Consider the following 115,018-nt stretch of genomic DNA (forward strand, 5'->3'; position numbering starts at 1 on the left):
CCAGGGGATCCACACCAAGCCGTTCAGCATCGACCGGCCCTTCACCGCCGACATCGACTTCGAAGGGCTCGACGAGATGTAACGGCCCTCAGGAGTTGTACGCCGACTGCGCCCGCTCCAGGCCCTCCAGGACCAGGCACTCCACCGCGTCCGCCGCCCGGTCCACGAACCAGTCCAGGTCCTTGCGCTCCGTCGACGAGAAGTCCTTCAGCACGAAGTCCGCCACCTGCATCCGGCCCGGCGGACGCCCGATGCCGCACCGCACCCGGTGGTACTCCGCCCCGAACGCCTTCGTCATCGACTTCAGACCGTTGTGCCCGTTGTCCCCGCCGCCGATCTTCACCCGCAGCGTGGCGTAGTCGATGTCCAGCTCGTCGTGCACCGCGACGATCCGCTCCACCGGCACCTTGTAGAAGTCCTTCAGCGCGTTCACCGGCCCGCCCGACAGGTTCATGAACGACTGCGGCTTGGCCAGCACGATCCGCCGGTTCGCCGGACCGGGCGGACCGATCCGACCCTCCAGCACCTGCGCCCGCGCCTTGTGCGCCTTGAACTTGCCGCCCATCCGCTCGGCCAGCAGGTCCACCACCATGAAACCGATGTTGTGGCGGTTGCCGGCATATTCGCCGCCCGGGTTCCCCAGCCCGACCACCAGCCAGGGGCTCGACTCGTCCGACATTCCTGCTCGCTCCTCACATGGGACGACCGCCGTCCCGCTCCAGTGGAGCGGGACGGCGGTCGGTCGGCAACGTGACGGGAGGCCGGGGCCTCCCGGTCAGCGGGGCGACGCGGAGGCTCAGGCCTCCGCGCCCTCCTCCTCGGCACCCTCGGCCGCCGGCTCCTCGGCCTGGGCGGCCAGGACCTGCAGGACGACGGCGTCGGCCTCGGTCACCAGGGAGGTGCCCTTCGGCAGGGCGAGGTCCTTGGCGAGGACGGAGGCGCCGGCCTCCAGGCCCTCGACGGAGACCGTCAGGGCCTCGGGCAGGTGGGTGGCCTCGGCCTCGACCGAAACGGTGGCCAGCACGTGCTCCAGCAGGTTGCCGCCGGCGGCCAGCTCGCCCTCGGTGTGGACCGGGACCTCGACCGTGACCTTCTCGCCCTTCTTGACGGCGAGGAAGTCGACGTGGTCGACGGTGCGCTTCAGCGGGTCCTTCTGGACGGCCTTCGGGATGACCAGCTCGGTGCCGTCGCCCGCGATGTCCAGGGAGATCAGGACGTTCGGGGTCTTCAGCGCCATGGTGAGCGCGTGGCCCTCGACGGACACGTGCTTCGGGGCCTCGCCGTGGCCGTAGATGACCGCGGGGATCTGCTTGTTGCGGCGGGTGGCGCGGGCGGCACCCTTGCCGAAGACGGTGCGGAGCTCGGCGGAGAGCTTGACCTCGGACATGTTCACTCCTCGTGGGGTGACGGAAACGGACGACGGTCACCCGGCCAGTACTACGGCCTGCTACGAAGAGCGCGTCGATAACGGAGCGCCGACACCCTCGAAAACAAAAGGTGCGGCCTCCCTCGCCGAGCAACTCGCAGAGTCTACCCGGCGGGGAGGCCGCACCTCAAAAGGATCTACCGGGACCTACCCGGAGACGATCCGAGGAACCCTTACTGCTGCTCCTCGAACAGGCTCGTCACCGAGCCGTCCTCGAAGACCTCGCGCACGGCGCGGGCGATCGTCGGCGCGATCGACAGCACCGTGATCTTGTCGAGCTCCAGGTCCGAGGGGTCCGGCAGCGTGTTCGTGAACACGAACTCGCTCACCTTCGAGTTCTTCAGGCGGTCCGCGGCCGGGCCCGACAGGATGCCGTGCGTCGCCGTCACGATGACGTCCTCGGCACCGTGCGCGAACAGCGCCTCGGCCGCCGCGCAGATCGTGCCACCCGTGTCGATCATGTCGTCCACCAGGACGCAGATCCGGCCCTTCACGTCACCCACGACCTCGTGGACGGTCACCTGGTTGGCGACGTCCTTGTCGCGACGCTTGTGGACGATCGCCAGCGGCGCGTCCAGCCGGTCGCACCAGCGGTCCGCCACCCGCACGCGGCCGGCGTCCGGGGACACCACCGTCAGCTTCGTGCGGTCCACCTTCGCGCCCACGTAGTCCGCCAGCACCGGCAGCGCCGACAGGTGGTCCACCGGACCGTCGAAGAAGCCCTGGATCTGGTCCGTGTGCAGGTCCACCGTCAGGATCCGGTCCGCACCCGCCGTCTTCAGCAGGTCGGCCACCAGACGCGCCGAGATCGGCTCGCGGCCCTTGTGCTTCTTGTCCTGGCGGGCGTACCCGTAGGACGGGATGATCACGGTGATCGAACGGGCCGACGCGCGCTTCAGCGCGTCGATCATGATCAGCTGCTCCATGATCCACTTGTTGATCGGAGCCGTGTGGCTCTGGATCAGGAAGCAGTCCGCGCCGCGCGCCGACTCCTGGAAGCGGACGTAGATCTCACCGTTCGCGAAGTCGAAAGCCTTGGTCGGCACCAGGTTGACACCCAACTGGTGCGCGACCTCCTCGGCCAGCTCGGGGTGGGCGCGGCCGGAGAAGAGCATCAGCTTCTTCTCGCCGGTCGTCTTGATCCCGGTCACAGCACTGTCTCCTCAGACGTGTTGAAGCTGCTCGCCCCCGCGCGCGTCCGTCCCGCGCACGGCAAGCCAGCCGAATTGCGTGCACCTATCACGGTACGCCGACTCCGACGTACCTGTTTCCGGACAGCCTGTCCTCAGGCCCCGTCCACGCCCTCCTCGGACGCCGACTGAGCCGCCTGCGCGGCCGCACTGCCCGGACGCTTACGGGCCACCCAGCCCTCGATATTCCGCTGCTGGCCACGTGCCACGGCCAGAGCGCCGGGCGGCACATCCTTGGTGATGACCGATCCGGCCGCCGTGTAGGCGCCGTCCCCGATCGTGACCGGAGCCACAAACATGTTGTCCGAACCCGTCCGGCAGTGAGAGCCCACCGTCGTGTGGTGCTTGCTCTCGCCGTCGTAGTTCACGAACACGCTCGCCGCGCCGATGTTGCTGTACTCGCCGATCGTCGCGTCACCCACGTACGACAGGTGCGGGACCTTCGTCCCCTCGCCGATCTGCGCGTTCTTCATCTCCACGTACGCGCCGGCCTTCGACTTCACACCCAGGTCCGTACCCGGACGCAGATACGCGAACGGACCCACCGTCGCCTTCGCGCCGATCACCGCACCGTCCGCCACCGAGTTGTCCACCCGCGCGCCCGCACCGACCGACGTGTCCTTCAGCCGCGTGTTCGGGCCCACCTCGGCGCCCTCCGCGACGTGCGTCGCACCCAGCAGCTGCGTACCCGGGTGCACCAGCGCGTCCTGGCCGAAAGTCACCGTCACGTCGACCAGCGTGCTCACCGGGTCCACGATCGTCACGCCCGCGAGCATCGCCCGCTCCAGCAGGCGCGCGTTCAGCAGCGCACGGGCCTCCGCGAGCTGCACGCGGTTGTTGATCCCCAGGATCTCGCGGTGGTCCCCACCGACCGAGGCGCCCACCCGGTGGCCGGCCGCGCGCAGGATGCCCAGCACGTCGGTCAGGTACTCCTCGCCCTGGCTGTTGTCCGTACGCACCTGGCCCAGGGCCGAGGTGAGCAGCTTGCCGTCGAAGGCGAACACGCCGGAGTTGATCTCCCGGATCGCACGCTGCTCGTCGGTGGCGTCCTTGTGCTCCACGATCGCCGTCACGGCGCCGGTCGTGTCGCGCACGATGCGGCCGTAGCCGGTCGAGTCCGGCACCTCGGCCGTCAGCACGGTCACCGCGTTGCCGTCGGAGGTGTGGGTCTCGGTGAGCGCCCGCAGCGTCTCGCCGGTCAGCAGCGGAGTGTCCCCGCAGACGACGACGACCGTGCCGTCGACGGTGCCGCCCAGCTCCTCCAGGGCCATGCGCACGGCGTGGCCGGTGCCGTTCTGCTCGTGCTGCACGGCGGTCCGGGTACCGGGGTACACCCCTTCGAGGTGGGCGGTGACCTGCTCGCGGGCGTGGCCCACGACCACGACGAGGTGCTGCGGATCCAGCTCCCGGGCCGCCGACACGACGTGACCGACGAGCGTGCGCCCGCAGATCTCGTGCAGAACCTTGGGAGTGGCCGACTTCATGCGGGTGCCCTCACCCGCTGCGAGGACGACGACGGCTGCCGGGCGATTGGCGCTCACGGGTGTGCCCTTCGGCTTTTCGGGGGTGGACCACCAGAGGATACCGGGGTGCCACCTGCCCGTAACGAGCGCGGGTCCCGACCATGACGGTCGGGACCCGCGTGCGTCTGCTCCCCCGCCAGGACTCGAACCCGGACTTAAGGTACCAAAAACCTCAGTGCTGCCGATTACACCACAGGGGATGGTAAAACTATCTAATTCGGACATTCGGCTCTGTTGATCGAGTCGACGGCACCCACTATGCCGCACCAGGCACCCTCGACGCGACGATAGATATCGGCACTTTGCCGTACGTAGAGAACCAAGCAGCCCCGGTAGCCCTCGCCGGTGTTCTTGCGCACCGTCCTGGGGTTGTGCTTCTTCAGCGTCGTTCCGCTCAGCCGCGACCTGTCGACACCGGCGAGCTGCGCCCAGTACTCCTCTGCCGCCCGCACGTCGGCGGATTCGTGGATCATCACGCGATAACCGATGCGGTGCCCGTCCACGCCGAGCAGGCGCAGCCAGGCGAGGAAGACCAGGATGACGCCCGGATCGCTGTTGACGAAGAGGATGCTCTCCCTGCGGTCGTACGCCTTGTCCTTCGCGCCCTCCGCCCAGTAGAGCGCCGTCCCCACCAGGAAGAGCTCGCGGTCGGTGAGCGGGCCGACGTCGCGGCGGGCGGCCTCCTTGGTCGCGCGGCGCTCGACGTCACGGGCGGCGAGTTCGCGGTCCCAGCGGGCGCGGGCGGCGCGTTTTCCCTGTTCGACACGGCGGGCGGGCTTCGGGAGGTCTCGCACCCAGAGGGACACGGAGCTCTTCGAGCAGCCCAGCTCGGCGGTGATCTCGGCGTAGGTGCGGCCCCGGAGGCGGAGCTCCCGGGCCCGGGCTTGCAGATCGGTCTTGGCCTTCATGGCGCCAGGCTCGGGCGGGAGGGGGTGGTTCCGGGGGGAAATCGGGTCGGGTTCGCTCGTTCGTGCGAGGAAGGGTGTGTTCCGGGGGTGGGGGCTAATAGGGAGGGAGGGCGGGAGGGGGCGATCGTAGGGTGGCGGTATGACCGGTACGGGGGAGCAGCAGGTGGGGGCGGGGCGGGACGGGCCCCTGTGGTGGGGGCGGCGGCGGAGTGCCGTGCTGGACGTCGGGCTCGGCGTCGTGTCCGCGCTGGAGTGCGGGCTGGAGGGGGTGGCCTTCGCGGGGGAGGCGGGGCTGCCGGTTCCGGTGGGGGTGGTGTTCGGGCTGCTGGTGGGCGCGACGCTGGTGCTGCGCCGGCGGTGGCCGGTGGCGGTGGTGCTGGTGGCCGTGGCGACGACGCCGGCGGCGATGGGCTTCCTGCTGGCGGTGGTCGGGCTGTACACGCTGGCGGCGTCGGAGGTGCCGCGCCGGATCACGGGTCTGCTGGCGTCGATGTCGCTGGTGGCGACGTTCGTGGTGACGTACGTGCGCATGCAGGGCGCGGTGGAGGCGGACCGGTGGTACGTCCCGGTCGTCTCGCTGTTCATGGCGGTGGCGCTGACCGCCCCGCCGGTGCTGCTCGGTCTGTACGTGGGGGCGCGGCGGCGGCTGATGGAGAGCCTGCACGAGCGCGCGGACTCGTTGGAGCGGGAGCTGTCGCTGCTCGCGGAGCGGGCGGAGGAGCGGGCGGAGTGGGCGCGCCGTGAGGAGCGGACCCGGATCGCGCGGGAGATGCACGACGTGGTGGCGCACCGGGTGTCGTTGATGGTGGTGCACGCGGCGGCGCTGCAGGCGGTGGTGGGGAAGGACCCGGAGACGGCGGTGCGGAACGCGGCGCTGGTGGGTGACATGGGTCGGCAGGCGCTGACGGAGCTGCGGGAGATGCTCGGGGTGTTGCGGTCGACGGAGTCGGTGGTGCGGTCGGCGGCGGTGCCGTCGCCTGTGCCGGTGGTGGCGGCCGTGCCGGTCGTGGGGGTCGGGCCGGTGGGGGAGGAGGGGCCGTCGCTGGGGGCGCTGGAGGCGCTGGTGGGGCAGTCGCGGGCGGCGGGGATGGTGGTGGAGCTGGAGGTGCACGGGTCGGTGCGGTCGTATCCGCCGGAGGTGGAGCAGACGGCGTACCGGGTGGTGCAGGAGGCGCTGACCAACTGCCACAAGCACGCGCCGGGGGCGCGGGTGCGGGTGCGGTTGGCGCACCGGGAGCAGGAGGTGGCGATGCAGGTGGAGAACGGTCCTTCGGACGCTGCCGTGGCGGACGCGGGCCTGCCGAGTGGGGGGAACGGCCTGGTGGGGATGCGTGAGCGGGTGCAGGGCCTGGGTGGGGTGTTCGTGTCGGGGCCGACGGAGGCGGGCGGTTTCCGGGTGTCGGCGGTGCTGCCGGGCGCGGGGGGCGGCGGGCTGCCGTAGGGCGGGCCTCGGGGTCGGGGGTCGCCTCGGGGTGGTGTCGCTCGGGGTGGGGTGCGGCGGCGTCGGGTGCGGGGGTCCGCTCGGGGTGGCGTGCGGCGGGCGCCGGGTGCGGGGGGCGGCCCGGTGTGGCGTGGTGCGGGGTCAGCCCGTGGTGAGGCGGGCCGGTTGCAGGCCGGTGAGGAGGGTGGTGAGGGCTTCGTCGATGCCGGCGCCGAGGTACCAGTCGCCGGTGTGGTCGATGGAGTAGACGCGGCCTTCGGCGTCGAGGGCGAGGTGGGCGTGGCCGTCGCCTTCGATGCCGAGGGGGGCGACGGTGGTGCCGAGGGCGCGCCCGAGGTCGGCGAAGGTGCGGGCGAGGTGGAGTCCGGTGAGCGGGTCGAGGGTGAGGGCGGCGGGGGCTATCTGGCGGCCGGGGGCGGGGGTGCTGACGCGCAGGCCGCCGAACTCGGCCCAGGCTTCGACGGCGGCGGGGAAGACGGTGTGCCGGTGGCCGGCGGGGGTGGCGTGGTCGCGCAGGGCGTCGGCCCAGTACTCGGCCTGCTTGATGTCCCAGCGTCCGGGGGCCCAGCCGGCGGCGCGCAGTGCGGAGTCGACGGTGACCGGGAAGCGGGTCGCCGAGGACCGGTCGTAGGAGGCGGAGGCGGCCATCGGGCGGTCAGCCCTTCTCGTTGTCTGCGGGGGCGGTGAGGTCGACGGGGCGTACGCCGAAGTGGGCGAGGAGGGCGTCGCAGGAGCGGCAGGGGGGTGCGTAGGTGCCGTGGAGCGGGTCGCCGTCCTCGCGGATGCGGCGGGCGGTGAGGCGGGCCTGTTTGAGGGAGCGGCGGGCCTCGCCGTGGGTGAGGGGCTTGCGGGAGGCGCGCCGGCTGCGGCCGGCTTCTACGGCGGCGAGGTGGCGGGAGAGGAGCAGGGCCTCGGGGCACCGGCCGGTGTGGCGGTCGCGCTGGCCGGTGGTGAGGGTGTCGAGGAAGTCCTGGACGAGGGGGTGGAGGGCGGGTGCCCGGTCTCCCTTGGCGGCGGTGGAGGTGAGGGTCTCGCCGCGGACGGACAGGGCGGCGGCGACGGTGGGGAGGATGCCGTCGCGGCGGTGGAGGAGGAGGGGTGGCCGCAGGTTGCTGTTGTCGCTGCTCCAGTTGCGGCGGGGGTCGCCGGTGCCGTTCGCGGCGGGTGCGGTGTCGTCGGCGTCGGTGCCGCTGCTGGTGCCTCCGGTGGTGCCGAGGGTGTCCTGTGCTGCTCGTAGTACTCGTGTGACCGTCTGCATGGTGCTCGTCGTCCCTCCCCGTGGCCACGGCGTCGGCCGCTGTCGCGCACGCCCCCGTGCTGCGGGGACAGCCTGCCAAATGTCCTGCGTCATGCGGAAGCTGGGTCGAATATTCGTATCAATTCGGATTATCCCGGCGGCGGGCGGGTCCGGTGGTGCTAGGGGTGCGGTCCGGGGGGCGGACGGGAGCCTTCCGCGGAGCGTACGGGGAGGGTGGCGCCCTTGCCGTACGGCTTAGGCTGTGCGGAACCACGCCAGATCCAGCAGGGGGCTACCGCCATGACGACAGGTCGGCTCGGGCAGCATGCCGCGCCACCCAACGCCGCGTACGCCGGTCAGGTCGTGCACTTCCCGGACCCGGTCCGGCGTGCCCGCCATCCTGAGGGCGTGCGGATGGACGGGGAGGGTCGCCCCGACTTCTCGCCGTACGCGCGCGCGGCCGTGGAGATCGCCGATCCGCCGGAGGGTTTCGGCATCGACGAGCTGCGGTTGACGGACTACGTGTCGGCGAACGCCGCGCAGCACGCCGCGGGCCACGAGCTGTGGGACACGCTGCCGGCGGTGGCGACGCCGCACGGTTGGACCTGGCACCACAGGGCCGGCACGCGCCGGTTGGAGCTCGTGCCGGTCGACGTGAAGGTGCTGCTGCGCCACCACGCCGGTCTGGCGAGCGCCGCGGTGGACCAGGACAAGCGCGGGACGCGGCCGCTGCAGGAGGTGTGTCCGGTGCACCTCGGGCTGCCGAAGTCGGTGGTCTCGGTGTCGGAGCAGCAGGTCCTGGGCGTCGAGGAGGACCTGGGCTACCGGCTGCCGGAGGCGTACCGGACCTTCTTGAAGGCGGCGGGCGGGTGCGCGCCGGTGGGCGTGGGTCTGGACCCGGAGCTGGGCCTGCTGGTGGACCAGCCGTTCTTCACGGTGCGTGAGGAGGCGGCGGTCAACGACCTCGTGTACGTCAACAAGTGCCTGCGGGACCACCTGACGAAGGACTACCTGGGCGTGGGTTTCGCGCAGGGCGGTCTGATCGCGGTGAAGGTGCGGGGTTCGGAGACGGGTTCGGTGTGGTTCTGCCCGTACGACGACGCGCGCGACCAGGACGGTCTGTCGGTGCAGGAGCGGGTGGAGCGGCTGCTGCTGCCGTGCGGTGCGGACTTCGACGCGTTCCTGGAGCGGCTGGCGGGCAACCCGCCGGAGTTGGAGAACGTGGCGGGTCTGATGGTGGACGGCGGCTTCGCGCGTGTTGTCCCGGTGGAAGGGTGAGGACGCGGCGATGGTGACGTTCGCGCAGGCGCAGGAGCGCGCGGAGGAGTGGGTCAACGGTGACGTGCCCGCGTACCAGCACCGGGAGGTGCGGGTGCGGGAGTTCGGGCTCGGTTTCGTGGTGTGGGCGGAGGACCGTCCGGGGGTGAACTCGGGCGGTGGCCGGCAGCGGCTGGTGATCGCGCGCGACAGCGGCGAGGTGACGCTGTGGCCGGGGCTTCCGGTGGGTGAGGTGATCCGCCGGTACGAGGAGCGGTACGGGGCGGTGCCGGCGCCGGCGGCCGAGGTGTCGGTGCCGCCGCAGCGGATCGACTCGGAGGCGACGTCGTTCATGCTGACGCCGCCGGAGTGGCTGGAGGAGGCAGGGACGCCGGCTTCCGGGTCCGCGGCCGCTGCCGGTCCGGTGGGCGGGCCGGCGGCCGAGCCGGTCGCCGCGGCGACTGCGGATCCGTACGCCGACCATGGCCGGGCCGACCAGGGCCGGTCCGACCAGGTGGCGGAACTGGGTGCGGCCGCGTCCGGTCCGGTGGCCGGCGGGTCGGGTGCCTCGGGTGCTCCGCGGGCCGGCGGTTCGCTGCGGCTGTCGTCCTCGGGTCCCGCCGCGTCGGGTCCGGCCGTGCCGCCGGCGCCGTCGGCTCCTCCGGCGGGTGCTCCGTCGGGTGCGTCCGACGGGGCGGGGCTGCCCGGGACCGTGGTGCTGGGGGCCGTGGACGCCCCCGACGCCCCCGCGGCCGCCCCGCAGGGCGGCGCCGGGGTGCCGGGGCCGACGGCCGACGGCGGGGTCCCGGCCGGGGCCACGCCGTGGGCGGGCACCGACACCAACTCCGGTGCGGACGACGCGTCCGTACCGCTGCCCAAGACCGTGTTCGCGCCCCCGCTGTCGGGTTCGGACCTGGACGACGCCCCCGGCCGGCGGGTCGAGCCCGAGGCCAGGACGGCGCTCATGGCGGGCGGCAGCCAGCTGCCGAAGACCACGGTGGCGCCGGTGATCGGCGCCGGCCCGCGTCCGGAGGAGGCCGCCGGGGCGGCCGCGGACGGGGCGCCGGCGACCCCGGCCGCGCCCCCGCCCGGGCCGCAGGCACCGCAGGCACCGCCGGCACCGCCGGCGCCGTCCGGTGGCGACGCGCACTACGCGGCGACGATGCTGGCGGGCCCCGGTGTGGTTCCGCCGCCGGGTCCGCCCGCGCCGCCCGGTCCGCCGACGCCGCCCGGTCCGCCCGGTCCGCCCGGTCGGCCCGCCGGGCCCGGTGGGGACGCGCACCACGCGGCGACGATGCTGGCCGGCCCCGGTGTCGTACCGCCGCCCGGTCCGCCGGCGCCGCCCGGTCCCCCCGCGCCTCCCGGCCCGCCCGGTGGTGACGCGCACCACGCGGCGACGATGCTGGCCGGTCCCGGTGTGGTTCCGCCGCCCGGTCCGCCGACGCCTCCGGGTCCGCCCGGTGCGCCCGGTGGCCCCGGTGGGGACGCGCACCACGCGGCCACGATGCTGGCGACCCCCGGCGTGATCCCACCGCCGCCCGCCCCGGTGCCCGGCGCGCCCGTGCCGCCGCCCGGCGGTCCGCTGCAGGCCGGCGGTCCGGTGCCCGGTGGTCCCGTGCCGCCCGCGCCGCAGCCGGGTGTGCCGGTGGTGGGCCCCGGCTACCAGGCCGTACTGCGCTACCGCGCGCCCGACGGCTCCGAGCAGCAGATCATCCGGCGTTCGGCGCCCGGCACCCCGCACCCGGAGTGGCAGATCCTGCACGAGCTGCGGGCCATGAACGTGCCCCCGCAGCAGGTGCTGGAGCTCCATACCGAGCTGGAGTCCTGCGAGCTGCCCGGCGGCTACTGCGCCCGGATGATCCGGGAGACGTGGCCGCAGGTGCGGATCACGAGCGTGGCGCCGTACGGCCAGGACCACGCGGGCCGGCAGGCCGGCATGCGGCACCTGCTCACGCACCAGGGCGAGTTGCACCAGGTCGCGGACGGGCCGGCGCGCCCGGCCCCGCAGCGGGTGCCGCTGGCGGGCGGGATCCAGACGCAGCCGGCGATCCCGATCGAGGCGATCGGGCAGGAGCTGGCGGCGGCGTTCGGTCCGCAGGGCGTGTTCCGGTTCGACCAGCGGGCGGTGTCCCGCCAGGGCGTGCCCGAGATCGTGGCGCAGACGCTGGTGTGGGCCGGTCTGCCGGTGGACTTCGGGCCGTTCTTCTGGGCGCAGGCCGTGCCCGGGCAGCCGGTGCCGACGCTGGCGGAGCTGGCGGCGCAGCGCGGGGTGCAGCCGGCTCCGGACGCGGCCTCGTACCTGGTGGTCGGCAGTGACTTCGGCAAGGCGCTGTGCGTGCAGTACGGGACGGCGAACATCGTGGCCGTGCCGGTGGAGGCGGGTCCGGGCGGCACGGTGGTGCCGCCGCAGTTCGTGAACTCCTCGCTGCCGCAGTTCGTGCGGTCGATGGCGATGCTGGGCAGCATGTGGCGGCTCCGGCTGCACCTGACGCCGGAACAGGCCGGGCGCTGGACGGTCGACTTCCAGGCGCAGCTGGCGGCCCTGGACGGGGCGGCGCTGGCGTCGCCGGAGAGCTGGTGGTCGGTGCTGCTGGAGCAGATGTGGGACGGCTTGCTGTAGGCGGCGGGGCCGCTGCGGCGGTCCGCCCGCCGTGCTCGCTGCGGTCGGCCGACCGGCTGAACGGCCGGCCCGGACGGGTGCGCGACGGCCGGGGCGGGTCCTTCGGGACCCGGCCCGGCCGTCGTCGTTTTTCGGGCGCGGGTGGCGTTTTGCGGCACGGCGAATTCCGGCTTCTGCTCTCAAATGACGCATCCTTGACCGGGAGAGGCGGCGGAGTGTCGCGCGACGAGCGGATCTCCGCACGACACGTACCAGCCGTTCGCGCCGTGCGGGCTGGACGAGGCGCACGACCCAGCCGAGAGGGGCTTCCAGATGAGCGCAGCCGTGCCACCGCAGGGGTTCGCGACCGTACGCGGCCGCGGCTACCGTCCCGACCGGGTCGACCGGTACCTCGCGCAGCTCGGTGCGAGCCGGGACGAGGCCTGGGAGCGGGCGGCGCGGCTGACGGTGCTCGCGCGGCAGATGGAGGAGGAGGCCGAGCGGCTGCGGGAGGCGGTGGCGCGGCTGGCCCCGCAGACGTACGAGGACCTCGGCGAGCGGGCGCGGCGGATCCTGGCACTGGCGGAGGAGGAGGCCGAGGCGGTACGGGCGGCCGGCCGCGCGGACGCGGCGGGCGCGCGGGCCGACGCGGAGGCGTACGCGCAGCGGGCGGCGGACCTGGCCCGCGAGGACGCGGCGGCGGTGCGCGACCAGACGGAGGTGCGGGCCCGGCAGGGACTGCTGCGGGCGCAGGGGGAGGCCGACGAACTGCGCGGCGCGGCGCGCGCGGACGCGGAGGCGTGGCGTGCGGAGGCGACGGCGGCCCTGGCGGACATGCGGCGGCGGGCGGACACGCTGCTGGCGGAGCAGGCGGGCGAGCACGCCGAGCGCCGGGACGCGGCGGAGCGGGAGCTGGCGGACCGGACCGCGGAGCTGGACGCGCGGGAGGCCGAGCTGGCGCAGTACGCCCAGGGGCGGCTCGCGGAGGCGCGGCGGGCGTACGCGGCGGCGGAGGAGACGGCCCGGCACGGGCAGGAGGATGCCGAGGCGCGCGGCGCGGAGCTGTTGGCCGCGGCGCGGGTGCGGGCGGAGCGGGTGGGCCGGGAGACGGAGCGGGTGCTGCGCGAGCACGCGGAGGCCCGGGACGAGGTGCAGGCGCACATGGACCACGTCCGCAGCAGCCTGGCCGCCCTCACGGGGCGCGCCCCCGCCGAGGGCTGACGGCCCCTGCCCCGTGCCTCCTCCTGCAAGGGGGGTCCGGAAGGGGCGGATCGCCCTACGGGCGGTAGGCGAAGGGTTCGCTGCGCAGGCCCGTCGGGGTGGTGACGGTGACCGTCGTGGGGGCCGCGACGCGGGGGGCGGGGACGAAGAGGCGGCCCCCTTCGAGGCGGGCCTCCACGGGGGCGGCGTCGCCGATGGTGACCCGGGTGTGCTCGGGGAAGGCGCCGCCCTCGATGACGAGGCCGGGCTCCCCGGCCGCGTCCCCGCCGGGCTCCTGGTACGAGACGTTCGTGACCACCGGGTTGGGCCGCGGGGTGGTCTTGTTGGCGAGGTACGCCCCGGCCGGCGCCGCGGTGAGCACCCATATCTCCCCGGGCAGCTTGGGCAGCCCGGGCGCGACGTCCATCGCGAAGAGCACGACCACGTACAGCATCGCGACGCCGTTGAAGAGCACGTACTGCAGGTCCATGAGGTCGGTGCGGCCGGAGTCGCTGCTGACGGCCTCGCGGAACCGGGCGGCGCCCGGGTTGGGCATCTTGGTCATGGTGCCGCTCTTGAGGCGCCCGCCGACCACGGCCTTGGCCAGGACCAGGGCCGCGAACGGCCCGCCGAGCAGCTCCAGGTAGGTGGGGCTGAGGGCGGCGAGGGGGCCGGCCTTCCCGTCGGGCGGGGTGAAGTAGGCCAGCCCCTTGCCGGTGGCCACCGCGTACGCGAGGAGGACCAGCAGCATCCAGACCAGCACCACGGTCCAGGCGAACGCCAGGGTCAGGGACGTGGAGATGCGCCCGTCCTTGCCCGTGACGACCCCGGGCCGCCTGCCTATGACCAGTGCGGTGCCGAGCAGGCCCAGCAGCCCGACGCCCGTGATGGCCGTTTCCATGTCGTCCCCCGATGTCCCGTCAGTCCTCGTTTCCCGGCGGCCGGTCCGTGTCCCCCGTCCGGATGCCGGTCCCGGTCCTGGGCCCGGGCTCCCCCATTCTCCGTCCCCCGCACGGCCGTTCGCCGAACCCCCGACGGCCCTCACGAAACCCTGACCGCGTCCCCTACCCGTCCCGGTGCTCCGGCAGGACGGGGAAGCGGCGCGGGGCCACCAGCAGCAGGACGAGGAGGGCCAGTACGGCCGCCGCGGCGGCGCCGAGGTGGACGTACGTCACGGCGCTCGCGACGGCGTCCCGCAGGTAGGCCGCGGCCCGCTCGGGCAGGGTGCCGGGGCTCGCGAGGGCCCGGGCGACGCCGTCGAGGTGCGCCGGCAGGCCGGGGACGGGGGCGTCGGCGAGCCGGGCGGCGATGGTGGCGTTGGCCACGGCGCCGAAGAGCGCGGCGCCCACGCTCTGGCCGACCTGGCGGCAGAAGAGGACCGAGGCGGTCGTGGTGCCGCGCTCCGCCCAGCCGACGGTGGCCTGGACGCCGACGACCAGGGGCAGTTGGAACAGTCCGAGAGCTGCTCCGAGCAGCAGCATGATCAGGGCCGGCTGCCAGGGCCGGGCGGGCTCGGGCAGGAACGGGAACGCGCACAGGATCAGGGCGGCCAGCCCGATGCCGAGGGCGGCGGTGTTGCGGAACCCGATGCGCCGGTACACGTGCTGGCTGCAGGCGGCGCTGATGGGCCAGCTGAGGGTCATCACGGACATCACCAGGCCGGCGGAGATCGGGTCGAGCCCGAGGACCGACTGCGCGTACGTGGGCACGAACACGACCGGGGCGACCATCAGGAGCCCGAGGGCTCCCATGGCGAGGTTGACGGCGGCGATGGTGCGGCGGAGCCACACCCAGCCGGGCAGGATCGGTTCCTCGGCCCGCCGTTCGACGAGTACGACGACCAGGGCGAGCACGGCGCTGCCGCCCAGCAGCGCCAGGGAGGGGGCCGACAGCCAGGGCCAGGCGACCCCGCCCTGGACGAGGGCGGTCAGCAGGAGGCCGCCGCAGGCGAACACCGCGAGGGCGCCGGGCCAGTCGATCCGGGGGCGGCGCCCGTCCGTACCCCGTGCCGGGGCGGTGCCGGCAGCCCGGCCGGGTTCGGTGAGCCGGCGGGCGACGAGCCAGAGGGCGAGTCCGCCGATGGGGGCGTTGACGAGGAAGATCCAGCGCCAGTCGGTGAAGGCGGCGAGCACTCCTCCGACGGCCGGGCCGGCCACCGCGGAGACGGCCCACACGGTGGAGAGCCGGGCCTGGATGCGGGGGCGTTCGCGCAGCGGGTAGAGGTCGCCGGCGAGGGTCTGGACGGTGCCCTGGATGGCGCCGCCGCCCAGGCCCTGGACGATGCGGAACGCGATGAGGGCGGCCATGTCCCAGGCGGCGGCGCACAGCAGGGAGCCGACCAGGAACAGGCTGATGCCGAAGAGGAGGACGGGCTTGCGCCCGAAGGTGTCGGAGAGCTTGCCGTAGACGGGGAGGCTGACGGTGACGGCGAGCAGGTAGCCGGAGAAGAGCCAGGAGAAGACGGCGAAGCCGCCGAGGTCGCCGACGATCTGGGGGACCGCGGTCGAGACGACGGTGCTGTCGAGGGCGGCGAGCGCCATGGCGAGCATGAGCGCGGCCGCGACGCCCTGGGGCCGGGCGGCCGGCCCGTCCGCCGTGGCCGTGTCGGCGCCCGTGCCGTCGGTCGTGCCCGCGGTCGTCCCGTCGGTCGTGCCGTCGGTCGTGCCCGCGGTCGTCCCGTGCGCGGTCCGTTCCTCGTACTCCCCTGCGTCCACCGGGCCCCCTCGCAAGATCGCTTCACTGTGCACCTATTTCCGCGGAACACCTTCTCATCGCGGCCCGCCGGGGCGGTATCCCCGAGACCCTGTCGTCCGCAGGGTGGACAACCCCTAGGGGGAGGTCCGTAGGGCGGGCCGGGGAAGGGTCGTCCCGGCGGAGGACGTGGCCGGGCCGACGGGGTCCTTAACTGGTTCCTACGAGGGGTTCGCGCCACCAGGGGGGTGGGGCCAGCCCCCGTACCGATACGCCGACCGGCACCAGCGCGCGCACGGGGCGGCGGGGCGGAGACTCATGACCGGAAGAAGCCCGGTGGGTCCGAGACAGACAGTGCGACAGAGGAGAAGAACCGTGACATCGGCTGTGACCATTCCCCGGCACGGGGGTACGGACGGAAGGTCTGCCGTGGCGGCGCGGGCGCGGCAGGTCGTCAAGGCGTACGGCGCGGGCGAGACCCGCGTCGTCGCCCTCGACCACGTCGACGTCGACATCGCGCGCGGCCAGTTCACCGCCATCATGGGACCGTCCGGCTCGGGCAAGTCCACGTTGATGCACTGCCTGGCCGGCCTGGACACCGTGACGGGGGGCAAGATCTACCTCGACGAGACCGAGATCACCGGCCTGAAGGACAAGAAGCTCACGCAGCTCCGCCGGGACCGGATCGGCTTCATCTTCCAGGCGTTCAACCTGCTCCCCACGCTCAACGCGCTCGAGAACATCACGCTCCCCATGGACATCGCCGGCCGCAAGCCGGACCGGGAGTGGCTGGACCGCGTCGTGGAGACCGTCGGCCTCGCCGGGCGCCTCAAGCACCGGCCCACCCAGCTCTCCGGCGGCCAGCAGCAGCGCGTCGCGGTGGCCCGTGCGCTCGCCGCCCGCCCCGAGATCATCTTCGGGGACGAGCCCACCGGAAACCTCGACTCCCGGGCCGGCGCCGAGGTCCTGGGCTTCCTGCGCCGCTCGGTCGACGAACTCGGCCAGACCATCGTCATGGTCACCCACGACCCGGTCGCCGCCTCCTACGCGGACCGGGTGCTGTACCTGGCCGACGGCCGGATCGTGGACGAGATGCACGCGCCCACCGCCGAGCAGGTGCTGGACCGCATGAAGGACTTCGACGCGCGGGGGCGGACGTCGTGACCGTCCTCAAGACCTCGCTGCGCAGCTTCCTCGCGCACAAGGGCCGCATGGCCCTGTCGGGCATCGCGGTCCTGCTGTCCGTCGCCTTCGTCTGTGGAACGCTGGTCTTCACGGACACGATGAACGCCACGTTCGACAAGTTGTTCGCGACCACGGCCGCGGACGTGACCGTCTCCGCCAAGGCCGCCGGCGACGACGAGGAGAGCATGCGCCGCGGCCGCCCGGACACGATCCCCGGCGCGGTCGTCGCCAAGGCCGCCGCGGCCCCCGGGGTCAGGTCGGCCGAGGGCAGCGTCGTGTCGCTGGCCGTCACCGTCGTCGACGCCCGCAACGAGAACCTGGGCTCCAGCACCGGCGCCCCCACCATCGCCGCCAGCTGGAACGACCAGGAGCTGCGCTCGATGGAGGTCAGCTCCGGGCACGCCCCGCGCGGCCCCACCGAGGTGATGGTCGACGCCGACACCGCCGACAAGCACCACCTCAAGCTCGGCGACGAGATCCGCACGATCGCCGTCACCGGGGACTTCCGCGCCCGGATCTCCGGCATCGCCACCTTCAAGGTGACCAACCCCGGCGCCACCATCGTCTACCTCGACACCGCCACCGCCCAGCGCCAACTGCTCGGCGGCCCCGACCGGTTCACCAACGTCAACGTCACCGCCAAGGACGGCGTCACCGACGAGCAGCTCAAGCGGGACGTCGACCGGGCGCTGGGCGCCGGGAGCTACAAGCTCCAGACCGCCGCCGAGGCCGCCGACGCCGGCCGCAAGGACGTCGGCTCGTTCCTCGACGTCATGAAGTACGTGATGCTCGGCTTCGCCGGCATCGCCTTCCTCGTCGGCATCTTCCTGATCTTCAACACGTTCTCGATGCTGGTCGCCCAGCGCACCCGCGAGATCGGCCTGATGCGCGCCATCGGCGCCGGCCGCGACCAGGTCAACCGCTCGGTGCTCGTCGAGGCCCTGCTGCTCGGCGTGTTCGGCTCGGTCCTGGGTGTCGGCGCGGGTGTCGGCCTGGCCGTCGTCCTGATGAAGCTCATGGGCCAGATGGGCATGAACCTGTCCACCGACGACCTCACGGTCCTGTGGACCACCCCGGTCATCGGCCTGGCCCTCGGCGTGGTCGTCACCGTCCTCGCCGCGTACCTGCCCGCCCGCCGGGCCGGCGAGGTCTCCCCGATGGCCGCCCTGCGCGACGCCGGCACCCCGGGCGACCGCAAGGCCGGCTGGGTGCGCGGTCTGATCGGCCTGGTCCTCACCGGCGCCGGCGGCGCCGCCCTGCTCGCCGCCGCGGCCGCCGACGAGGCCTCCACGGGCTCCCTCTGGCTCGGCCTGGGCGTGGTGCTCAGCCTCATCGGGTTCATCGTCATCGGCCCGCTGCTGGCCGGCGTCGTCGTCAAGGCGGTGTCGAGCGTCGTCCTCAAGCCCTTCGGTTCCGTCGGCCGGCTCGCCGAGCGCAACGCGCTGCGCAACCCGCGCCGTACCGGAGCCACCGCCGCCGCCCTGATGATCGGCCTGGCGCTGGTGGCCTGCCTGTCGGTGGTCGGCTCCTCCATGGTGGCGTCCGCCACCGACGAGCTCGACCGCTCGGTGGGCGCGGACTTCATCATCCAGTCGCCCGCCGGCCAGCCGCTCATGCCGCAGACCGAGAAGGCCGTACGGGCCACCAAGGGCCTCGACCACGTCACCGCCTACCGCGGCCTCGAAGCGACCGTCACCACCCCGCGCGGACACACCGCCGAGGAGGAGCTCAGCGTCACCGACCCGACGTACCCGCAGGACGTCCGCCGCAAGATGACCGCGGGCGCGCACCAGGACGCGTACGGCCCCGGCGCGATGTCGGTCGGCTCGGACTACGCCACCCGGTACGGCATCAAGGCCGGCGACACCCTCAAGGTCGCCTTCAAGGACGGCCGGACCACCTCGCTGAAGGTCGCCGCCATTACCACCGACGAGGGCAACCTCGACAAGGGCGTCATGTACGTGAGCACCGCGACCGCCGAGGCGAACGTCCCGGCCGACCGGCTGCCCCGCCCCTTCATGCTGCTGGCCAAGGCGCAGGACGGGCAGGCGGACGCGGCGTACACCGCGCTCAAGCACGAACTGGCCGCGTACCCGCAGTACAAGGTGCTCGACCAGACCGACTACAAGCAGACCCTCAAGGACCAGGTGGGCCAGCTGCTCAACATGGTCTACGGCCTGCTCGCCCTCGCGATCATCGTCGCGGTGCTCGGCGTCGTGAACACCCTGGCCCTGTCGGTGGTCGAGCGGACCCGCGAGATCGGCCTGATGCGCGCCATCGGCCTCTCCCGCCGCCAGCTGCGCCGCATGATCCGGCTGGAGTCGGTGGTCATCGCCCTCTTCGGCGCGCTGCTGGGCCTCGGGCTCGGCATGGGCTGGGGCGCGGCAGCGCAGAAGCTGCTGGCGCTGGAGGGCCTGCAGGTCCTGGAGATCCCGTGGCCGACGATCCTCACGGTCTTCGTGGGTTCGGCGTTCGTGGGCCTGTTCGCCGCCCTGGTGCCGGCCTTCCGGGCCGGTCGGATGAACGTGCTCAACGCGATCGCGAGCGAGTGACGGGCCCCCTGTGAGGGCGCGGGGACGGGCGGGGGCCTTGCGGGGCCGCCGCCCGTCCCCCGTCACGGCGACCCGGGCCGGTCGAGGCCGAAACGCCTCCTCGCCAGCTCCAGGCCGTCCCGGTGCACGCCCACTTCCGCCCACGAGAACACGAGCACGCACGGTTCCCGGTCCACCCTGCGCAGCGTCAGGGTCGCCGGGTCGTCCGTCTGCGGGACGGGTGCGGGAAACGGCGCCTTCGGCCCCAGCCCGACCCGCGGGCCGTCGCTGTCCTCCAGGACGAAGGACGCCGCCGGAGCATCGCCCATCCGCAGCGTCACCTCCACGGCCGCCCCGGGGCAGCCGTCGGCTCCCACGAGGCCGCTCCAGCTCGTGAGGGAGCGTTCGTCGGACTCGGCCAGTTCCAGCGTCGCGCGGCGGGACCCGCCAGGCGGCAGCCGCCACCACCAGACGTCGTCGACCCGCGAGCAGTAGCCGTCGCAGAGCGGGGGCTCGACGTACGGCCGGTCCCCGGAGCGGAACGACAACAGGTCGAGCGGCCCGTCGCCGCTGGCGACGTGGTCGACGGCGAACAGCAGCACCAGCGCCAGCAGGGCCTGCAAGGCGCTGGGCAGCACCGGCAGCAGGTACCTCCAGCGCCGGGCTGCCGTCCTTCCGCGGTAGACCGAGCGGCGCGCCGGCGCGGCCCCGCCGCTCAGCTGCTCCTGGACCCGGTGGTGGCGGAACCGGTGGACCGCACCGGTCTGCCGCAGGACCCCCAGCTCGTGGGCGGTGCCGAGGAACGCCCAGAACCGCCAGGGCAGCCGGCCCGTCAGCCAGAACCACGTCCGGGACAGCTGGTACGTGCCCCAGGCCGACCCGAGCAGCGTGACGAGACCGGTGACCGCGCCGACGCGCGCCCCGAACCCGAAGGCCTCCCAGGGCGCGGCGCCCAGCACGAAGCGCAGCCAGCCGCCCACGGCCGCCCCCATGAGCGCCCCCACGGCCAGGGCCGACAGGGCGCCGATGAGCGCGTACTGGCGGAGCACGCCCCGCGGACCGCGCAGGACGTCCTCGGTGACGTACGCCTGGGTCAGGGTGTGCCGGACGGCGAAGTGCACGCCGGTGCCGCCGAGCCCGCAGAACACCGTGATGAACAGCGCCTCCCGCGCACCGAACAGCAGGTAGAGGAACCAGCCGTACGAGAAGGCGAACAGGGCCCCCAGCACCCACCCGGTGACCTCGGAGTGGACCTGCCACCAGGCGAACTCCGACGTCCCGTCGCGCCGCATCTGACCGGCGACGGTGGCCAGGTAGCGCCGGGCCCGGTCCGGGGCCAGGCGCGGGCCCCCGGCGGAGGCGAGGTCGGCGCAGACCGCGGGCAGGTACTGCTTCAGCAGGTGCGCCTCGAGCTCGTCCCGCTGCCCGAACCTCCGGTCGTCCAGCAGCTCCGCGGGATCGGTCGGCCCCGCCCGGTACGCCGTGCGGGCCAGGTACAGCATCAGGGGCGAGGAGAGGGCGGCGGCCAGGGGTGAGCCCGGGGCGCTGCGCAGGGCCTCGAAGACCGGGTCCCAGCGGCTGTCGCCGGCCACCGCCGACCGCTGGAGGTAGGTGATCGCCTCCTGCGGCGCCACCGGGTCCAGCGCCACCGCCGCTGCCCGCGTGAGGTGCTGCCCGCTCTCCCGCACCGTCTTCGCGTAGTCGGTGTCGCGGCAGGTCACCAGCAGCGGCAGGCCCTCGGGGACCAGGGCGTCGATCGCCTCGACCGCGGGACCCTGCAGCGGAGGGGGCAGCTCGTCGAGGCCGTCGAGGACGGGCATCACCCGGTTCTCGTCCAGGAGGGCCCGCGCGGTGTCCGTGCGGGCGCGGCGGGACAGGCCCGTGGTGCGACGGCCGTCGGGGCCGAGCTCCCGGATGCGCTCGACCATCCAGTCCCGCAGCTCGACGGTCGGACGCCAGGAGGACAGGGAGAGGAGCACGGGCACCGGCTCCCCGGCCCGCCACGCCTTGTGCAGGTCCCAGGCCAGCAGCAGGGCGAGGACGCTCTTGCCGGCGCCGGGCGGGCCCAGCACGACCAACTGGCGCCGGGGCAGGATCCGCAGGAGTTCCGGCAACCGGTTCACGTCGCCGGGCGGCGGCGGGTTCCCGGGTTCCAGGCCGAGCGCCTCCGCCCGCGCCTGCACCGACCCGCCGGCCGGGGAGAAGCGGACCGGGATGCGGCCCGGGTGCTCCAGCTTCAGCCGGCCGATCTCGACGAGCAGGCGGCCGCGGACGGCGGTGCGCAGAGCGTCCGCGGCGCGATCGACGTCCGAGAGGACCCGGCCGTTCGTGATGTTCACCTGGGTCTGGGACACGCGTTCCGCCCGCACGTCCTTGAGTACCTGCTTAGACCCGCCGCGCATGCGCGTCCCCCCGTGGTACAAGTGGCCGGAGCGTGGACCCGGCTGGCAATGCTACGTAAACCAGGGGGAGTTGCGTGATGACGATGGTGAGAAGGCGCATGCTGGCGGCCGCCGGGACGGTCGTGGTCGGGGCCGTGGTGAACGTGACGACCGGCATGCTCACGCAGAGCTGGTCGCTGGCCTGGTTCCTCTGCACGGCCGTGGTGGTCGTGGTGGGCGCCGGCCTGCAGGCGTGGCTGACCGTGGCGGAGCGGACGGCAGCCGGGGGCGTCGGCGCCGCCCGCCGTCAGCAGCTGGTGGACCTCGAGGTCGAGGGCGGCTCGGTGACGCAGCGGATGGCCGGGCCCGGGGAGCAGACCGCGAGGCGGCTCAGGGTCACGGGGGACGTGCGTCAGGAGCAGAGCGGGTAGGTCCCGCCCTGCCGGGCACCGCGGGAGGGGCCCCCGCCCCGTCAGCCGGTGTGCTTGAGCAGGACGTACCCGTCGGTGCGGTCCACCAGGGTGTAGCGGGCGTGCGGGTGGAGCTTCTTCGCGTACTCGACCGGCGGGCCCGCCCAGCCGTCGCCGTTGTCCAGCGCGATCCAGTCCGGCACCACGCCCTTGGTGCCGCCCACCCAGAAGACCCGGCAGCGCGAGACCAGGCGCGCTATCGGGCCGACGTCCGACTCGACGCTCGCCCCGTCCGGGATCCGGGCCAGGAGCTCCTCGACCCGGGTCACCTTCTCGCTCCTGCGGTACGTCGCCGGGTCGGTCAGCGCCGACAGCGGCTGGTACGGGGTCAGGGCGAGCGCGGCCGCGGCGACGGCGGTGGGCAGCTGGAGGGCGTACGCGCGCAGCCACGGCCGGGGGCTGCGGCGGCTGCTGTCGATCGCGTCGGCCAGCGCCAGCGCCAGCACCGGCATCAGTACGGCGCTGTAGTGCCAGTCGGTGGACCAGTAGTGGTCGTCGTGGGAGAGGAACCGCCAGCCGATCGTCGGCAGCGCCGCCAGCACCAGCGGCGAGCGCAGCGCGAGCAGGCCGGTGGTGGGCACGAGGATCCACAGCAGCGTGCGGACCTTGGTGTCCCAGCCGTCCAGGGGCCCGCCCTCGCCGAGCTTGTCCCAGTAGCCGTAGCCGCCGCCGGTGTTGAAGGCCGGGATGACGACGGTGAACGCGAGCAGGGACACCAGCAGCCCCAGCGCCGCCGCCAGCAGCGCCCAGCCCGCGGTCCGGGAGGACGTCCTGCGCACCCGGTACGCCACGACCAGGGCGATCGCGGCGGCGGTGACGCCGAGGTCCTCCTTGACCAGGGACAGCGGGAGCGCCCACCACAGCGCCGCCTTCCAGCGGCGCGCCAGCAGCGCCTCCAGGGAGAAGGCGATCAGGGGGACCGCGAAGCAGATCTCGTGGAAGTCGAAGTCGACGGCCCGCTGGACGCCCCAGGACAGGCCGAAGGCCGCCCCGATCGCCAGCCCCCGGGCCCGCCCCAGCAGCCGGGTCGCGGCCCGGGTGACCGGGACCGCGGCGAGCGCGAACAGCAGGGCCTGCGCCACCAGCAGGGTCACGGGGGAGGGGAAGAGCCGGTAGACCGGCGCGAGCACCGCCGTGATCGGGCTGAAGTGGTCGCCGAGGATGTGGCTGCCGGGGCCCTTGAGATCGGCCACCGGCGCCTGGAGGTGCGCGTAGCCGCTGATGGCCTGCGTGAAGATCCCGAGGTCCCAGGAGAGGGTCTCCATCCGCCGGTAGCGGAGCACGGACTGCAGGGCGTACGCGACGAACAGCACCGCGGCCAGCGCGTACGGGCCCCATGGCCGGCCGACCCGGCGCGCGGCCCCCGTCCCGGCCCCCGTCCCGGCTCCGGACGCCCCGGCGGACCGGGGACCGGGTATGCGAACGCCGGCCACGGCCCGGCGGGGCGCGGCCGGCGCGGAGCTGCGCGGCGATGTGGTCATGCGTCGGTTCCTGTGGTCGGCGGGGCCGGATCCAGGCAAACCGGCACTCCCGACCTTAGGACGGCCCACCGACGGTACCGGTTGCCGCCCCTCCGACTGCGTCCGTTCTCACACCGCCAGGACGGGTACCTCGTAGAGCGGGATGTGCTTGTCGCGCGTCACGAGCGTGAGGCCCTCGGTCTGCGCCTGGGCGATCAGCATCCGGTCGAACGGGTCCCGGCGCGAGGGCGGCCCGGCGCGGGCCGGCTCCGTCACTCTTCCGAGGGGCCCGAATCCCTCGCGCGGGTGAGGGCGGCCCGTCGTAGGCTGGGAGCGCCGGCGGAGCCGGTACCCCCGGCCCGTGAGACGTGTCGGGTCCTTCGCGTTGCCCACCCTCGGACACAACCGGACGGAAAGCACCCTTCATGAGCCTGCACGGTCTGCTCGACGCCGTCATCCAGGACCCCGCGCTCGGCGAGGCCGTCAAGACGGCCGCCGACGGCCACCGGATGCACGTGGACCTGGTCGGCCCGCCCGCCGCGCGGCCCTTCGCCATCGCCGCCCTGGCCCGCAGCGCCGGCCGCACGGTGCTCGCCGTGACCGCCACCGGCCGCGAGGCCGAGGACCTGGCCGCCGCCCTGCGCTCCCTGCTGCCGCCCGACGAGGTCGTCGACTTCCCCTCCTGGGAGACCCTGCCCCACGAGCGCCTGAGCCCCCGCAGCGACACCGTGGGCCGCCGCCTGGCCGTGCTCCGCCGGCTGGCGCACCCGTCGGAGGACGACCCGGCCGCCGGGCCGGTGAGCGTCGTCGTCGCGCCCGTACGGTCCGTGCTCCAGCCGCAGGTCAAAGGCCTGGGCGACCTCGTCCCCGTCGCGCTGCGGCAGGGGCAGGGCGTCGACCTCGGCGAGGTCACCGAGGCGCTGGCGGCGGCCGCGTACGCGCGCGTCGAGCTGGTCGAGAAGCGCGGCGAGTTCGCCGTCCGCGGCGGCATCCTCGACGTGTTCCCGCCCACCGAGGAGCACCCGCTCCGCATCGAGTTCTGGGGCGACGAGGTCGAGGAGATCCGCTACTTCAAGGTCGCCGACCAGCGCTCCCTGGAGATCGCCGAGCACGGCCTGTGGGCCCCGCCCTGCCGCGAGCTGCTGCTCACCCCCGAGGTCCGCGAGCGTGCCGCCGCACTCGCCGAGGCCCACCCCGAGCTGGGCGAACTCCTCGGCAAGATCGCCGAGGGCATCGCCGTCGAGGGCATGGAGTCCCTGGCCCCCGTCCTGGTCGACGACATGGAGCTGCTGCTCGACGTACTCCCCGAGGGCGCCATGGCCGTGGTCTGCGACCCCGAGCGGGTCCGCACCCGGGCCGCCGACCTGGTCGCCACCAGCCAGGAGTTCCTCCAGGCCTCGTGGGCGGCGACCGCGGGTGGCGGCGAGGCGCCCATCGACGTCGGCGCGGCGAGCCTGTGGGGCATCGCGGACGTCCGCGACCGGGCCCGCGAGCTCGGCCTCATGTGGTGGTCGGTCTCCCCGTTCGCCGCCGACGAGGAACTGTCCGACGAGACGCTGAAGCTCGGCATGCACGCCCCCGAGAGCTACCGCGGCGACACCGCCCGGGCGCTCGCCGACACCAAGGGCTGGCTCGCCGACGGCTGGCGCACCGTCTACGTCACCGAGGGCCACGGCCCCGCCTCCCGCACCGTCGAGGTGCTCGGCGGCGAGGGCATCCCCGCCCGCCTCCAGGCCGACCTCGACGGCATCGAGCCCTCCGTGGTGCACGTCGCGTGCGGCGCGCTCGACAGCGGCTTCGTCGACCCCGGCCTGAAGGTCGCGGTGCTCACCGAGACCGACCTGACCGGCCAGCGCACCGCCACCAAGGACCTCGGCCGGATGCCGGCCCGCCGCCGCAAGACCATCGACCCGCTGACCCTCCAGGCCGGCGACTACATCGTCCACGAGCAGCACGGCGTCGGCCGCTACCTGGAGATGGTCCAGCGCACCGTGCAGGGCGCCACCCGCGAGTACCTGCTCGTCGAGTACGCCCCCGCCAAGCGCGGCCAGCCCGGCGACCGCCTCTACATCCCCACCGACCAGCTGGAACAGGTCACCAAGTACGTCGGCGGCGAGGCGCCCACCCTGCACCGGCTCGGCGGCGCCGACTGGACCAAGACCAAGCAGAAGGCGAAGAAGGCCATCAAGGAGATCGCGGCCGACCTCATCAAGCTCTACAGCGCCCGCATGGCCGCCCCCGGGCACACCTTCGGCCCGGACACCCCCTGGCAGCGGGAGCTGGAGGACGCCTTCCCGTACGCCGAGACCCCCGACCAGCTGTCCACCATCGCCGAGGTGAAGGAGGACATGGAGAAGTCGGTCCCCATGGACCGCCTGATCTGCGGCGACGTCGGCTACGGCAAGACCGAGATCGCCGTCCGCGCGGCCTTCAAGGCCGTCCAGGACGGCAAGCAGGTCGCCGTCCTGGTCCCGACGACGCTGCTGGTGCAGCAGCACTTCGGCACCTTCTCGGAGCGCTACAGCCAGTTCCCGGTCAACGTGAGGGCGCTGTCCCGCTTCCAGACCGACACCGAGGCCAAGGCCACCCTGGAGGGGCTGAAGGAGGGCTCGGTGGACGTGGTCATCGGCACCCACCGCCTCTTCTCCTCCGAGACGAAGTTCAAGGACCTGGGCCTGGTCATCGTCGACGAGGAGCAGCGCTTCGGCGTCGAGCACAAGGAGCAGTTGAAGAAGCTGCGCGCCAACGTCGACGTGCTGACCATGTCGGCCACCCCGATCCCGCGCACCTTGGAGATGGCGGTCACCGGCATCCGCGAGATGTCGACGATCACCACCCCGCCGGAGGAGCGCCACCCGGTGCTCACCTTCGTCGGCCCGTACGAGGAGAAGCAGATCGGCGCGGCCGTCCGCCGCGAACTCCTGCGCGAGGGCCAGGTCTTCTACATCCACAACCGCGTCGAGTCCATCGACCGGGCCGCCGCCCGGCTGCGCGAGATCGTGCCCGAGGCGCGGATCGCCACCGCGCACGGGCAGATGGGCGAGAGCCAGCTGGAGCAGGTCGTCGTCGACTTCTGGGAGAAGAAGTTCGACGTGCTGGTCTCCACGACGATCGTCGAGTCCGGCATCGACATCTCCAACGCCAACACGCTCATCGTCGAGCGCGGCGACACCTTCGGCCTCTCGCAGCTGCACCAGTTGCGCGGCCGCGTGGGCCGCGGCCGCGAGCGCGGGTACGCGTACTTCCTCTACCCGCCGGAGAAGCCGCTGACGGAGACCGCGCACGAGCGGCTCGCCACCATCGCCCAGCACACCGAGATGGGCGCCGGCATGTACGTGGCCATGAAGGACCTGGAGATCCGCGGCGCCGGCAACCTGCTCGGCGGCGAGCAGTCCGGCCACATCGCCGGCGTCGGCTTCGACCTGTACGTACGGATGGTCGGCGAGGCCGTGGCGGACTACCGGGCGTCGCTGGAGGGCGGGGTGGAGGAGGAGCCGCCGCTGGAGGTCAAGATCGAGCTGCCGGTGGACGCGCACGTCCCGCACGACTACGCGCCCGGCGAGCAGCTGCGCCTGCAGGCCTACCGGGCCATCGCCTCCGCGAGCTCCGAGGACGACGTCACGGCGGTCCGCGAGGAGCTCACCGACCGCTACGGCAAGCTGCCCGAGCCGGTGGAGAACCTGCTGCTGGTCGCCGGGCTGCGGATGCTGGCCCGGGCCTGCGGGGTCGGCGACATCACCCTCCAGGGCAACAACATCCGCTTCTCGCCGGTGGAGCTGAGGGAGTCCCAGGAGCTGCGCCTCAAGCGGCTCTACCCGGGCTCGGTCATCAAGGCGGCCGCCTCGCAGGTGCTCGTACCGCGGCCGAAGACGGGGAAGATCGGCGGCAAGCCGCTGGTCGGGCGGGAACTGCTGGCGTGGACGGGCGAGTTCCTGACCCAGATCCTGGGGTCGTGAAGACCTGCCCGGATCGATCCCGGGACCGTGAAGGTTGAGCGGCGCGGTGCGGTGACGGCGTCACCGCACCGCACCGCACGTGCGACCGCCCGCGGATCCTTCGGGGTCCGCGGGCGGTTCGCGTTTCGTGCGCGTGCGCAGGGGCTACCTGTGCGGGTCGTCGTCGATACCGAGCTGCTTCTCGACCTGCTGCTGGGCCTGGTCCACCTGCTCGGTGTACTTGTTGCCCGTCCGGTCGTCGACCTGCTTCTCGGCGGCGTCGGACAGCTTCTTGCCGTGCTCGCCGCGGAGCAGCTCCCTGGCCCGGTCCATGATGCCCATGCACGAACTCCCTTCGGTACCCCTTTCGTCACGCTACGCCCCATTGGCGTGATCCGCTCGGCGAAGGTCCCCCTAGGATCGGGACCCATGCGCCGCGCCCCCGCCCCGTCCGCCGCCGTCCTGCTGGCCTCCGCCCTGCTCCTGACGGGCTGTACGGGCACTCCGCCCCCCACCGACCGGGCCCGCGGACCACGGGCGGCCGGAGGCGCGTACGCGGCCGTCGACGCCCTGGCCGTCAAGGGCCGCGCCCCGAGGACCGGCTACTCCCGTGACGCGTTCGGCGCGGCCTGGCTCGACACCGACGCCAACGGCTGCGGGACCCGCGACGACATCCTCAGGAGGGACCTCACCGGCACGCGCTTCAAGGACGGGCACTGCAAGGTGGCCTCCGGCGTGCTGGAGAAGGACCCGTACACCGGCCGCCGGCTGGAGTTCGCGCGCGGCCGCTCCGCCATAGACGTCGACCACGTGGTGGCCCTCTCCGACGCCTGGCAGAAGGGCGCCCGGGGCTGGGACCGCGGCAAGCGCGTGGCGTTCGCCAACGACCCGCTCAACCTCGTCGCCGTCGACGCGGCCGCCAACCGCGGCAAGGGCGACGGCGACACCGCGACCTGGCTCCCGGCCAACCGCGCCTACCGCTGCCCGTACGTGGCCGCGCAGGTGGCCGTGAAGGCGAAGTACGGGCTGTGGGTGACGGCCGCCGAGCGGGACGCGATGAAACGCGTCCTCGCGGGCTGCCCGCAGCAGGCGCTGCCCGCCGGCGGCAACCCCACCACCCCGCCCGCCCGCTTCCGCTGACCCCCTCCACCACGTCCGCGCGGCCCCGGACCGTCCACGGACCGGTCCGGGTCCGGCCGTCCCCTCCACGGGCGGTACCGTCACCACCGCACCAACCCGGCAACGGTTCCGCACAACCCGGGAGCCACCGGCCGGACCGGTGTATACGCTCAAGGCCTGCCCGGGCGTGTCCGCGCCCCTACGACCAGGCCCCACCAGCCCACAGGAGCAGTCCATGCACGGCCCCGGCTACCCGCAGCAGCCGCCCACGCCCCCCGCCCGGCCCGCCGACGGCGCCGTGGTGGCACTGCGCGTGCTCTTCGTGGTCCTGCCGCTGCTCAGCTGCGGGTTCCTCTCCTGGGCCACCACCCTGCGGGCCGCGATCGTCTCCCGCCACCAGCGCACCTGGGGCGTGTTCGTGGGCGTCCTCGCCCTGAACATCCTCTTCCTGGTCCTCATCGCCAAGGACCCGACCGACGACCTCAGCACCTGGTACGGCAACCTCGCCATGGTCGGCTCGCTCGCCTCCGCCGCGGGCTCCATCGCCCACTTCCTGTACGTCGACATCCGCGGCCGCGGCGACGCCCCGGGCTGGTCGCCGTACGCGCGGCCGCCGGTGGTCTCCCCGGTCCAGCAGCCGTACGCCGGCCAGGGCTACGGCTACCCGCCCACCCAGACCACCCGGCCCGCGCACCAGGCGCCGCTGCCGCAGCCGCCGCTGAACCAGCAGCCGCCCGTCGCCCAGCCGCCGGTGAACCAGCCGCCCGTACCGCCGCAGCCGCAGCGCCTGGGCCAGGTCCGCGCCGAACTCGACGAGCTCAGCGAGCTGCTGCGCCGCGAGAGCGGCGGCCAGCACCCCGGCACCGACGAGACCCGCGACGGCGGCCCGCAGGGGCCGGGCCGGTGAGCGACCGCGTCATCGCCGGCCGCTACCAGCTCGCCACCATCCTCGGCGAGGGCGGCATGGGCCAGGTGTGGACCGGGTACGACCAGCGCCTCGACCGCCGCGTCGCCGTCAAGCTCCTGCGCCCCGACAAGGTCTCCGGCGGCAGCGCCGGCTCCGCCGAGGCCGAGGAGATGCGCCGCCGCTTCACCCGCGAGTGCCGCGTCACCGCCCAGGTCGACCACCCCGGCCTGGTCACCGTCCACGACGCCGGCAGCGACGGCGAGGACCTCTACCTCGTCATGCAGCACGTCGAGGGCTGCGACCTCGCCGACCACCTCGCCCAGCACAGCCCGTACCCGTGGACCTGGGCGGTCTCGGTGGCCGCCCAGCTGTGCGGGGTGCTCGCCGCCGTCCACGCGGTGCCGATCGTCCACCGCGACCTCAAGCCGCGCAACGTGATGGTCGGCCCCGACGGCACGGTCACCGTCCTCGACCTCGGCGTGGCCTCCGTCATGGACACCCCCGACACCACCCGCCTCACGCAGGTCGGCGTCCCCATCGGCAGCCCCGCCTACATGGCCCCCGAGCAGGCGCTGAGCGGCGCCGTCGGCCCGTACACCGACCTGTACGCGCTCGGCGTGGTGCTGCACGAACTCCTCAGCGGCGGCGTGCCCTTCGCCGGGGCCACCGCCCTCGGCGTGCTGCACCGGCACCTGAGCGAGGCGCCCGTCCCGCTGCGGCAGCTGCGCCCCGACGTGCCGCCCGCGCTGGAGGCCCTCGTGCTGCGCCTGCTCGCCAAGGAGCCCGAGGCCCGGCCCGGCTCCGCCCAGGAGGTGTACGAGGCGCTCGTACCACTGCTGCCCTCGCACGGCCGGCCCGCCGAGGCCCTGGACCCGACCCGGCCCTTCCTGCGCCCGCACGCCCCCTGGCCCGACCGGGCCGGCTCCGCCCCGGCCACGAGCACGCCCGCGGCGCAGCCCGCGCCCGCGGACGACCGCCCCCGTACCGACATCGCGGCCGAGGTCGACCACGTCCGGCGCCTGCTCGACGAGGGCCGCCTCACCCAGGCCGCCGACCTGCTCGGCAACCTGCTGCCGGTGGCGGCCTCCCAGCACGGCGAGTACTCCGCCGTCGTGCGCTCGCTGCGCAAGCAGTACGCGGCCACGCTGATGGACGACGGCCAGTACCGGCGCGCCCTGCCCGAACTGCGCCGGCTCGCCCAGGACTACGCGGCCGACACCGGCACCGGCAGCGGCCAGCACAAGGCCCTGCGGGTCCGCTACGAGATCGCCCAGTGCCTGGAGCAGCTCGGTGAAGCGGCGGCCGCCCTCGCCGAATACCGGGCGCTGCTGCCGTACTTCGAGAACCAGTACGCCAACTCCGACCGCGAGCTGCCGCTGGAGATCCGTCGGCGCATCGGCCACCTGCTGCTGTCGCTCGGCGACCGCCCGGCCGCCCGCGACACCCTCGGTCGCCTCCTCTTCGACGCCGAGCGCCTGCACGGTCCCCACCACCCGTTCGCGGCCGAACTGCGCAACACCCTGCACTGGCTCAGCCAGGTGCCGTAGGGGGTGCGGCCCGGGCCGGCACGGGGCCGGGCCGGGCCGACCTCCGCTGCGTCGCGCCCGCTGCTCAGTAGGTGCCCTTCCAGATCGTGAGCTTCAGGCGGACGTAGCCCTCCTGCAGGCCGCCGCCCTTGAACTCGACCAGGCCGACGAGGCCGGTCTTCGACAGCACACAGAACCGGAAGCCCGGCTTCATGTCGGAGACCTCCACCTTGTCCTGGAAGCGGGTCACGGTGCTGCACGTCGCGTGAGAGCCGCTCTCGTTCCGGCCCAGCACGACGAGTTGGCTCTCGTCATCGACCCACAGAGCGGCCGACCACCGGTACAGTTCCCGCTGCTTCCCGTTCTTCTTGACCGGCCGCAGCGGGTCGTCGTCGAGGCTGAAGCCGTAGTCCTCGGCCACGTCCACGGTCGCGGTCCTGTAGACGTCCGACGGCGCTCCGCCCGCCGAGGGCGAGGGGCTGCCGGACCCGCCGTCCGACCCGCCCGATCCGGACGCGCCCCCCGCCCCGCCCGCCGGCGCCGTGACGGTGGCCGTCACGGTCGTGGTGGCCGTGACCGTCACGGTGGCGGCGACGCGCTCGGCGGTCGGTGAGGCGACCACCGCCGGCAGCCCGAAGAAGCCGAGGACCAGGCCGATGAGGCCGGTGAGGGCGGAGATCCAGCCCGCCACCTCCCCGAAGACGCGCACCGTGCCCCCGCGACCCCGGTCGGGACCCGGATCGGCAGGCGGCTCCGACGGCACCGGTGGCGGTGGTGGCGGCGTGCTCGGCGTCGCGGTCATGCATCCCCCCCGTTATCGGCCACGCACGGGCCGAATGGCGGGGTCATTGTGTCCGTCAGGACCTCCGGTGACGCCGCACGTGCCGGAACCTGACCGGAATCCGCCCCCGGACGGCCAGACCGCCGAGGACCAGCAGGGCGGCCGCCCCCGCTCCGGCCCCCGCCCGCAGGCCCGGCGGGCGGAAGGTGCAGACCACGGTCGTGCCCTTCACCGGGGTGGCGACCAGCCCGAAGTAGGAGGACGCCGGGGCACCGTCGCAGCGCCAGCCGGCGGTGCGGGGGGCGGCCAGGACGGCCGTCCCCCGGCTGCCGGGCGGGAGTTCGGCACGGACGCCGTCGTCGGTGACCGAGACCCGGACCGCGCCCGTCGCCCGGAGCCGGGCGACCGCGGCCGCCAACCGCTCCCGGTCCAGGCAGCCGAGCAGCCACTCCCGGGGGGCGGCCCGCTCGAAGACCACGCGGGCGGCCGGGCCGCCGGGCGAGACCCCGAGCGGCTGGAGCGCCGCCCGGTACCGCGGCCGCCCGCCGACCAGGCGCAGCGACGGCCCGCGGGAGCCCAGCCGGACCCGCCCGTCGTAGTCCGGCGCCCACAGGTACGTCCCGGTGCCCGCCCGGCACACCCCGCCGACCGGGTCCTCGTACACCCGCGCCCCCAGCAGGAGTTCCTGGTTGCGGAAGGGGGACGGGCCGAACCGGCCCGGATCGGCCTCCGGCCGTACCGTCACCAGCGGCGGCACCGCGGCGCGCGCCACCGCGGTGCCCCGCACCCGTGCGCCCACCGCGAAGACCGCGTCCGTGACCGGGTTGTCGAGGCTCTGCAGGCTGCGCCCCCGCGAGGTCCAGCCCGCACCCAGCGCGGCCATCGTGCGCGTCAGCACGGCGGGGGTGTGGCTGCTGTAGTACGCCCCGCCCTCGCCGCCGAGCAGCAGCGGGTCGTTGCCGGAGAACTGGTCGCGCCCCGGATCGGTGCGGTAGGCCGGCCAGCCGTCGGCGGCGGCGACCGCCGCGGCCCGCGCGCCGTGCGCCGCACCCCAGGCGGGGTAGTCGTCCAGCCGCCCCAGCCGGGCCCGGTCCGTGTACGCCGTGGTCGCCGCGGCCTGCCCGGCCAGCGAGCCGGCGAGCAGCAGCGCCGCCACCACCGACCGGCCGCGCCGGCGCCCGCGGGCCGCCGCCCGGGCCAGCAGGAGGCCGCCGGCCGCGGCCGCGAGGCCCGCCCCGAAGAGCGGCAGGCTCCACGCACTGGGCAGCGCGCTGCCGGCCGCCGCGGCCGCGAGCGCGGTCAGCACCGCCCCGCCGCCGAGCAGCGCGCGGGGTGCGGGCCAGCCGTGCGCGACCGCCGCCCAGGCAGCCATGACCAGCACCCCGGCGAGCACGAAGGTCTGCCGGTACGGGCTGCCGTTGGGGGTCTGGAAGACGTGCCAGGCCAGGTGCGCGGGCTCCCACTGGAACGACAGCGCCACGGCCACCGCCAGCGCGGGCCAGGCCCACCGCTCCCGGCCCGGCACCCCCCGGTGGAAGGCCAGGGCGGCCGCGAGCAGCAGGGTGCCCGTCCCCGTGAACACGGCCGGGGTGAAGAAGTCGTACGTCGCCGGCAGCGCCCGGGCGAACACGTCCGCCCACCCGGCCGGCCGGAAGACCGCCGCCATCCCGGGGTACGCGTGCCGGGACCCCAGGAACACCGGAACCAGCACCGGCGCGGCCAGCCCGACGCCGAGCAGCGTCCGCCCGGCGGCCCGTGCGAGCACCCGGGCGGAGCCCCGCGCGTACTCCCGCACGTACCCCCGGACCCCCGCGGACGCCGGGACGGCCGGCGCGAGGCGGACCAGCAGCACCAGGCCCGCGCCCAGTGTGGCCATGTACGCGGTGTAGAAGTTCGCGGTCCAGGCCAGCGCCACCACCAGCGGGCCGAGCAGCGGCCGGCGCCCCCGCAGCGCCCACTCGCCGGCGAGGCAGAGCAGGGGGAGGGCGATCAGGCCGTCCAGCCACATGGGGTTGTACGCGGCCTCGGTCACCGACCAGCCGCACAGCGCGTACGAGGCACCCAGGACGGCCGCCGCCCAGCCCCGCCCGCGGCCCCGGTGCTGGGTGCGCAGCAGCCAGGTCATCGCGGCCGCCGCCACCGCCGTCTTGAGGACGCAGACCACGTACACGGCCAGGTCGATCCGGTCGCGGGGGAAGAGGGCGACGAGCGGGGCGAAGGGGCTCGTGAGGTACGTGCCGAGGTCCGGCAGGAAGGCGGTGCCGTAGCCGGACTGCCAGTTGAGCAGCAGCCCGCCGGCGGCCCGGCCGTGCAGCAGGTCCCACAGGTGCGCGTGGAAGGGGATGAACTGGTTGTTCAGGTCGTTGACGGCGCGGTGGTGCGGCCCGAAGGGGAAGACCCGCGCCACCGCGTCCCCGGCGACGAGGGACAGGGCGGCCAGGAGTCCGGCGAGGACGGCCGGGCGGACGCCGGTACGGGCCGGGCGGACGCCGGTACGGGCCCGGCGGACGCCGGTACGGGGCGGCTTCCCGGGGTCGGCGGTCACCGGGGCCGGGCCCCCGGTACGGGGAAGGGGGCGTTCCGTTGTCGACATGGTGGAGGAGAGACTGCCGACCCCGTGCGCCGAGGCGGTGAACGCGACGGAACCGCCAGGGAATCGTTGGTCGAATCGGTAGCTGAGATCAGCCCGACTCCCTACCATCGATCACCGCACGGCTTGTGCATGGACGCACAATCTCCGGGAGGCTCCCTTGCACCGTCGCACAGCGCTCTCCGTCTCCGCCGCCCTGCTGGCCGCGGCCCCCCTGCTCACCGCGTGCGCGAGCGACACCCGCGCCGGTACGGCGGCCGTGGTCGGCGGCGAGCGGATCGCGACCTCCGCGCTGCAGGCCCAGGTCAAGGACGTCCGCGAGGCGCAGAACCGTTCTCCCCAGGCCGCCGACCTCATCGGGAACTCGGCGGGCCTGGAGCGCGCCAAGCTGAACTCGATGATCCAGAGCCTGGTGCTGGAGAAGGCCGCGAAGAACGCCGGGCTGACCGTCACCACCAGGGAGATCGAGGACGCCCGCGCGGCCGACGTGCAGCGGCTGGGCGGCGAGGAGCAGTTCGAGGCGATGGTCCTCCAGCAGGCCTCCATCGCGCCCGACCAGATCGACGCCGCGGTCCGGGACCGGCTCATCGTCGGCAAGCTCGGCGACAAGTACGGGCACGAGCAGATCATCGGACCGGTCGCGGCCGCGGCGAAGCAGCTCGGGGTCAAGGTCAACCCGCGCTACGGGGCGTGGGACGCGTCCAAGATCCAGCTCGCCGCGGTCAGGACGCCGTGGATCACCCAGCGCACGGCCCCCCAGGAGGCCCCCCGCCCGGCGTGACGCCCGCGCCCGCGCCCCCGCCCCCGCCCCGCGACCTCGGTCGCCCGGTCGGCCTCAGGGACCGGTCAGGGGCGGGCCGGGGCCGCGTCAGGGCAGCGGGGCGGGGCGGGCCGGTCCGGCGGGGTAGGTTCGAAGGGTGACTGACACGACCGCCACCACCACCGACCCCGAGGCGACCGGCACCGGCCGCATCGTCCTGCTCACGACCAGCCACCGGGTGGCTCCCGGCCTGCTGTCCTGGACGGCCTGGGAGGCTCTGCGCGGCGCGGACCGGGTGCTGTGCGCCGACCCGGGGCACCCCCAGCTGCCGTACCTGCGCGAGGCCGGGATAGCCGTGGAGGAGGCGTACCTCGACGCCCAGGAGCTCGTGGCCGCTGCCGCGGGCGGCCGGACGGTCGTCGTGGTGCCCGGGGGCGAGGGCGACCGCCGCCTGACGGACGGGCTGGCCCGCATGGCCGGCTCCGGACGGGTGTCCATGCCCGCCCTGGAACTGCTGCCCGGCTCGTACGACCTGCCCGGGGCCCGCCTCCTGGACCTCGTCCAGGTGATGGACCGCATCCGGCGCGAGTGCCCGTGGACCTCGCTGCAGACCCACGAGGGCCTGGCCAAGTACGCGATCGAGGAGGCGTACGAGCTCGTCGAGGCCATCGAGGACGGCGAGCGGCACGAGCTGCGCGAGGAGCTCGGCGACGTGCTGCTCCAGGTCGTCTTCCACGCGCGCATCGCCGAGGAGGACGCCGAGGAGCCCTGGTCCATCGACGACGTGGCCGGGACCATCGTGGAGAAGCTGATCCACCGGCACCCGCACGTCTTCGGGGACGCCACCGCCGAGACCCCCGAGGACGTCAAGGCCCACTGGCTGCGGACCAAGGCCGACGAGAAGCGGCGGGAGTCCGTCACGGACGGCATCCCCCTGGGCCAGCCGGGCCTCGCGCTCGCGGCGAAGCTCGCCGGGCGGGTGCGCGGCGCCGGGGTGGACGTGGCCCTGCCCGAGGGCGACGGGATCGGGTACGAGCTGCTGGCCCTCGCCGCGCGCGCCGACGCGGAGGGGGTCGACCCGGAGACCGCGCTGCGGGCGGCGGCCCGGGCGTACCGGGACGCGATCCGCGCCGCCGAGGGCGTCGGCGCCTGACACCGGTCCCCGGCCGCTCAGAACGGGCAGGCCCCGGACCCGGACCCGTGACCGGACCCGTGACCGGTCTCTCGGGCGGGTCCGGACCCGTGACCGGACCCGGACCCGCCGGAGGGACCGGCCCCGCCGCCGGACGCTCCCGGACCGGGACCGGGGCCGAACTCGGGGCCGAGCCCCGAACCGGGGCTGATCCCGGGCGGTGTCCGGTGGCCGCCGGCCGAGGAGGGCCGCGGCGCCCGGTCGGCCGGGTTGTACCAGTGCGTCCGCGGCCGGTTCAGGAACCACTCGCCGAACCCCAGCGGCCGGACCCGGTCCCCACCCGAGGGCGCCGGCACGGCGTCGTAGAAGACCCGTGCGGGGTCCGCGCCCAGGTCCTCCAGCAGGGCGGCGGTCTCGTCGAGGAACAGCGGCGGCCCGCTGAGGTACACGTCCTGCTCCCGCCACAGCCCGCGGGTGGCGAGCGCGGTCGCGAGGCGGTCGGTGGCCTGGTTGCGGTGCTGGCCGGGAGCGGGGGTGATGTACGTGACGCCGAGCCAGCGGCACTGCTCCTGGAGCCGTTCGATCAGCGGCCGGTCGTACAGGTGCGGTTGGTCGCGGGCCACGACGAACAGCCGGACGTCCTGCTGCGGCGGGTTCTCGACCAGCTCCTCCAGCATGGCCCGGACCGGCGCCCAGCCCGTGCCCGCCGCGATGAAGCTGACCGGGCGGTTCGCGTCCCGGCGCAGGGTCATCGCGCCGCCCGCCGCGCCCAGCCGCAGCCGTTCGCCAGGCTGCGCCTCGCGGACCAGGTGGTTGCTGAGCCGGCCGCGCGCGATGCGGCTGACGTGCAGGTCGAGGGTCAGGTCGGCACGGGGCGCGTTGCCGATCGAGTACGTCCGCCACGTCGTCGGCACCCGCCCGCTGCTCACGCTCACGTACTGCCCGGGGGAGTAGGGCAGTCGCCGGTGCGGCAGCAGCGTGAGCACGGCTATGTCCCGGCCGTACTGGAGGTGCCGCACGATCTCGGCGTCCCACCAGGGCGGGTCCGCGCTCTCGGCGGCGCCGGCCGTCATCACGTCGGCGATCACCTGGTACGCCTCGCCCCACGCCTTCTCCACCGCGGGGGTCCAGGCCTCCCCGGCCGCCTCGGCCAGTGCGGCGAGCAGACTGGTCCCCACGGCGGCGTAGTGCTCGGCGCCGACCAGGAACTTGCGGTGGTCCCGCCCCAGGTCCCGCAGATACGGGACGAGGGACGGGTCGTCCAGGTGCGACACGACGTGGGTGAGCGCGGCGAAGAGCCGGTCGCGCTGCCGCTCCATGTCCTCGAATCCTGGAGGGAACATCTCCCGGATGCCCGGGTTATGCCAGAACAGGTGCGAGTAGAAGTACTTGACCGCGTGCTCGGCGCGCCGCTCCACCACCGCGAAACTGCTCTTCAAGATCCTCACATCCACCAACCGAAAGTAGGAATGTGAGACTCGGTCAGGTCAAGGTCCGTCGTATCTACGGACAGCCTGCGGCATACCCGCGCATATGCCTAAGGCCTACCTGGCGGTACGCGGGGCCGGCTCCGGTGGGCGCTCCGCCGCACCACCCCCGATACCCCTGATGAGGGCCCCGGGCGCCGTTCGGTTGCCTCCCCGGACTGTCCTTCCCGCCGCGCCGACCCGCTGGATCGGTTGTCGTCTACAGCTGTACCGATGCGGTAGCCGGCGCTCCCCCCACCGCAGTACCCGCCACCCCCTCCGATGGCTGACCTCCGGTCCCCACGCCCCGTCCGCCTCACTTCAGGTCGAAGCCGCCGGCTATGAGGTACAGGTCCGGACTGTCCACGGAGGGGGCCTCGCACCGGGTGGCGACGGGCGGGGCGTCCCGGGAGTCCGGGACGCCGGTCCAGGCGACCCGGCTACGGCCCTCGGCGTCGCGGTGGAAGCCGAGCGCGACCTCCGGGTGCCAGCCCGCGGGGAAGTGCGGCTGCTCGGCGCCCGGCGGGACGGTGTACGTCACCGAGTCCGCGGTGCCGGTGAGGACGGCGTCCTCCCCCTGCCTGACGAGGCAGTCGACCCTGATCTCGGCCCGTACCGTGCCGGTCCACCGCCCGTTCTCGCGGAACGCGTGCCGGACGGTCACGTGACCCCATGACATCGCGGGCGTCGGCCGCACCTCGCCGGGGCGCGCGACGGAGTGCGCGTCGACGCCCAGGGTGATCGCACCGTCCGGGTCGGGCGCGGGGCCCCGCAGGGCGAGCCGCCCCCAGCCGCGCAGGCTGGTGCCCGCCCGCACGCCGACGTCGGACGCGCGCGCGGCAGGAGCGGCGGCGGCGGTCGTGACAGCGGCGGCGGCGGGAGGCGTGACGGAAGCGGCGGGGGAGGGGTGGGTGGAGGCGGCGGAGGCCGCGGTGACGGGTACGGCGACCACGGCGGCCGTGGCCAGCGCGATGCCCGTGAGGAACGTACGCATGATCGGACCTCGATTCCGGTGCGGTGGCGGGTCGGTTCGATCCCGCCGCACCCACGCTCGCAGCCGCCCGCCTCCGCCACGTCCCCCGTGAGAGGGGACCGCCTCCCCCGCTCGGGGGAGGGCGCCACCGCCCCCGTAACCCGGTCCCCCCGCCGGCCCGCCGCGGCACCGCCCGGGCGGTGCGCCTCCACCGGGGCGACTAGGGTCGGGCGCATGCAGGACCAGCCCTCCGCCCAGACCCCGCCCGAGCTCTTCACCTGGGAGTTCGCCACCGACCCGTACCCCGCCTACGCGTGGCTGCGGGAGCACGCCCCGGTGCACCGGACCCGGTTGCCCAGCGGGGTCGAGGCCTGGCTGGTGACCCGCTACGCGGACGCCCGCCAGGCCCTCGCCGACCAGCGGCTCAGCAAGAACCCCGCGCACCACGCGGAGCCCGCGCACGCCAAGGGCAAGACGGGCATTCCGGGCGAGCGCAAGGCCGAGCTGATGACCCATCTGCTCAACATCGACCCGCCGGACCACACCCGGCTGCGGCGACTGGTGTCGAAGGCGTTCACGCCCCGCCGCGTCGCGGAGTTCACGCCCCGGGTGCAGCAGCTGACCGACCAGCTCATCGACGGCTTCGCGGAGAAGGGGGAGGCGGACCTCATCCACGAGTTCGCGTTCCCGCTCCCCATCTACGCCATCTGCGAGATGCTCGGCGTACCGCGCGAGGACCAGGACGACTTCCGCGACTGGGCGGGCATGATGATCCGCCACGGCGGCGGGCCGCGCGGCGGCGTGGCGCGCTCGGTCAAGCAGATGCGGAGCTACCTGGTCGACCTGATCCACCGCAAGCGGGACGACCTGGGCGACGACCTGATCTCCGGTCTCATCCGGGCCGGCGACCACGGCGAGCACCTCACGGAGAACGAGGCCGCCGCGATGGCCTTCATCCTGCTCTTCGCGGGCTTCGAGACGACCGTCAACCTCATCGGGAACGGCCTGCACTCCCTCTTCATGAACCCCGGCGAGCGCGACCGGCTGCAGGCCTCCCTCGCCGCCGGCGAGACGGACCTGCTGGCCACGGGCGTGGAGGAGCTCCTCCGCTACGACGGCCCGGTCGAGCTCGCCACGTGGCGGTTCGCCACCGAGCCCCTGACCCTCGGCGGGCAGTCGGTCGGCACCGGCGACCCGGTGCTGGTCGTGCTCGCGGCGGCCGACCGCGACCCGGCGCGCTTCGCCGAACCCGACACCCTCGACCTCGCCCGCTCCGACAACCAGCACCTCGGCTACGGCCACGGCATCCACTACTGCCTCGGCGCGCCGCTCGCGCGCCTGGAGGGGCAGACCGCTCTGGCCACGCTCCTGACGCGCCTGCCCGACCTGCGACTTGCCGTCGAGCCGACCGAACTGCGCTGGCGGGGTGGGCTCATCATGCGCGGACTGCGCACCCTCCCGGTCACCTTCACGCCGGAAGGGGCGTGACGGTTCCCTTAAGGAAGATTTCCCTCCGGAACCCGGCCCGAGGGGCGCCGAGGGGCATCGGGAGGGCGGGTCGGGGGGACGTAACGGGCTCAACTGGACGCCGGTAGACGGCCCGTAGGGATTCCACCACGGAGCGGAACTGAGCATTCCTCAGTTTCGTGATCTCAACGTGATCTGCGCTGCATCGACTTGTGACATGCGTTCGAACCCGGCTAGGTTCGCGGTCGCCCCTTTGCCGCCACGTGAAAGGTCCCTCACGCATGCGCTCCGGTAACGGCCGCCACCGTCGGCCCCGCCAGGCCCCCGCGATCGTCGTCACGGCTGGAGTCACCGGCTCCGCCCTCGCGCTGCCGCTGCTCGCGGCCACCAGCGCGTCCGCCGCCGACACCACAACCTGGGACAAGGTCGCCGAGTGCGAGAGCGGCGGCGCCTGGAGCGCCGACCTCGGCAACGGCTTCTACGGCGGACTGCAGTTCACGCAGGAAGTCTGGGAGAGCAACGGCGGCCTCGCGTACGCCGCCCGCGCCGACCTCGCCAGCCGTTCCCAGCAGATCACCGTCGGCGAGCGGGTGCTCGCCGCCCAGGGCCCGTCGGCCTGGCCGATGTGCGCGGGCCCGGCCGGCCTGAAGAAGGGCGACCCGAAGGCCAAGGTCGACGCCGGCCTGGAGGACGAGGGCAAGCCGGTCACCCCGGCCCCGGTCCGCCCCGACCAGGGAACGGAGACCCCGGCCGAGCGGACCGAGCCCGCCACCCCCGGCACCCCGAGCCCGGGTGCCACCACGCCGACGGCGCCCACCACCCCGACGACGCCCGCGACCCCGGGCGGCCCGACGGACCCCGCCTCGCCGTCCACGCCCACGACCCCGGGCACCCCCGGCACCCCGGGTACGCCCGGCACGCCCGGCACGCCCACCGTCCCCGGTACGCCCGGCACCCCCGACGTCCCGACCGGCACACCGGGCACCCCCGGCACCCCGACCGGCACCCCGTCGGACCCCGGCCAGACCGCCGACGGTGCCACCGGCAAGCACCGCGGCACCCCGGCCCCCGAGGGACCCGGAACCGAATCGGACATATTTGCCGCAACGGGACGTCACGCCGCGAATGGTGACCAGGGTGCAGCTGACGGCGCGTCCGGAAACGACGTCTCCACGCTGACGGAGACCCCCGCCGACCCGACGTACACCGTGCAGCCCGGCGACAGCCTCTCGGAGATCGCGGACGCGAAGGGCCTCAAGGGCGGCTGGGGTGCCCTCTACAAGGCGAACGAGCAGGTCATCGGGGATGACGCGGACCTCATCAAGCCGGGACAGAGCCTCCACCTCGGGCAGAAGTAGGGGCAGTTCGGGCGCAGTCGGGACACCCGGTACGCGTTGAATGTCCGGGTTTGGCGCGAGTGAGACATGAGTCTCAGGCCGTCAACTGGCGTGTTGCGTCCGGGAGGTGGGCGCAAGCCCCCTCCCACCTGCGCAAACGCCGGTTCCCGGAAGGCAAGTACGAGCGGTTTCTCCCCGATGTCCCACCTTGAACATCGGGGAGACCTCTGCCTACGGTCTGACCGCTCGCCACCGCGGGCCCCTTCGACCGCACGCCGAGTCCTGCCACCGGACGCAAGGGAACAGTCGACGCGTAAGCGCCGTAGGCAGGAGCGGGGGACCCAGGATTTCCGCCGGGCCCGGCCGTCGAGAGACGGTCACGGAACCGGCTAGGGGTGAAGCCACGCGCTAGTCGCGAGGCCGGGCAACTCACTCGCCCGAACCCGACAGCTCACCTCGCAGGCGTCGGTGAGGAGACCTTCCATGCTGTCTTCCAGCAAGGGCAAGCACCGCCGTGCGTCCAAGGCCGCCCGTACCGCCGCCCTCGTCGGCGTCGCCGGTGCGGTCGTCGCCGCCCCGCTGATGGCCGCCGGCTCGGCGAGCGCCGCAACCGCTTCCGAGTGGGACCGGGTCGCGCAGTGCGAGTCCGGTGGCAACTGGTCCATCAACACCGGCAACGGCTACTACGGCGGCCTGCAGTTCTCCGCGTCCACGTGGGCGGCGTACGGCGGCACCTCCTACGCCCCGCAGGCCAACCAGGCCTCCAAGTCCCAGCAGATAGCCGTCGCCGAGAAGGTTCTGGCCGCCCAGGGCAAGGGTGCCTGGCCGAGCTGCGGCGTGGGCCTGTCCGGCGCCTCCTACAAGGGCTCCGACGACTCCACCTCCACGAAGTCCTCCAAGGGCTCCGGGTCCTCCAAGTCGACCAAGAAGAAGAGCACCCGCTCCTCCGAGTCGACCCCGACCACCCGCTCCGCCCGCACCTCCGAGGCCCCGAAGCCGGCGTCCTCCGGCGTCATCAAGAAGGGCAACGGCTCCTACGAGGTGAAGGCCGGCGACACCCTCGGCACCATCGCCGACGCCCAGCAGGTCAAGGGCGGCTGGGAGAAGCTCTTCGAGCTGAACAAGGACATCGTCACCGATGCCGACCTGATCTACCCGGGCCAGATGCTGAAGCTCTCCTGACCGGAGCCGAAGCCTCCTGAGCGGCCCTCCAAGCTCTCCTGAGCGGAGATCTGCTCACCCGGTGCAAGCACGTCCGCCCGGCGCGTCCTCCCCCCGACGCGCCGGGCGGACGTATGTTCGCCGCCGCCCGGGGCCTCCGAAAGGCCGTCAGACCCTCCGAAGCGCTCTTGATCAAGGGCCGTATGTCCCGGAAGGCGGGTATTCAGCCCCTTTTTCGTCCCAGGACCCGGGCGGTCGGCTGGCCGATGCCCCGGAGCCGGTTAGGCTCTAGTCCGGCTGGGTCGGTCCCACGGCCCATGCGCCACCGCACACCTAGCGTCACATCCCAGAAGGAGATGCTCGTGCCGTCCATCGACGTCGTCGTAGCCCGGGAAATCCTGGACTCCCGAGGCAACCCCACGGTCGAGGTCGAGGTCGGCCTCGACGACGGCAGCACCGGCCGTGCTGCCGTTCCCTCCGGTGCCTCCACCGGTGCGTTCGAGGCCATTGAGCTCCGCGACGGGGACCCGAACCGCTACCAGGGCAAGGGCGTCGAGAAGGCCGTCCTCGCCGTCATCGAGCAGATCGGCCCGGAGCTGGTCGGCTACGACGCCACCGAGCAGCGCCTGATCGACCAGGCCATGTTCGACCTGGACGCGACCGACAACAAGGGCTCGCTCGGCGCCAACGCGATCCTCGGCGTCTCCCTGGCCGTGGCGCACGCCGCGTCCGAGGCCTCGGACCTGCCGCTGTTCCGCTACCTCGGCGGCCCGAACGCGCACCTGCTGCCCGTTCCGATGATGAACATCCTGAACGGCGGCTCGCACGCCGACTCCAACGTGGACATCCAGGAGTTCATGATCGCCCCGATCGGCGCGGAGTCCTTCTCCGAGGCCCTGCGCTGGGGCACCGAGGTCTACCACACCCTCAAGTCCGTGCTGAAGTCCAAGGGCCTGTCCACCGGCCTCGGCGACGAGGGCGGCTTCGCCCCGAACCTGGGCTCCAACCGCGAGGCCCTGGACCTCATCCTCGAGGCCATCAAGCAGGCCGGCTACACCCCGGGCAAGGACATCGCGCTCGCGCTCGACGTCGCCGCGTCCGAGTTCTACAAGGACGGCAAGTACAACTTCGAGGGCCAGGCCCGCTCGGCCGCCGAGATGACCGAGTACTACGAGGAGCTCGTCTCCGCGTACCCGCTCGTCTCCATCGAGGACCCGCTGTTCGAGGACGACTGGGCCGGCTGGAAGGTCATCACCGACAAGCTCGGCGCCAAGGTCCAGCTCGTCGGTGACGACCTGTTCGTCACCAACCCCGAGCGCCTGGCCCGCGGTATCGAGGAGGGCACCGCCAACGCCCTGCTCGTGAAGGTGAACCAGATCGGTTCGCTGACCGAGACCCTCGACGCCGTCGAGCTCGCCCAGCGCAGCGGCTTCAAGTGCATGATGTCGCACCGCTCCGGCGAGACCGAGGACGTCACCATCGCCGACCTGGCCGTCGCCACCAACTGCGGCCAGATCAAGACCGGTGCCCCGGCCCGCTCCGAGCGCGTCGCCAAGTACAACCAGCTGCTGCGCATCGAGGAGATCCTCGACGACGCCGCGGTGTACGCCGGCCGCAGCGCGTTCCCGCGCTTCAAGGGCTGATCCTCCGGTCATCCCCAGAGGTCGCTAGAGCCTCCGTACGTCCCCGCACTCGGTCCCGTACCGTGTGCGGGGACGTACTGCGTCATACGTACTGCGTCGCGCACGGACGCCCACGTGCCCGCACGGACGCACGCGTTACGCGGGCGCGCACGGACGACGGACCACGGGGAGCAGGGGAGGCGGCGCACATGTCCGGGAACCGGGACCGGTTCTCCACCGCGACCAGGCTGCGGCAGCTCGGGGAGCGCACCGCGGCGCACGTCTACCGCTCGCAGTCCCGGCGCCAGGTGCGGCGCAGCCGGCTGACCGGGCGCGCGGCCCTGCTGGTCCTCGTCCTCTGTACCCTGGTCGTCGCCCTCGCGTACCCGATGCGCCAGTACGTCTCCCAGCGCTCGGAGATCGCCGAGCAGCAGCAGGAGGCCGACCGGGCGCGCCAGCGCCTGGAGGAGCTCCGGGACGAGAAGGCCCGCTGGCAGGACCCGGCGTACGTCGAGCAGCAGGCGCGCGAGCACCTGCACTACGTGCGCCCGGGGGAGACCGGGTACACCGTGGTCGACCCGGAGGAGGCCGAGGAGCGGCGCCGCGCCGAGACGGGCGAGGCCGACCGGCCCTGGTACTCCAACGTCTGGGACGGGGTCGACAAGGCCGACCGCCCGGACGACAACTGAGACCGACGACGGCCGGTACCGAGCACCGCCGGCCGCCGACGACCGCACACGACAACTGAGAGACATCACTTCAGGCATGGAAACGCCCCCGCCCCAGACCGAACGGACCGAGCCCACGGACGCGGACGTCGCCGCGTTCAAGGAGCAGCTCGGCCGCCCGCCGCGCGGGCTGCGCGCCATCGCGCACCGCTGCCCGTGCGGCCAGCCGGACGTGGTCGAGACGGCCCCGCGGCTGCCGGACGGCACGCCCTTCCCGACGGTGTACTACCTGACCTGCCCGCGCGCCGCCTCCGCCATCGGCACCCTGGAGGCCAACGGCGTGATGAAGGAGATGCAGGCCCGGCTCGGCACCGACCCGGAACTGGCGGCCGCCTACCGGGCCGCCCACGAGGACTACATCGCCCGCCGCGACGCGATCGAGGTGCTGGAGGGCTTCCCGAGCGCGGGCGGCATGCCCGACCGGGTCAAGTGCCTGCACGTGCTGGTCGGCCACTCGCTGGCGGCCGGCCCGGGCGTGAACCCGCTCGGCGACGAGGCCCTGGCGATGCTGCCCGAGTGGTGGGCCAAGGGCCCGTGCGTGACCCCCTGCGGGGAGCGGGGCACCGACGAGGAGAAGGAGTCCGAGTGACCCGGGTCGCCGGAATCGACTGCGGTACGAACTCCATCCGCCTGCTGGTCGCCGACGTCGACCCGGCCACGGGCGGGCTGGTCGAGCTCGACCGCCGGATGATCATCGTCCGGCTGGGCCAGGGCGTGGACAAGACCGGCCGGCTGGCCCCGGAGGCGCTGGAGCGCACCTTCGCGGCCTGCCGCGAGTACGCGGCCGTCATCAAGGAGCTGGGCGCGGAGAAGGTCCGCTTCGTGGCCACCTCCGCCTCGCGCGACGCCGAGAACCGGGACGAGTTCGTCGCCGGCGTGCTGGACATCCTGGGCGTCGAGCCCGAGGTGATCAGCGGCGACCAGGAGGCCGAGTTCTCCTTCACCGGAGCCACCCGGTCGCTGGCCGCCGCGGGTCGTTCGGACCTGGCGACGCCGTACCTGGTGGTCGACATCGGCGGCGGCTCGACCGAGTTCGTCCTCGGCGAGGAGCACGTGCGCGCCGCCCGGTCGGTCGACGTGGGCTGCGTCCGCATGACCGAGCGCCACCTGGTGGTCGACGGTACGGTGACCGACCCGCCGACCGGGGCGCAGATCGCCGCGATGCGGGCGGACATCGAGGCGGCCCTCGACCTGGCCGCCGGGACCGTCCCGCTGGGCGAGGCCCGCACGCTGGTCGGGCTGGCCGGCTCGGTCACCACCGTGGCCGGGATCGCGCTGGGGCTCACGGAGTACGACTCGGAAAAGATCCACCACTCCCGGATCCCGTACGAGCAGGTGCGCGCGATCAGCGAGCGGATGCTGACCGCGACGCACGACGAGCGGGCGCGGATCGGCGTCATGCACCCGGGGCGGGTGGACGTCATCGGCGCGGGGTCGCTGGTCCTGCTGGCGATCATGGAGCGCATCGGCGCGACCGAGGTCGTCGTGAGCGAGCACGACATCCTCGACGGGATCGCGATCTCGGCCGCCGCGGGCGTCTGAGGGCCGTCGGAGCAGTGCCGTGAGGGGTCCGTGCGCGGGCCCCTCACCGCGTTCCCGGGCGGGCCCGACCGGGTGGTCGCGGGGTTCCGGGGGTCCGGTACAGGGGTTTCGAAGGTCACTTCGGGGTTCTGAGAGGGCCATGACAGGGTTGTCGGCGGCATCGTCCGCAGAAACTTCGTGAAGTTCTTCACAAGGAAAAAGGGTCCGGCGGGGGTCCGGAAGAGCCCTTCGGCTCCCTCCGGAGGCCCGACGGCCCCTTTCGTGCGATGCGAACAGCCTACGGGATCCGTTTCGTTCGGATGAACAACAGGTTTGGTTCAGCCGCCCGTCGGCCGTGAGGTCCAGCTCAGCGGGGGTGTACAACGTGTTCCGTGACACCGTGGTTCCCGCGCGGCACCATGACCTGGGTCACGTGGGCGGCGCAGTGTAGCAGAGGGTCTCTCGGTTCTTGTGAAGGGGCTCACGAGCATCCCCCTACCGGGTGCTGGATACTCGATGGCATGAGCACCACGGAGCGTCCCCGGATCCTCGTAGTAGGCGGTGGGTACGTAGGCCTGTACGCAGCCCGGCGCATCCTCAAGAAGATGCGCTACGCGGAGGCGACCGTCACGGTCGTCGACCCGCGGTCGTACATGACCTATCAGCCCTTCCTGCCCGAAGCCGCCGCCGGCAGCATCTCGCCGCGCCACGTCGTCGTCCCGCTGCGCCGGGTCGTCCGCGGTGCCGAGGTCCTCACCGGCCGCGTCACCAGCATCGACCAGGACCGCAAGGTCGCCGTCGTCGCGCCGCTCGTCGGCGAGGCGTACGAGCTGCCCTTCGACTACCTGGTGGTCGCGCTCGGCGCCGTCTCCCGCACCTTCCCGATCCCCGGCCTCGCCGAGCAGGGCATCGGCATGAAGGGCGTCGAGGAGGCCATCGGCCTGCGCAACCACGTCCTCGAGCAGCTCGACAAGGCCGACTCGACCACCGACGAGGAGGTCCGCCGCAAGGCGCTGACCTTCGTCTTCGTCGGCGGTGGCTTCGCCGGCGCCGAGACCATCGGCGAGGTCGAGGACATGGCCCGCGACGCGGCGAAGTACTACACCAACGTGAAGCGCGAGGACATGCGCTTCATCCTGGTCGACGCCGCCGACAAGATCCTCCCCGAGGTCGGCCCCGAGCTCGGCAAGTGGGGCAAGGAGCACCTCGAGGGCCGCGGCATCGAGATCTACCTGTCCACCTCCATGGACTCCTGCGTCGACGGCCACGTCGTGCTGAAGAACGGCCTCGAGGTCGACTCCAACACGATCGTGTGGACCGCCGGTGTGAAGCCGAACCCGGCCCTGGCCCGCTTCGGCCTGCCGCTCGGCCCGCGCGGCCACGTCGACACCGCCCCGACCCTGCAGGTCCAGGGCAGCGACTACATCTGGGCCGCCGGCGACAACGCCCAGGTCCCGGACCTCGCCGCCCGCAAGGCCGGCGTCGAGAACGCCTGGTGCCCGCCGAACGCCCAGCACGCGCTGCGCCAGGCCAAGGTCCTCGGCGACAACGTGGTCTCCGGCATGCGGGGCTTCCCCCAGACGGAGTACAGCCACGCCAACAAGGGCGCGGTCGCGGGCCTCGGCCTGCACAAGGGCGTCGCGATGATCGTCATGGGCAAGATGAAGATCAAGCTCAAGGGTCGTCTCGCCTGGTACATGCACCGCGGCTACCACGGCCTGGCCGTGCCCACCTGGAACCGCAAGATCCGCGTCTTCGCCGACTGGACCCTCGCGATGTTCCTGAAGCGCGAGGTCGTCTCCCTGGGTGCCATGGAGACCCCGCGCGAGGAGTTCTACGAGGCGGCCAAGCCCGCCCCGGCGCCGGCCGCCGCGGCCGCCCCGGCCGAGAAGGCCAAGGCCTCGTAAGCACGACCCCGAAGGGGCCGCCTGCCATCCGTGGTGCAGGCGGCCCCTTCGGCGTGCCCGGGGGCATGAGAGGGCGGGCGGCGGGGTACGCGATCTCGATGGGAGTTTCCCTGGGAGGTGTGCCATGACCGGTGCCGCGTCGCGGCTGACCGATGCCATCGGAGTGCTCTTCGGCGCCCCGCCGCCCGTCCGGATCCGGGCCTGGGACGGCAGCGAGGCCGGTCCGGCGGACGCGCCGGTCCTGGTCGTACGGCAGCGGCGGGCGCTGCGCAGACTGCTGTGGAAGCCCGGGGAGCTCGGTCTGGCGCGTGGCTGGGTGGCCGGCGAGCTGGAGGTCGAGGGCGACCTCTACGAGGCCCTGGAGCGGCTCTCGGGCCTGCTGTGGGAGCGGGATCCGGCCGCGGGCCGCAAGACCTCCCTGCGCGACGCGCAGGTCCGCGGCGCGCTGCGCGAGCTGGTGGCGCTGGCCGGGCCGCTGCCCCCGCCCCCGCCGCCGGCCGAGGAGGCCGTACGCGGCTCCGGGCCGCTGCACACCCGGCGCCGCGACCGGCAGGCGATCAGCCACCACTACGACGTGGGCAACGACTTCTACGCGCGGGTCCTGGGCCCCTCGATGGTGTACTCCTGCGCCTACTGGAGCCCGGGAGGCACCCTGGAGCAGGCCCAGTACGACAAGCTCGACCTGGTCTGCCGCAAGCTCGCCCTCGGGGAGGGCGACCGGCTGCTCGACGTCGGGTGCGGCTGGGGCTCCATGGCGCTGCACGCGGCCCGCGAGTACGGCGCCCGGGTCACCGGCGTCACGCTGTCGCGGGAGCAGGCCGCGTACGCCCTCAAGCGGGTCGCGGAGGAAGGCCTGGCCGACCGGGTCGAGATCCGCGTCCAGGACTACCGGGACGTCAGGGACGGCCCGTACGACGCCGTTTCGTCCATCGGCATGGCCGAGCACGTGGGCGCGGAGCGGTACCGCGAGTACGCCGGGGACCTGTTCGGGCTGCTGCGGCCGGGCGGCCGGCTGCTCAACCACCAGATCGCCCGGCCCCCGGAGGCCGACGAGTCGGCGTACCGCGTCGACCAGTTCATCGACCGGTACGTCTTCCCCGACGGCGAGCTCTCGCCGCTCGGCAGCACCGTCACCGAGCTGGAGCGAGCCGGCTTCGAGGTGCGGGACGTCGAGTCCCTGCGCGAGCACTACGCGCTGACGCTGCGGGCCTGGGTGGCCAACCTGGAGGACCACTGGGACGAGGCGGTCCGGCTGACCTCGCCCGGCCGGGCCCGGGTCTGGCGGCTCTACATGGCCGCCTCGGCCCTCGGCTTCGAGCACGGCCGCCTGGGCGTCAACCAGATCCTGGCCGTGCGGCAGGCCGAACGGGGGCTGTCCGGGCTCGGGTTGCGCACCCGCACGTGGAACACCGGCGCCCCCGAGGCAGGTTCGGAACCGGCCGCCGGAGGACCCGGACCGGCCGGGCTCCCCGACCTCGCCGTCGAGGGCCCGGGCCCGGGCGGCGGCTCGTTCGGGCTCGCCGAGCTCGCTGAGGCCGTCGAGCACGCAGAGCGGGTCGGACCCCCGGTGCCCGCCGGGGCGGAGGAGCCCGTGGCGGAGGCGCCCGGTTACTGACGGCCGGCTCCTGGCAGAGGCCGCAGGGCCGGACGCGTCGCACGCGTCCGGCCCTGCGGGGCCGCGGTTCGCCCCGCCGGCTACTCGGTCTTGATGGCCGTCAGCATGTTCAGCCGCGCCGCGCTGCGCGCCGGCCACATCGCCGCCAGCACGCCCACGACCGCCGCCAGGAGCAGGAAGACGCCGATCCGGTCGAACGGGATCACCAGCTCGTAGCCCGGGATCGAGTTCTTGAAGGTCTGGCCGAGCGCCCAGGCGAGGAACGTGCCCAGGCCGATGCCGAGGACCGCGCCGAAGAGGGAGATGACCACGGCCTCCAGGCGGATCATGTTCTTGACCCGGCCGCGGTCGAGGCCGATCGCCCGGAGCATGCCGATCTCCTGGGTCCGCTCGTACACCGACATCGCGAGGGTGTTGACGACGCCGAGCACCGCGATGATCAGGGCCATGCCGAGCAGGCCGTACATGATGTTCAGCATCAGGTTGATGATGCCGCCCTGCTCGTTGCGGATGTCCGTCTTGTCCGCGACGCTGATCGCCGGGTTGGAGCCGAGGGCCTCGACGACCTTCTGCTCGGCGGCCTCGGACTCGCCGCCTTCCATCTTCACGTACACGTTCGGGATGAACGGCCGCTCGGTGTGCTTGAGGACCAGCTCGTCGGACAGCACGTACGGGGAGACGAACTCGTTCTCCTTGTAGACCGCGCCGACCGTCAGCGTGGTCTTCCGGCCGTCCTCGTACTCGGCGGCGAAGGACTTGCCGACCGTCAGGCCCGCCTTGTCGGCGGTCTTGTCGGCGACGGCCACCTTGCCCTCGGCGAGGGAGGCCAGCGAGCCGTGGGTGACGTCGAGCGCGAGGACCTTCTCCAGCGCGCCCGGGGTGACGCCGGAGGCGGCCTTGTACTCGTCGCCGATCTTGATGTTGCCGGCGATCTGCGGGGAGACCGTGGCGCCGGGGATCTGGCGCAGCGGCTTGAGGACGGCCTTGTCGAGGGTGTCGTGGTTGGCCATCGAGACCATGTAGTCGGCCTTGATGTTGTCCGTCGTCATGCGGTCCACGGCCTGGCCGACGGTGACGCCGAGCACGGTCAGTCCGGTGACCAGGGTCAGGCCGATGGTCAGCATGCCCGCGGTGACGCCGGTGCGGCGCGGGTTGCGGACGGCGTTCTGCGAGGCCAGCGAGCCGGCGACGCCGAACACCTTGGCCAGCAGCGGCCGGACGGTCGCGATCAGCGGGCGGGACAGCATCGGGATGAGCACGGCCACGCCGACGAGGGTGAAGAACGCGCCGCCCCCGATGGTCCAGCGGCCGTCGCCGCCCTGGGAGGCGCCCAGGAGGATCAGGCCGATGCCGAGGGCGGTCAGGACCCCGCCGACGCTGTTGAGGACGATCAGCGACTTGCCGGTGGTCGGCAGGTGCGCGCTGCCCATGGCGGCCACGGGCGGGATCTTGGCGGTGCGGCGGGCCGGCAGCCAGGCGGCGAGCATCGTGATGACGATGCCGACGACCAGCGCGATGACCACGGTGTTGGGCGCGATGACGACGTCGCCGGCCGGGATCTTGGCGCCGAAGGAGTCCATCGCGGAGCGCAGCGCGACCGCGAGGCCGACGCCGACGCCGAGGCCGGCCGCGGAGGCGGCGAGGCCGACGAGGAACGCCTCGGTGAGGACCGAGCGCTTGACCTGGCGGCGGGTGGCGCCGACGGCGCGCAGCAGGGCCAGTTCCCTGGTGCGCTGGGCCACCAGCATGGTGAACGTGTTGTAGATCAGGAAGATGCTGACGAAGAGGGCGATGAGGCCGAAGGCCAGCAGGCCCTGGTTCATGCCGGCCATGCCCTGCTCGATGTTGCGGGCCTGCTCGTCGGCGAGTTCGGCGCCGGTCTGGGCCTTGGCGTTGTCGCCGATCAGCGGCTCGATCTTCGACAGCAGGGCGTCGGCGGAGGCGCCTGCCTTCGCGGCGACGGAGACCTCGTCGTAGTAGCCGGGCCGGAGGTAGAGCTTCTGGGCCACCGGGGTGTCGAACAGCACCAGGCTGCCGCCGGCGTTGACGGCGCCGTCCTCGGTGGTGAAGACGCCGGCGAGGGTGTACTCCTTCACCGGGCCGTTGGTGGCCACCCGGACGGTGTCGCCGGTCGAGTAGCCGCCCTTGCGGGCGGTGTCCTCGTCGAGGGCTATCCGGCCGGCCGCGGTGGGGCCGGTTCCGTCGGTGAACGCGTACCGCGGGTCCTTGCCGTCCTTGGCGGGGGCGAAGTTGGCGCCGGTGTTGGCCCAGCCGTTGCCGATGAGCTTGCCGTGCTTGTCGGCGACGCCGGCGAAGCCCTGCACGCGGCCGGAGACGGACGCGACGCCGTCCAGCGCGGCGATCTTGTCGACCGTCTTCTGGCTGAGGCCCGGCTCCGCCTTCTTGCCGGAGGCGTCGCGGACGCCGGGGCCGTACGAGGTGACGGAGACGGCCACGTTGTCGTAGCTCTTGCGGGACTGGTTGGAGAGGGCCTTGCCGACGGTGTCGGTGAAGACGAAGGTGCCGGAGACGAAGGCCACGCCGAGCATGACGGCGAGGACCGTCATGAGCAGTCGGGCCTTGTGCGCGAGGACGTTGCGCAGGGCTGTACGGAACATGGTGGGTGCGTCCAGGAAGTCTTGGGGTGCGGCTGAGGGGGCTCGTGGCTTCGCGGGGGAGGCCGGGGCCTCAGCTGGTGCGGCCCTTGGCGTCGAAGGCCTTCATGCGGTCGAGCACGCCGTCGGCGGTGGGGCCGTACAGCTCGTCGACGATGCGTCCGTCGGCGAGGAAGATGACGCGGTCGGCGTACGAGGCGGCCACCGGGTCGTGGGTGACCATGACGACGGTCTGGCCCAGCTCGCGCACGGAGTTGCGGAGGAACCCGAGGACCTCGGCGCCGGAGCGCGAGTCGAGGTTTCCGGTGGGCTCGTCACCGAAGATGATCTCGGGGCGGGAGGCCAGGGCGCGGGCCACGGCCACGCGCTGCTGCTGGCCGCCGGAGAGCTGCGTGGGGCGGTGGGTCAGGCGGCCGGACAGGCCGACCATCTCGATCACCTTGTCCAGCCACTGCTTGTCCGCCTTGCGGCCGGCGATGTCCATGGGGAGCGTGATGTTCTCCAGGGCGGTCAGCGTCGGCAGCAGGTTGAACGCCTGGAAGATGAAGCCGATCTTGTCGCGGCGCAGCTGGGTGAGCTGCTTGTCCTTGAGGGAGCCCAGCTCGGTCTCACCGATGCGGACCGAGCCGCTGGAGAAGGTGTCCAGGCCCGCGACGCAGTGCATCAGGGTCGACTTGCCGGAGCCCGACGGGCCCATGATCGCGGTGAACTGGCCCTGGGCGAAGTCGACCGAGACCCGGTCGAGGGCGACCACCTGGGTCTCGCCGTGGCCGTACACCTTGGACAGCTCCGTGGCGCGGGCGGCCACTGCGGTCGCACGGGGGGAGAGGCTCATGGTGGTCACGGGGTGCTCCTGTTCGGGCCGGATGCGCCCTCTGGGAGCGCGGTATCGGGACCGTTCCATCGTCGCCGGGGGAGACGCCCCTGGGATCAGCCGGTGAGGCCAATCCGGGGCCCACTGGAGTCTGACCGGGCCAACGGCGGCGTCCTCCTTTGGTATGACCCCGCGAGCGGCGGCCGGCCGCGCGGGCGGGGGGTGGCCCGGGGTGGCGCAGGGGGAGCGAAATCCCGTCATTTCGCATGCGGCGAGGGGGGCCTGCCGTATCGTCCGGACCGCGCCTTCTCTCCCCTGACTCTCCCTCAAGTGTCAATAAAATCAGACAACATCGGGTTGATCTTCGCCTGTTGGGAGGAGTCTTCCGGTTAGGCTCACCTTCTGCGCTCAAGGCTTTCGCGGAGTCGTACGCCTTGCCCGGATGGTGGAATGCAGACACGGCGAGCTTAAACCTCGCTGGCCTACGCGGCCGTGCCGGTTCAAGTCCGGCTCCGGGCACTTCCCTTCACCTCTCGAGGGAGAAGAAATCCGCGCACTCGACGGATAAAACCGGAGGGGCGACCTGTTTCCGGTTTCGAAAACAGGTCGCCCCTCCGGTTTATTTGCGGAGCGCTCAGAAAATTCCCGTGAGGGCGGTGGTCCAGCCGGCGGTTCCGACCGGCAGGGGATCGCCCGGGGCGGTCCTTCCGCCCGGGTGGAACAGTAGGCATCCGGCCACGCGGGTGGTGGCCCTCCGGGTGCCGTCCGCGTCCGCGTACCGCACCGCCCACGGAGAGGGCGCCGTGCGTGACCCGGCAGAAGCCCGCGAGGTCGTCGGCCTTGCTCGTGAGGCGGGACAGGGACCCCTCGGGGGTCTTGTCGGGATTCGTCGGACACGTCGCCGGCCGTCGCGGGGAGAGGGACGCGGAACCGTGATCTGACCGAAACCCATCGGTCGTAGGTGGCGCGGAAAGATCCTCCCTCAGCAGTAGGGTGGATCCTTTGCTAACACATTACCCTTGACGCAAGGCCGCGCACGGTGGCCATGGAGGAGTGAGATGAGGAGCAGCAACCCGGTCTTCTCGCGACGGGGGTTCAGCCGCGACAACGGCTACGCCGGCTTTGAGGCGCAGCACGTGCAGGCCGGGACCGCGACCAACCCGTACGCGAGCAACCCCTACGCCGCCGACCCGGCGACGGGCCTGCCGCAGGCCCCGGCCCGCGCCGGCGTGATGACGATCGACGACGTCGTCAGCCGCACGGCGCTCACGCTCGGCACGGTCATCCTGACCGCCGTCCTGGCGTGGACCCTGCTTCCCGTCGACGCGGCGAACCTGAACAAGTCGTACGGGATCGCCGTCGGCGCCGCGCTCGTCGCCTTCGTCCTGGCGATGGTCCAGTCCTTCAAGCGCAAGCCGACGCCGGCGCTCATCCTGGGCTACGCGGCCTTCGAGGGCGTGTTCCTGGGCGTCATCAGCGCCGCCACCAGCACCTACATCGGCGCGGGCGTGGTCATCCAGGCCGTGCTCGGCACCATGTGCGTGTTCGCGGCCGTGCTCTTCGCCTACAAGATGCGCTGGATCCGCGTGACCCGCCGCTTCTACGGCTTCGTCATGGCCGCGGCGCTGGGCTTCGTGCTCCTGATGGTCGCCAACTCGCTGTTCGCCCTCTTCGGCGGCGGCGACGGCCTCGGCTTCCGCTCCGGCGGCCTCGGCATCGTCTTCGGCATCGTCGGCGTCGTCCTCGGCGCCGCGTTCCTCGCCATGGACTTCAAGCAGGTCGAGGACGGCGTGACGTACGGCGCCCCGCGCGAGGAGTCGTGGCTGGCGGCCTTCGGCCTCACCATGACCCTGGTGTGGATCTACCTGGAGCTGCTGCGGCTGTTCCAGATCCTGTCCGGCGACGACTAGTCGTACCGGCCCCCTGAGGGCCGCCCGGCCCCCTGAGGGCCGCCCGGCGTACGAAGCCCCCGCGAGCTCGCCTCGCGGGGGCTTCCGCGTTGTCGGAGCGGGAGTCCTTTCGGCTAGCCCAGCTTGCGGGCGGCCCGTCGCAGGTCGTACTCGTGGATGATCGCCTTCGCGTGGCCGTAGGACAGCTCGTGCATGGAGCGCAGCCAGCTGACCTTCTCGTCGAAGTTGGTGAGGGAAGGGCCCTCGTCGACGGTGCGCAGCCAGTCGGCGATGTCACGACCGGTCGCATCGGGGATGCGGGAAAGCATGTTCCGGTGGGTTTCCTCGGAGAACTCTTGGGACATGGGCGCCTCCGGACGCATGTGACGAGCCTGGTTCTCTTTACGTCACGGTGCCCGAGCATTCGCCTGTTGGCAACACTGCCGTGCGGGCGCGTAGGGTCGCGGCGTGCTCGATACCTCACCGCTGACCGATGCCGTGGAACGCTTCGCCGACCGGCTGCGGGCCGCTCCGCAGAGCCGCCTCCAGCGCGGCGCCGCCGCCGAGGGGCTGGCACTGGCCCGGGAGCTCGCCGTACGGGCGCAGCGCCTGGAGGGCGCGGACGGGGCCGTGGCGCCCCGGGAGATGCCCGACGAGGGGGTCTTCGCGGTCGGCGACCAGGTGGCGGTGGCCGGCACCGATCTGGCCGAGGCGCTCCGGAACGCGGCAACGGCCTCGCCCGGGATGGTGGACGAGGCCGTACGGCTGGTCGCGGAGGCGGAGCGGCGGGCGCTGGCCTGATCGCCCGGCCCGGGCCGCCCGGCCCGCCCGATGCGGTCAGAGCGAGGCGATGACGCGGTCCGCGAGGATGTAGACGTTGTTCTCCGGGTCGTCCGCGTCGCCGCCGCACGAGAACGTCAGGGCGTACGCGCCCGAGATCCCCGAGCCGCCCAGCAGCACCGGCGCCGTGCCGGACCGGAGGGCGTCGGCGAGCCGCTCGGCGGTCTCCCGGTGGCCCGGGGTCATGCACAGCGTGGTGCCGTCGGTGAACACGTACACGTCGAGCGTGCCGAGCGGGCCCGGGCGGACGTCCGCGAGGGCGGTGCGCGCCTCCGCGAGCTCCTCCAGACGGCTCACGGTGCGTTCGTGGTCGGCGTGCGGGGACGGCTGGACCGGGACGAAGTCGGGGTGCGAGGGGTGCCGGCGGCGGGCCGCGGCGAGCTCCGGGGAGTCCTCGGGGTACTCCGGGTCGGCGGCGTCCTCCAGGAGCGGCTCCAGGCCGACCAGGTCGGCCTGGCGGGGCAGGAACACCGGGTTCTCCTCGCCCAGCGCCGGCAGGCCGCCCAGCAGGGACGGCGCGTCGGCCGCGTCGCGGGCCTCCTGGGCCGCCCAGAACGCCCGCGCCTCGGCGAGCTCGCGCTCGCGCTCCTCGGCCAGGGCCTCGGCGACGGCGGCCCGTATCTCGGCGGCGGGGCTGTCCGCGGCGTGCCGGGCGTGCGGAACCGTCGCACCACGGGCGTGCGCGGTCGTCGCGAGGTCGGTCCGCAGGGCGGTGACCTGCTTGCGCAGCCCATGGACGGCGTGCAGCGCAGCAGCGCCCACGGCCGTCGCGGCGGCCGTGGTCAGCAGCAGGACAAGAGACATGGCGCTCACTGACTAACTCCTGATGTGTTCCGATCCCCCGACTTCCTACATCAGCTTGTCCCGACCTGGGAATGGCGTGCAGTGCATTACGTCACGAAATGGACAGGTTGTTCGTCACAGCGGGACCACCCGTCTGGCGGTTGACCTGCAAAAATGCCGAACCCCCAGGACGTAGGTCACATCCTGGGGGAAATTCGGTCACAGCTCGGCCGCGACGGGGTTGGAACACCCCGGGCTGCAAAGGCCCGGGCAGCGGCCGTACGGGCGCCCCGGCCACGGGACGCCCGTACGGCAAACGATTCCTCGGCCCAGCCGCTCGATGACCTTGGTCAGCTCAGCCGCTCGATGACCATGGCCATGCCCTGGCCGCCGCCCACGCACATCGTCTCCAGGCCGAACTGCTTGTCGTGGAACTGGAGGCTGTTGATCAGCGTGCCGGTGAGGCGGGCGCCGGTCATGCCGAAGGGGTGGCCGACGGCGATCGCGCCGCCGTTGACGTTCAGCTTGTCGATGTCGATGCCGAGGTCCCGGTACGAGGGGATCACCTGGGCGGCGAAGGCCTCGTTGATCTCGACCAGGTCGATGTCGCCGATGGTCAGCCCGGCCCGCTTCAGGGCCTGCTTCGACGCCTCGACCGGGCCCAGGCCCATGATCTCGGGGGACAGGCCGGAGACGCCGGTGGAGACGATCCGGGCCAGCGGGGTCAGGCCCAGCTCGCGCGCCTTGGTGTCGCTCATGATGACCAGCGCCGCGGCGCCGTCGTTGAGCGGGCAGCAGTTGCCGGCGGTGACCAGGCCGTCGGGGCGGAAGACCGGCTTCAGGCCCTGGACGCCCTCCAGGGTGACGCCGGCGCGCGGGCCGTCGTCCTTGCTGACGACCGTGCCGTCGGGGAGGGTCACCGGGGTGATCTCGCGCTCCCAGAAGCCCTTCTTGATGGCTTCCTCGGCCAGGTTCTGCGAGCGGACGCCGAACTCGTCCATGTCCTGGCGGGTCACGCCCTTGAGGCGGGCCAGGTTCTCGGCGGTCTGGCCCATCGCGATGTACGCGTCCGGGACCAGGCCGTCCTCGCGCGGGTCGTGCCACGTCGAGCCCTCGGACCGGGCGACCGCGGCCGTACGGGCCTCGGCGTCCGCGAAGAGCGGGTTGTGGGTGTCGGGCAGGCCGTCGGAGCTGCCCTTGACCGAGCGGGACACCATCTCGACGCCGGCCGAGACGAACACGTCGCCCTCGCCGGCCTTGATGGCGTGCAGGGCCATGCGCGAGGTCTGCAGCGAGGACGAGCAGTAGCGCGTGATGGTGCAGCCCGGCAGGTGGTCCATGCCCATCTGCACGGCCACGATGCGGCCGAGGTTGTGGCCCTGCTCGCCGCCGGGGAGGCCGCAGCCGAGCATCAGGTCGTCGATCTCGCGCGGGTCCAGCTCGGGGATCTTGGCGAGGGCGGCCTGGACGATCGTGGCGGTGAGGTCGTCCGGACGGAGGTCCTTCAGGGACCCCTTGAAGGCGCGGCCGATCGGTGAGCGGGCTGCGGAAACGATGACGGCTTCGGGCATCACACGGCTCCAGGGGATGCGGTACGGAATCTGGCAGGACCGCAGGTGAAGTTACCGGTCCGTACGGCCCTTTTCACGGGCGCGGTGGTGTGACGCCCGCCGCATCGGTCCCGGTGGGGGGTGCCGCCACGACGTCCCGTGCCGTGCCACCGGGTGCTTCCACGCCGTCGTGCGACACGTCGACGGGGAGTGCGGTGGGCGGTGCGGTCGGCGCCTCGGGCGGTGCTCCGGACGGCGCCTCGGCGCGGGCCAGGGCCGGGACGCGCCGCCGCCGGCGGTGCTTGAGCAGGGCCCACGGGGCGCGGGCGCCCGTGACCTCGGTGCCGGCGACCGAGGCCGCCGCCGAGGCCGCCTGCGCGACCGGCAGCATGTCCTCGTTCCGCGTGGTGTCGAGCGTGTCCGCCCCCGGCCACAGGCCGAGCGCCGCGCACACCGTCGGCAGCATGGCCATCGCCGCGGTCGCGTACCCCTCGGCCGACGGGTGGTACGCGTCCGGCCCGAACATCTCCCGCGGGTTGGCCTCGAACTCGGGACCCAGCAGGTCCCCCATCGAGACCGTACGCCCGCCCTGCTCGACCACGCCTATGGTCTGCGCGGCGGCCAGCTGCCGCGACACCCGCCGGGCGAGCCACCGCAGCGGTTGGTACACCGGCTCGATCGTGCCCAGGTCCGGGCAGGTCGCGACGGCGACCTCCGCCCCCGCCGTGCGCAGCCGCCGCACCGCCGCCGTCAGCAGCCGCACCGACTGCGTCGGCGGCATCCGGCGGGTCACGTCGTTCGCCCCGATCATGATCACGCACACGTCCGGCACGTACACGGACGGCTCCTCCAGCAGCAGCCGCACCTGCCGGTCCAGGTCGTCGGACATGGCCCCCGACATCGCCACGATCCGCAGGTCGACCGGCCGCTCCGCGACCGCCGCGAGCCCCGAGGCCAGCAGCGCGCCGGGGGTCTGGCCGGCCCGGTGCACCCCCAGCCCGACCGCCGTGGAGTCACCGAGCATCGCCAGCCGCAGCGGTCCGGCGTCACCCGGGTTCCCGAACTCGGCACCGTAGCGGCCGTCCGCGCGCGGCGGGTCCTCCTGGCCGGTGCCGATGGTCTGCTTCGCGAGCTGCGCCTCCGCGAGAAGCAGTCCGAAGGCAGCCGCGCCGAGCAGCCCGATCCCGCCCCCGCCGTACGCCGCGCCCGCCGCGATCCGGCGTGCAGTCCTCGCCCTCGACACCGCTTCGCCACCTCCTCCTGGTGACCCGGCCGTACATGGCTCTACCTGCCCCGTACTGCCGGTCGGCCAATCACTTTCCGCATAGTCTGGCGACACCTCCCGGAGAACCCGTGGAGTCCCCTCCTTGGAGAACATGGTGCAATTCCACGACTCGATGATCAGCCTCGTCGGCAACACCCCGCTGGTGAAGCTCAACCACGTGACCGAAGGCCTTCAGGCGACGGTCCTCGCCAAGGTCGAGTACTTCAACCCTGGCGGGTCCGTGAAGGACCGCATCGCGCTCCGCATGATCGAGGCCGCCGAGCAGAGCGGCGCGCTGCAGCCCGGCGGCACCATCGTTGAGCCGACCAGCGGAAACACCGGTGTCGGACTCGCGATCGTGGCCCAGCAGAAGGGCTACAAGTGCATCTTCGTGTGCCCTGACAAGGTCTCCCTCGACAAGATCAACGTGCTGCGCGCGTACGGGGCCGAGGTCGTCGTCTGCCCGACGGCCGTGGACCCGGAGCACCCGGACTCGTACTACAACGTCTCCGACCGCCTCGTCCGGGAGACGCCGGGGGCCTGGAAGCCGGACCAGTACAGCAACCCGAACAACCCCCGTTCGCACTACGAGACGACCGGTCCCGAGCTGTGGGAACAGACCGAGGGGAAGATCACTCACTTCGTGGCGGGCGTCGGCACCGGAGGCACCATCTCCGGCACCGGCAACTACCTCAAGGAGGCGTCGGGCGGCAAGGTGAAGGTCATCGGCGCCGACCCCGAGGGCTCGGTGTACTCCGGCGGCTCCGGCCGCCCGTACCTGGTCGAGGGCGTGGGCGAGGACTTCTGGCCGACCGCGTACGACCGGAGCGTGGCCGACGAGATCATCGCCGTGTCCGACAAGGACTCCTTCCAGATGACCCGCCGCCTCGCCAAGGAGGAGGGCCTGCTGGTGGGCGGCTCCTGCGGCATGGCCGTGGTGGCCGCGCTGCGCGCCGCGGAGGGCCTGGGCCCGGACGACGTGGTGGTCGTCCTGCTGCCGGACAGCGGCCGCGGCTACCTCAGCAAGATCTTCTCGGACGAGTGGATGGCCGGTCACGGCTTCCTCGAGGAGGCGGGCCCGGCGGCGCGCATCGGTGACGTCCTCGCGGACAAGGAGGGCGGCAGCATCCCGTCCCTGGTGCACATGCACCCCGAGGAGACCGTCGGCGAGGCCATCGAGGTGCTGCGCGAGTACGGCGTCTCGCAGATGCCCGTGGTCAAGCCGGGCGCCGGCCACCCGGACGTGATGGCCGCCGAGGTCATCGGCTCGGTCGTGGAGAAGGAACTGCTGGCGGCGTTGTTCGCGCAGCGGGCCTCGCTGAACGACCCGCTGGAGAAGCACATGAGCGCGCCGCTGCCGCAGGTCGGCTCCGGCGAGCCGGTGTCGGACCTGATGGCCGCGCTGGGCGAGGCCGACGCGGCCATCGTGCTGGTCGAGGGCAAGCCGACCGGTGTGGTCAGCCGCCAGGACCTGCTGGCCTTCCTGGCCAAGACGGCGAAGTAGCGCCGCCGCCGGGGCGCCCCGGGTACCGCCGGTACCCGGATGCCCCGGCACGGGTGCTGCGCGTCGCGCAACCGGTACGCACGCGACACGTCACGGCAGCACGCGCTTAACAACGCTCCGGCACAGTGGTGGTCGTCGGCAGGGCCCGCGAGGGCCCGGCCGGCCCACCCACGGCGCCAGGGACCTCCGGAGCGGCTCCCGGACCTCCATGGCCGCCACGGACGCGAGACCGGCCCTGACCCGGCCCGTGTCCTCCGCGGGGACCGCCGCCGTCCCGACCTCCGGGCCTGCCCGGAGGTGCGACGGTCCCCGCGACATCCCCTCCCCGCCGCACCCCCGCGGCCTCCGGCCCCGCCCCCGGCCGTGCGCCGCCCGTCCGCGGACTGACCGCCGCTTGCCGTCCTGCATAGATGCATGCAGAGTGCTGCGTGAGTGAATGGACGGGAGGGGGCGGGATGAGCGGGACCACGGCCGGCCGGGGCGCGAGCGCGGCCGGTACGGGCGGTGACGGCGGTACGACCGGCACGTCCGAGGGCGCCGCGCGCGCCGCGGCCGGGGGCGGCGCGGGCGACAGCCCGGCCGCGCGCCTGCAGGCCCTGTTCGAGGGCCACCGGCTGACGCCGACCCAGCGCCGGATCGCCCACTGCATGGTCCGGGGCGCCGCCGACGTGCCGTTCCTGTCGAGCGTCGAGCTCGCGGAGCTGGCCGGGGTGAGCCAGCCCTCCGTGACGCGGTTCGCGGTCGCCCTGGGCTTCGACGGCTACCCGGCGCTGCGCCGCTACCTGCGCGAGGTGGCGCCGGCCGCCGAACCGGGTGCCGGCCGCGGCGAGGGCTCGTACAACTCCTACCAGCAGGCCGTGCAGGCCGAGATCGAGAACCTGCGCCACCTGTCGGCCATGCTCGCCGACCCCGGGCCCGCGGAGGAGGCCGGCCGGGTGCTCGCCGCCTCCCGGCCGCTGCCCGTGCTGGGCCTGCGCGCCGCCTCGTCGCAGGCCCGCGGCTTCGCGTACTTCGCGGGCAAGGTGCACCCGGACGTACGCCTCCTCGACGAGGGCGGCAGCATGCTGGCCGACCGGATCGACTCCTGCGTCCGGGCCGGGGCCTCGGCACTGCTGTGCTTCGCGCTGCCCCGGCACCCGAAGGAGGTCGTGGAGATCCTGCGGTACGCCCGCGACTCCGGGCTGACGGTGGTCACGGTCGCCGACTCCGCCTTCGCACCGGTCGCCCGCCACTCCGACCTGCTCATCCCGGCGCCCGTGGGCACGGGCCTGGCCTTCGACACGGCCTGCGCACCGATGCTGCTGGGCCGCGTGCTGCTGGAGGCCATCGCGGACGCACTGCCGGACGCGCAGGCGCGGCTGGAGCAGTTCGACGCGAGCGCGGCGGCACGCGGCCTGTTCGTCGACTAGGGCGCCGGATGGGGCCGGGCCGGGGACCCGGTTCCGGTCGAGGGGCGCTCGGATGTGGCCGGAAAGCGGCGGGTCGTGCGCGGCACGGGTGGTGGGGGGCCGAGCGCCGTGGCAGTCTCCCGCGGTGAACCGTGATCAGATCTCCATGCTCGCCCACGCGGACCACCCGATCTCGGCCCCGGTCGGCGACGACGCGGTGCGCCGGCTCCTCGACCACGCCGTCGTCCGCGGTGACGAGCGCGTCCTCGACCTCGGCTGCGGGCGCGGCGAGTGGCTGCTGCGGGCGCTGGCCGCCCACCCGGGCCTGCGCGGCGAGGGCGTCGACCTCTCCGAGACCTCGCTCGGGCACGCGCGCGAGGCCGCGCGGGCGCGGGGCGTCGAGGACCGCCTCACCCTCCACCAGGAGGACGCGGGCGCGTTCACCTCCCCGCACCTCTTCGACGTCGTGTTCGTCGTGGCGGCCACGCACGCCTTCGGTGGCCTGTCCGCCGTCCTGGCCGCCGCGCGCAAGCACCTGGCCCCCGGCGGCCGGGTCCTGCTCGGCGACGGCATCTGGGTCCACGAACCCGCGCCCGAGGCCGTCGAGATGCTGGGGGAGACGACCGACCTCGCGAGCACCGTGGACCTCGTGACGGCCGAGGGCTGGGTCCCGGTCCACGGCCACGTCAGCAGCCGCGAGGAGCTCGACGCGTACGAATGGGCCTGGACCGGTTCCCTGGCCTCCTGGGCGCTCGACCACCCCGACGACCCGGGCAGTGCCCAGGCGCTCGAAGCGGCCGCCACCCACCGCACGGAGTGGCTGCGCTGCTACCGCGACACCTGGGGCTTCGTCTGCATGGTGCTGCGCCCCACCGCGCCCTGAGGCCCGGGCGCCGACCCCTGAGGGCCGGCCGCTGCCAGGGCCGGCGCCGCTCCACGGTGAGCGGCTCGACGTCGAAGGTCGTCCCTACAGGAGCGCGTCCGGGACGTCGCCGCCCGCCTCCGCGACGATCGAGGCGGGGGACTGGGCCGGCCGCACGGGGGTGAAGCGCACCGCGTCCCCGCCGGGGGCGACCGTGAAGCCGTACACCGCCGGGCGCGGCAGGCTGTTGTAGCCGTAGTGGGCGGTGAAGAAGTACGCCCCGGTGTCCGGCACCGCGAGCAGGTCGCCCGGGTGGAGGAGGGGCAGCGGCCGGGCCTCGGCGAGCAGGTCGCCGGCGAAGCAGGCCGGCCCCGCGACGTCCTGGGCCACCGGCGGCCCGGTGCGGGGCGCGCCCTTGGCGTCGTAGGGGAGGATGCGCAGCGGCCAGGCGGCCGGGGCGTAGACGGTACGGGTGGCGAGCTGGACGCCCGCGTGGGTGACGGCGATCTGCCGGCCGCCCGCGGACTTCGTGTACTCCACCCGGGTGAGCACCAGGCCGTGCTTGGCCAGCAGCGACCGGCCGAACTCGGTGACCAGCCCGTACCGTCCGGCGAACAGTCCCGGCACGGCCCCGCGCAGGGCGCGGACGTACGCGGCGTACGTGGGGCCCGGCCCGTCCGAGGTGAAGTCGACGGGCAGCCCGCCGCCGATGTCGAGGGTGTCGACCTGGCGCCGCCCGACGGCCGCGTTGATCTCTTCGGCGAGCGCGTGCACCTCCCGGACGCCCTCGGTCATCAGGGCGAGCGGGAGGCCCTGGGAGCCCGAGTGGGTGTGCAACCGGGTGAGCCAGGGGCGCTCGCGGTAGGCGCGTACGACCCACTCGCGCGCCCCCGGGTCGCGCAGCGCGACGCCGAACTTCGAGGTGGCGGTGGCCGTGGAGAGGGCGCCGATGGAGCCGGCGCCGATCTGCGGGTTGACCCGCAGGCCGAGGGGCGAGGCCGTGGGGCCGGCGGCGAGCAGGCCGTCGAGGCGGGCGAGCTCCTGGGGGTTGTCGGCGTTGACGGCGACCCCGAGGGCCAGGGCCTCGCGCAGCTCGGCGGGCGTCTTCGCGGGGGAGTCCAGCACGATCCGGTCGGCCGGGATCCCGGCCGCCCGGGCCAGTGCCAGCTCGCCGGGGCTGGCCACCTCGGCCCCGATGCCGGCCGCGGCCAGCAGGCGCAGGACCGGCACCAGGGGGCAGGCCTTCACGGCGAAGGCGTGCAGCACGGGCCCGCCGGCCGCGCCCGCCGCCGCCCCGCCGTCCCCGGGGAGGACCTCCTCGAACGCCGCGCGCAGTCCCGCCGCCGCGCCGCGGATCCCGGCCACGTCGAGCAGGCACACCAGCGGCGGTCCGTCCCCGTCCCCGCCGCCCTCCCCGGCCCCGATCAGTCCCTGCCCCACGGCGGCACGTACGGCCAGGTCGCGGCGTACGGCGGCGGCGGGTGGCGGCCCGACGGCGATGCCGCCGGAGCCCACCGGGCCGACGGCCGCGGGGTCGTCCACGGGGTCGTCCACGGGGTCGTTCGCGGGGTCTGTCCGGTCGGCGACGGCCATACGAGTCAGCCAATCATCCGCGCCCCGCCGCCGCAGCTGTTGACTGAATCTATTCAGCGAGACAGGATGTGAATGGATTGACCAACATCGGAGGAGGCACAGCCATGTCAGGACCCCGCCCCGTTCGCGCTGCACGAGGCACCGAGCTCAGCACCCTGGGATGGCAGCAGGAAGCCGCCCTCCGCATGCTCCAGAACAACCTCGACCCCGAGGTCGCCGAGCACCCCGACAAGCTCGTCGTCTACGGCGGCACCGGCAAGGCGGCCCGCGACTGGCGCTCCTTCGACGCCATGGTCCGCACCCTGCGCACCCTGAAGCAGGACGAGACCATGCTCGTCCAGTCGGGCCGCCCGGTCGGCGTCATGCAGACCCACGAGTGGGCCCCGCGCGTCCTGCTCGCCAACTCCAACCTGGTCGGCGACTGGGCCAACTGGGAGGAGTTCCGCCGTCTGGAGGCCCTCGGCCTGACCATGTACGGCCAGATGACCGCCGGCTCCTGGATCTACATCGGCACCCAGGGCATCCTCCAGGGCACGTACGAGACCTTCGCCGCCGTCGCCGCGAAGAAGTTCAACGGCACCCTGGCCGGCACCATCACCCTCACCGCCGGCCTCGGCGGCATGGGCGGCGCCCAGCCGCTGGCCGTCACCATGAACGACGGCGTCGCGATCTGCATCGACGTCGACCCGCGCGCCATCGAGCGCCGCATCGAGCACCGCTACCTGGACGTCAGGGCCGACAGCCTCGACCACGCCCTGCAGCTCGCCACCGAGGCCCGCGACCAGCGCAAGCCGCTGTCCATCGGCGTCCTCGGCAACGCGGCCGAGCTGGTCCCGCAGCTGCTCGCGATGGGCGCGCCCATCGACATCGTCACCGACCAGACCTCGGCCCACGACCCGCTGGCGTACCTCCCCGTCGGCGTCGCCTTCGAGGACATGGCCGACGCCGCCGCCAAGGACCCGGCCGGCTTCACCACCCGCGCCCGCGAGTCGATGGCCAAGCACGTCGAGGCCATGGTCGGGTTCATGGACGCCGGCGCCGAGGTCTTCGACTACGGCAACTCCATCCGCGGCGAGGCCCAGCTGGCCGGCTACGACCGCGCGTTCGCCTTCCCCGGCTTCGTCCCGGCCTACATCCGCCCGCTGTTCTGCGAGGGCAAGGGCCCCTTCCGCTGGGCCGCCCTGTCCGGCGAGGCCTCGGACATCGCCAAGACCGACAAGGCGATCCTGGAGCTCTTCCCGGAGAACGAGTCGCTGGCCCGCTGGATCAAGATGGCCGGCGAGCGCGTCCACTTCCAGGGCCTGCCCGCCCGCATCTGCTGGCTCGGCTACGGCGAGCGCGACAAGGCCGGCGAGCGCTTCAACGACATGGTCGCCTCCGGCGAACTGGCCGCCCCGCTGGCCATCGGCCGCGACCACCTGGACTGCGGCTCCGTCGCCTCCCCGTACCGCGAGACCGAGGCCATGCTCGACGGCTCGGACGCCATCGCCGACTGGCCGCTGCTGAACGCCATGGTCAACGTCGCCTCCGGCGCGTCCTGGGTCTCCCTCCACCACGGCGGCGGCGTCGGCATGGGCCGCTCGATCCACGCCGGCCAGGTCACCGTCGCCGACGGCACCGCGCTCGCGGGCGAGAAGGTCCGCCGCGTCCTGACCAACGACCCGGGCATGGGCGTCATCCGCCACGTGGACGCCGGCTACGACATCGCCGAGACCGTCGCCGACGAGCGCGGCGTCCGCATCCCCATGCGCGAGGGCGACTCCGAGTGACCTCGCACCCGACGACGGGCGCGGGCTCCTTCCACACCATGTGGAACGAGCTCGCGCCCATCGGCCGCAACGCCGACAGCGGCGGGTACCGCCGGTACGCCTGGACCGAGGCGGACCGGGACTGCCGCGCCTGGTTCCGCGCGGAGGCCGAGAAGCGCGGCCTCGCCTACGAGACCGACCGCAACGGCAACCAGTGGGCCTGGCTCGGCGACCCCGAGGCCGGCGACGCCGTCGTCACCGGCTCCCACCTCGACTCCGTCCCCGACGGCGGCGCCTTCGACGGCCCGCTCGGCGTGGTCTCCGCCTTCGCCGCCCTCGACGAGCTCCGCGCCCGCGGCGCGTCGTTCACCCGACCCCTCGCGATCGGCAACTTCGGCGACGAGGAGGGCGCCCGATTCGGCCTGGCCTGCGTCGGCTCCCGCCTCACCGCCGGACAGCTCACCCGCGAGAAGGCGTACGAGCTGCGCGACGCCGACGGCATCAGCCTCCCGCAGGCGATGGAGGCCGCCGGGTACGACCCCGAGGCCATCGGGCCGGACCCCGAACGGCTGGCCCGGATCGGCGCGTTCGTCGAACTGCACGTCGAACAGGGCCGCGCCCTCGACCTGTCGGGCGACCGGGTCGGCCTGGCCTCCGCCATCTGGCCGCACGGCCGCTGGCGGTTCGACTTCCACGGCGAGGCCAACCACGCGGGCACCACACGCCTGGTCGACCGCCGCGACCCGATGCTCACCTACGCCCAGACCGTCCTCGCCGCCCGCGAGGAGGCCCGGCTGGCCGGCGCCGTCGCCACCTTCGGCAAGATCGCGGTCGAGCCGAACGGCGTCAACGCCATCCCCTCCCTCGTCCGCGGCTGGCTCGACTCCCGCGCCGCCGACCAGGCCACCCTCGACACCGTCGTCACGGCCATCGAGAAGGCCGCGCAGGAGCGGGCCGAGCGCGACGGCATCGACCTGCGCATCGTGCGCGAGTCCTTCACCCCGGTCGTGGAGTTCGAGCACGCCCTGCGCGACGAACTGGCCCGCATCCTGGGCGCGTCGCAGGGCCGCGAGGTGCCCGTCCTGGGCACGGGCGCGGGACACGACGCCGGAATCCTCTCCGGCTCGATCCCGACCGCGATGCTGTTCGTACGCAACCCCACCGGCGTCTCCCACTCCCCGGCCGAGTTCGCGGCCGAGGACGACTGCGTCGCCGGCGTCCTCGCCCTCGCCGACGTACTGGAAGGTCTCGCGTGCCGCTGACCGCGCAGCAGAAGACGTACTGGCTGGAGCACGCCTGGCTCGACGACCACGTCGAGCCGGGCGTCGCCCTGACCGTGTCGACCGGCGGCTCCGCCGCGGGGACCGCCGACGGCCGGATCACCGCCGTCCGCACCGGGGTCGACGCCCCGCCGCCCGGCGCCGAGGTCCTGCGGGGGCTCACCCTCCCGGGCCTGGCCAACGCCCACTCGCACGCCTTCCACCGCGCCCTGCGCGGCACCGTGCAGGTGGGCTCCGGCACGTTCTGGACCTGGCGCGAGATCATGTACGGCGTCGCCCAGAAGCTCACCCCCGACACGTACTTCGCCCTCGCCCGGGCCGTGTACGCCGAGATGGCCCTGGCCGGCATCACGTCGGTGGGCGAGTTCCACTACGTCCACCACGCCCCCGGCGGCACCCGGTACGACGACCCCAACGCCATGGGCGAGGCGCTGATCGCGGCCGCCGCCGAGGCCGGCATCCGCATCACCCTCCTCGACACCGCCTACCTCTCCTCCGGCTTCGGCGAGGCCCCGAACCCGCACCAGCTGCGCTTCTCCGACGGCACGGCCGACGCGTGGGCCGAGCGGGCCTCGGCCCTCAAGGAGAGCGGGCACGCCCGCATCGGCGCCGCGATCCACTCCGTCCGCGCCGTCCCCGCGGACCAGCTGGCGACCGTGGCCGGCTGGGCGGAGGCCCGGCGCGCCCCGCTGCACGTCCACCTCAGCGAGCAGACCGCCGAGAACGACGCCTGCGAGGCCGCCCACGGCGTCACCCCGACCCGGCTCCTCGCCGACCACGGCGTCCTCGGCCCGCGCACCACCGGCGTCCACAACACGCACCTCACCGACGCCGACATCGCCCTGCTCGGCGGGACGACGACCGGTACGTGCATGTGCCCGACCACCGAGCGCGACCTGGCCGACGGCATCGGCCCCGCCGTCCGGCTCCAGCGGGCCGGCAGCCCGCTGTCCCTGGGCAGCGACAGCCACGCCGTCATCGACCTGCTGGAGGAGGCGCGCGCCATGGAGCTCAACGAGCGCCTGGCCTCGCGGACCCGGGGGCACTGGACCGCCGCCGCGCTGCTGCGCGCCGCGACCGCCGACGGGCACGCCGCCCTCGGCTGGTCGGACGCCGGCACGCTGGAGGCCGGTGCGCTCGCCGACTTCACGACCATCGCCCTGGACTCCGTACGCACCGCCGGGCCCGTGCCGCGCCTCGGTGCCGAGACCGCGGTCTTCGCGGCCACCGCGTCCGACGTCCGCCACACGGTGGTCGGCGGTCGCCACGTCGTCCGCGACGGCGCCCACGCCCTGGTCGGCGACGTCGCCGCCGCCCTGTCCGACTCCATCGCCGCCGTCCGCGGCTGACGACCCGGTCCTTCCCCCACCCCCGCCCTTCCCCCGTACCCGGGGCCCGGGCCGCAGCCCCGGCGGCGGCCGGGGTCGCGAGCCCCGGTTCCGGGAAGGGGCGGGGTGGGGGGAACGAACCGCCCTGAGAGGAACCATGACGACCACCGTCATCAAGAACATCGGCAGCCTCGTCACCAACGACCCCACCCTCGGCGACGCCTCCCCCCTCGGCCTGGTCGAGGACGCGGCCGTCGTCCTCGACGGCGACACGATCGCCTGGGTCGGCCCCACGACACAGGCCCCGCCCGCCGACGCCGCCTTCGACGCGCAGGGTCGAGCAGTGATCCCCGGCTTCGTGGACTCCCACAGCCACCTCGTCTTCGCCGGCGACCGCACCCAGGAGTTCAACGCCCGCATGTCCGGCCGGAGCTACACGGCCGGCGGCATCCGCACCACCGTCGCCGCCACCCGCGCCGCCACCGACGAGGAGCTCGAAGCCAACCTCGTGCGCCACCTCCACGAGGCACGCCGCCAGGGCACCACCACCTTCGAGACCAAGTCCGGCTACGGCCTCACCGTCGAGGACGAGGCCCGCGCCCTGCGCATCGCCGCCGCCCACACCGACGAGGTCACCTACCTCGGCGCCCACATCGTCCCGCCCGACTACGCCGACGACCCGGCCGCGTACGTCGAGCTCGTGACCGGCGAGATGCTCGAGGCCTGCGCCCCGTACGCCCGCTGGGTCGACGTCTTCTGCGAGAAGGGCGCCTTCGACGGCGACCAGGCCCGCGCGATCCTCACCGCAGGCAAGGCCAAGGGCCTGACCCCGCGCATCCACGCCAACCAGCTCAGCTTCGGCCCCGGCGTCCAGCTCGGCGTCGAGCTCGGCGCGGCCTCCGCCGACCACTGCACCCACCTCACGGACGCGGACGTCGACGCCCTCGCCAACTCCGAGACCGTCGCCACCCTGCTGCCCGGCGCCGAGTTCTCCACCCGCGCCCAGTGGCCCGACGCCCGCCGGCTGCTCGACGCGGGCGCGACCGTGGCACTGTCCACCGACTGCAACCCCGGCTCCTCCTACACCAGTTCCATGCCGTTCTGCGTGGCCCTCGCGGTCCGGGACATGGGCATGACCCCGGACGAGGCCCTGTGGTCCGCCACCGCCGGCGGCGCCCGCGCCCTGCGCCGCACCGACATCGGTCGCGTCGCTCCCGGCGCCCGCGCCGACCTCGCCCTCCTCGACGCGCCCAGCCACGTCCACCTGGCCTACCGCCCGGGCGTCCCGCTGGTCGCGGCGGTCTGGCAGCGCGGCGTGCGCGCCGTCTAGGGTCCGGGCAGGCGGGGCGCACCGAGGGGCGGCTCAGGTCCTCGCGGCCCGATTCGCGGCCCGATCCGCGGCCCGATCCGTGACCGGATCCGCGAAGGAGGCCAGGGTGCCGGGCCGCACCGCGCCGACCGCGGCCGAGCCGCGCAGCAGCCCGGCCAGGTCGCGGGCGGGCGCCTGCTCGGTGGTCGCGGCCGCCGCCGTGATGCGGTCCATCCGGAAGCCCCGGCCGGCCCGCCGCGTGCGGCACCAGGCGACGAGGTACCACCGGCCGCCGGCGGTGAGGAGTCCGGCCGGTTCCACCGTGCGGACGCTCGGGTGTCCCGCCGCGTCGGTGTAGGACAGCCGCAGGACCGTGCCGGCGGCGAGGGCCCCCTCCACCGCGGTACGGACCCCGGGATCGAACGGCGGGGGCAGCGCGACGATCCGGGCGGCCAGGTCCCGCGCCGCGACCGAGGCGGGGCCGGTCATCGAGGCCGCGATCTTCCGGGCCGCCGTGCGGGCCGCAGCGGCGTACGGGGCGGCGGTGTCGGCCGAGGCGAGGGCGACGGCCAGGGCCGAGGCCTCCTCGGGGGTGAAGCGGACCGGGGGGAGGGTCATGTCCGGATCGATCGACCAGCCCCCGCCCCGCCCGGCAGCGGCGCGCACCGGGACGCCGGTCTCCAGGAGCACCTGGAGGTCGCGCTGCACCGTGCGCGTGCTCACCTCGAAGCGCGCGGCGAGCGCCGCGACCGTACGCGGTCGTGGCGCCGCCGCACGCAGCTCCTCCACCAGTGCGTACAGCCGGGCGGTGCGGTTCATACCGGCGACGCTACCGTCCCGCGGCGGACAGGAAGTCCCCCTGGCGCCGCTCCTCGCGTGCGGTGACGGTCAGAGGGAACAGGGTGAAGCCGTGCATGGCGCCGGCGACGACGTCGAGGCGCACGGGCGCGCCTGCCGCACGCCACCGCGCGGCCAGGAACAGCGAGTCGTCCCGCAGCGGGTCCTCGGTGCCGACGACCATCCGGGCGGGTGGCAGGCCGGTCAGGTCGGCGAACAGCGGTGAGACGTCGGGAGCGCGGCGCTGCTCCGCCCCCATGCCCGGGGTGAACAGCTCGTAGGTCCGCCGCAGCGTGTCGGTGTTGCTCAGCAGCCGTCTGGAGCCGAACGACCGCTGGCTCGGGGTCATCGAGAGGTCGTACGGGCCGAAGAGCAGGTGGGCCGCCCGGAACGCGCCGGTGATGCCGTGCCGGTCGCGCAGCCGCAGCAGCGTCACCACGGCCAGGTGGGCTCCGGCCGATTCACCCCCGATGAGCAGGCGTCCGGTGCCGAACTCGGTCACGGCGTGCTCCACCAGCCACCGTGCGGCAGCCTCGCAGTCGTCGGGCCCGGCGGGGAAGGGATGTTCCGGTGCGAGGCGGTAGTCCACGCTGACCACGGCCAGCCGCGCCCGCCCGGCGAGCCGCCACAGCCTCTCGTCCTGGCCGTCCGCGGAGCCGAACGCCCAGCCGCCTCCGTGGACGTGCAGGTAGACGCCGTCGACGCGGTCGGGCACGAACGTCCTCACCCGTACCCCGCCGGCGATGACGCGGTCCCGCCCGTGCGGCAGTCGGACCGGAGGCGCCTCCCCGCCGAGCCGGTTGCGTCGCAGGGCCGCCAGCACGGCGGCGTCCGGTGCCCGGTCGCGCGCCGGGCGGTCCACGGCGCGGGCCTCGAATTCCTCGTTGAACGCCAGGGTTTCGGCGAGGCAGTCCTCATCGGTGATCGTCATGCCCCGACCCTCGCAGCCGTCCGCGACAACCCCCTGTCACCGTTTCCCCGTGAGGTGCGACACGTTCGGGTGTGCGTCGGCGGGCCCGATCCGGCCCGTCCTCCGTCTTCCCTCTCCAAGGCCCCGGGCGTACCTTGACGGCTCAATCTGATGTGTCGTCAGTAACTTCGGTCCGAGGGGGAACCACAGGTGTCCACGCACAAACCCCGCCCGGCCGCGCTCGCGCTGGCCGCGGCCCTGGCCGGCTCGGTGGTCCTGACGACCGCCCCCGCGGCCCACGCCCGGGTCGTCGACGTGAAGTACGACTGTCAGACTCCGATCGGCCCGAAGTCGGCGGTCTCCCCGATCGACATCACCGCCGTCAGGACCGGATCCGGCAACTCCTACACGGTCACCATGACCTTCCAGAAGGGCGTCTCCTCCAGCCCCATCGAGCTCGGCAAGGGCGCGATGCGCCCCCGCGCGGTCATCAGGCTCGGCGGTGCCGACTCCGGCACCCTGGCCGTGTCCGGGCCGCCGAACGCCGTCGCCGCCCCCGCCAACACCCCCATCAAGATCAGTGACCTGTCGGGCACCTACACGCCCAAGCACAGCGGCAAGGTCACCTTCACCGCCGGGGTGCTCACCATCGAGGCGATGATGACGACCACCACCTGCACGCCGGGCAACGGTCCCGGGCCCTCCCTCTCCCTCGACGTCACCGCTGCCGGCGGCGGCACGGCCCCGCAGACCACGACGTCCGGCGCCGACCCAGGCACCCTCCCGCAGACCGGCCCCGCCGACTCGGCCCTCGCCCTCGGCACCCTCGGCGGCACCGTGCTGCTCGCCGGGGCGGCCGGGGTGCTGTGGCTGACCCGGCGCGGGCAGCGCTCCGGAGCCTGACCGGGACCGCCGCCCATGCCGACGCGCCCCCACCGCCGCCCCCGCACCCGGGCCGCCGTACTCGCCCCGCTCGCCGCCGCCGTCGCGGTCGCCGCGGCGGCCGCGGCCGCGGCCACGGCCCTCCTGGGCCCGTCCGCGCCTGCTGCCGCCCTGCCCGCTGCTGCCGCCCTGCCCACTGCCGCTGCCCTGCCCGGTGCTGCGCCGCCCGCTGTCGCCGCCCCGCCCGCTGCGGTGCGGGCACCCGCCACACCCGCCCGGACGGCCGCACCCGGCGGACCCGTCGGACTCGGCGAACCGGCCGGGCCCGCCTGGACCGTCCGCCCCGCCGCCGGCCCCGCCACACCACCCGGCAGCCCGGACGGCCGCCCGTACTTCTACTTCGAGGGCGTACCCGGCACCGTCCTCCAGGACAGGCTCGCCCTGACCAACCCCTCCGACCGGGCGGTCACGCTCACCCTGCGCGGAGCCGACGCCTACAACGCCCGCGGCGGCGCCGTGGCCGTACGCCCCGCCGCCGGAGCGCCGACCAGAACCGCACCGGCACCAGCCCCCGAAGCCGCACCCACCCCCAGAACCGCACCCACCCCCAGAACCGCCCCCACCGCGCCGAGTACCCCCCGAACCGCTCCGACCACCCAGGCCGGTCCGGAGGTCATCCCGGCCCCCGCCCCCGACGCCGGTGCCTGGATCGCCTTCGGCGCGTCCGGCGGCCCCGGCCGGGGCGGCGGGGAGACCACCCTGCGCGTCCCGCCCCGCACCCGCGCCCTGGTGCCCTTCACCCTCACCGTGCCGGCCGGCGCCGTACCCGGCGACCACCCGGCCGCGGTCGTGGCCTCCGAGGGCACCCGCGAGGCGGTCGTCCGCGTCCAACTGCGGGTCAGCGGCCCGACCCTGGCCGCACTCACCGTGGAGGACGTCGCCGTCACCGGCCGGGGCGCGGCCACCCGCATCCGGTACGCCCTGGTCAACCGCGGCAACACCGCGCTGGCTCCCGAACTGGCGGTCGGCGCCGACGGCCTCTTCGGGAACGTGGCGGCCCCGCCGGCCCACCCGCTGGCGGTCGAGCTGCTGCCGGGCCGGCGCGTCGAACTGGCCGAACCCTGGCCCGACGCGCCGGCGTTCGACTCGGTCGACCTGCGCCTGACCGTCACCGCCGCCGGGGGTGCCCGCGCCGAGGCCACCGCCTCGGCCCGCTTCGTGCCCGGGGGCGTCCTCGGCCGGACCGGCCTCGCCGCGCTCGGCGTCGCGGGCGTGGCCGCGGTCGTCGGGCTGCTCGTACGCACCCACGACCGGCCCCGGCCCGCACCGGAGCCCCCGGAGTCGACCGAACGTGTCGTACCCGTACCCGAGTTGACAGGAGCGCCCAGGTGAACAGCGGCACGGCCGGGCACCGGAACCCGAACCGGCACCCGCACCGGGACCGGCACCCGGACCCGCTCCGGCACCGGTCCCGCGAACGCGCGGCTCGCACTCGCACTCGTACCCGCACAGCGGAACTGCCCGCCGCGGTACGGGCCATCGGCGCCGTCGGCGCCGTCGGCGCCGTCGCGCTCGTCGTCACGGCCGTCCTGGCCCTGCTGGCGGCCCCGCCCGCCACCGCCGCGCCGACGGAGGGCGGCCAGACCGTCGAACTCTCCCTCCAGGAAGTGGCCAAGGGCACCGAAGTCACCGTCGCGGGCACCGGCTGGCGACCCCGCACCCTCCTGATGCTGCTGGTCTGCGGGCAGAACATGATCGGCGGCACCAACTCCTGCGCCAACGCCGACGGCCGCGCCGTCACCACCGACGCGGCCGGCCGCTTCGGCAAGCAGCTGCCGGTCGTGGCCCCGCCCAAGCCCTGCCCCTGCGTGGTGCACGTGGCCACCGTCACCGGTGGCACGGAGTCGGCCGACGCCCCCGTCAAGATCACCGATCATCCGGTGGCCGCGCTGCCGTCCGCGACCGGCAGCCCCCGGCTGGCGGTGCTCGCGGCGGCCCGGTTGGAGGGCGACGACGGGATCCTGACGTGGTTCGGCGCCCCGCCGGAGCGGGAGCTGGTCGTCACGGTCGGCAATCTGGGCGCGGCCCCGGTCACGGACCCGGTGTTCCAGGTCGGCACCGCGCACGGGGTGTTCGCGCCGCTGTACGAGGAACGGCGCTGGAAGGGCACCATCAAGCCGGGCGGGAAGGCCCGGGTGGCCCTGCACGTGGCGCTGGACGCGGGCGCGTCCGGGGACTACACCGTCCTCCTCAAGTACGGGGAGAAAACGCTGGTCACGCAGCCCTGGGGGGTGGACCGCCCGTACGGCGTGACGCTCTTCTGGATCCTGCTCTGCGTGGTCGTCCCGGCCGGGGTCTTCCGTATCGGCATGGCGGTGGTCGACCGGGTCCGGCCGCGCGGCGGCGGAACGTACGCCGCCCCGGCCCCGTACGCCGACGGGCCCGCCGCGACCGGTCCGGCCGGTCGGCACCGGGCGCCCGCCGACGACGGCGCGGCCGCCGTCACGGCGAAGCTCCCGCGCGTCCCGGGCCCGCCGACGCGGCGCGCGGCCCGCGACACGAGGACCACCACGGCGGTCCTGCCGTGGTTCACCCCGGACACCGCACCGGGAGCACGACCCGCACCAACGGAACCCGAACCATCCACACCACCCGAACCACCCACATCACCTGCACCATCTGCACCACCACAGACATCCGCACCGTCTGAGAACCGTTCGACAACGAAGGGACAGTCGTGAGGACCCAACGGAGGGTGTGCGCGGCAGCGGCCGCGCTGCTGCTCGGCGGCGCGGGCATCGTGATGGTGGCCTCGCCCGCCCAGGCCGCCGAGGTCACGTTCAAGGTCAAGTGCGTCCCGCCCGCGGGCGGCGGCGATCCCGTGGAGGGCGAGACCACCGCGCGGATCACGGCCCCGGCCTCGGCCAAGGTCGGCGACGAGGCGGACGTGTCGTGGGAGACCGTGAAGCCGGCCTCGAACAACACCGACCTGATGGACATCCCGGAGGACTCCGTCCAGCCCACCGGCTGGATCACCCTGAGCGGCGGGCTGGGCGAGGCCAAGCTCGTCGGCGAGAAGAAGAACCCGAAGATCCCCAAGCGCGCCCCCATGGTCATGTCGACCATGAAGGGCAAGGTCAAGCTCACGAAGGCCGGCAAGATCACGCTCACCCCGGGCAAGTACGACGTGGCCGTCACGTTCTCCTTCGGCACCTTCGTCACCCACTGCAGCCCGATCGGCGCGGTGGGCCCGGGCGCCACGATCGACGTCTCCGCCGGCTCCTCGGGCGGCACGACCTCGGGCACCACGTCAGGGACCACGTCGGGGACCACCTCCGGCACGACGTCAGGCACCACGTCAGGCACGACCTCGGGAACGACCTCGGGCACGACCAGCGGCACCACCTCGGGAACGACCTCGGGCACCACCGCCGGCACCACGTCCGGCACGACCTCGGGCACGACCTCCGGTTCCACCGCCGGCACCACGTCCGGCAGCACCACCGGCGGCGGCAACGGCGGGACCACCTTCCCGGGCAAGCCCGTCCAGGTGTCGTTCGACTGCGGCGCGGTCGTCCCGGGCGGCATCAAGACCCCGGTCACGGTCAACGCCAAGAAGAACGGCGGCAGCTACGACCTCACGGTCAAGACCGCCAAGGGCGCCATGGCCAGCCCGATGGACCTCCCCCCGGGCGCGCTCAAGCCCCTGATGGACGTCAGGCTCGGCGGCGCCGACAGCGGCGCGGTCAAGGTCTCCGGACCGGCGAACACCGCCGCGATCCCCAAGGGCAGTCCGGTCTCGCTCTCCGACATGACCGGTACCTACAAGCCCGGGAAGTCCGGCAAGGTGACGCTCAGCCCGGACCAGCTGACCATCGAGGTCCGCATGGGTGCGGGTGCGACCCCCATCACCGTGCCGTGCAAGGCCACGAACTCCGGCGTCTCCCTGGAGCTCGACACGGCCGCGCAGCCGGGCGGGACCACCGGCAGCACCACCAACGGCACCACCACGGGCAGCACGACGAGTTCGGGCTCGAACGGCGGCCTCGCCCACACCGGCGGCGGCGCCGAGGCCGGCGTCAAGGCCCTCGGCCTGGTCGCGGGCACCGTGCTCCTGCTGGGCGCGGCGGTCTTCACCTTCACCCCCTGGCGCCGACTGCGCCGCGAGCGCTGAACGCACGACGCACGACGGACGAGGGACGACGGACGACGGACGACCGACCGACCGACCGACCGACGACTGATACCCGACGACCCCAAAAGGGCAGGGCCCCGGCACACGTTTCCGTGTGCCGGGGCCCTGCCCCTGCTGCGGTGCTGCGGCCGTGCGACCCGTCAGGTCATCGCACGTCCCGGCGCACGCTCAGTGCACGTCGCCCATCAGCGCCTGCACCTTCTTGCGGTACATGTACACCGCCAGACCCGCGACCGCGGCGAGGGCGGCCTGGAGGCCGATGATGCCGATGCCGTTCAGGTCCACGCCGGCCGTCGAGAGGAGGCCGGTGGTGCAGTCACCGGCGGTGACGGCGAGGAACCAGACGCCCATCATCTGGGAGGCGTACTTCTGCGGGGCCATCTTCGTGGTGACGGAGAGGCCGACCGGGGAGAGGCACAGCTCACCGATGGTCTGGATCATGTAGATGGAGACCAGCCACATGGGGGAGACCATGGTGTGGCCGTCGCCCGCCATGTTCATCGGGACGATGAAGACGAAGAACGAGGCGCCGATCAGAACCAGGCCCATCGCGAACTTCACGATGGTGTTGGGCTCCTTGTTGCGGCGGGAGAGCCACAGCCACAGCCAGGCGAAGACCGGGGCCAGCGCCATCACGAACAGCGGGTTCAGCGACTGGTACCAGGTGGCGGAGAAGCCGAAGCCGAACATCGTGCCGGCGGTCTTGTCGTCCGCGAACAGGGACAGCGTCGAGCCACCCTGGTCGTAGATCATCCAGAAGACGGCCGCGGCGACGAAGAACCAGATGTAGCCGGTCATCTTCGACTGCTCGGCGTTGCTCAGGTCCTTGTCGCGCTTGATCTTCGTCAGCACGGCGATCGGGATGAGCAGACCGGCGACCATCAGCGGGACCATCGCCCAGTTGAGGGTGAAGATGCCGGTGAAGCCGATGACCGCGTAGAAGATGGCGGCGACGCCGAAGACGCCGGCGACCTTCACGATGACCGCGTTGCGCTCCTCGCGGGTCAGCGGGTTCGGGACCACGCTGCTCTTCGCGCTCAGGTGGCGGGTGCCGAACAGGAACTGGGCCAGACCCAGCGCCATGCCGACCGCGGCGAGGGCGAAGCCGAGGTGCCAGTTGTACTCCTTGCCGACCGTTCCGATGACGAACGGAGCGACGAAGGCGCCCAGGTTGATGCCGATGTAGAAGAGGGTGAAGCCACCGTCACGGCGCGGGTCCTCGGGACCGTCGTACAGGTGGCCGACCATCGTGGAGATGTTGGCCTTCAGCAGACCCGAGCCGAGGGCGACCAGGATCAGACCGACGAAGAACATCGCCTGGCCGGGGATGGCCAGCGAGACGTGACCGGCCATGATCACGAAGCCGGCGACGGTGACGGTCTTGCGGGCACCCCAGACGCGGTCGCCGAACCATCCGCCCGGCAGGGCCATGAGGTAGACCATCGACACGTAGACGGAGTAGATCGCCGTGGCCGTGGCCGCGGTCATCGCCAGGCCGCCGCCCTGGCTGCCCTTCGCCATGTCCGCACCGCCGGAGACGATGTAGTACACGAGGAGGGCGCGCATGCCGTAGTAGGAGAAGCGCTCCCACATCTCGGTCATGAAGAGAGTGGCCAGGCCGCGGGGGTGGCCGAAGAAGGTCTTCTCGCCGGTGGTACCGGCAGGGGCCTTCGTCAGGCTTGACGCCATGGTCGTTCCTTGCTTGCTCGGGACGGCCGCTTTGTGAGCGGTGTCGTTGCCCGTGGAGGCGGAGGAGGTCCTCGCCAGCGTCTAGCTGTGCGGGACCCACTCCGGATCGTTCGATGAAATGCACGGATAAAGACCGTTTTGGCGCTTATTTGCGCAGAACTGTCCATCAGTAGTGCATCAAAACTTCAGCCACCATACGACACGACACTGCGGCATATGGAAGGACTTGAGACATGGATCACAGGTTACTGGAGGAACCGAAATCGCATTTCGAAGGAGATCATGTTCGCAAACTCATGATCCGCAGGCCTGTGCGATCGCAGCCCGGGCCGCACCCGCCGCGGACTACCATCACCCACATGACGCGTGTACTGCTCGCCGAGGACGACGCATCCATCTCGGAGCCCCTGGCCCGCGCCCTGCGCCGGGAGGGGTACGAGGTCGAGGTGCGCGAGGACGGACCCACCGCGCTCGACGCCGGCCTGCAGGGCGCCGTCGACCTGGTCGTGCTCGACCTCGGCCTGCCGGGGATGGACGGTCTCGAGGTGGCCCGTCGGCTGCGTGCCGAAGGCCACGGCTTCCCGATCCTGGTCCTGACCGCCCGTGCCGACGAGGTCGACACGGTCGTGGGTCTGGACGCCGGCGCCGACGACTACGTCACCAAGCCCTTCCGCCTCGCCGAGCTGCTGGCCCGCGTCCGGGCCCTGCTGCGGCGCGGCGCCACCGAGCCCGCGCAGCCCCCCGCCACCCACGGCGTGCGGATCGACGTCGAGTCCCACCGTGCCTGGATGGGCGACGAGGAGCTCCAGCTCACCGCCAAGGAGTTCGACCTCCTGCGCGTCCTGGTCCGCGACGCCGGCCGGGTGGTCACCCGCGACCAGCTCATGCGCGAGGTCTGGGACACCACCTGGTGGTCCTCCACCAAGACGCTCGACATGCACATCTCATGGCTGCGGAAGAAGCTCGGCGACGACGCGGCCAATCCGCGCTACATCGCCACCGTCCGCGGCGTCGGCTTCCGCTTCGAGAAGAGCTAGAGCGAGCCGGCGCGGGCTTGCGCGGCCTTGCGCGGGCTTCCGCGGCCTTCCGCGGGCTTGCGAGAGTCAGCGTGCGCCGACGCTGGTGAGCGCGAGCAGCCGGCCCTGCTGAGCGCGGGCGCCGACGCGAGCGCGACCCGCTCGAGAACCTGCACCACCGTGAGAGCCGGGAGCACCACCAGCCCATGCGCCGCCGACTGATCAATTCCACCCTGGCCGTGGTGCTCGTCGTGATCGCCGTGTTCGGGGTCTCGCTCGTGATCGTCGAGACCCGGACGATCACGAACAGCGCCCAGGACAGCGTCGAGTACGAGGCGCAGCAGCTCGTCGGCATCGTCGAGTCCAAGGTGCTGGAGAAGGAGCGGCTCGACCCGGCGGCCCTGTCCGACCGGGTGGCTCCCGACCGGTTCGTCCGGATCACCGCCCCCGGCCAGCCGGAGCTGTCCCTGGGCACGCGGCCCGAGGGCAGCGTGATCCGCGGCCGCGGCACCGGTGAGCAGGGTGTGGTGGTCACGGTCGAGGAGCCCCGTTCCGTTGTCACCAAGGAGGTCGGCCGCACCCTGGTCGTGGTCGCGGCGGTGGCCCTGCTCGCCGTCGTGGCGGCCGTCCTGCTCGCCGTACGCCAGGCCAACCGGCTCACCTCGCCGCTGACCGACCTCGCCGAAACCGCCGAGCGCCTCGGCTCCGGCGACCCGCGGCCCCGCCACAAGCGGTACGGGGTGCCGGAGCTGGACCGGGTCGCGGACGTGCTCGACTCCAGCGCCGAGCGGATCGGGCGGATGCTCACCGCCGAGCGCCGGCTGGCCGCGGACGCCTCCCACCAACTGCGCACCCCGCTGACCGCCCTGTCGATGCGGTTGGAGGAGATCACCGTCACGGACGACCTGGAGACGGTCCGCGAGGAGGCGTCCATCGCGCTCAACCAGGTCGAGCGGCTCACGGACGTCGTCCAGCGGCTGCTGACCAACTCGCGCGACCCGCGGACCGGCTCCGCCGTCCCGTTCGACCTCGACGAGGTGGTCAAGCAGCAGGTGGAGGAGTGGCGGCCGGCCTACCGCAGCGCGGGGCGCGCCATCGTCCGCTCCGGCAAGCAGGGCATGCGCGCGGTGGGCACCCCGGGCGCCGTGGCCCAGGTCCTGGCCGCGCTGATCGAGAACTCCCTCATGCACGGCGGCGGCACCGTGGCCCTGCGCACCCGCGTCACCGGGAACCAGGCGGTCATCGAGGTCACGGACGAGGGCCCGGGCGTCCCGGCCGACCTCGGCAACCGGATCTTCGAGCGGGCCATCAGCGGCCGCAACTCCACCGGCATCGGCCTCGCCGTGGCCCGCGACCTCGCGGAGGCGGACGGCGGGCGGCTGGAACTGCTCCAGACGCAGCCGCCGGTCTTCGCGATCTTCCTGAGCACCACGCCCGCCGAGCGCCCGGAGCCGGAGCGGCCGGTGCGGTGACGGAGCGGCCGGTGCGGAGCCGGTCGGGCTTCAGTGCCGGTCCGGTACCGGCACCTCGCGGCGCTCGGCGCGCTTCGCCCGCTCGGCTCGTACGGCCGCAGCGGTCGGGCGTACCACCACCACCGGCTCGGCAGGGTCGGCGGCAGCAGCAGCGGGCGGGGCGGGTGCCGGCAGGGCTCGGAACACCCACGTGCGGTACGACCAGAAGCGGAACGCGGTGGCCACCGCGATGCCCAGGAACTTGAAGACGTTGCTCTGCAGCGGGCTGTCCCAGCCCATCCCGTACGTCGCCGCGTACAGCAGACCGTTCTCGATCACCAGCCCGACCACGCTGAACAGCAGGAACAGCGTCAGCTCGCGGGTCCGCCCGCTCTTGTCGCGGTCGCGGTACGTGAAGTAGCGGAAGCCCACGTAGTTGAAGGCGATCGCGACGACGGTCGCGATCACGCTGGTGCGCACGACCTGGAGGTCGGTGGTGTGCCGCAGGAGGTTGAAGACGCCCAGGTTGACCAGCAGACCGAGCCCTCCGACCGCCCCGAACTTCGCGAGCTCCCGAGCCAGGCCGCGGGCCCGCCCGTAGAGACCGCCCCGCTTCGACGCGCTCATGGTGTCGTTCAGCCCCTGTCGGTCGATGGCGTCAACTCGAATACGTCAACCAAGCCATGTTAAGCGGGGACCGTCGGGTACGCCCGGGGCTGTGGAAACCCGAGTGACGAACAGAGTGACGACCCGCTCACAGAGCGCTGACCTGCGCGTCCGTCCCGGGCCCGGTCGGGGGCGGGGTCGTCGGGCCACCCCGGACGGCGGATACCCTGGGAGCGTGACGTTCCCGGTAGTCGGCATGGTCGGCGGCGGTCAGCTCGCCCGCATGACCCACGAGGCGGGCATCCCCCTCGGCATCAGATTCAAGCTCCTCAGTGACACCCCACAGGACTCGGCGGCCCAGGTCGTGAGCGACGTCGTCATCGGCGACTATCGCGACCTGGACACGCTGCGTGCCTTCGCGCGCGGCTGTGACGTGATCACCTTTGACCACGAGCACGTACCCACGGAGCACCTGCGGGCCCTGGAAGCGGACGGCATCCCCGTCCGCCCGGGGCCCGACGCATTGGTGCACGCCCAGGACAAGGGGGTGATGCGCGCCAAGCTCGACGAGATCGGCGCGCCCAGCCCCCGCCACCGGATCGTGGCCGATCCGGCGGACGCGGCCGCCTTCGCCGAGGAGGTCGGGGGCTTCCCCGTCATCCTCAAGACGGTGCGCGGCGGCTACGACGGCAAGGGCGTGTGGTTCGTGCGGACCGCGGAGGACGCGGAGGCCCCGTTCAAGGCGGGCGTCCCGGTCCTCGCGGAGGAGAAGGTGGACTTCGTCCGCGAGCTCGCGGCGAACATCGTCCGGTCCCCGCACGGCCAGGCCGTGGCGTACCCCGTGGTGGAGTCCGTCCAGGTCGACGGCGTCTGCGACACCGTCATCGCCCCCGCCCCGAACCTCCCCGAGGAGCTCGCGGGCGAGGCGCAGGCCCTGGCCCTGCGGATCGCCAAGGAGCTCGGCGTCGTCGGCCACCTGGCCGTCGAGCTCTTCGAGACGGCCGACGGCCGGATCCTGGTCAACGAGCTGGCCATGCGGCCGCACAACTCCGGGCACTGGACCCAGGACGGTGCGGTCACCTCCCAGTTCGCCAACCACGTCCGGGCCGTCCTCGACCTGCCGCTGGGCGACCCGCGCCCGCGCGCGCCGTGGACGGTCATGGCCAACGTGCTCGGCGGGGACTACCCCGACATGTACTCCGCGTACCTGCACTGCATGGCCCGCGACCCGCAGCTCAAGATCCACATGTACGGCAAGGACGTGAAGCCCGGACGCAAGGTCGGTCACGTCAACACCTTCGGCGACGACCTGGACGACGTGCTGGAGCGCGCCCGCCACGCAGCCGGCTACCTCAGAGGAACAATCACCGAATGAGCACCTCTGCCTCCCCCCTCATCGGCATCGTGATGGGCTCCGACTCGGACTGGCCCGTCATGGAGGCCGCCGCGCAGGCCCTCGACGAGTTCGAGATCCCCTACGAGGTCGACGTCGTCTCCGCCCACCGCATGCCGCGCGAGATGATCGCGTACGGCGAGGACGCGGCCGACCGCGGCCTCAAGGCGATCATCGCGGGCGCGGGCGGCGCCGCCCACCTCCCGGGCATGCTCGCCTCGGTGACCCCGCTGCCCGTCATCGGCGTCCCCGTCCCGCTGAAGTACCTCGACGGCATGGACTCCCTGCTGTCGATCGTGCAGATGCCGGCCGGCGTGCCCGTCGCCACCGTCTCGGTGGGCGGCGCCCGCAACGCCGGCCTCCTCGCCGCCCGGATCCTCGCCACCCAGGACCCGGACCTGCTCGCCCGCATGCGGGACTTCCAGCAGGAGCTGAACGACCAGGCCACCGAGAAGGGCAAGCGGCTGCGCACCAAGGTCGCCGGCCAGGAGTCGTTCGGATTCGGCAAGTGAGCGCGGCTGACCGCCTGGCCGAGGCCCGCGAGCTGCTCGCGGGCCACCCGGTCGTGGACGGCCACAACGACCTGCCCTGGGCGCTGCGCGAGCAGGTGGACTACGACCTCGACCGGCGGGACATCGCCGCCGACATGCGCGGCATGCTCCACACCGACCTGCGCCGGCTGCGGGCCGGCGGGGTCGGTGCCCAGTTCTGGTCGGTCTACGTGCGCAGCGACTACAGCGGCGACCGGGCGGTCAGCGCCACGCTGGAACAGATCGACGTCGTCGGCCGGCTGATCGAGCGGTACCCGGCCGACCTGGTCCGGGCCCTGACGGCCGACGACATGGAGTCGGCCCGCGCCGAGGGCCGGATCGCCTCCCTGATGGGTGCCGAGGGCGGCCACTCCATCAACAACTCGCTCGCCACCCTGCGCGCGCTGCACCTGCTCGGGGTCCGCTACATGACCCTGACGCACAACGACACCATCGACTGGGCGGACTCGGCCACCGACGAGGCCCGGCACGGCGGTCTGGCGGACTTCGGCCGCGAGGTCGTCCGGGAGATGAACCGGGTCGGCATGCTCGTCGACCTCTCGCACGTGGCCGCGACCACGATGCGCGACGCGCTCGACGTCTCCGTGGCGCCGGTGATCTTCTCGCACTCCTCGGCGCGGGCGGTCTGCGACCACCCGCGCAACGTGCCGGACGACGTCCTGGAGCGGCTGCCCGCCAACGGCGGCGTGGCGATGGCCACGTTCGTGCCGAAGTTCATCCTCCCCGAGGCGGTCGCCTGGACCGCGGCGGCGGACGAGAACATGCGCGCGCACGGGATGCACCACCTCGACACCACGCCGGCGGCGATGGAGGTCCACCGGGCGTTCGAGGCCGCGCACCCGCGGCCGATCGCCACCGCGGCGACGGTCGCCGACCACCTCGACCACATGCGCGAGGTGGCGGGCGTCGACCACATCGGCATCGGCGGCGACTACGACGGCACGGCCTTCACCCCGTCCGGGCTCGACGACGTGGCCGGCTACCCGAACCTGATCGCGGAACTCCTCGACCGCGGCTGGTCCAAGGCCGATCTGACGAAGCTGACCTGGTCCAACGGCGTGCGCGCGTTGCGCGACGCGGAGTCGGTGGCGGCCTCGCTGGGCGGCGTACCGGCGTCCAACGCGCGGCTGTAGGACGACGGCGGCGGTCCGGGTGGCCCCACCGGGCGACCCGGACCGCCGCTTGGCCCGGCCCTCGCATCATCCGGCCCCTCGCATCATCCGGCCCCTCGCATCACCCGGCCGCCGCATCCGCCGCGAATCCGTACGCCCTCCGTGCCACGGCGGCAGCGGGTCTCCCCGCTGCCGCCGAGACCGGAGCGAACGCCCGGCGCCCGACCCCGCGGCGGATCAGCAGGCGCAGAGGCAGAACGGGTGCCCCGCCGGGTCGGCGAACACCCGCCAGGTACGCCCCTCCGGACCCGGATCGAGCGGCTTCGCGCCCAGGGCCACGGCCTCCCGCCCGGCCGCGTCGAGGTCCTCGACGGTCAGGTCGAGGTGGAACTGCTGCGAGCCCTCTTCCGAGGGCCACCGCGGCGGGACGTGCCCCGACGCCTTCTGGAACGCCAGCGCCGGGCCGCCCGGCACCGCGAGGTCGGCCCACGTGCCGTCCTCCTCCAGGGCGGCCGTCCCGCCGAGCAGGGCGGCGTAGAACTCGGCGAGGGCGAGCGGGTCGGGACAGTCCAGGACGACGGTCCCGAGCTTGGCGATGGCCATGACTCCTCCTGAGGCGCACGGGGAAACGACACTGTTACCGGAACAAGCCAAGTACCGGTAACGCCCACCCTAGGCGTTACCCCTTCCCCGGTCCAGGAGGTAACGTCGACGGCATGACGGAGAGAGCGCCCGCACCCGGCGGCCTCGCGCTCGTGGAGGCGCTGATCAACACGCTGCGGGTGGACACCGGAGAGGACCGCCTGGCGGCGGAGTTCGGCCTGTCCGGCGCCGCCCTCACCGAGGCGGCCGACCTCCGCGAGGCCCTGCGCGCCGCCTGCCTCGCCCACGCGGGCCACGCGATGTCGGACGCGGCCCACGCCGGCCTGAACGACGTCCTCGCCGCCGCCCCGCTGACGCTCTCGGTCACCCCGGACGGCACCGCCGCCCTCCGCCCCACGGGCGACGGGCTCCCCGCCCGCGTCGCCGCCGCGATCGCCGAGGCCGTGGCCGCCGGCACCTGGCAGCGCCTCAAGGCCTGCGCGGCGGACGACTGCCGCTGGGCGTACTACGACCGCAGCCCGGCCGGCCGCGGCCGCTGGTGCACGATGTCCGTGTGCGGCAGCCGCGCCAAGATGCGCACCTACCGCTCCCGCCAGTCCTGACCGGTGGTCCTAACCGCCCGCGCCGGAGCCGCCCGGATCGAAGCCCGGCAGGGCGTGCAGCGCCGCCGCGGACAGCAGCAGACCGCGCTCCGGCTGCCTGCCCGCCACCAGCACCCCCCCGGCGGGGGGCAGATCGTGGGAGACCACGAGGCCCGCCAGCTGACCGCTGCTGGAGAAGGCCGGTGCCCCGTGCAGGCCCGGGACCAGGTCCCCGACGGTGTGCAGCCAGTCCCCGACCCTGCGCGTGACGTCGAGTACGCAGGAGTACCGCTCCGTGGCCGTCCGGCCGCTGACGAGGAGCTTGCTGCCCGGCGTGAACCTCCAGTCCACCGCAGGAGGCCGGTCGGGTGCCGTGACGGAGTCCTTCAGGTGCAGCAGCGCGAGAGTGGGGCGGAACCTCCCGAGCAGGGACCCGCTGTACGCGTAGGACTCATGTGGTCCCAAGGCCGCCGCGGCCCGTTCGCCCGCGACCGTCTCCACGACGAGGTCGCGCCGCGCGTCGGCGATGCCCAGGGCGACGTGCCACCGGGCGGCGTCCGCGGAGGGGACGGGTGCCACCACGGTCCGTGAGTCCAGGAGCAGCCCGTTGGCGAGGAGCGCCCTGCCGAACCATAACCGCACGGTCACCGCCGCCACGTGCTCCTCGTCCACGTTCCAGCCGTCGCTGACGACCGTCAGGCCGCCGTTGACGTGCCCGAACTGGTACACCGTGTGGGGTGACACCGAGCCGGGGGAGGACACCACCTGGTTGCGCACCACTCCCGTCGGGGCGGCGCCCGCCCCTTCTCCGCCGCCCGGCTCCGGAGCCGCCTCCGACGGGTCGGCGGGCACCACCACCCCCTCCAGCGCCGCCTCTGCCTGCCCCTCGGCCTCGGCCCGGGCGAGCTGGTGCTCCAGTTGCGCGCAGCGCTCCTCGGCCCGTAAGTGGAGAACCCGGACCCGGTCCAGTTCCTCGGTCAGCTCGGCGACCTGCCGACGCAGCCGGGACAGCTCGAAGTCGTCCCCCGTCGTGCCGGTGCCGCTGTTGTCGTCGGGCAGGGGTAACGCATCGGACGCCAGCTGCACGCGATGACGTACCTCCAGATCGCGGATCCGGTGCTCCGCGTCCAGCAGCTGGTCCTCCAGCCGGCGCTCGCGCGCCTCGGCCCGCCGGGCCTCCAGATCGGCCTCCGCCAGCCGCCGCTCCAGCAACTGCTGCCTGTGATGAGGGCTGCCGCCGGCCAGAAGTGCGGCGGAGTGGAGGGCGCGGAGCAACGTGACGGCTTCCTCGGTCGGGGCCAGGCCACGCTTCTCCGCCACGTCGTACACGAGGTTGGACACGAACTCCCATGGCGGCACCCTCCGCCCGCCGAGGTAGCGAGAGACCGTGGCCGAGTCGTACGCGCGCCGGGCGGAGTACCGGCGGACCGACACTTTCAGGCCCTGGAACAACTCCCTCAAGGCCGAGGCGAGTTCACCCGTCGCCGCCGGCACGTCGTCGCCGATCGGCCTCAGTTCGGTCATCTGCCGCGCCCCCGTCCGCCGTGCTGCCACACCGTCGGCAGCAGTGCGGCACCTCCCGCAGCGCCCGCCGCCTTGTGAGTCTGGCAGGACGCCGGCGCGACGGTCGCCGCATTCGTGAAAGGAGCCGGACCATGCCGCAGCGCGACAGGCGCGTCCAGGACCTCGTCGTCTTCCTCGCCGTCCTCGGGACGAGCGTCGCACTCGTCCTGCGCGGCGCGGCGCCGGAGTCGCTCGCCGCTGTCGCCGTCGTCGTCTCCGGCCTGTACGCCGCCTGGCGGGGTGACGGCGGCCGTGGCGGGGACGGCCCCGGACGGGACGACCGGGCCGCCGGTGGTGCCGACCGCAACGACCGGCACGACCGGGCCGCCGGTGGTGCCGACCGCAACGACCGGCACGACCGGGACGCCGGCGGTGCCGACCGGAACGACCGGAGCACCACCCCTTGAGGGGCGGTGCTCCGGTCGGCGTCCGGCCCGGGCCGCCGCGACGTGCGGCCGGCCCGGAAGGAGGTCAGGCGCGGGGGCGGCCCATCGCGCGGTACGTCCAGCCCGCCGCCCGCCACAGGGAGGCGTCGAGGGCGTTGCGGCCGTCGAGGATCAGGGGGGTCGAGACCGTGGGCCGCAGGGCCGCCGGGTCCAGCTCGCGGAACTCGCGCCACTCGGTGAGGTGCAGCACGACGTCCGCACCCGCGACCGCCGCCGCGGCGGAGGGCGCGTACGCGAGCGTCGGGAAGACCCGCGCCGCGTTGTCCATGCCCTTGGGGTCGTAGACGGTGACCTGACCGCCCTGGAGGTGGATCTGCCCGGCGACGTTCAGCGCCGGCGAGTCGCGCACGTCGTCCGAGTCGGGCTTGAACGTCGCACCGAGCACGGCCACCCGCACGCCCAGGAACGAGCCCCCGACCGCCTCGCGGGCCAGCTCCACCATGTGCCCGCGCCGCCGCATGTTGATCGAGTCGACCTCCCGCAGGAAGGTCAGCGCCTGGTCGGCACCCAGCTCGCCCGCCCGGGCCATGAACGCCCGGATGTCCTTCGGCAGGCAGCCGCCGCCGAAGCCGATGCCGGCCCGCAGGAACTTCGAGCCGATCCGGTCGTCGTGCCCGATCGCCTCCGCCAGCTTCGCGACGTCGCCGCCGGCCGCCTCGCACACCTCGGCCATCGCGTTGATGAAGGAGATCTTGGTCGCCAGGAAGGAGTTCGCCGCCGTCTTGACCAGCTCGGCCGTCGGGAAGTCCGTCACCACCAGCGGCGACCCCTCCGCGATCGGCGTCGCGTACACCTCGCGCAGCAGCTTCTCCGCCTGCGCGCTGCGCACGCCCACCACGATCCGGTCCGGGTGCAGGGTGTCGCCGACCGCGAAGCCCTCGCGCAGGAACTCCGGGTTCCACGCGAGCTCCACGTCCGTGCCCGCCGGGGCCAGCTCCGCCAGCCGCGCCGCGAGCCGGTCCGCCGATCCCACCGGCACCGTCGACTTGCCGACGACCAGCGCCGGCCGGGTCAGGTGCGGGGCGAGCTGCTCGACCGCCGAGTCGACGTACGACATGTCGCACGCGTACTCGCCGTACTTCTGCGGGGTGTTCACGCAGATGAAGTGGACGTCGCCGAAGGCGCCCGCCTCCTCGTAGGAGGTGGTGAAGCGCAGCCGGCCCGTGGCGCCCGGCAGCCCGGCCACGTGCGCGGCCAGCAGCTCCTCCAGCCCCGGCTCGTACATCGGGACCCGGCCGGCGGCCAGCATCTCGATCTTCTCCGGGACGATGTCCAGACCCATGACCTCGAAGCCCAGCTCGGCCATGGCGGCGGCGTGGGTGGCGCCGAGGTAGCCAGTGCCGATCACGGTGATCTTGAGGGCCATGCGGTGCTCCTGAGGGGCAAAGGAGAGAACAACGGCCCCCGAGCATAGTCGGGCGCCATCGGGGGACGTTCCCCGCAGGGAGCCCCCCTCCGACCCCTGCCGGCCCCCCTGTCACGCAGCTCACGCCGCGTGCTCGTATCCCTGCGGGGCGTCGGCGCACTAGAATTGGGTTACTTAACAGTAGTTAACGTCCAGCAGTTAACGCCTCTTGTTAACGCCTCTTGGGGAGTGAGAGACCTTGGCGGGTTCCGACTTCGACCTGTTCCGCCCGGCCGAAGAGCACGACATGCTCCGCGAGTCCGTCCGCGCGCTCTGCGAGGCCAAGATCGCGCCGTTCGCCGCCGCCGTGGACGAGGAGGCCCGCTTCCCGCAGGAGGCCCACGACGCGCTGGTCGCCAACGACCTGCACGCCGTCCACGTCCCGGAGAACTACGGCGGCGCCGGTGCCGACGCCCTCGCGACCGTGATCGTCATCGAAGAGGTCGCCCGCGTGTGCGCGTCCTCCTCCCTGATCCCGGCCGTCAACAAGCTCGGCTCGCTGCCGGTCATCCTCTCCGGCTCCGAGGAGCTGAAGAAGAAGTACCTCGGCCCGCTGGCCAAGGGCGACGGCATGTTCTCGTACTGCCTCTCCGAGCCCGACGCGGGCTCCGACGCGGCCGGCATGAAGACCCGCGCGGTGCGCGACGGCGACTTCTGGGTCCTCAACGGCGTCAAGCGCTGGATCACCAACGCCGGCGTCTCCGAGTACTACACGGTCATGGCCGTCACCGACCCGGAGAAGCGCTCCAAGGGCATCTCGGCGTTCGTCGTCGAGAAGGGCGACGAGGGCGTCTCCTTCGGCGCCCCGGAGAAGAAGCTCGGCATCAAGGGCTCCCCGACCCGCGAGGTCTACCTCGACAACGTCCGCATCCCCGCCGACCGCATGATCGGCGCGGAGGGCACCGGCTTCGCCACCGCCATGAAGACCCTGGACCACACCCGCATCACCATCGCGGCCCAGGCCCTCGGCATCGCGCAGGGCGCCCTCGACTACGCCAAGGGCTACGTCCAGGAGCGCAAGCAGTTCGGCAAGCCGATCGCCGACTTCCAGGGCATCCAGTTCATGCTCGCGGACATGGCCATGAAGATCTCGGCCGCCCGCGCCCTGACCTACCAGGCCGCCGCCGCCTCCGAGCGCGGCGACGCCGACCTGACCTACCTCGGTGCCGCGGCCAAGTGCTTCGCCTCCGACATCGCCATGGAGGTCACCACCGACGCCGTCCAGCTCCTCGGCGGCTACGGCTACACCCGCGACTACCCGGTCGAGCGCATGATGCGCGACGCCAAGATCACCCAGATTTACGAAGGCACGAACCAGGTCCAGCGGATCGTGATGGCCCGCAACCTGCCGTAACGACCCCGGCCACCCCGGTCGTACGGGCCCACGGCCCCCGGCGCGCATCCCGCGCGCCGGGGGCCGTCCGCGTCCGCGGGCCGCACCGGACCCACGCGCCGGCGGTTCCGGGCGGTCCGGCCGCCCGGCCGAAGCGGCCGCGGTCGTACGGGCGTTACTCGTCCGACGAGAAGCGGATCGCGGCGGCGGGCAGCACCGCGTCGCACCACACGCGCGCACCCGCGCCGAGTTCGTTGTCCGCGCCGATGTCGGCGCCGTCGCCGACGACCGCGCCCGACAGGGCCGTACGGGCGCCGACCCGCGCGCCCGGGCCGACGTACGAGTCCGTCACGACGGCATCCGGCCCCACCACCGCGCCGGCCAGCACCGCGGAGCCGTGCACGCGCGCGCCCGCGCCGACCACGGCGCCCTCGGCGACCACCGTGCCGCCCGACAGCTTCGCGTCCGGCGCCACGGACGCGCCCGGCAGCACCAGGCACTCGCCCCGGCGGCCCGGGACGGCGGGGGAGGGGGCGCGCCCCAGCACCAGGTCGGCGGAGCCGCGTACGAAGGCCTGCGGGGTGCCCAGGTCCAGCCAGTACGTCGAGTCGACCATGCCCTGGAGGTGCGCTCCCGCGGCCAGCAGGCCCGGGAAGGTCTCCCGTTCGACCGAGACGGGGCGCCCGGCCGGGACGGTGTCGATGACCGAGCGCCGGAACACGTACGCGCCCGCGTTGATCTGGTCGGTGACGATCTCCTCGGGTGTCTGGGGCTTCTCCAGGAAGGCCCGCACCCGGCCGTCCGCGTCCGTGGGGACGAGCCCGAACGCGCGCGGGTCCTCGACCCGGCTGAGGTGCAGCGAGACGTCGGCGCCCGAGTCCCGGTGGGTGTCGAGCAGGGCGCCGATGTCGAGCCCGGTGAGGATGTCGCCGTTGAAGACGAGGACCGGGTCGTCCGGCCCGGAGCGCAGCCGGGGGGCGACGTTGCGGAGGGCGCCGCCCGTCCCGAGCGGCTCGACCTCGGTGACGTACTCCAGGTGCAGCCCGAGCGCCGAGCCGTCGCCGAAGTACGGCTCGAAGACCTCCGCGAGGTAGGAGGTGGCGAGCACGACGTGCTCGACCCCCGCCGCCCGGGCCCGTGCCAGCTGGTGCGTCAGGAACGGCACGCCCGCCGCCGGCACCATCGGCTTCGGCGTGCGCACCGTCAGGGGGCGCAGGCGGGTCCCTCTGCCACCGACGAGGAGGATCGCTTCAGTCAACTTCGTTCTGCTTCCTACGTTCCTACGGGGGACGGTGAGGGGGGAGCCGCCGGCCCGGCGACCGGGGCGTCGCCGGGGTGGGGCGGTCGGGGGCCGGGGACGGGGCGTCAGTCTATGCAGAGGACTTCCTGAGCAGAGGACTTCCTCACCGGCCCTGGTACCGGGCCGACGTCTGACGGGTCGTGCCGAGCTTGGAGTAGAGCTTGCGACCGGGGCATTCGGTCGCGAAGCCGTCCCGGTGCCCGGAGATGACGTTCATCTTGACGAGCTTGCCCTTCGCGAACTTGTTCCCGCCGCCCGACTTGAGGGTGGTGGTGGCCAGCGGGTTGGCGCCGAACAGGCCGAGCTTCCAGGCCGTCAGGCGGGCGACGGCCTTGACCGCGGCGTCCGGCGGGTTGGTGTCGGTGAACGTGCCGAGGACGGCGATGCCCATGCTGTTGGTGTTGAAGCCCATGGTGTGGGCGCCCATGACGGGCTTGGCGACGCCGCCGGCCCGTCCCTCGTAGACGGTGCCGCACTTGTCCACGGCGAAGTTGTAGCCGAAGTCCCGCCAGCCGCTGCTGAGGACGTGGTAGCGGTAGAGGCTGCGGAGCACCGCCGGTGCCTGGGCGCACGTGTAGTTGTTGCCCGAGGCGCTGTGGTGGACGAACGCGGCCTTGACGGTGCCCGTGTAGACGAAGCCCTTCTCGCGCAGCGACTCGTCGGCGCCCCAGCCCTTGCGGGTGACGATGCGCGGGCGCGGGCCGATGTACGGCTTGGCGGCCAGGCTGACCTTGCCGTCATGGGCGATCACGGCGTCGGCGGTGGAGTCGGCCTTGTCCAGGGCCTCGATCTCGTCGGCGCCGAGCGGGGCGAGGCCGGAGTTGGCGGCGGAGCTCTCGGCGACGGCGGGGGCGAGCTGGAGCGTGCTCTTCTCGTCCTCGGGGGCCTCGTCCTCGGGGCTCTCCTCCTCAGGGCTCTCGTCCTTGGGGCTCTCGCCCCTGGGGCCCTTGTCGAGGGGCTGTGCGGCGCCGATCGGATGTCCCTCGTCGGTGCCGGCACTGCTGGTGCCGCCGGCACCGTGCCTGCCGCTGCCGTGATGCCTGCCGTCGCCGTGCGTGCCGTCGCCGTTCGGGCGGGCGTGCGTGCGGTCGCCGTTCGGATCGGCGTGCGTGCGGTCGGGGCCGGTGCGCGTGCCGTCGTGGCGACCGCCGTTCTTGCCGTCGGCGGCGCCGGCGGCGCCCGCGGACTCGGCGTGCGGCGGGGCGGCCGCGGTCCTGCCGGGGTCGACCAGTTCGATGCGCATGCCCTCGGGCAGGCTCTGCACGGCCTGCGCGCCGCCGTCCGGCACCGCGGCCCGCGTACCGGCCGCCCCCGCGGCCTCCGGGCCGACCGGGCCGGCGCGGCCGTCCGGGGCCGCCTCCTCCGGCGGCGCCTCGCCCGGCTCGGCCTGTACCCGCACCTCGATGCCGTCCGACTCGCCCACCCACAGCGGGGCGGTGCTGCCCTTGACCCGGCCCGAGGTGTCCTCGGCCGTGCCGGGGTCGGCGGCGTGCTCGCGGTTGTGGGTCTCCAGGTCCTGCCAGTCCGTCCAGGCCGCGGTGGCGGCGCTGCGGGTACGGACCTGGACCCGTCCGTGCAGTTCGGTGGCCGCGTCGTCCCAGACGAGTCCGACGAGCGCGAAGGTCTTGACCTCGCGCGCAGCCAGGCCGCGGAGCTGCGCCCCCGGCAGCCGCGCCGCCATGCCGGGCACCCGGCCGGCCCGCGCGGACGCGGGGGTGAGGGGGACCAGGGGCAGGGACTGGGTCGACCCGGGGACGGCGGACTCGGCCACGACGCCCGGGGCCGCCGCCCGGTCCGCCGTACGGGCGGCTGTGCCGCCGGCGGTGACCGTCACCGCCAGGGCCTGGGAGGGAAGCGCGAGCGGCAGGGCCAGTGCGGCCGCCGTCGCGACACCGATCGAGGAAGCCAGGTATCCACGCATGCAGCCGATGCTGGGCACACTCCTGACGGTCCGCCAGCTGAGATCTGACGGGCCATCGGATGAACGGGCCCCGGCCCTCGCTCGTACGGACGCAGCCGGCTCGCCCGTACGAGCGAGCCGGCCCGCCCGGCCCGCGTACCCTTGCCCGCGTGAACGCCAACGACCGCACCCCTGCCGACCTGCTGCGATCCGCGCTCGCCGCCGATCCGGGCCGCCCCCTGGTCACCTTCTACGACGACGCCACGGGCGAGCGCGTGGAATTGTCCGTCGCCACCTTCGCCAATTGGGTGGCCAAGACCGCCAACCTCCTCCAGGGCGACCTGGGCGCCGGCCCCGGCGACCGGCTCGCGCTGCTGCTGCCCGCGCACTGGCAGACCGCGGTGTGGCTGCTGGCCTGCGCCTCGGTGGGCGTGGTGGCCGAGGTCGACGGCGACCCGGCCGACGCGGACCTGGTGGTGAGCGGCCCCGACACCCTGGAGGAGGCGCGCGCGTGCTCCGGCGAGCGGATCGCCCTCGCGCTGCGGCCGCTGGGCGGGCGGTTCCCGCAGCCGCCGGCGGGCTTCGCCGACTACGCGGTGGAGGTGCCCTCGCAGGGCGACCGGTTCGCACCGTTCGTACCGGTGGACGCCGGCGGGCCGGGGCTCGTCGTGGGCGGCACCGAGTTCTCGTACGAGGAGCTGGTCGGCCGGGCGCGCGAGGACGCGGCGAAGCTCGGGCTGCACCCGGGCGCACGGGTGCTGTCCCGCCTGGGCTACGACGCGTGGGAGGGCCTGTCGGGCGGACTGCTCGCACCGCTGGTCGCGGGCGGCTCGGTGGTCCTGTGCCGGAACGCCGACCAGCTGTCCGAGGCGGGCCTGGCCCAGCGCATCGAGGCGGAGCGGGTCACGCACACGCTCTGAGGGCACGGGCACGCTCTGACGGCGCGGGCACGCTCTGACAGGACGGGCACGCTCTGACGGCACGGGCACGCACCCCTCGACATGTCACCCACATGGCGGATTGCGGAGCCCCGCTCGAAGAGACGTGGGCGTCACTCCGATGGATGATCGGCAGAAGGCCGCATACCGGGTCGCACCGTGCCGAAAGGCGCCCGCCTCCCGGATCCGGCGGCCGTGGCCGACCAACCGTGAGGATGGGACGCGACGTGACCGAAGGCGCGGGCAAGCCGGGCAGGGCGATGCCGGCCGGGGACCGTCCCGGCCGGCCGCCGGCCCGTCGCCGCAGGCGCCGGCTCCTGCGCTGGATCGGCCTGGTCCTCGCGCTGCTGGTGCTGCTCGGCGCGGGCGCTGCCTGGTGGCTCTACCACCAGCTCGACTCCAACATCAGGACGGACACCACCGCGGCCGCCGAGCTGGAGCGCTACGAGCGCGAACGCCCGGCCCTCACGGTGGGCGGGGCGCAGAACCTCCTGCTCATCGGCTCGGACACGCGCGCCGGCGCGGGAAACGCCCAGTACGGCCAGAACAGCGGCACCCAGCGCTCCGACACCACGATCCTGCTCCACATCTCCGCCGACCGGGACAGTGCGACGGCGGTCTCGATCCCCCGTGACCTGCTGGCCGAGATCCCCTCCTGCGCCGTCCCCGGCGGCGGCCGCTCCGTGGCGCAGACCGGGCAGTTCAACTCCGCCTTCGAGATCGGCGGCGCCGCCTGCACCATCCGCACCGTGGAGAAGCTGACCGGCATCCGCATCGACCACCACGTGGTCGTCGACTTCCGCGGCTTCAAGAAGATGGTGGACGCGATCGGCGGGGTGGAGATCTGCCTGCCGCGGCCCATCGACGACGCCGAGGCGAAGGTCCGCCTGCCGGCCGGGCGCCAGACCCTGCACGGCGAGCAGGCGCTGGGCTTCGTACGGGCCCGCTACAGCCTCGGCAACGGCAGCGACACCGACCGCATGGGGCGCCAGCAGCAGTTCCTGGCCGCCCTGGTCAAGAAGGTGCAGAGCAACGGGGTGCTGCTCAACCCGGCCCGGCTCTATCCGCTGCTGGACGCCGCGACCCGGTCCGTCACCACCGACCCGGGCCTGGACACGCTGCGGGACCTGTACGAGCTGGTGCGCGGGATGCGGGACATACCGACCGAGCGGACCACGTTCCTGACCGTGCCGAGGCGCCCGTACCCGCCGAACCCGAACCGGGACGTACTCCTCGAACCGGATGCCTCCGAACTGTTCCAGCGGCTGCGGGCGGACCGCCCGGTGGCGGTCGACGACGGGGCCGATCGGAGGTCTTCGGCGACCGTGGCCGAAAACGCATCCCCTGCCCCCACCTTCTCCGGCACCACCGCCGACGCGGCGACCTGCCGCTGAGCCCGGCGGGTGCGGACGCGCCGGTGACGGCCCGCACACCTGGCCGATCACGGGCGGCCATCCGCAGTGCCACGGTTGGCCCGCCGGGCGACCGGGCGGCGACCCGCGAGTAGACCCGCCGGTAAAGCAATCCAAAAAGCCAGGGGGCAGGGTGTGAAGGATGGGCGAATTGCCCGCTTATAAGGGGAGTGGAATTTGTCACCAGCATGGTTTGCAGCCGAACGGGCCGGATAGTGTGAGCGATCCGGTGCCCCGGCCACGCAAAGGACTGGCCGTGCACTGCCGGATCGAGGACCGAGCGCCTGGGGGGAGGCGCTTCAGGTGGCACCGACGGAGGATTCAAAAGACCGTGGATGCGCAAGGCCGTGGGCGGGCGAACGACATCGACCCCGCAGACCAGTGGGTACTCAACCCCCGCACTGGCAACTACGAACTGCGACTGGACAGCTCCGCAGGGCAGCCGCCGGTCTCCCGCTCCCGTAGAGCCGCGGGCCCCGCGGCCGCCGCGGCACCGGCAGGGGCCGCCCCCGTCGGGACCCCGGCAGGCCCCCCCGTGCGCAAGTCCCCGGGCGTTCCCGGGCAGCGGCGCGGCGGCGCGACGCCCCCGCCCGGCGGCCGGCGCACCGGCCGCAAGCGCGGTGGCGGCGGTGGTGGCGGCCGCAAGAAGAAGGTGCTGCTGATCACCGGGGGCTCGATGGCCTTCGTGCTGGTCGCCGCGACCGTGGGCGGCTACCTCTACTACCAGCACCTGAACAACAACATCAGCACCGTCGACGTGGACGGCGCCGGCTCCGGGGGCTTCAAGCCCGGCGAGCCGATCAACATCCTCGTCATCGGCACCGACAAGCGCACCGGTGCGGGCAACCAGGGCTACGGCGACAAGGAGAGCGTCGGCCACGCGGACACGACGCTGCTCTTCCACGTGGCCCGGGACCGCTCGAACGCGACCGTGCTGTCCATTCCGCGCGACCTCATCTCCGACATCCCGGACTGCCCCACCAAGCAGCCCGACGGGTCGACCAGGACGATCCCGGGCCAGCACGGCGTGCGCTTCAACACCAGCCTCGGGCAGGACGGCCGGGACCCCGGCTGCACCATGCGCACGGTCAAGGAGCTCACCGGCATCTCGGTGGACCACTTCATGATGGCCGACTTCAACGCCGTCAAGACGCTCAGTTCCGCCGTCGGCGGCGTGCCGGTCTGCGTGGCCAAGGACGTCGACGACAAGAAGTCCAAGCTCCACCTCACCAAGGGCAACCACCGCATCGAGGGCGAGCAGGCCCTGGCCTTCGTCCGCACCCGGCACGCCTTCGGCAACGAGAGCGACCTGGACCGCATCAAGACCCAGCAGCAGTTCCTGGGTTCGATGATCCGCGAGATGAAGTCCTCGGACACGCTCACCAGTCCGACCAAGCTCTTCTCGCTCGCCGAGGCGGCCACCAAGGCCCTCACCGTCGACACCGGGATCGGGGGCATCCCCCAACTGACGCGGCTCGCCAAGGAGCTGAAGGACGTCAACCCCAAGAACATCACCTTCACCACCCTCCCCGTCGACGACAACCCGGCGGAGCGGATCAAGGCGACGGTGGTGGTCAGGAAGTCCCAGGCCGAGCCCCTGCTCGCGATGATCCGCGAGGACACGTCCCTCACCGAGGTCAAGAAGCAGAAGCAGGCCGCCGCGAACGCGCAGGCCGCCCTCCTCGAAGGCACCCGCGCGCCCGCCTCCGCCGTCCGCGTGGACGTCTACAACGGCGGCGGCCCCCGGGGCTCCGCCCAGACCACGCTCGAATGGCTCCAGAACAACCAGGGCGTCCCGCTCTCCACCAACAACGGCAACGCGCCCCAGAAGCTGGACAGGACGACCCTGGAGTACGCCCCCAACCAGGCCGACCAGGCCCGCGCCCTCGCGGACATGATGGGCCTGCCCGCCACCGCGCTGAAGCAGACCACCGCCGACGCGCCCGACCGCACCCCGATGACGCTCACCCTGGGAGCCGACTTCAAGGGTGCGGGCATCCCCCTCACGGCACCGAAGACGGCGCCCGAGGGCATCCAGCGGGTGGAGGCCGACAAGGCCACCTGCGCCAAGTAGGCAGCCGTACGTCCCCAAAGCCGCAAAGCCACCCAAGATGATCGGGCCGGCCCCACGCACGGCAGCACAACCCGTTTTCGTGCGGGGCGTCGCACAACCGACGCCCCGCACGGAACGTCGTACTAACCGATCGGATCGCCACGACCGATCGGCAAGCGATCGCCCGGCCACGCGCCGGGCGCGACACCTGAGATGTCAGGACCGACTGGGGGGCTACGGGTGAGTCACAGCAGCGTGCGAGGGGAGGGGGCGCCCGCCCACGCGCCCGGTGGCATACCGGGCGCCGCGTCCGGCACTCCCGGCACGGTCCCCGGCCCCCGCGGCCCCCGCCGACTCCGCGGCCCGGTACGCCCGGCCGGCCGGCGCGGCCGCCGGGTCCTGCGCGGCATCGCCATCGCCCTCTCGGTGATCGTGCTCGCCACCGCCGGCGCCGGCTACCTGTACTACCGGCACCTCAACGGCAACATCCGGACCGACGCGCTCAACCTCGGCGACCGCAAGCTGGGCGGCTCCAGGCCCAACGCCTTCGGCCAGACGCCCCTGAACATCCTGCTCATCGGCTCCGACGCCCGCGACGACGTCAAGAACCAGGAACTGGGCGGCGCCAGGGACACGTTCGGCGGCACCCCGCTCGCCGACGTCCAGATGCTGCTCCACGTGTCCGCGGACCGCAGCAACATGTCGGTCGTCAGCATGCCGCGCGACACCCTGCTCAAGCTGCCCAAGTGCACCGGCACCGACGGCAAGACGTACGAGGCCACCCAGGGCCGGCGCCCCGTCAACGAGTCGCTGGGCCGCGGCGGCCCCGGCTGCACGGTCGCCACCTGGCAGGAGCTGACCGGCATCCCGATCGACCACTTCATGATGATCGACTTCAAGGGTGTCGTGGCGATGGCCGACGCCATCGGCGGCGTGCCCGTCTGCGTGAAGCAGAACGTCCACTCCCGCAACCGCGAGGGCAAGGGCTCCGGCCTCAAGCTGGCCAAGGGCACCCACCCCATCAAGGGCGTCCAGGCCCTCCAGTGGCTGCGCACCCGCTACGGCTTCGAGGACGGCAGCGACATCGGCCGGGCCCACGCGCAGCACATGTACATGAACTCGATGGCCCGCCAGTTCCGCCAGAACGCCAAGCTCAGCAACCCGCTCAAGCTGCACAGCCTGGCCGAGGCCGCGACCAGGGCCATGGTGGTCGACCCCGGCCTGGACCGGATCGACCTGCTCTACGACCTGAGCGTCGAGCTCAAGAAGGTCCCCACCGGCCGCATCACCATGACGACCATGCCGTGGGTCGGCAGCACGAGCTGGAGCGGGAAGGTCGAGCCCGACGCGGCCGACGCCCAGAAGCTCTTCACGATGGTCCGCGACGACATCCCGCTGGACGGCAAGCCGCCGGCCAAGGCGACCGCGGCCGCCACGACCCCGCCGCCGGCCGACCCTGCGGCCCCCGCCGCCGAGATCCCCGTCATGGTCCGCAACGCCACCAGCGGCAAGGACCACGGCGAGGCCCGCGTCCGGGGCCGGGCGTCCGACGTCGTCACGCTCCTCACGGGCAAGGGCTTCACGAAGGCCAAGGCCGACACCGAGGGCGCGGCCGAGGACACCACCGTGATCCGCTACGCCACCGCCGACCAGGCCGGCGACGCACAGGCCGTGGCCACCGCCCTCGGGCTGCCCGCGAGCGCCGTGCAGCGCTCCACGGACGTCTCCGGCGTCACCCTCTTCGTCGGCAAGGACTGGCGCGAGGGCGACAAGCCCGCACCGCCCGCCCCCGCCCCGTCCAAGGCCCCCGACACGGCCCGCCCGCTCAACGGCGACGACGACGGCGCCTGCATGGACATCCAGCCCGGCTTCACCTGGTGACCCCGACCCGAGGGGCCCGACCGGTCTGACCCGTCTGGCCGGACGGGCTGGTGGCCGGACGGGCCGGTCTGGCCGGACGGGCTGGTGGCGGGACGGGCTTGTCTGGCCGGAGGGGTCCGCCAGGCCTGACGGACCCCGCGTACGCCGAAGGGGGCGGACCGGCCGCGAAGCCGGATCCGCCCCCTTCGGCGTACGCAGGTCAGCGGGCCGGCGCCCCGTCCGCCGGGACGCTCGGGCGGCGGCTCGCGATGACCTTCCGCGCCAGCGCGCGCGGGCTCGTCAGGAAGCCGTACCCCCACGACATGTGCATGGTCGCCAGCGCCACCGGGATCTGCGCCCGCGCCTTCAGCGACAGGCCCCTGCCGGCCGGCACCGAGCCCGCCACGATCGCCGCCAGGTAGCCGCCCGGGACGACGAAGCCCCACGGCGTCAGCGCCGCGCCCACGACCAGACCGGCCGCGATCGCGCACACCGCGGCCGGCGGGGCCAGGTAACGCAGGTTGATCGAGCCCGCGTGGTAGCGGGCCACGACGTGCCGCCAGCGCCCGTAGTCCTTGTACTGCTTGGCCAGGGCCCGCACCGACGGCCGCGGCCGGTACTGCACCTTCAGCTCCGGCGAGAACCAGATCAGCCCGCCCGCCTCGCGGATGCGGAAGTTCAGCTCCCAGTCCTGCGCGCGGATGAACTCCACGTTGTAGCCGCCCTGCCGCTCCAGCGCCTCGCGCCGGAACACGCCCAGGTAGACCGTCTCGGCCGGGCCCGCCTCGCCGCCGGTGTGGAAGGCGGCGTTGCCCACGCCGATCTTCGAGGTCATCGCCGCGGCGACGGCCTCCTCCCAGGCGTTCTCGCCCTCGGCGTGCATGATGCCGCCCACGTTCTGCGCGCCGGTCTCCTCCAGCAGGCGCACCGCGGTGGCGATGTAGTTCGGCGACAGCATCCCGTGCCCGTCGACGCGCACCACGATCGGGTGCCGCGAGGCCGCGATCGCCGCGTTGAGCGCGGCCGGGGTACGGCCGGTGGGGTTCGGGACGGTGTGGACGCGCGGGTCCTCCCGGACGAGCTCGGCGGCGATCTCGTCGGTGCGGTCCGTGGACGGGCCGAGCGCGATCACCACCTCCATCTCGCCTGCGTAGTCCTGCCCGAGGATGTGCCGGACGGAGTCGCGCAGATGGCGCTCCTCGTTGAGCACGGGCATGATCACCGAGACTGCGGGCTGCTGGGTGGGCATGGGTCGGGCAGGTCCTTCGGGGGTCCGGGGCCGGGGCCCGGCCGGCCGGTGGGCGCGGCCGCCAGGGGCTCCGGGAGAGGGCGGTATCGGTGGTCACGTTACCGCGTACGAGGGAAACGGGTGCGTGCCGGAGGAGCGGTACGGGCCGCCGCTGATCGTATGGGCCTACTGTTCAGGCTCACCCGTGCCTGTCCGAGCGGCCGCGTGCCTGACCCCGCCCGACCCGACCCATCTTTGTGCGTGACCCCGCCCGACCCGACCCACCCCTGTGCCTGACCCCGGCCTGCCCGTGCCATCCGCGGAGGTGTCCCCCGTGCCCCAGCCGCAACGCTCCCCCCGTCCCCGGCCGCCGCACGGATCCCGGCGCGGTGCCCCGCGGCAGGGCGCGGGCCGGGGCGGGGGAGCGGCCGGGTACGGCGGCCCCGGCGGCCGCGGCGGGTACGGCGCACCCGGCGGCCACGGGGGCGCGCCCGCCCCCCGCGCGACGGCCGCCGTCGACGGGCGCAGGCACGGCCGGCCGCCCCGGCGGCCCCGCTGGGGCGTGCGGCTCGCCACCGCCCTGTCCGTCCTCGTCCTCGGCTCGGGGGCGATCGGGCACGCCGTGATGACCGGCCTCGACGTCGGCATCAACCGCGTCGACCCCTTCAAGGACATGAAGAACCGCCCCCAGGCCGGCCACGGCGTGAACTTCCTGATCGTCGGCACCGACGAGCGCGACAAGCTCACCCGGGAGGACAAGCGCGAGTACCGGCTCGGCGGCGCCCCCTGCCACTGCACCGACACGATCATGCTGGTGCACATCTCCGCGGACCGGGAGCGCGCCAGCGTCATCAGCCTCCCGCGCGACAGCTACGCCGAGGTGCCCGCCCACCTCGACCTGCTGAGCCGCCGGCAACACGGCCCGCACGCCGTCAAACTCAACGCCGCCTACGCCGAGGGCGGCCCCAACCTGACCGTGCGGACCGTCGAGAACATGACCCGCGTGAAGATCGACCACTACCTGGAGGTCGACTTCACCGCCTTCATGAAGACCGTCGACGCCATCGGCGGCGTGGAGATCTGCACCGCCAAACCCATGCGCGACAGCCACACCGGACTCGACCTGCTCCCCGGCACCCACCGCCTCACCGGCGGCCAGGCCCTGCAGTACGTGCGCTCCCGGTACGTCGACGGCGCCGCCGACCTCGGCCGCATGCAGCGCCAGCAGCGGTTCATCGCCGCCCTCATCCACGAGGCCACCAGCAGCGGCGTGCTGCTCAACCCCGTCAAGTTCAAGGAGGTCAGCTCCACCCTGCTGGGCTCCGTACGCGCCGACCCCGGCTTCGGCTCGACCGAGATGCTCGCCCTCGGGCAGGCCATGCGGGAGTTCACGCCGGCGTCGTCCGAGTTCGCCTCGGTGCCGATCCTGCCCGACTCCAAGCCCTCGCCCCGGCTGGGCTCGGTGGTCCGCTGGGACGAACCGAAGGCCGCCCGGCTCTTCCAGGCCCTGCGCGACGACAAGCCGCTCGCCCCGGCGCGGCCCAAGCGGCGCCCGGTCGCCGTGCCGGTGGACGTCGCCCCGCAGCAGATCCGGGTGCACGTCGAGAACGGTACGCGGATCGACGGGCTCGGCGGCCGCGTCGACAAGGCCCTGCGCGCCACCGGCTTCCGCACCGACGAGGCCCCCACCGCCGGGGTCGTCCGCAACGCCACCCGCACCGTGGTCGCGTACGACCCCCGCTGGGACCGCTCCGCCAAGACCCTGGGCACGGCGCTGGAGGGCGCCGAGCTGCGGCCCGTACCGGGCCTCGGCGCCACGCTGCGCGTCACGGCGGGCACCGACTACCGCAAGGTGACCGCGGTCCGCGCCGAGGACCCCTACCAGGGCGAGTTCGGCGTCGTCACGGGTGACCAGGTGGCGTGCCCCGGCCAGTGAGACCGCCCGCCCCCGGCCCCCCGGCCCCACGGCCCCCGGTCCCACGGCCCTCCGGACTCCCGGCGCGGGCGGTCAGGCCCCGGGCCGCCGCCCCGTCCCCGGGCGGCCGGTCAGTCCTCCAGACCCTCCGCGGCCCGGCGCTCGCGCAGCTCCCTGATGGCCCGACGGCGGGCCAGCCGGTGGGTGCGGCGGATCTGCGCCTCCTGGTAGCGGCGCATGTCCCGGTCGGTCTCGGGGATCACCGGCGGCACCTGCCGCGGCTTGCCGTTCTCGTCCACCGCGGCGAACACCAGGTACGCGCTGCCGACCTGGGTGGGCGGCGCCGACTCGTTCCAGCGCTCGGCCAGCACCCGCACGCCGACCTCCATCGAGGACCGGCCCGTCCAGTTCACCTGGGCCTTCACGTGCACCAGGTCGCCGACCCGGACCGGCTCCAGGAACGCCATCTCGTCCATGGAGGCGGTGACCGCGGGCCCGCCGGAGTGCCGGCCCGCGACGGCCCCGGCCGCGTCGTCCACCAGCTTCATGATCACGCCGCCGTGCACCGTGCCCAGCAGGTTGGTGTCGTTGTGCGTCATGATGTGGCTGAGGGTGGTCCGGGAGGCCGAGGTGGGCTTACCGGCGAGCTCGCCCGAATGATGTGTCATGCACCCACCTTAGGTTGCGGCCCCGGAACGCGTGACAAAGGCCTCAGGCGTACACAGCTCTGCAACAGACCAGGCACGAAGCCCCACCCGGGCTGTCGGGCGGCCCGCCCCGCCAGGCATCCTTTACGGCATGAATGACTGGCCCGACGGGTGGACCGACGACCGCGACGACCGCTACGGCCGTGGCAGCTCCAGCGCACAGCCCGAGGGCGTCCGGAGCATGCGGCACGTCCAGCGGCAGCAGCCGCCGCGCCCGCAGACCCCGCCGCAGGCCCCCGGCCGCCCGCCCCGTCAGCCCGGCGTGCCGCCGCAGTCCCGGCCGCCGTACGACGACCGCGACCCGTACGCGGACGACTACGGCCAGGGCGGCCGTGCCGGTACCCCCGGCTACGACAGCGGCTACAACACGGGCCAGGTCTACGGCAGTCCGGCCGGCGGCCACGGCGGCGGCCGCGGCGGCCAGAACGGCGGCCACGGCGGAGGACAGGGCGGCGGCGCACGTCCCGCCGGCCCCCGCGGCCCCGTCGACTGGCGGCGCCGCATCAAGATCGGCTCGATCGTCCTCGTCACGACCCTCGCCGTCGTGTCGGTCGGCACCTACGCCTGGGCCAGCTCGAAGCTGCGCACGGAGGTCGACCTCTCCAAGGTCATCGAGCGGCCCGAGGAGGGCGACTGCACGACGTACCTCATCGTCGGCTCCGACAGCCGCGAGGGCATGTCCGACGAGGAGAAGAAGAAGCTCCACACCGGCTCCGCCGAGGGCAAGCGCACCGACTCGATGATGGTGCTCGCCACGTGCTCCAGCGGCAACACGATGATCTCGCTGCCGCGTGACTCGGACGTGGAGATCCCCTCCTTCGTCGGCTCCGAGTCCGGCAAGAAGTACCCGGGCAAGGGGATCCGCACCAAGCTGAACGCGGCGTACGCGATGGACGGCCCCGAGCTGCTGGTGCGCACCATCGAGTACAACACCGGCCTGCGGATCGACCACTACGCGGAGATCGGCTTCGCCGGCTTCGCGAACATCGTCGACGCGCTCGGCGGTGTCGAGATGAACATCGAGAAGGGCTTCAAGGACAAGAAGTCCGGCGCCGACTTCAAGGCGGGCAAGCAGACCCTCAACGGCGAGCAGGCCCTGGCCTTCGTCCGCACCCGGTACGCCTTCGCGGAGTCCGACCTGGCCCGTACGAAGAACCAGCAGAAGTTCCTGTCCGCCCTGGCCAGCCAGGCGGCCACCCCCGGCACGATCCTGAACCCGTTCCAGCTGTACCCGGTGATGGGCGCGGGCCTGGACACCGTGATCGTGGACAAGGACATGGGGCTGTTCGACCTGGGCGAGATGTTCTTCGCGATGAAGGGCATCACCAGCGGCGACGGCACGTCCATGAACATGCCGATCTCCGGCTCGCGGGGCGGAAACCTGGTCTGGGACAAGGCGAAGGTCAAGCAGCTCGTCCAGCAGATCCAGAACGACGAGAAGGTCACCGTCACCGACAAGCGCTGACCGCCCCGACACCGGCGGCCGGGGCCGCCCGTGTCCGCGGGCCGGACCGCGGGCCGGACCGCCGGCCGCCCGGCCCGCGGGCTGGAAACCTCCCGTGGACCGGGCCTAGCCTGGAAGCGGGGGTCCACCCCTCTACTCCGCCAAGGCGGTGCGTGCGATGACCGACGACAGCACGACATGGGCGTCGGGGGACTGGCAGGTCACCGAGGGTGACATCGACGAGTTCGTGGCGCGCTGGCGGGCCTTCCTCGAATGGACCAAGGCCGACAGCGACGGCTTCGGCCACGCCCGCCTCCTGCGCGACCTGAACCGGCCGGGCCACTTCGTCTCCTTCTCGGCCTGGCGCGACCCGGCAGCCATGAAGGCCTGGCAGTCCAAGCCGGAGTTCGCCGAACACTTCGGCGCCTGCCGGGCGCTGTGCGAGGACATGACGAGCAGCGGCTACGAACTCGCGGTCGGCGTCTGACCCCGCCTCCGCCCGGGTCCGCATCGGGCGACGACGCCCACCCCGCCGCGGCGGTCGGCGTCCCGCGTCCGGCGTCCGGGGCCGCACGTCACGGTCGCGGGAAGGGGGAACATCCCAGGGGGCTACCCTCAGAAGGTGGCCGGCCGATACGAACCCCTGACCCGCACCACCGTGCGCGGTGGCCAGACCCGCGTCCCCACCCCCACCCGCCGCGGTACCGCCGCGCCGACGGCCCTGCCCCCCGAGGACACCGCCCAGCCCACCGCCCCGACCGGCGCCGCCGGCACCCAGCCCACCGCGGCCACGGCCCTGACCGGCGACGGCGGCCCCCAGCCCACGGCCCCGACCGGCGCCGCCGGCACCCGGGCCACCGCAACCCCCCGCGACGGCGCTGCCCAAGCCACCCGAACCCCCCGCGACGGCGTCGCGAAGACCAGGCGGTGGCAGGCCCCGGGCCCCCTCAGCCTCCCCCTCGTCCTCGGCCCGCTCCGCCGAGGCCCGCACGACCCCACCTTCCGCATCACCCCCGACGGCGCCTTCTGGCGGGCCAGCCGCACCCCCGAAGGCCCCGGCACCCTCCGCGTCACCGCCCACGGCCCCGACACCGCCGAGGCCACCGCCTGGGGGCCCGGCGCGGACTGGCTGCTCGACGGCCTGCCGGCCCTGCTCGGCGCCGAGGACGACCCGGCCGCCTTCGTCCCGCGCCACCGCCTCGTGCACGCCTCCCACCGCCGCCGCCCCGGACTCCGGCTCGGCCGCACCGGGCTCGTCCTGGAATCCCTCGTCCCCACCATCCTGGAGCAGAAGGTCACCGCGGACGAGGCCTACCGGGCCTGGCGCCGGCTCGTACGACAGCACGGCACCCCGGCCCCCGGGCCCGCGCCCGTCGGCATGCACGTCATGCCCGACGCCCGCGACTGGTCCCGCATCCCCTCCTGGGACTGGCACAAGGCCGGCGTCGACAGCAAGCGCTCGGCCACGATCCTGCGCGCCGCCCGGGTGGCCCCCCGCCTCGAGGAGGCCACCACCATGGACCTGCCCGCGGCCGCCGCCCGCCTCGAACTCGTCCCCGGCATCGGCCCGTGGACCTCCGCCGAGACCCTGCAGCGCAGCAACGGCCACCCCGACGCGGTCACCGTCGGCGACCTCCACCTGCCCGGCATCATCGGCTGGTCCCTCGCCGGCGACCGCGACGCCGACGACGCGGCGATGCTCGAACTCCTCGCCCCGTACGCCGGCCAGCGCCACCGCGCCACCCGCCTCGTCCTCCTCGCCGGCCACGCCCCACCCCGGCGCCACCCCCGCATGCCCCGCACCGACATCGGCCGCCTCTGACCCCCCGCCCGGCAGCCGGCCGGAGCCCGTGGGTCGGGTCCGGCTGGCCGCGGCCCCCTGACCGGGAACACGAGACGGGCCCCGCCGGTCCGTCCGGTCGGGGCCCGTCCCTGTCGCCCTGCCGGGCTCAGCCGATGGCCTGCTTGTTCTTCCAGCCGGTGCCGTTGCTGTTGCCGATGATCAGGCTGCCGGCGCCCGGCATGGAGTTCCGGTCACCCCGGTAGAACCGCACCGTGCCGTCCACGCGCAGGGTCCAGATGTCCGGGATCCCGTCGCCGTCGACGTCCGGAGTTCCCAGGAACAGCCGGATGTTGCTGCGCTGCCAGCCAGACGCGCCGTACGTGATGTCCGCACCACCGGGGGAGGCCGAGTTCGCCGCGGCCGCGAGCGAATCGAGGTCCACGCCCCCGCCGGAGTCCGGCTTGCCCAGCCGCAGGTACAGCTTCCCGGCGGTGTCGTTCCGGTAGATCATGTCGGGCACGCCGTCGCCGTTGATCTCGGCGACCTGGACGAGGTCACGGTCGCCCCACGTGGTCGCCGCGAGTCGTACGGCCTTCTCGACGGTCGCGCCGTTGTAGCCGATCAGCGCCCAGAACTCGGTACCGGTGGTCACGAAGAAGTCCGGCTTGCCGTCGCCGGTGGCGTCTCCGGCGGCGACGAGCTGCCGGTAGCCGGCCGGGTCGGGGGCGTTCGACGGCAGCAGGACCTGCTGCCGCTTGTCGATGTTGACGGCGCCGTAGCCGTCGCCGGGGTAGACCCACAGCTTGTCACCGACCCGCGCGACGAGGTCCTGGAGCCCGTCGCCGCCGTAGACGTCGCCCTGGTGGGCGATGAGGGCGCCATTCCAGTATCCGGAGGGTGCGCCCGTCCACATGGGGAGGTCGTCGCCGTTCGGGTCCTTGAGCGGGTTGGCGCGGTAGGCGCCGGACATGGCGGAAGCCACGTCACCCGTGCCCTTCGTCAAGTCGCTGAGCTGGGACTCGCCCGGGTACATGCGGAGCTTGCCGTTGCCGTCGACCACGAACATGTCCGGCCGGTCGTCCCCGGTGAAGTCCCCGGGGGAGTCGGCATCGTCGCGCGGCGTGACGGCTGCTAGGGGGCGTCCGCGGACGACCGGCTCGCGCAGTGGGCCCAGGGCAAGTGCTACAACCCGCAGGACCAGGGCAGCGGCTTCTGTCAGACCGCCGAGGGCATGGGCCTGGTCTCGTACGAGCAGTCCGGCTTCGACAAGATGGTCACCGCGATCATCGTCGGGGTCGTCGCCCCCGACGTGGACGCGTGGAAGGGCTGCTTCAGCGGCAGCGGCGCCGCCGACTGCGCCTCGGCCGCCATGGACCTGCCCTTCGCGAAGTTGGCCAAGGGCCTGAAGGTCACCTACAAGGTGGCCAAGAAGGTCGAGGACCTCGAAGACAACGGGATCGGGCCTGAAGCACCTGGTCACGCTCACGATCGACACCGACGGCCCGTCCGGCGACCAGACCCGCACGATCACGGCCACCGACGGCCACCCGTTCTGGGTCCCGGAGCTCGGGGAGTGGATCGAGGCCACCGACCTGATCGCCGGCCAGTGGCTCCGCACCGCCTCGGGCACTCGCGTCCAGATCGCCGCGGTCAAGCGCCGCACCGCCATCGCCACGGTCCACAACTTCGCGGTGGCCAAATTCCACACGTACTACGTGCTGGCGGGGAAGACGCCGGTCCTTGTCCACAACACGAACTGCGTCGACGCGATGCTCGACGACGCGTCGGAGCTGTATGTGCAGAGGAAGCACATGCCTGGAGGCGATCTGGTCACATCGGATAAGAGTGTTTTCAACGCCGATGTGGATCTGGACGACCTGGTCGAGAGCGCGAATCGCTGCGCGTGCCACGGTCCGAACGGAAACGGGAACTTTGAGCGGGACATGAACGCCGAGCGCGTGATCGGCCGTCTGTCGGATGAGGCCGGTGGGCTGCCCACGACCTGGTACCGAGTTGTCCAGGACAGGTGGGGCGGCGTGATTACGATGCATCCGATTCCGAAACCGGCAGTGGCAAGGTAAGTGGCTACGGGACCGTCTCAACAACTGTGAGCCGGTCCCGTAGGTGAGATGGGACGTTCCATGGGACTCGCCGTGTACACCGAAGATCAGAACCATCAGAGGGCGTTCGCGGGGAAACAGGCCGGACGCTGCCTTGAGGAGATCCTGCCGCACGTCGAAGTGGATTCCCTCCTCTACGGCGTCCACCGCCATGGGGACACGATGTTCAACTCACCTCAGCTGATGCGGGTGACGCGCGAGCTCGACCTTCTGCTTGAGACACACCCGCAAATGCGGGGCGATGCAGCGGAGTTCAAGGCGGTGGTGGAGGGAGTGGTGAGGCGCAGGGGCTATCTCTGGGTCTCCGGGGATTGACGCTCCACGCCATCATGACTTCGGCGAACAATGGCGCCAGGACCGGCGACTTGGCGCCGACGCCGGTCCGGCTGCTGAGCGCGCGCTGGCCCCGCCGCGCAGCGCGCGACGGGGCCGAGACGGGGGTCCGGGTCAGCGCACCTCGATGAACGCCTCCGCGGCGCGGGCCGGGCGGGGGCGCGGGGGTTCGGCGGGGTGGCCGATCGCGACCGCGCCCATGGGCTCCCAGTCCGCCGGCAGGTCCAGGACGCGCCGGACCACGTCGCGGCAGAACATCGTCGAGGAGACCCACGCCGAGCCCAGCCGCTCCGCGGCCAGCGCGACCAGGAAGTTCTGCACTCCCGCGCCCGTGGCCACCACGAACATCTCCCGCTCGGCCGCGTCGCGCCGGGCGTGCCCGTAGTGGTGCGAGCCGTCCGTCACCATGCACGGCACCGCGAGGTACGGGGCGTTCCGCAGCACGTCGCCGCGCCGCACCCGCTTCGCGATCGACTCCTCCGACTTGCCGTCCCGCCGCAGGTCCGCGATCCACGCCTCGCGCATCGCGTCGAGCAACTCCGTGCGCGCCGCCGGCGATTCGAGCAGCACGAAGCGCCACGGGGTGGTGTGGTGGGGCGCCGGCGCGGTCACGGCCGCGGCCACCGCCCGCCGGACCGAGCCCGGGTCGACCGGCTCGTCGGTGAAGGCGCGTACCGTACGGCGCTGCGTCACGGCCTCGCGTATCGCCTCGGACGTGCCCAGCCGGAACATGTCGTCGGCGGCGGAGCGCACCAGCTCGCGCGCCGCGCCTTCGCCGAGCGCGTGGCCGAGTCCGCGGACGACGGCCACCGGGAGGCCGCCGGCCTTGCCCTTCACCAGGTCGCCGGCGGCGGCGAGTTCGTCGGCGGTGGCGACCACGGTGGCGCTCAGCGGGTTGCCGTAGGCGTCCGTGCCGCCGCGCAGGTCGTCCAGGACGCGCACCCCGGCCGCGCCGATGGCCACGTCCGTCAGGCCGGCCCGCCAGGGCCGCCCGAAGGTGTCGGTGACGATGACACCGACGCGTACGCCGAGCAGGTCGGCGAGACCGTCCCGGATGGCCGCGGCCGAGCCGTCGGGGTCCTCGGGGAGGAGGAGGACGGTGCCGGGTTCGGTGTTGGAGGCGTCGACCCCGGCCGCGGCCATGACCAGGCCCTGCCGGTTCTCGACGATGCGCAGCGGGCCGCGCCGGGCGACCACGCGCACCGTCTCGGCGTCGATGGCCGCCTCGCGCGACTCGGCGGTGACGACGCGGCCCTCCGCCTTGGAGACGATCTTCGACGTGACGAGCAGGATGTCGCCGTCGAGCAGGTCCGGTGCCGCCGCCGCGATGACCTTCGCGAGGTCGTCGCCGGGCCGCACCTCGCCTATCCCCGGCACGGCCCACACCCGGAGGGAGGGCACGACCGCGCCCTGGCTCCCGTACGCCGTCACCGCGTCTCCTCGGCCAGCGCGAGCGCCTCGCGGGCCATCAGCGCGGTCGCCTCGAGGTCGGTCATCATCAGCGGCACGGCCCGGCAGCGGATCCCGGCCGCCTCGACCTCGGCCACCGCGGCCGCGTCGGTGGTGTCGACGAGCCAGCCGTCGAGCAGCCCGGTCCCGTAGTGCAGGGCCACCGCCGCCGCCGTCGACTCGACCCCCACCGCGGCCAGCACCTTGTCGGCCATGCCCCGCACGGGCGCGCCGCCCACGATGGGGGACAGGCCGACGACGGGGGCCGACGCGGCGGCCACGGCCTCGCGGATGCCCGGTACGGACAGGATGGTGCCCACGGACACGACGGGGTTGGACGGCGGGAAGAGGATGACGTCGGCCGCCGCGAGGGCCTCCAGCACCCCCGGCGCCGGCTTGGCCTGGTCGGCGCCCACCGGTACCACGGCCAGGGCGTCCGTCGAGGCGCGCATCCGCACCCAGTACTCCTGGAAGTGCACGACGCGCCGCTCGCCGCCCTCCTCGACGGCGACGTGCGTCTCGATGCGGTCGTCGGACATGGGCAGCAGGCGCACGCCCGGCTTCCAGCGGTCGCACAGCGCCTCGGTGACGGCGCTGAGCGGGTAGCCGGCACCGAGCATCTGCGTCCGGACGATGTGGGTGGCGAAGTCGCGGTCGCCGAGCCCGAACCAGGTGGGGCCGACGCCGTACGCGGCGAGCTCCTCCTTGACGGTGAAGGACTCGTCGGCGCGGCCCCAGCCCTGGTCCTCGTTGATGCCGCCGCCGAGGGTGTACATGACCGTGTCGAGGTCGGGGCACACCTTGAGGCCGAACAGGTGAATGTCGTCACCGGTGTTGCCGATGACCGTGATGTCCGCGTCGGGTGCGGCCGACTTCAGTCCGCGGAGGAAGCGGGCCCCGCCGATACCGCCTGCCAAGACAACAATGCGCATGCCCCGCAGTCTGTCAGGCGATGACCTTGTTCCGCCCGACCGGGGAGCACTGTGCGGCGAGCGCCACAGTCGCGCCGGTGCCGTACGCGGTCTCGGCAGCCGGGGTGCCGGGCGCGTCGTGCATCGGCATCTCGGTCAGGCCGGGGAAGTAGACGTGCAGGCTGACGGCCGGTTCGAGGGAGTCGTTGACGACCTCGTGGGCGTACCCGGGGGCGAAGACGCGCTGGCTGCCGGCGCCGAGGGTGCGCGGGCCCTGCGCGGTGTGCTCGCTCAACCGGCCCTCCAGCACCGTCAGTACGCCGGAGGAGGGGCCGTGGTCGTGGCGGCCGCTGCCCTGTCCGGGCACCCAGCTCAGCAGCCACACCTCGTAGCCCGGGCCGGTGTCCAGGCGGTGGTACCAGCGGGAGGTGGCGTCGTACTCGACGAGGTGCGCCCAGCGTGCGCGGTCGGCGGCGATGTCGCGGGCCATGCCGACGAACTCGGCGACCGTGTCCGGGTGCGCCTTCGCGGGCTGGAGCAGGTGCTGGACGGCGAGGATGTCGCCGGCGATCTGGAGGTCGCTGTCGCTCTTCATGTGCGGAAGTCCTCGGCAGGGGGCGGGGCTGTCGGGGTGACCGGCGGTCGAGGGGTGACCGGAGGTCGAGGGGGGTGACCGCGCGTGCGGTCGGACGGTGCGGGCGGCTACGCGGAGCAGGGGAGCTCGACGGGAGCCGACGGATCCGACGCGGGATCCAGGGGGAGGGGAGCCGGACGCTCTAGGGCATCAACAGCAGCAACAGCAACAGCGAACCTGGGCAGCGCCGAGGGACCCGCGGAGGGGGTTCTCGAGGAGGGCTGCGTTCGCTGACATGAGGACAAGGAGAGCGGGTTTAAGGCGCGACTGTCAACCCAATGTCCGGTTTGGGGGAAAAGGTTCACCTCATCCGGTTAATGCGTCCGGAGAAAGGTTTGTGCATGGGGTGACCGGGGAGGTGGCGGTGCAACCCGAACGACCCGTTACGCGTCCGTTATGGGTGAAGCTGCGGTGCCGGGCGAGGCGCGTGTCATGTGTCACGATTTTTCGCGGTATGGGCACTTTCTGCATACGTTTGGTTCCGCAGAGTGAATAAGGGGCCCATTAGCAGATCTCGGCTTGACTGCTTCGGAGCCACACACTTGTAATTTCACTCGTGTCGTTCGGCCGGTTTTCGGCCACGGCAGCACACGGGGACGCAAAAGACAGACGAGGGGCGCACATGACCGAGCTGTTTCAGGAACTGCTGGTCGAGGAGGCGGACGAGGAACTCGGATGGCAGGAGCGCGCGCTGTGCGCCCAGACCGATCCCGAGTCCTTCTTCCCCGAGAAGGGCGGTTCGACCCGCGAGGCCAAGAAGGTCTGCCTCGCCTGCGAGGTCCGCTCCGAGTGCCTCGAATACGCCCTCGCGAACGACGAGCGCTTCGGCATCTGGGGTGGCCTGTCCGAACGCGAGCGCCGCCGCCTGAAGAAGGCCGCCATCTGACGCCCCGACGTCGACCGGCCGCCGCCCTCCCCGCCTGACCCGCGGGACCCGGCGGAACGAGGACCGGCCGGTGCGCGAGACCCGCAGAACCGCCCGAGATCGAGCCCGAGCGCCGTCCCGACCCCGAGTCGCCCGAGCCTGACCCCGAGCCCGTGCCTGACCCCGGCCCCGAGCCCGAGCCCGAGCCCGAGCCCGACCCGGCCACCGCCGACCCGACCGGTCGGCCCCTGACCGAAGCCCTCTCCCAAATCCATACAAACGCCGCAACACCCCACCGGTGGCGGCCACATCGACCAGCGGTCCGCCTCCTGCACCTTCCCCGCAGGAGGCGGACCGCCGTCTGCGCAGCCGTTAGTGTGGGGCGCTGTCCAGCAGCCTCCGGGGCACAGGCGCCCCGGACCCTCCCCCCGGCCCCGCCGCCGGGGGAGTCCCCAGCCCGGAGGGCTCGTACCCCGATGTCCGTGCACAGCCACCAGGCGGCCTCCTCTTCTACGGCGGCCGCCGCACCCGAGTTCCCCCGGCATGTCGTCACCGCGGTCCTCGTCGCGCACGACGGATCCCGCTGGCTGCCCCAGGCCCTCGCCGGCCTCCTCGGCCAGGAACGCCCCGCACAGGGCTACGTCGCCGCCGACACCGGCAGTGCCGACGACTCCGCCCGCCTGCTGACGGAGGCCTTCGGCGACGGGCGCGTCCTCCACCTCGCCCGCCGCACCGGCTTCGGCGCCGCCGTCGACGAGTGCGCCCGTACGGCCCCCGTCC

96 protein-coding genes, 2 tRNA genes, 1 pseudogene and 1 riboswitch (2 of these 100 only partly in view) are annotated in these 115,018 nt (G+C 73.3%); of the genes and pseudogenes, 58 read left to right on the forward strand and 41 right to left on the reverse strand.

The genetic code is table 11. From position 1 onward, the window contains the following. Positions 1-82 carry the 3' portion of a hypothetical protein gene (locus IF43_RS42330; protein WP_234331936.1) on the forward strand. 59 nt of this gene lie to the left of the window's left edge, so only the last 82 of its 141 coding nucleotides appear in the window; the start codon falls outside the window, past its left edge; its stop codon occupies positions 80-82. A gap of 6 nt (positions 83-88) precedes the next feature. On the opposite strand, the gene pth is transcribed toward IF43_RS42330, so the two are convergent. The 6 genes from pth to IF43_RS0104090 form a co-directional block, all read right to left on the reverse strand. Further along, positions 89-679 carry an aminoacyl-tRNA hydrolase gene (gene pth, locus IF43_RS0104065; RefSeq protein WP_030193867.1) on the reverse strand — a complete coding sequence of 197 codons (591 nt, stop codon included), beginning with the start codon at positions 677-679 and terminating at the stop codon, positions 89-91. Positions 680-796: 117 nt separating this feature from the next. Then, positions 797-1,387, reverse strand: coding sequence for a 50S ribosomal protein L25/general stress protein Ctc (locus tag IF43_RS0104070; RefSeq protein ID WP_030193870.1), 591 nt, complete (start codon positions 1,385-1,387; stop codon positions 797-799). Between the two features lie 212 nt (positions 1,388-1,599). After that, positions 1,600-2,577, reverse strand: a complete 978-nt coding sequence (locus IF43_RS0104075; protein ID WP_030193871.1) for a ribose-phosphate diphosphokinase — start codon at positions 2,575-2,577, stop codon at positions 1,600-1,602. Positions 2,578-2,711: 134 nt separating this feature from the next. After that, on the reverse strand, positions 2,712-4,157 hold the full coding sequence (gene glmU, locus IF43_RS0104080; protein WP_030193872.1) for a bifunctional UDP-N-acetylglucosamine diphosphorylase/glucosamine-1-phosphate N-acetyltransferase GlmU: 1,446 nt from the start codon (positions 4,155-4,157) through the stop codon (positions 2,712-2,714). Positions 4,158-4,267: 110 nt separating this feature from the next. After that, positions 4,268-4,339, reverse strand: a tRNA-Gln gene (locus IF43_RS0104085). 12 nt (positions 4,340-4,351) lie between these two features. Then, on the reverse strand, positions 4,352-5,047 hold the full coding sequence (locus tag IF43_RS0104090) for a hypothetical protein (protein WP_051794657.1): 696 nt from the start codon (positions 5,045-5,047) through the stop codon (positions 4,352-4,354). 139 nt (positions 5,048-5,186) lie between these two features. Here IF43_RS0104090 and IF43_RS0104095 point away from each other — a divergent pair, with 139 nt between their 5' ends. Continuing rightward, positions 5,187-6,488, forward strand: a complete 1,302-nt coding sequence (locus tag IF43_RS0104095) for a sensor histidine kinase (protein ID WP_030193876.1) — start codon at positions 5,187-5,189, stop codon at positions 6,486-6,488. A 141-nt stretch (positions 6,489-6,629) separates the two neighbouring features. Here the strand turns inward: IF43_RS0104095 and IF43_RS0104100 are convergent, their stop codons facing one another. Both IF43_RS0104100 and IF43_RS0104105 read right to left on the reverse strand, forming a co-directional pair. Continuing rightward, positions 6,630-7,136 carry an SUKH-3 domain-containing protein gene (locus tag IF43_RS0104100; protein WP_030193877.1) on the reverse strand — a complete coding sequence of 169 codons (507 nt, stop codon included), beginning with the start codon at positions 7,134-7,136 and terminating at the stop codon, positions 6,630-6,632. Between the two features lie 7 nt (positions 7,137-7,143). Next, on the reverse strand, positions 7,144-7,746 hold the full coding sequence (locus IF43_RS0104105) for a YwqJ-related putative deaminase (protein ID WP_078909893.1): 603 nt from the start codon (positions 7,744-7,746) through the stop codon (positions 7,144-7,146). 279 nt (positions 7,747-8,025) lie between these two features. Between IF43_RS0104105 and IF43_RS0104110 the strand changes: the two genes are divergently transcribed. From IF43_RS0104110 to IF43_RS0104120, 3 genes are all read left to right on the forward strand, one after another. After that, the gene (locus IF43_RS0104110) at positions 8,026-9,003 is read left to right on the forward strand and encodes an SMI1/KNR4 family protein (RefSeq protein WP_078909894.1); all 978 of its coding nucleotides are present in this window, start codon (positions 8,026-8,028) and stop codon (positions 9,001-9,003) included. Between the two features lie 10 nt (positions 9,004-9,013). Continuing rightward, positions 9,014-11,602, forward strand: a complete 2,589-nt coding sequence (locus IF43_RS0104115; protein ID WP_030193882.1) for an SUKH-4 family immunity protein — start codon at positions 9,014-9,016, stop codon at positions 11,600-11,602. 312 nt (positions 11,603-11,914) lie between these two features. Beyond that, entirely contained in the window at positions 11,915-12,802 is an 888-nt protein-coding gene (locus tag IF43_RS0104120; RefSeq protein WP_030193884.1) for a cellulose-binding protein, read from the forward strand. Positions 12,803-12,857: 55 nt separating this feature from the next. Here IF43_RS0104120 and IF43_RS0104125 read toward each other — a convergent pair whose 3' ends face one another. Continuing rightward, the gene (locus IF43_RS0104125; protein ID WP_051794659.1) at positions 12,858-13,682 is read right to left on the reverse strand and encodes a hypothetical protein; all 825 of its coding nucleotides are present in this window, start codon (positions 13,680-13,682) and stop codon (positions 12,858-12,860) included. Between the two features lie 163 nt (positions 13,683-13,845). Next, positions 13,846-15,330, reverse strand: a complete 1,485-nt coding sequence (locus tag IF43_RS0104130; RefSeq protein ID WP_037887356.1) for an MFS transporter — start codon at positions 15,328-15,330, stop codon at positions 13,846-13,848. A 517-nt stretch (positions 15,331-15,847) separates the two neighbouring features. Here IF43_RS0104130 and IF43_RS0104135 point away from each other — a divergent pair. Beyond that, complete coding sequence (locus IF43_RS0104135; protein WP_030193889.1) at positions 15,848-16,636, forward strand: ABC transporter ATP-binding protein; 789 nt, start codon at positions 15,848-15,850, stop codon at positions 16,634-16,636. Next, positions 16,633-19,209, forward strand: coding sequence for an ABC transporter permease (locus IF43_RS0104140; protein WP_030193891.1), 2,577 nt, complete (start codon positions 16,633-16,635; stop codon positions 19,207-19,209). The genes IF43_RS0104135 and IF43_RS0104140 overlap by 4 nt, the downstream gene beginning before the upstream one ends. Before the next feature lie 62 nt (positions 19,210-19,271). Here the strand turns inward: IF43_RS0104140 and IF43_RS37770 are convergent, their stop codons facing one another. Next, positions 19,272-21,590, reverse strand: a complete 2,319-nt coding sequence (locus IF43_RS37770) for an NACHT domain-containing NTPase (RefSeq protein WP_158939148.1) — start codon at positions 21,588-21,590, stop codon at positions 19,272-19,274. 77 nt (positions 21,591-21,667) lie between these two features. On the opposite strand from IF43_RS37770, the gene IF43_RS0104150 reads away from it, so the two are divergent. After that, entirely contained in the window at positions 21,668-22,000 is a 333-nt protein-coding gene (locus IF43_RS0104150; RefSeq protein WP_030193894.1) for a hypothetical protein, read from the forward strand. A 41-nt stretch (positions 22,001-22,041) separates the two neighbouring features. Here IF43_RS0104150 and IF43_RS0104155 read toward each other — a convergent pair whose 3' ends face one another. Continuing rightward, entirely contained in the window at positions 22,042-23,520 is a 1,479-nt protein-coding gene (locus tag IF43_RS0104155; protein ID WP_030193895.1) for a DUF2079 domain-containing protein, read from the reverse strand. 108 nt (positions 23,521-23,628) lie between these two features. Further along, positions 23,629-23,775 carry a PIN domain-containing protein gene (locus IF43_RS40365; protein WP_234331937.1) on the reverse strand — a complete coding sequence of 49 codons (147 nt, stop codon included), beginning with the start codon at positions 23,773-23,775 and terminating at the stop codon, positions 23,629-23,631. 149 nt (positions 23,776-23,924) lie between these two features. Here IF43_RS40365 and mfd point away from each other — a divergent pair, with 149 nt between their 5' ends. Then, the gene (gene mfd / locus IF43_RS0104165; RefSeq protein WP_030193898.1) at positions 23,925-27,455 is read left to right on the forward strand and encodes a transcription-repair coupling factor; all 3,531 of its coding nucleotides are present in this window, start codon (positions 23,925-23,927) and stop codon (positions 27,453-27,455) included. 144 nt (positions 27,456-27,599) lie between these two features. Here mfd and IF43_RS38910 read toward each other — a convergent pair whose 3' ends face one another. Next, positions 27,600-27,776 (reverse strand): antitoxin, encoded by a 177-nt coding sequence (locus tag IF43_RS38910; protein WP_078909896.1) that lies wholly within the window; start codon positions 27,774-27,776, stop codon positions 27,600-27,602. Between the two features lie 87 nt (positions 27,777-27,863). On the opposite strand from IF43_RS38910, the gene IF43_RS0104175 reads away from it, so the two are divergent. From IF43_RS0104175 to IF43_RS0104185, 3 genes are all read left to right on the forward strand, one after another. Continuing rightward, the gene (locus IF43_RS0104175) at positions 27,864-28,574 is read left to right on the forward strand and encodes an HNH endonuclease family protein (RefSeq protein ID WP_030193901.1); all 711 of its coding nucleotides are present in this window, start codon (positions 27,864-27,866) and stop codon (positions 28,572-28,574) included. Between the two features lie 214 nt (positions 28,575-28,788). Beyond that, entirely contained in the window at positions 28,789-29,460 is a 672-nt protein-coding gene (locus IF43_RS0104180; protein ID WP_030193904.1) for a hypothetical protein, read from the forward strand. Then, positions 29,457-31,007, forward strand: coding sequence for a serine/threonine-protein kinase (locus tag IF43_RS0104185; protein WP_030193906.1), 1,551 nt, complete (start codon positions 29,457-29,459; stop codon positions 31,005-31,007). The genes IF43_RS0104180 and IF43_RS0104185 overlap by 4 nt, the downstream gene beginning before the upstream one ends. 64 nt (positions 31,008-31,071) lie before the next feature. On the opposite strand, the gene IF43_RS0104190 is transcribed toward IF43_RS0104185, so the two are convergent. After that, positions 31,072-31,695, reverse strand: coding sequence for a hypothetical protein (locus tag IF43_RS0104190; protein WP_030193909.1), 624 nt, complete (start codon positions 31,693-31,695; stop codon positions 31,072-31,074). Between the two features lie 148 nt (positions 31,696-31,843). Then, on the reverse strand, positions 31,844-34,312 hold the full coding sequence (locus IF43_RS0104195) for a YfhO family protein (protein ID WP_051794660.1): 2,469 nt from the start codon (positions 34,310-34,312) through the stop codon (positions 31,844-31,846). A 205-nt stretch (positions 34,313-34,517) separates the two neighbouring features. Here IF43_RS0104195 and IF43_RS0104200 point away from each other — a divergent pair, with 205 nt between their 5' ends. Both IF43_RS0104200 and IF43_RS0104205 read left to right on the forward strand, forming a co-directional pair. After that, positions 34,518-35,138, forward strand: a complete 621-nt coding sequence (locus IF43_RS0104200; protein ID WP_030193914.1) for a SurA N-terminal domain-containing protein — start codon at positions 34,518-34,520, stop codon at positions 35,136-35,138. 136 nt (positions 35,139-35,274) lie between these two features. Then, positions 35,275-36,270, forward strand: a complete 996-nt coding sequence (locus tag IF43_RS0104205; RefSeq protein ID WP_030193917.1) for a nucleoside triphosphate pyrophosphohydrolase — start codon at positions 35,275-35,277, stop codon at positions 36,268-36,270. Between the two features lie 17 nt (positions 36,271-36,287). Here IF43_RS0104205 and IF43_RS0104210 read toward each other — a convergent pair whose 3' ends face one another. Further along, on the reverse strand, positions 36,288-37,688 hold the full coding sequence (locus tag IF43_RS0104210; RefSeq protein WP_078909898.1) for a globin domain-containing protein: 1,401 nt from the start codon (positions 37,686-37,688) through the stop codon (positions 36,288-36,290). Positions 37,689-38,031: 343 nt separating this feature from the next. Continuing rightward, positions 38,032-38,709 carry a hypothetical protein gene (locus IF43_RS41410; RefSeq protein ID WP_030193923.1) on the reverse strand — a complete coding sequence of 226 codons (678 nt, stop codon included), beginning with the start codon at positions 38,707-38,709 and terminating at the stop codon, positions 38,032-38,034. A gap of 213 nt (positions 38,710-38,922) precedes the next feature. Between IF43_RS41410 and IF43_RS0104220 the strand changes: the two genes are divergently transcribed. The 9 genes from IF43_RS0104220 (at position 38,923) to IF43_RS0104260 (ending at position 50,046) form a co-directional block, all read left to right on the forward strand. Then, entirely contained in the window at positions 38,923-40,176 is a 1,254-nt protein-coding gene (locus IF43_RS0104220; RefSeq protein WP_030193925.1) for a cytochrome P450, read from the forward strand. 260 nt (positions 40,177-40,436) lie between these two features. Then, the gene (locus IF43_RS0104225; protein ID WP_030193928.1) at positions 40,437-41,513 is read left to right on the forward strand and encodes a transglycosylase family protein; all 1,077 of its coding nucleotides are present in this window, start codon (positions 40,437-40,439) and stop codon (positions 41,511-41,513) included. A 287-nt stretch (positions 41,514-41,800) separates the two neighbouring features. Next, a riboswitch (cyclic di-AMP (ydaO/yuaA leader) is annotated at positions 41,801-41,972 on the forward strand. Positions 41,973-41,975: 3 nt separating this feature from the next. After that, positions 41,976-42,674, forward strand: a complete 699-nt coding sequence (locus IF43_RS0104230; RefSeq protein WP_030193929.1) for a transglycosylase family protein — start codon at positions 41,976-41,978, stop codon at positions 42,672-42,674. A 335-nt stretch (positions 42,675-43,009) separates the two neighbouring features. Then, complete coding sequence (gene eno / locus IF43_RS0104235; RefSeq protein ID WP_030193931.1) at positions 43,010-44,296, forward strand: phosphopyruvate hydratase; 1,287 nt, start codon at positions 43,010-43,012, stop codon at positions 44,294-44,296. Positions 44,297-44,484: 188 nt separating this feature from the next. After that, positions 44,485-44,964 carry a septum formation initiator family protein gene (locus IF43_RS0104240; protein ID WP_030193933.1) on the forward strand — a complete coding sequence of 160 codons (480 nt, stop codon included), beginning with the start codon at positions 44,485-44,487 and terminating at the stop codon, positions 44,962-44,964. Between the two features lie 76 nt (positions 44,965-45,040). Beyond that, positions 45,041-45,592 (forward strand): DUF501 domain-containing protein, encoded by a 552-nt coding sequence (locus IF43_RS0104245; RefSeq protein WP_030193936.1) that lies wholly within the window; start codon positions 45,041-45,043, stop codon positions 45,590-45,592. Continuing rightward, positions 45,589-46,545, forward strand: coding sequence for a Ppx/GppA phosphatase family protein (locus IF43_RS0104250; protein WP_030193937.1), 957 nt, complete (start codon positions 45,589-45,591; stop codon positions 46,543-46,545). Before IF43_RS0104245 ends, IF43_RS0104250 begins: the two co-directional genes overlap by 4 nt. 500 nt (positions 46,546-47,045) lie before the next feature. Beyond that, positions 47,046-48,431, forward strand: a complete 1,386-nt coding sequence (locus IF43_RS0104255; RefSeq protein ID WP_030193939.1) for an NAD(P)/FAD-dependent oxidoreductase — start codon at positions 47,046-47,048, stop codon at positions 48,429-48,431. Between the two features lie 124 nt (positions 48,432-48,555). Continuing rightward, entirely contained in the window at positions 48,556-50,046 is a 1,491-nt protein-coding gene (locus IF43_RS0104260) for a cyclopropane-fatty-acyl-phospholipid synthase family protein (protein WP_107048389.1), read from the forward strand. Positions 50,047-50,126: 80 nt separating this feature from the next. On the opposite strand, the gene IF43_RS0104265 is transcribed toward IF43_RS0104260, so the two are convergent. Further along, on the reverse strand, positions 50,127-52,664 hold the full coding sequence (locus IF43_RS0104265; RefSeq protein WP_030193946.1) for an ABC transporter permease: 2,538 nt from the start codon (positions 52,662-52,664) through the stop codon (positions 50,127-50,129). A gap of 70 nt (positions 52,665-52,734) precedes the next feature. Continuing rightward, positions 52,735-53,505: an ABC transporter ATP-binding protein gene (locus tag IF43_RS0104270; protein ID WP_030193949.1), complete on the reverse strand. Its 771-nt coding sequence runs from the start codon at positions 53,503-53,505 to the stop codon at positions 52,735-52,737. A gap of 406 nt (positions 53,506-53,911) precedes the next feature. On the opposite strand from IF43_RS0104270, the gene IF43_RS0104275 reads away from it, so the two are divergent. Together IF43_RS0104275 and IF43_RS0104280 are read left to right on the forward strand one after the other, a co-directional pair. Further along, positions 53,912-53,994 (forward strand) — tRNA-Leu (locus IF43_RS0104275). A gap of 539 nt (positions 53,995-54,533) precedes the next feature. Further along, positions 54,534-55,385: a Bax inhibitor-1/YccA family protein gene (locus tag IF43_RS0104280; protein ID WP_030193952.1), complete on the forward strand. Its 852-nt coding sequence runs from the start codon at positions 54,534-54,536 to the stop codon at positions 55,383-55,385. 113 nt (positions 55,386-55,498) lie between these two features. Here the strand turns inward: IF43_RS0104280 and IF43_RS0104285 are convergent, their stop codons facing one another. Beyond that, positions 55,499-55,729 carry a DUF4287 domain-containing protein gene (locus tag IF43_RS0104285; RefSeq protein ID WP_030193955.1) on the reverse strand — a complete coding sequence of 77 codons (231 nt, stop codon included), beginning with the start codon at positions 55,727-55,729 and terminating at the stop codon, positions 55,499-55,501. A 103-nt stretch (positions 55,730-55,832) separates the two neighbouring features. Here IF43_RS0104285 and IF43_RS0104290 point away from each other — a divergent pair, with 103 nt between their 5' ends. Next, a complete protein-coding gene (locus tag IF43_RS0104290; protein ID WP_030193958.1) occupies positions 55,833-56,165 on the forward strand; it encodes a hypothetical protein in 333 nt (110 codons plus the stop codon). A 36-nt stretch (positions 56,166-56,201) separates the two neighbouring features. Here IF43_RS0104290 and IF43_RS0104295 read toward each other — a convergent pair whose 3' ends face one another. From IF43_RS0104295 to IF43_RS0104305, 3 genes are all read right to left on the reverse strand, one after another. Beyond that, on the reverse strand, positions 56,202-57,008 hold the full coding sequence (locus IF43_RS0104295) for a hypothetical protein (RefSeq protein WP_063753267.1): 807 nt from the start codon (positions 57,006-57,008) through the stop codon (positions 56,202-56,204). A 329-nt stretch (positions 57,009-57,337) separates the two neighbouring features. Beyond that, complete coding sequence (locus IF43_RS0104300; RefSeq protein ID WP_030193964.1) at positions 57,338-58,558, reverse strand: acetyl-CoA C-acetyltransferase; 1,221 nt, start codon at positions 58,556-58,558, stop codon at positions 57,338-57,340. 73 nt (positions 58,559-58,631) lie between these two features. After that, positions 58,632-59,780, reverse strand: coding sequence for an SGNH/GDSL hydrolase family protein (locus tag IF43_RS0104305; protein ID WP_234331938.1), 1,149 nt, complete (start codon positions 59,778-59,780; stop codon positions 58,632-58,634). A 136-nt stretch (positions 59,781-59,916) separates the two neighbouring features. On the opposite strand from IF43_RS0104305, the gene IF43_RS0104310 reads away from it, so the two are divergent. The 3 genes from IF43_RS0104310 (at position 59,917) to IF43_RS0104320 (ending at position 63,576) form a co-directional block, all read left to right on the forward strand. Beyond that, the gene (locus IF43_RS0104310) at positions 59,917-61,305 is read left to right on the forward strand and encodes a cystathionine beta-synthase (protein ID WP_030193969.1); all 1,389 of its coding nucleotides are present in this window, start codon (positions 59,917-59,919) and stop codon (positions 61,303-61,305) included. A gap of 455 nt (positions 61,306-61,760) precedes the next feature. Then, positions 61,761-62,714 carry a MurR/RpiR family transcriptional regulator gene (locus IF43_RS0104315; protein ID WP_078909901.1) on the forward strand — a complete coding sequence of 318 codons (954 nt, stop codon included), beginning with the start codon at positions 61,761-61,763 and terminating at the stop codon, positions 62,712-62,714. 124 nt (positions 62,715-62,838) lie between these two features. Further along, complete coding sequence (locus IF43_RS0104320) at positions 62,839-63,576, forward strand: cyclopropane-fatty-acyl-phospholipid synthase family protein (RefSeq protein WP_030193975.1); 738 nt, start codon at positions 62,839-62,841, stop codon at positions 63,574-63,576. 84 nt (positions 63,577-63,660) lie between these two features. Here the strand turns inward: IF43_RS0104320 and IF43_RS0104325 are convergent, their stop codons facing one another. Next, complete coding sequence (locus IF43_RS0104325; protein ID WP_078909902.1) at positions 63,661-65,148, reverse strand: diaminopimelate decarboxylase; 1,488 nt, start codon at positions 65,146-65,148, stop codon at positions 63,661-63,663. A gap of 104 nt (positions 65,149-65,252) precedes the next feature. Between IF43_RS0104325 and hutU the strand changes: the two genes are divergently transcribed. The 4 genes from hutU (at position 65,253) to hutI (ending at position 70,834) form a co-directional block, all read left to right on the forward strand. Next, a complete protein-coding gene (gene hutU / locus IF43_RS0104330; RefSeq protein WP_030193982.1) occupies positions 65,253-66,917 on the forward strand; it encodes a urocanate hydratase in 1,665 nt (554 codons plus the stop codon). Between the two features lie 38 nt (positions 66,918-66,955). Next, positions 66,956-68,158: an allantoate amidohydrolase gene (locus IF43_RS0104335; protein ID WP_030193986.1), complete on the forward strand. Its 1,203-nt coding sequence runs from the start codon at positions 66,956-66,958 to the stop codon at positions 68,156-68,158. Continuing rightward, positions 68,149-69,525: a formimidoylglutamate deiminase gene (locus IF43_RS0104340; RefSeq protein ID WP_107048390.1), complete on the forward strand. Its 1,377-nt coding sequence runs from the start codon at positions 68,149-68,151 to the stop codon at positions 69,523-69,525. Before IF43_RS0104335 ends, IF43_RS0104340 begins: the two co-directional genes overlap by 10 nt. A gap of 136 nt (positions 69,526-69,661) precedes the next feature. Continuing rightward, on the forward strand, positions 69,662-70,834 hold the full coding sequence (hutI, locus tag IF43_RS0104345; RefSeq protein WP_030193993.1) for an imidazolonepropionase: 1,173 nt from the start codon (positions 69,662-69,664) through the stop codon (positions 70,832-70,834). A gap of 33 nt (positions 70,835-70,867) precedes the next feature. Here the strand turns inward: hutI and IF43_RS0104350 are convergent, their stop codons facing one another. Continuing rightward, positions 70,868-71,632: a YafY family protein gene (locus IF43_RS0104350; protein WP_051794662.1), complete on the reverse strand. Its 765-nt coding sequence runs from the start codon at positions 71,630-71,632 to the stop codon at positions 70,868-70,870. Between the two features lie 10 nt (positions 71,633-71,642). Beyond that, the gene (locus IF43_RS0104355) at positions 71,643-72,581 is read right to left on the reverse strand and encodes an alpha/beta hydrolase (protein WP_030193999.1); all 939 of its coding nucleotides are present in this window, start codon (positions 72,579-72,581) and stop codon (positions 71,643-71,645) included. Between the two features lie 189 nt (positions 72,582-72,770). Here IF43_RS0104355 and IF43_RS0104360 point away from each other — a divergent pair, with 189 nt between their 5' ends. The 4 genes from IF43_RS0104360 to IF43_RS0104375 all read left to right on the forward strand — a co-directional run bounded on the left by IF43_RS0104360 (position 72,771) and on the right by IF43_RS0104375 (position 77,616). Beyond that, complete coding sequence (locus IF43_RS0104360; protein ID WP_030194001.1) at positions 72,771-73,463, forward strand: LPXTG cell wall anchor domain-containing protein; 693 nt, start codon at positions 72,771-72,773, stop codon at positions 73,461-73,463. Between the two features lie 15 nt (positions 73,464-73,478). Continuing rightward, complete coding sequence (locus tag IF43_RS37775; RefSeq protein WP_051794664.1) at positions 73,479-74,834, forward strand: hypothetical protein; 1,356 nt, start codon at positions 73,479-73,481, stop codon at positions 74,832-74,834. Between the two features lie 197 nt (positions 74,835-75,031). After that, complete coding sequence (locus tag IF43_RS36035) at positions 75,032-76,183, forward strand: neocarzinostatin apoprotein domain-containing protein (protein ID WP_234331943.1); 1,152 nt, start codon at positions 75,032-75,034, stop codon at positions 76,181-76,183. After that, on the forward strand, positions 76,180-77,616 hold the full coding sequence (locus tag IF43_RS0104375; RefSeq protein ID WP_030194012.1) for a hypothetical protein: 1,437 nt from the start codon (positions 76,180-76,182) through the stop codon (positions 77,614-77,616). The genes IF43_RS36035 and IF43_RS0104375 overlap by 4 nt, the downstream gene beginning before the upstream one ends. Before the next feature lie 189 nt (positions 77,617-77,805). Here the strand turns inward: IF43_RS0104375 and IF43_RS0104380 are convergent, their stop codons facing one another. Then, positions 77,806-79,326 (reverse strand): peptide MFS transporter, encoded by a 1,521-nt coding sequence (locus IF43_RS0104380; RefSeq protein WP_030194015.1) that lies wholly within the window; start codon positions 79,324-79,326, stop codon positions 77,806-77,808. Positions 79,327-79,685: 359 nt separating this feature from the next. On the opposite strand from IF43_RS0104380, the gene IF43_RS0104385 reads away from it, so the two are divergent. Further along, positions 79,686-80,363, forward strand: coding sequence for a response regulator transcription factor (locus tag IF43_RS0104385; RefSeq protein WP_030194018.1), 678 nt, complete (start codon positions 79,686-79,688; stop codon positions 80,361-80,363). A 185-nt stretch (positions 80,364-80,548) separates the two neighbouring features. After that, a complete protein-coding gene (locus IF43_RS0104390) occupies positions 80,549-81,814 on the forward strand; it encodes an ATP-binding protein (protein ID WP_030194022.1) in 1,266 nt (421 codons plus the stop codon). 30 nt (positions 81,815-81,844) lie between these two features. On the opposite strand, the gene IF43_RS0104395 is transcribed toward IF43_RS0104390, so the two are convergent. Further along, complete coding sequence (locus tag IF43_RS0104395; protein WP_030194025.1) at positions 81,845-82,420, reverse strand: GtrA family protein; 576 nt, start codon at positions 82,418-82,420, stop codon at positions 81,845-81,847. Positions 82,421-82,634: 214 nt separating this feature from the next. Between IF43_RS0104395 and IF43_RS0104400 the strand changes: the two genes are divergently transcribed. Genes IF43_RS0104400 through IF43_RS0104410 form a run of 3 tightly spaced genes read left to right on the forward strand, consistent with a single transcriptional unit; the run spans position 82,635 to position 85,476 of the window. Beyond that, complete coding sequence (locus tag IF43_RS0104400) at positions 82,635-83,774, forward strand: 5-(carboxyamino)imidazole ribonucleotide synthase (RefSeq protein ID WP_267884726.1); 1,140 nt, start codon at positions 82,635-82,637, stop codon at positions 83,772-83,774. Further along, positions 83,771-84,304 carry a 5-(carboxyamino)imidazole ribonucleotide mutase gene (gene purE, locus IF43_RS0104405; protein WP_030194031.1) on the forward strand — a complete coding sequence of 178 codons (534 nt, stop codon included), beginning with the start codon at positions 83,771-83,773 and terminating at the stop codon, positions 84,302-84,304. Before IF43_RS0104400 ends, purE begins: the two co-directional genes overlap by 4 nt. After that, positions 84,301-85,476: a dipeptidase gene (locus IF43_RS0104410; protein WP_030194033.1), complete on the forward strand. Its 1,176-nt coding sequence runs from the start codon at positions 84,301-84,303 to the stop codon at positions 85,474-85,476. Before purE ends, IF43_RS0104410 begins: the two co-directional genes overlap by 4 nt. A 216-nt stretch (positions 85,477-85,692) precedes the next feature. On the opposite strand, the gene IF43_RS0104415 is transcribed toward IF43_RS0104410, so the two are convergent. After that, positions 85,693-86,058, reverse strand: coding sequence for a VOC family protein (locus tag IF43_RS0104415; RefSeq protein ID WP_030194036.1), 366 nt, complete (start codon positions 86,056-86,058; stop codon positions 85,693-85,695). A gap of 113 nt (positions 86,059-86,171) precedes the next feature. Between IF43_RS0104415 and IF43_RS0104420 the strand changes: the two genes are divergently transcribed. Beyond that, positions 86,172-86,660 (forward strand): CGNR zinc finger domain-containing protein, encoded by a 489-nt coding sequence (locus IF43_RS0104420; protein ID WP_030194039.1) that lies wholly within the window; start codon positions 86,172-86,174, stop codon positions 86,658-86,660. 9 nt (positions 86,661-86,669) lie between these two features. Here the strand turns inward: IF43_RS0104420 and IF43_RS41415 are convergent, their stop codons facing one another. Then, positions 86,670-88,163, reverse strand: coding sequence for a hypothetical protein (locus IF43_RS41415; protein ID WP_051794666.1), 1,494 nt, complete (start codon positions 88,161-88,163; stop codon positions 86,670-86,672). 131 nt (positions 88,164-88,294) lie between these two features. Here IF43_RS41415 and IF43_RS36045 point away from each other — a divergent pair, with 131 nt between their 5' ends. Next, positions 88,295-88,609 (forward strand): hypothetical protein, encoded by a 315-nt coding sequence (locus IF43_RS36045; protein WP_037887338.1) that lies wholly within the window; start codon positions 88,295-88,297, stop codon positions 88,607-88,609. A gap of 64 nt (positions 88,610-88,673) precedes the next feature. Here the strand turns inward: IF43_RS36045 and IF43_RS0104435 are convergent, their stop codons facing one another. Further along, entirely contained in the window at positions 88,674-90,014 is a 1,341-nt protein-coding gene (locus tag IF43_RS0104435; protein WP_030194045.1) for a UDP-glucose/GDP-mannose dehydrogenase family protein, read from the reverse strand. A 238-nt stretch (positions 90,015-90,252) separates the two neighbouring features. On the opposite strand from IF43_RS0104435, the gene IF43_RS0104440 reads away from it, so the two are divergent. Next, complete coding sequence (locus IF43_RS0104440; protein ID WP_030194048.1) at positions 90,253-91,407, forward strand: acyl-CoA dehydrogenase family protein; 1,155 nt, start codon at positions 90,253-90,255, stop codon at positions 91,405-91,407. A 154-nt stretch (positions 91,408-91,561) separates the two neighbouring features. Here IF43_RS0104440 and IF43_RS0104445 read toward each other — a convergent pair whose 3' ends face one another. Beyond that, the gene (locus IF43_RS0104445; protein ID WP_030194051.1) at positions 91,562-92,644 is read right to left on the reverse strand and encodes an NDP-sugar synthase; all 1,083 of its coding nucleotides are present in this window, start codon (positions 92,642-92,644) and stop codon (positions 91,562-91,564) included. A 145-nt stretch (positions 92,645-92,789) separates the two neighbouring features. Beyond that, entirely contained in the window at positions 92,790-94,607 is a 1,818-nt protein-coding gene (locus IF43_RS0104450; RefSeq protein WP_030194054.1) for a peptidoglycan recognition protein, read from the reverse strand. 149 nt (positions 94,608-94,756) lie between these two features. On the opposite strand from IF43_RS0104450, the gene IF43_RS0104455 reads away from it, so the two are divergent. The 4 genes from IF43_RS0104455 (at position 94,757) to IF43_RS0104470 (ending at position 100,870) form a co-directional block, all read left to right on the forward strand. Continuing rightward, positions 94,757-95,506 carry a TIGR03089 family protein gene (locus tag IF43_RS0104455; RefSeq protein ID WP_030194056.1) on the forward strand — a complete coding sequence of 250 codons (750 nt, stop codon included), beginning with the start codon at positions 94,757-94,759 and terminating at the stop codon, positions 95,504-95,506. Between the two features lie 278 nt (positions 95,507-95,784). Further along, positions 95,785-96,918 carry an LCP family protein gene (locus tag IF43_RS0104460; RefSeq protein WP_234331944.1) on the forward strand — a complete coding sequence of 378 codons (1,134 nt, stop codon included), beginning with the start codon at positions 95,785-95,787 and terminating at the stop codon, positions 96,916-96,918. A gap of 349 nt (positions 96,919-97,267) precedes the next feature. Beyond that, on the forward strand, positions 97,268-99,010 hold the full coding sequence (locus tag IF43_RS0104465; RefSeq protein ID WP_030194063.1) for an LCP family protein: 1,743 nt from the start codon (positions 97,268-97,270) through the stop codon (positions 99,008-99,010). Positions 99,011-99,229: 219 nt separating this feature from the next. Beyond that, positions 99,230-100,870, forward strand: a complete 1,641-nt coding sequence (locus IF43_RS0104470) for an LCP family protein (RefSeq protein WP_234331939.1) — start codon at positions 99,230-99,232, stop codon at positions 100,868-100,870. 199 nt (positions 100,871-101,069) lie between these two features. On the opposite strand, the gene IF43_RS0104475 is transcribed toward IF43_RS0104470, so the two are convergent. Beyond that, positions 101,070-102,098, reverse strand: coding sequence for a glycosyltransferase family 2 protein (locus IF43_RS0104475; RefSeq protein WP_030194071.1), 1,029 nt, complete (start codon positions 102,096-102,098; stop codon positions 101,070-101,072). Between the two features lie 313 nt (positions 102,099-102,411). Here IF43_RS0104475 and IF43_RS0104480 point away from each other — a divergent pair, with 313 nt between their 5' ends. Next, the gene (locus IF43_RS0104480) at positions 102,412-104,013 is read left to right on the forward strand and encodes an LCP family protein (protein WP_234331940.1); all 1,602 of its coding nucleotides are present in this window, start codon (positions 102,412-102,414) and stop codon (positions 104,011-104,013) included. A 110-nt stretch (positions 104,014-104,123) separates the two neighbouring features. Here IF43_RS0104480 and IF43_RS0104485 read toward each other — a convergent pair whose 3' ends face one another. After that, on the reverse strand, positions 104,124-104,660 hold the full coding sequence (locus IF43_RS0104485; RefSeq protein WP_030194077.1) for an acyl-CoA thioesterase: 537 nt from the start codon (positions 104,658-104,660) through the stop codon (positions 104,124-104,126). Between the two features lie 130 nt (positions 104,661-104,790). Between IF43_RS0104485 and IF43_RS0104490 the strand changes: the two genes are divergently transcribed. From IF43_RS0104490 to IF43_RS0104500, 3 genes are all read left to right on the forward strand, one after another. Then, positions 104,791-106,164 carry an LCP family protein gene (locus IF43_RS0104490; RefSeq protein ID WP_030194079.1) on the forward strand — a complete coding sequence of 458 codons (1,374 nt, stop codon included), beginning with the start codon at positions 104,791-104,793 and terminating at the stop codon, positions 106,162-106,164. Between the two features lie 157 nt (positions 106,165-106,321). Beyond that, complete coding sequence (locus IF43_RS0104495; protein WP_030194081.1) at positions 106,322-106,630, forward strand: antibiotic biosynthesis monooxygenase; 309 nt, start codon at positions 106,322-106,324, stop codon at positions 106,628-106,630. 135 nt (positions 106,631-106,765) lie between these two features. Beyond that, a complete protein-coding gene (locus IF43_RS0104500) occupies positions 106,766-107,965 on the forward strand; it encodes a DNA-3-methyladenine glycosylase 2 family protein (RefSeq protein WP_324605083.1) in 1,200 nt (399 codons plus the stop codon). Between the two features lie 127 nt (positions 107,966-108,092). On the opposite strand, the gene IF43_RS0104505 is transcribed toward IF43_RS0104500, so the two are convergent. Next, positions 108,093-108,992: a VCBS repeat-containing protein gene (locus tag IF43_RS0104505; RefSeq protein ID WP_030194087.1), complete on the reverse strand. Its 900-nt coding sequence runs from the start codon at positions 108,990-108,992 to the stop codon at positions 108,093-108,095. A 149-nt stretch (positions 108,993-109,141) separates the two neighbouring features. Beyond that, the gene (locus IF43_RS0104510; protein WP_158939152.1) at positions 109,142-109,324 is read right to left on the reverse strand and encodes a hypothetical protein; all 183 of its coding nucleotides are present in this window, start codon (positions 109,322-109,324) and stop codon (positions 109,142-109,144) included. A gap of 128 nt (positions 109,325-109,452) precedes the next feature. Between IF43_RS0104510 and IF43_RS42335 the strand changes: the two are divergent. The 3 genes and pseudogenes from IF43_RS42335 to IF43_RS0104520 all read left to right on the forward strand — a co-directional run. Then, positions 109,453-109,617 (forward strand): annotated as a pseudogene (locus tag IF43_RS42335) (hypothetical protein); the annotation flags it as partial. Further along, positions 109,618-110,007, forward strand: a complete 390-nt coding sequence (locus IF43_RS42340) for a hypothetical protein (protein ID WP_030194093.1) — start codon at positions 109,618-109,620, stop codon at positions 110,005-110,007. Between the two features lie 60 nt (positions 110,008-110,067). Then, positions 110,068-110,361 (forward strand): hypothetical protein, encoded by a 294-nt coding sequence (locus IF43_RS0104520; RefSeq protein ID WP_030194096.1) that lies wholly within the window; start codon positions 110,068-110,070, stop codon positions 110,359-110,361. A gap of 132 nt (positions 110,362-110,493) precedes the next feature. Here the strand turns inward: IF43_RS0104520 and IF43_RS0104525 are convergent, their stop codons facing one another. The 3 genes from IF43_RS0104525 to IF43_RS0104535 are packed head-to-tail and all read right to left on the reverse strand — an operon-like array spanning position 110,494 to position 113,334. Further along, a complete protein-coding gene (locus tag IF43_RS0104525; RefSeq protein WP_037887341.1) occupies positions 110,494-111,810 on the reverse strand; it encodes a coenzyme F420-0:L-glutamate ligase in 1,317 nt (438 codons plus the stop codon). Next, positions 111,807-112,760: a 2-phospho-L-lactate transferase gene (gene cofD / locus IF43_RS0104530; RefSeq protein ID WP_030194101.1), complete on the reverse strand. Its 954-nt coding sequence runs from the start codon at positions 112,758-112,760 to the stop codon at positions 111,807-111,809. Before cofD ends, IF43_RS0104525 begins: the two co-directional genes overlap by 4 nt. A gap of 13 nt (positions 112,761-112,773) precedes the next feature. Beyond that, a complete protein-coding gene (locus tag IF43_RS0104535) occupies positions 112,774-113,334 on the reverse strand; it encodes a cysteine dioxygenase family protein (protein ID WP_078909905.1) in 561 nt (186 codons plus the stop codon). Between the two features lie 661 nt (positions 113,335-113,995). Here IF43_RS0104535 and IF43_RS0104540 point away from each other — a divergent pair. Further along, positions 113,996-114,259 (forward strand): WhiB family transcriptional regulator, encoded by a 264-nt coding sequence (locus IF43_RS0104540; RefSeq protein WP_030194109.1) that lies wholly within the window; start codon positions 113,996-113,998, stop codon positions 114,257-114,259. A 455-nt stretch (positions 114,260-114,714) separates the two neighbouring features. Then, positions 114,715-115,018, forward strand: the 5' portion of a protein-coding gene (locus tag IF43_RS0104545; protein ID WP_078909906.1) for a glycosyltransferase family 2 protein. Its footprint extends 3,764 nt past the window's final position; 304 of the gene's 4,068 nt are visible here — the first part of the coding sequence; its start codon is at positions 114,715-114,717; the stop codon falls past the right edge of the window.

Origin of the sequence: Streptomyces sp. NRRL S-87, assembly GCF_000719335.1 — a bacterium.
GTDB lineage: Bacteria > Actinomycetota > Actinomycetes > Streptomycetales > Streptomycetaceae > Streptomyces.

Coding starts and splice junctions, on each gene's coding strand:
- pth (WP_030193867.1), bottom strand. CDS start 679: ATGTCGGACGAGTCGAGCCCCTGGCTGGTGGTCGGGCTGGGGAACCCG.
- IF43_RS0104070 (WP_030193870.1), bottom strand. CDS start 1,387: ATGTCCGAGGTCAAGCTCTCCGCCGAGCTCCGCACCGTCTTCGGCAAG.
- IF43_RS0104090 (WP_051794657.1), bottom strand. CDS start 5,047: ATGAAGGCCAAGACCGATCTGCAAGCCCGGGCCCGGGAGCTCCGCCTC.
- IF43_RS0104095 (WP_030193876.1), top strand. CDS start 5,187: ATGACCGGTACGGGGGAGCAGCAGGTGGGGGCGGGGCGGGACGGGCCC.
- IF43_RS0104100 (WP_030193877.1), bottom strand. CDS start 7,136: ATGGCCGCCTCCGCCTCCTACGACCGGTCCTCGGCGACCCGCTTCCCG.
- IF43_RS0104105 (WP_078909893.1), bottom strand. CDS start 7,746: ATGCAGACGGTCACACGAGTACTACGAGCAGCACAGGACACCCTCGGC.
- IF43_RS0104110 (WP_078909894.1), top strand. CDS start 8,026: ATGACGACAGGTCGGCTCGGGCAGCATGCCGCGCCACCCAACGCCGCG.
- IF43_RS0104115 (WP_030193882.1), top strand. CDS start 9,014: ATGGTGACGTTCGCGCAGGCGCAGGAGCGCGCGGAGGAGTGGGTCAAC.
- IF43_RS0104120 (WP_030193884.1), top strand. CDS start 11,915: ATGAGCGCAGCCGTGCCACCGCAGGGGTTCGCGACCGTACGCGGCCGC.
- IF43_RS0104125 (WP_051794659.1), bottom strand. CDS start 13,682: ATGGAAACGGCCATCACGGGCGTCGGGCTGCTGGGCCTGCTCGGCACC.
- IF43_RS0104130 (WP_037887356.1), bottom strand. CDS start 15,330: ATGCTCGCCATGGCGCTCGCCGCCCTCGACAGCACCGTCGTCTCGACC.
- IF43_RS37770 (WP_158939148.1), bottom strand. CDS start 21,590: ATGCGCGGCGGGTCTAAGCAGGTACTCAAGGACGTGCGGGCGGAACGC.
- IF43_RS0104150 (WP_030193894.1), top strand. CDS start 21,668: ATGACGATGGTGAGAAGGCGCATGCTGGCGGCCGCCGGGACGGTCGTG.
- IF43_RS0104155 (WP_030193895.1), bottom strand. CDS start 23,520: ATGACCACATCGCCGCGCAGCTCCGCGCCGGCCGCGCCCCGCCGGGCC.
- mfd (WP_030193898.1), top strand. CDS start 23,925: ATGAGCCTGCACGGTCTGCTCGACGCCGTCATCCAGGACCCCGCGCTC.
- IF43_RS38910 (WP_078909896.1), bottom strand. CDS start 27,776: ATGGGCATCATGGACCGGGCCAGGGAGCTGCTCCGCGGCGAGCACGGC.
- IF43_RS0104175 (WP_030193901.1), top strand. CDS start 27,864: ATGCGCCGCGCCCCCGCCCCGTCCGCCGCCGTCCTGCTGGCCTCCGCC.
- IF43_RS0104180 (WP_030193904.1), top strand. CDS start 28,789: ATGCACGGCCCCGGCTACCCGCAGCAGCCGCCCACGCCCCCCGCCCGG.
- IF43_RS41410 (WP_030193923.1), bottom strand. CDS start 38,709: ATGCGTACGTTCCTCACGGGCATCGCGCTGGCCACGGCCGCCGTGGTC.
- IF43_RS0104220 (WP_030193925.1), top strand. CDS start 38,923: ATGCAGGACCAGCCCTCCGCCCAGACCCCGCCCGAGCTCTTCACCTGG.
- IF43_RS0104225 (WP_030193928.1), top strand. CDS start 40,437: ATGCGCTCCGGTAACGGCCGCCACCGTCGGCCCCGCCAGGCCCCCGCG.
- IF43_RS0104230 (WP_030193929.1), top strand. CDS start 41,976: ATGCTGTCTTCCAGCAAGGGCAAGCACCGCCGTGCGTCCAAGGCCGCC.
- eno (WP_030193931.1), top strand. CDS start 43,010: ATGCTCGTGCCGTCCATCGACGTCGTCGTAGCCCGGGAAATCCTGGAC.
- IF43_RS0104240 (WP_030193933.1), top strand. CDS start 44,485: ATGTCCGGGAACCGGGACCGGTTCTCCACCGCGACCAGGCTGCGGCAG.
- IF43_RS0104245 (WP_030193936.1), top strand. CDS start 45,041: ATGGAAACGCCCCCGCCCCAGACCGAACGGACCGAGCCCACGGACGCG.
- IF43_RS0104255 (WP_030193939.1), top strand. CDS start 47,046: ATGAGCACCACGGAGCGTCCCCGGATCCTCGTAGTAGGCGGTGGGTAC.
- IF43_RS0104260 (WP_107048389.1), top strand. CDS start 48,556: ATGACCGGTGCCGCGTCGCGGCTGACCGATGCCATCGGAGTGCTCTTC.
- IF43_RS0104265 (WP_030193946.1), bottom strand. CDS start 52,664: ATGTTCCGTACAGCCCTGCGCAACGTCCTCGCGCACAAGGCCCGACTG.
- IF43_RS0104280 (WP_030193952.1), top strand. CDS start 54,534: ATGAGGAGCAGCAACCCGGTCTTCTCGCGACGGGGGTTCAGCCGCGAC.
- IF43_RS0104285 (WP_030193955.1), bottom strand. CDS start 55,729: ATGTCCCAAGAGTTCTCCGAGGAAACCCACCGGAACATGCTTTCCCGC.
- IF43_RS0104295 (WP_063753267.1), bottom strand. CDS start 57,008: ATGTCTCTTGTCCTGCTGCTGACCACGGCCGCCGCGACGGCCGTGGGC.
- IF43_RS0104300 (WP_030193964.1), bottom strand. CDS start 58,558: ATGCCCGAAGCCGTCATCGTTTCCGCAGCCCGCTCACCGATCGGCCGC.
- IF43_RS0104315 (WP_078909901.1), top strand. CDS start 61,761: ATGAGCGGGACCACGGCCGGCCGGGGCGCGAGCGCGGCCGGTACGGGC.
- IF43_RS0104325 (WP_078909902.1), bottom strand. CDS start 65,148: ATGGCCGTCGCCGACCGGACAGACCCCGCGAACGACCCCGTGGACGAC.
- hutU (WP_030193982.1), top strand. CDS start 65,253: ATGTCAGGACCCCGCCCCGTTCGCGCTGCACGAGGCACCGAGCTCAGC.
- IF43_RS0104335 (WP_030193986.1), top strand. CDS start 66,956: ATGTGGAACGAGCTCGCGCCCATCGGCCGCAACGCCGACAGCGGCGGG.
- hutI (WP_030193993.1), top strand. CDS start 69,662: ATGACGACCACCGTCATCAAGAACATCGGCAGCCTCGTCACCAACGAC.
- IF43_RS0104350 (WP_051794662.1), bottom strand. CDS start 71,632: ATGAACCGCACCGCCCGGCTGTACGCACTGGTGGAGGAGCTGCGTGCG.
- IF43_RS0104355 (WP_030193999.1), bottom strand. CDS start 72,581: ATGACGATCACCGATGAGGACTGCCTCGCCGAAACCCTGGCGTTCAAC.
- IF43_RS37775 (WP_051794664.1), top strand. CDS start 73,479: ATGCCGACGCGCCCCCACCGCCGCCCCCGCACCCGGGCCGCCGTACTC.
- IF43_RS0104380 (WP_030194015.1), bottom strand. CDS start 79,326: ATGGCGTCAAGCCTGACGAAGGCCCCTGCCGGTACCACCGGCGAGAAG.
- IF43_RS0104385 (WP_030194018.1), top strand. CDS start 79,686: ATGACGCGTGTACTGCTCGCCGAGGACGACGCATCCATCTCGGAGCCC.
- IF43_RS0104390 (WP_030194022.1), top strand. CDS start 80,549: ATGCGCCGCCGACTGATCAATTCCACCCTGGCCGTGGTGCTCGTCGTG.
- IF43_RS0104395 (WP_030194025.1), bottom strand. CDS start 82,420: ATGAGCGCGTCGAAGCGGGGCGGTCTCTACGGGCGGGCCCGCGGCCTG.
- purE (WP_030194031.1), top strand. CDS start 83,771: ATGAGCACCTCTGCCTCCCCCCTCATCGGCATCGTGATGGGCTCCGAC.
- IF43_RS0104415 (WP_030194036.1), bottom strand. CDS start 86,058: ATGGCCATCGCCAAGCTCGGGACCGTCGTCCTGGACTGTCCCGACCCG.
- IF43_RS0104420 (WP_030194039.1), top strand. CDS start 86,172: ATGACGGAGAGAGCGCCCGCACCCGGCGGCCTCGCGCTCGTGGAGGCG.
- IF43_RS41415 (WP_051794666.1), bottom strand. CDS start 88,163: ATGACCGAACTGAGGCCGATCGGCGACGACGTGCCGGCGGCGACGGGT.
- IF43_RS36045 (WP_037887338.1), top strand. CDS start 88,295: ATGCCGCAGCGCGACAGGCGCGTCCAGGACCTCGTCGTCTTCCTCGCC.
- IF43_RS0104435 (WP_030194045.1), bottom strand. CDS start 90,014: ATGGCCCTCAAGATCACCGTGATCGGCACTGGCTACCTCGGCGCCACC.
- IF43_RS0104450 (WP_030194054.1), bottom strand. CDS start 94,607: ATGCGTGGATACCTGGCTTCCTCGATCGGTGTCGCGACGGCGGCCGCA.
- IF43_RS0104460 (WP_234331944.1), top strand. CDS start 95,785: ATGCCGGCCGGGGACCGTCCCGGCCGGCCGCCGGCCCGTCGCCGCAGG.
- IF43_RS0104475 (WP_030194071.1), bottom strand. CDS start 102,098: ATGCCCACCCAGCAGCCCGCAGTCTCGGTGATCATGCCCGTGCTCAAC.
- IF43_RS0104485 (WP_030194077.1), bottom strand. CDS start 104,660: ATGACACATCATTCGGGCGAGCTCGCCGGTAAGCCCACCTCGGCCTCC.
- IF43_RS0104490 (WP_030194079.1), top strand. CDS start 104,791: ATGAATGACTGGCCCGACGGGTGGACCGACGACCGCGACGACCGCTAC.
- IF43_RS0104495 (WP_030194081.1), top strand. CDS start 106,322: ATGACCGACGACAGCACGACATGGGCGTCGGGGGACTGGCAGGTCACC.
- IF43_RS0104505 (WP_030194087.1), bottom strand. CDS start 108,992: ATGTTCGTGGTCGACGGCAACGGCAAGCTCCGCATGTACCCGGGCGAG.
- IF43_RS0104520 (WP_030194096.1), top strand. CDS start 110,068: ATGGGACTCGCCGTGTACACCGAAGATCAGAACCATCAGAGGGCGTTC.
- cofD (WP_030194101.1), bottom strand. CDS start 112,760: ATGCGCATTGTTGTCTTGGCAGGCGGTATCGGCGGGGCCCGCTTCCTC.
- IF43_RS0104535 (WP_078909905.1), bottom strand. CDS start 113,334: ATGAAGAGCGACAGCGACCTCCAGATCGCCGGCGACATCCTCGCCGTC.
- IF43_RS0104540 (WP_030194109.1), top strand. CDS start 113,996: ATGACCGAGCTGTTTCAGGAACTGCTGGTCGAGGAGGCGGACGAGGAA.